Source organism: Alteromonas sp. W12, assembly GCF_001924945.1.
GTDB lineage: Bacteria > Pseudomonadota > Gammaproteobacteria > Enterobacterales > Alteromonadaceae > Alteromonas > Alteromonas macleodii.
Map to the genome: position 1 here is coordinate 345,026 of NZ_LQXH01000008.1, position 115,343 is coordinate 460,368.

The window sequence follows — 115,343 nt, forward strand, 5'->3', positions numbered from 1 at the left end:
GGGCGAGCGCAAGCGGCTTGCGTTAGCGCGCGCTATTTTATCTCACGCCAATGTGTTGCTTGTTGATGAACCCTTCGAGGGCTTGGATGTAACTACTCAACATAAAGTGTGTGAAGTATTAAATCGCTACGCTGCCAACCACCTCATCCTTGTTGCTTCTCACGTTACGCCAAGCGCGTTGAATGTGTCATCAACACTATCACTAGATGAAGGGAGTGTTGGTAACCTGAGTAAAGGTCAGCGCCTTAACATGGTCACTTGAACATCAGTGCTGTTTTAAATTATGCACATTGCTCAAATTCTTCCGTGATTTCTTCCAACGTTCTTCCTTTTGTTTCTGGGAAGAACTTAGCAACTAATATCAGGCTGACTAAGGCAAACACGCCGTAGATTGCAAACGTGGCCGCGGCTCCCAAATTAGCCAGCTCCCAAGGAAAGATAACTTGAACAAGAAAGCTGGTGAGTGAATTCACCATGCCCACTAATGAAATAGCCAAAGCGCGGGTTTGATTCGGAAAAATTTCAGCAAGCATTGCCCACATCACAGGGCCAAGGGACATCGCAAACGAAGCAACGAACGCAATAATGCCAAACAAAACTAAAGGCGCATTCATGTTAATACTGCTTGTAAGCAATGGTTGCTGGTAAGTATCGTATTCTTCGCTGGTAAGTGCGGTTTTAAGCGTGCGCTTAAACTCAACGTCTGAATAGTAAATATCGTTGGTTAGTGGAGTTAGCTTTATTGCCACACTCGGCGCATCTTGCTGTATTTCGTTTATGGCCGTTTGCTGTACTTGATATATCGCCTGTTTAAAGCCATAGGTACAAATAGACATGCTGATCACTACGCCAGTTAAGCCAATCAGCAGCAGCGGTTTTCTTCCCCATTTATCAATAGTTAGCATAGCAACCACGGTAAATGCTACGTTAACCAAGCCAATCCATACAGCCTGCATAAATGCCGCATTGGTACCTACACCGCTTTGTTCAAAAATCGTGGGCGCGTAAAAAAAGATAACGTTAATGCCGGTAATTTGCTGAGCAATGGCAATGATAATGCCGACCATTAACGGAAATCGCATGGCCTTTGCCTTTAGAAAGCCTAGGCGTTCACGAAAAGGCCACGACTTTTCTTTAAGTGAAGACGCTATATCTTCAACAAGAGCGCTGGCTTGGGCTTTGTCGAATAAGCGGTTTATAACCTGTTCGGCTTCCTCGTGTTGGCCTTTTAGTACCAGCCACCTGGGGCTACGCGGAATAGTAAACAGTAAACCAAACCATAGTGCTGCTGGGATAACCTCCAAGCCCAGCATGTAGCGCCATAAATGTGTATCTAAACCCCATTCAGCAACCCAACCTGCACCGCTATTGCTGAGCTGCAGCAGGTAATAGTTGGTGAAATAGGATAGGGCGAAGCCAAATACAATGTTTAGCTGGTTCACCGACACCATTTTGCCTCGGTTCTCAGGGGCGCTTATTTCCGAGATATAAAGCGGGGCAATGATCAGCGAACAAAAGGCAATGCCGCCAATAAAGCGAGAAAGCACTAATAGTTCGAAATTAGGGGCTAAGGCTGAGCCGACAGAAGAAAGCAGGTAAAGGAAAGCGACAAGAATGAGGGCTTTGCGCCTGCCAATAGCGTCGCTAACGCCACCGGCAAATAGCATGGCTATTAGCGCACCTAGTGTCGGTGAGCTTACGACGAAGCCTTGCTGCCAATCGCTTAGGTTAAATTCGGCATCGATAAAGCCATTGGCTCCTGCTATTACACTGGCATCGAAGCCAAAAATAAACCCTCCAAGAGAGACAATGAGTGTGTAATACAGCGACGGAGACAGGGCTTTATTCATTTTATAATTTGCCTAATGTGTCCCTATTTACTACTTCGGGTTCAAATAAGTGCTCAATAGGAATAGGGCTTTTTATGTCATAAACATGTTGCAGCACCCAATAAGCAGCCATTTCTCCCATAGCGTGAATAGGGTTATTAATGGTAGTGAGTTTTGGATAAAGGTAGCGCGAAAACAGTACGTTATCGAAGCCAATGATAGAAAGCTGTGACGGTATATCAAATCCCGCTTCTCTTGCGGCGGTCATTGCACCAGAGGCCATTTCGTCGTTCGCGCATACCAATGCGGTAAAGTCAGAGAATGTTCTCTGAAGATGCTGCATGCCTTCTTGACCTGATGACTCGTGGAAGTCACCTTCAAAGACACTGTTTTCACTAAAGGTAACCCCTGCTTCTTGAAGGGCTCTTTTGTGACCTGCCAGACGATCGCTTGCATCCTTTTTAAATAGCGGGCCGCTGATGTACGCAATCTTTTTGTGGCCTGCATCAATAGCAGCTTTCGTTGCCATGTAGCCGCCTCTTTCGTTGTCCACAACAAAGCAGTTTTCGTCGAGAGCGTCCACTTTTCGGTTTATCACAACAACGGGGATCTTACTGTCTACTAGTGTTTTTAAGTAGTCATCGGAGACGGCTTCAGCATGAAGAATCAAGGCATCGCAACGGCGGCTTTTTAAAAACTCAATAGCTTCGTGCTCGCGCTTTTCATCCACATGACCGGCGGTAATAATAACGTGCTTACCGTTTTGTTTAAGCACATGTTCTACTGTACTCATCAAGTCGCCAAAGTAAGAGCCGTGCAGTTCAGATACGAGCAAACCGACGCTGTTAGTGCGATTTGACGCAAGAGATTGCGCAATAGCATTGGGCTGGTATCCCAACGATGCCATAGCATCCTCTACTTTTTTGCGGGTGCGCTCGCTTACCTTCGCGTTGCCATTCATAACGCGAGAAACGGTAGCTAACGAAACACCTGCGGCCTCTGATACTTGGTAAATTGTTGCCATACGGTTTGGTACTTGTCCTTATTTGATACCGCTAATGTACCCATTTATCCGGCTCTTAACCAGTTTTGAATAAGCCAAAGCGCTTTGTTTGGGCGTACGTTTTTGGGTTGCGTAGTCGACATAAACTATGCCGAAACGCTTTGAATAGCCCAGTGCCCACTCAAAGTTGTCCATTAGGCTCCATGCAAAATATCCGCGTATGTCTACGCCTTTTTCTATTGCTTCATTTACCGCATTTAAATGGGTGTGGAAGTAGGCGGTACGCCCGTCGTCTAACACTTCACCGTCTATGAGCTCATCATCCATTGCTGCTCCGTTTTCAGTGATATAGATAGGCGGTAAGTCGTAGCGTTGGTGCAAATCAACAAGCAGCTCGGTAAAGGCATCAGGAGTGATTTCCCAGCCCATTGCGGTTAATTCGGTTGTGGCTGGAGGCACAATTTCAAACCAACCATTGCCATCACTTTGATACACAGTGCGGGTGTAATAATTAATGCCTAAGTAATCGATTGGTTGGCAGATAATAGCCATATCACCTTCCGCAATGTCGGGCTTAACGTCGGGAGCGAGCTTATCGATAATGTCTGGATATTTGCCTTCAATAATAGGTTTTAAATACCATTGGTTTTGGTAATCATCGGCGAGTTTGGCGGCGTGTATGTCTTCGGGTGAATCACTTTTTGTATGGCAATTGCTAAAGTTAAGTACGATACCGTTTTGGCTTTTTGGGCAAACTCGGTTAAGCACCTTCAACGCTAAACCGTGAGCAAGCAATAAGTGATGCGCTGCCTTTCGACCATTTGCCATGCCTGTCTTTCCAGGTGCATGAATGCCTGCCTCATAACCCAAATAGGCTGAACAAAATGGCTCATTTAATGTCGCGTAGGAGTGGACTTTTTCGCCCAACGCGTTTGCTACGGCTTCAGCATATTTTTCGAATGCATAGGCTGTATTGCGATTAAGCCAGCCACCGTTGTCTTCAAGGTGTTGCGGTAAATCCCAGTGATAAAGCGTTACGAACACTTTCATGCCGCGCTTGATAACTTCATTGACTAAGTTTACGTAAAAGCGCATGCCCACTTCGTTTACGCTACCGTCCTGTTTCATCACTCGCGGCCACGAGATAGACAGCCTATAAGCATCAACACCAAGAGAATCAATTAGCTCTACATCTTGTTTCCACAAATCTATGTGGTTACAGGCAATGTCACCATTAGTGGCATCAGTAATGGCATTTTTCTTTTCGCAGAACGTGTCCCAAATACAATCTAATCTTCCTTTTCTGTCTCCCTCTATTTGGAAACTTGATGTAGCCACACCAAACAAAAAGTCTTTCGACAACATCATTGAATTGGATGGAAGGTTAATTTCTTGCATCGTGGGTATGTCCTGACTATAACAATTTTTTCATATTAACCCTGCGCTAGACAGGGCAAATAACATCATATTTACATTGAATTCGATTACGCTTCGTGTAATTATCTCTTCAATGTAAGCGCTTACAAAATCATTTGTAGTTAGATGTAAGCGCTTTCAAATGTAAATTTATCATTAAATAGAAAAATAGCAACAGAGGTTATTCGTGGACACACCAGTGCAGCCTAATATTTCAAGCGCCCAAGAGGCAGAGGCAAACGGTGGATACCGTTTTGCGCTTATCTCACTCACCACGCTGTTCTTCATGTGGGGTTTTATTACCTGTTTGAATGACATCCTTATTCCTTACTTAAAAGGTGCATTCAACCTTAGCTTCACACAAGCAATGCTGATTCAGTTTTGCTTTTTTAGTGCCTATTTCATTGTGTCACTGCCTGCAGGCATGGTGGTGTCGCGCATTGGTTACCAGAAAGGTATTGTACTTGGGCTCGCTATAGCCTGCGTGGGGTGCTTGCTGTTCTTCCCCGCTGCATCAAGTCAAATATACGGTATTTTTCTGTTAGCTCTTTTTGTATTAGCGTCTGGTATAACCGTACTCCAGGTGTCTGCCAACCCTTATGTAACGGCACTCGGCGACCCTAAAACTGCCTCGTCACGACTCACCATGACCCAAGCATTTAACGCTTTTGGTACAACCGTGGCTCCCTTCTTCGGTTCTTATCTTATCTACGGCGCTACAGGAGAGCACGGAGGCGGTACGCCAAGCGCTTCAGACGTGCAAGTGCCTTACCTAATTCTTGCTGCATCACTGCTTCTTCTGGCTCTTATTTTCATGTATTTAAAGCTGCCGAAGCTAAATCACACCAGCGCAAGCACTGGAGTATTTAAAGGAGGTGCATGGCATCACAAGCACCTTGTTTTAGGCGCTGTCGGCATTTTTATGTATGTTGGCGCGGAAGTGGCTATTGGCAGCATGCTAGTGAATTATCTAGCGAGTCCGGCGGTTGGCGGATTAAGTGAGGCAGGGGCGGCCAAGCTGCTTGCTTACTACTGGGGAGGCGCGATGGTAGGGCGCTTTATCGGTGCTGTGGTCATGCAAAAAATCTCGGGTGGCTACGTGCTGGCGTTCAACGCTTGTGTGGCTATTGCGCTTATTTTGCTATCACTTTCAAGCACAGGAGACATAGCGCTGTGGAGCATTTTGGGAGTAGGTTTGTTTAACTCAATCATGTTCCCTACCATTTTTAGTCTTGCACTTCACCAGCTAGGAAAAGACACCCCACAAGGTTCAGGCATTCTTTGTTTAGCCATAGTTGGCGGTGCCATTATTCCACTGCTTCAAGGCATGCTTGCAGACACCGTCGGCGTTACGCTGTCATTTTTACTACCCGCTTCTTGCTACCTTTACATTGCCTACTATGGCCTTGTAGGAAGTCGCGTATCTCACATTAATACCACTGAAAAGTAACGAGGATAAATAATGCGAAAAAGTATAATCGCGAAAGTTGTTACCGGTGCATTGGTTGGCGTTTTAGTTAGTGCATGTTCAGCTGAAAAAAATACGTCTTCAGTCGATGACGTTGAGCCACAGCCAAACAAAGCGGGCGAGGTATGGCCTAAACTAGATATTGAAGTTAAAACAAACGCTACTGTCGAAACTAAGGTAGAAGAAATTCTGTCTACCATGACTATCGAGCAAAAAATTGCGCAGATGATCCAGCCTGAAATTCGCAATATCACGGTAGAAGATATGCGCAAATATGGATTTGGTTCTTATCTTAACGGCGGTGGTGCATTCCCTAATAACGACAAGCACGCCACACCAGAAGACTGGGTAGCACTTGCAGAAAAGCTTTATCAGGCTTCCATCGATGACAGTTTGGACGGCTCGACAATTCCTACAATGTGGGGGACAGACGCTGTTCACGGTCATAACAATGTTATAGGCGCAACCTTGTTTCCTCACAACATTGGATTAGGTGCGGCAAATAACCCTGAACTGGTAGAGAAGATTGCGCACATTACAGCTAAAGAGGTCATGGCGACGGGTATCGATTGGGTATTTGCGCCTACCGTTGCTGTGGTACGTGACGATCGCTGGGGCAGAACCTACGAGAGCTATTCTGAAGACCCAGCCATTGTTAGAGAGTATGCCGCTTCAGTGGTTAAAGGTCTTCAAGGCGCGGCTGACAAAGACTTCTTAAGCGACCAGCGTGTAATTAGTACAGTAAAGCACTTTGTAGGTGACGGCGGTACGGTTGGCGGTGATGACCAAGGTGACAATGTTGCCAGCGAACAAGAGTTATTTGATATTCACGCCCAAGGCTATGTGGGCGGATTAACGGCGGGCGCGCAGTCTGTCATGGCGTCGTTCAATAGCTGGAATGGCGAGAAGCTTCATGGTCATAAATACTTACTAACAGACGTACTTAAAGAGCAAATGGGCTTTGACGGGTTTGTTGTTGGTGACTGGAACGGTCATGGGCAAGTTAAAGGTTGCAACAACGAAGATTGTGCACAGGCCATTAACGCAGGCTTAGATATCTTCATGGTGCCAAACGATTGGAAGGTGCTGTATGACAATACCCTAGCTCAAGTAAACGACGGCACCATCCCTATGTCGCGTATTGATGATGCGGTACGCCGAATTCTTCGAGTGAAAGTACGCGCTGGACTTTTCGAAAAGCCAAGCCCGGCAAACCGCCCGTTATCTGGCGACCGTTCGCTTATTGGCAAGGCAGAGCATAGAGAAGTGGCGGCGCAAGCGGTGCGCGAGTCTCTGGTACTGCTGAAAAATAAAAATAAAACCCTCCCGATTTCTGCAAGCAAACGCATATTGGTAGCGGGCGATGGTGCGGATAACATCGGCAAGCAATCAGGTGGTTGGAGTATTACGTGGCAAGGCACAAATAATACCAACGATGACTTCCCCGGCGGCAGCTCTATTTATGACGGCATTAAAGCGCATGTAGACAATGCTGGTGGTAACGTACAGCTATCGGTTGACGGTAGCTTTGAAACTAAACCTGATGTCGCCATAGTGGTGTTCGGTGAAGAGCCTTATGCCGAGGGTCATGGCGATAGAGAAACCTTAATTTATCAACACGGGAGCAAGACAGATCTAGCGTTGCTAGAAAACTTGAAATCTCAGGGCATTCCGGTGGTGTCGGTGTTTATCAGCGGCCGACCGATGTGGGTTAACGCAGAGCTTAATGCATCTGATGCATTTGTTGCAGCTTGGCTTCCTGGCTCTGAAGGTGCAGCGGTGGCAGACGTTTTGTTTGGTGAGCAGGACTTTAAAGGCAAGCTGTCTTTCTCGTGGCCGTCAGAGCCTCAGCAGATCGTTAACAAGGGCGATGAAACCTATGAACCTTTGCTGCCTTATGGCTTCGGCTTAACGTACAGCGATGACAATGTTCTAAGCGATACGCTAAATACTGAAATTAAGGTGAGTACTGACAGCAACAAGCCGATGGAAATTCTAAAGGGCTCGGTTGAGGCACCTTGGGTATTATGGCTCTACTCTGGTGATGATTCTCTGGCAGTGAACGCAAGCACGCATACTGTTGGAGCCATTACTTATCGTACGGTTGATAAGGAAGTGCAGGAAGATGCGCGTAAAATCACTTTCGATGGCACCGAGTTCGCCGCTATGCGTTTTGCAAGCAAGAGCTTCTTCCGTGAAGATTTAAGTGCGCAACTACTTACGCATGGTGCCTTAAGCTTTAACGTTAGTCGTCACTCAGACATAAATGCACCTGTAACCGTAGGCATGAACTGTGAAGGCGAGGGAGACGCAGCGGGCAGCTGTTCAACTCAAATTGATATTAGCGAGCAGCTAAAGGCAATGCCAGCTGACACATGGACAAACATAAGTATTGACCTACAGTGCTTTGTTAATGAAGGTATCGATTTTACCGGCCTTGTTGTGCCGTTTGAGCTGGGAAGTTCAGGGAAGGCTAGCTTGAGTGTGGCAGATATTCAGTTTACCCCTGAGGCTGACAAATCGGCGAGTATAAGTTGCCAAAACTAAACAGTAAGTAGCTCTCAACGCTACTAGAAAAAACAACGCCGCCAACCTCAAAAACTGGCGGCTTTTTTTTGTTTGCACCGACCTTGAGCCTTCCGTTTATCGATCTATTATGCAGTTCATCCCGTAGCCAACCTGTAATATAAACAACAATCGTTGGTGAGATGAAAGTAGATAAGACGTGTTTCCGTCCTGCATTCATTCTTGTCATTCGGGAAAATTACAGGGTAGTAAAATGACAGATGAACAGCGTGCAACACCAAGTCTCTTACTTGCCTTAACACCTGTTGTATTGACGCTTTTAATCCTCGGCACCCAGATATTTTACTTCGGCGTGTTTGAGCCTCATATACCGCTTGCCATTGGCATAGCATTAACAAGTTTTGTTGGTACTTATCTTGGTCTAACGTGGGAAGAAGTGCGGGCAGGAATCTTTAAAGTTATTCATGTTGCCTTGCCGTCGGTAAGTGTACTTATTGTTGTAGGGATGATCATAGGTATTTGGATAGCCAGCGGTACGGTACCCACCATTATTTACTATGGGTTAAAGACCCTGTCTCCCCAAATTTTTCTGGCCGCGGGTATGGTTATCTGTGCAGTCGTTTCAGTTTCTTTAGGCACAAGTTGGGGCAGCGTAGGCACCGTTGGTTTAGCATTAATGGGTATCGGTGAAGGATTCGATATCCCCATGTACTGGACGGCGGGAGCAGTAGTTTCAGGCGCCTTTTTCGGAGACAAGGTATCGCCGCTGTCGGATACCACAAACCTTGCTCCAGCGGTTACAGGTACCGACGTGTTTTCACATATCAAGAATATGATGGCAACGACAATCCCTGCCATGGTGCTCGCATTTCTGATTTACCTTGGCGTCGGCTTCTTCGTTATCGATGCTCAGAGCGTCTCATTTGCAAAAATTGCAGGTATCACCAGTGCATTAGAAGATAACTTTACCGTTACGGGGTGGGCGTTATTGCCAGCGCTTGTTGTTATGGGGTTAGCCTTAAAGAAAATTCCACCCCTTCCTGCGTTATTTGCAGGAGCGGTTGTGGGAGGAGCTTTCGCCATGTTTATGCAAGGTCAGAGTCTGCAAGCCGTTTTCGATTATGCAAATAACGGATATGCCATTCAAACCAATATTGTTGAAATAGATAGTTTGCTTAATCGCGGCGGCGTTCAGTCAATGATGTGGACTATTTCATTGGTATTGATTGCGCTTGGTTTCGGTGGAGCGTTAGAAACGACAGGCTGTCTAAGAAGCATTATCAATGCAATAAAGAGTAAAGCGAAAACCTTTGCTGGTACACAGATAGCAGCGGTTGGTACGGCGTTTTCTACTAATCTGGTGGCTGGCGACCCGTACTTGTCGGTAGCCTTGCCGGGAAGAATGTATTCACCCGTTTATAGAGGCATGGGTTATTCCACGCTTAACCTGTCCCGTGGCATTGAAGAAGGGGGCACGTTAATGTCACCGCTCATCCCTTGGAATGCCGGTGGTGCTTTTGTGATATCTGCTCTTGGCTTGGGTATTTCTGGCGCAAACTTAGAAAACTTGCTGTACATCCCTCTTGCCTTTGCTTGTTGGACGGCGCCCCTAATAGGGATATTTTACGCCTACGTTGGCTGGTTCTCACCCAAAGCCACTAAAGCTGAAAAGGAAGAATGGGAGTCTTCTGGCGCCGAAATAGCGAAATTTAATAAGGATGGAACGCCCGTTACCGAGTAATATTGAATAAGCGAAAACAGTCGCTTGAAACGCGCGAGTGACCGTAGCTAAAACTAGTTACTACAGTGTTAAAGTCTGATGACTCTAATACTGTAGTACACTCGACTTATTGGCGTTCAATTCTTTGGTTTTCTTAGTCATCCTGACTGAAAATACAAACTCTATTCCTACCAAACCTTTTAGCGACATAAAGCGCTTCGTCACACTGCTTAATGAGATTCGATGTTTCAATCCCTGTTTGATACTGCGCAATGCCAGCAGAAAAGGTTTGTGCGCTGATATTTGGCGTAATACGCACTTTTCGATAACTATCAAGGATAGAGCTAACAACTTCCTTAGCCTCGGCAGCCGACGTGTTAGGAAGGCACAGAATGAACTCCTCTCCACCATAACGTCCAAATGTATCTGTTTTTCTAATGGACTTGGAAACGTGTTCACAAAAGGCTTTGAGTAAATCGTCCCCACACTCATGGCCATAGTTGTCATTGATTTCTTTGAAGTTATCTAAATCGATTAACACCAAAGATAAGTCGTTTTTATACGCCTTTGCTTCATTTAGCTCTAACTGCACTGCGCCGAGTAAACTTCTTCTATTACGAACGCCTGTGAGCGTATCTACGGTCGCTAATGTTTCCTGTTCTCTTTTCAACCTTCGCTGGACAGCATATAGATAGCTAATGAGGGCTAAAAGTCCTAATAAAGTCAGCGCCCCAGCAGTAAGAATTAGATTCATTCTGTTGCTGTTTGCAAGTTCCAGTTGAGATAATTCGTGCTGTTGTTTTAAGAGTTGTAGTTTTCGCTCAGCTAACGCACTTTCATAATAGTCGCTAAACAGTTCTTTTCTGTCGTCAGTTTGATAGTAAAGAGATTGATAAAAGTTCTTACTATCTCGCAATGCTGAAATGGCAGCCTCTTTGTTCCCCAGCTGCTCGAAAAGAGAAGACTGAATAGATTTGAATTGTGCCCAATGTAAATCGGGTGAGCTGTACTCGTCACTCAAGTTGTCGATAATTAAAGCTGACAACGCGTTAGCCCTTTCAAACTCACTCTGTTCTACTAGTGCTTTGAACCGAGAAATTTGAAAAGTGTTAGTATCGTATGAGGTCGGTAGTAAGGATATGAAACTCTTAGTTTTTTCAATTAATTCATGTGCCTCTTTTACTTTGCCCAGAGCATAGAAATATTCAATTTTTAAAACTAGTCCATAGGTGTAGGTATTCCAGTCCTCAATGGATGTAGCGTATTCGGTGTATTTTTCGAGCATGTCGAAAGCCTCATCTATTCGACCTAAGTTATCGAGGCTTCTTCGTTGGCAGTCTAGGGCAATTTGGTAATACCGATGGGGGCTAGACAAAGGCCTAGTATAAAAAAAGGTCTCTGCACGAGAACACAATTCTAAAGCACGCTTATTCTCCCCTAAGTAAGACATATTGAGCCCTATCTCAAGCTCCATGTTTTCTATTGCACCGTCTCCAAAGAAGCGTTTTTCGGTTAATGAAGGCAGTTCGCCTAACACTTTCGCGCCTGAGTTTAGGGATGCTCTAATTAGTCCCATTCTCGCTAGAAAGATGGATTTAGTCGCAATAGCGTCAAAGTAAAGCTCAGGGTCATTGTCGTTGGCAAACGCTATTACTTCGTCAATAGTGCTATGAGCTAAACGCCACTTTTCCTGAATGGCGAGGTTATAAGCTGACAGAATGTTGTGTCTGAAATACAACGCTGGGTGTGAACGCTTTATATCTTTTAAGTGGTCTTTCGGGGCAAGTTTGTACTCTTCGAATCCCGTGGGATGATCAACCATAGATTGCAGTAAAGCAATGTAAACAGATGCAAGAGATGACTGTTCAGATAAGGTATCAGAGTCAGAGACTAATGCCGTTAACTCTTCTTCACTGTCGGGTTTACTGCCTATAATTTGGGAATACGCTTGGAAATATCTATCATCGTCAGATGCGAAGGTATTGTTTATTCCCAACAAAAATAGCACTAGTACGCTAATACACTTCTTATACTTCACTCTTCTTCTTCTTTTATTACTCGTACCTGAGCTTGTTTAGCGAGGTTATCAAATATTGGAAGAAAAGTTTGATAATTCTAGCGTGCTAAAACAAAAAAGGGCCTGAAAAGGCCCTTAGTATTATTGCTCTATCAACTTAGAAAGTATATCTAGCGCCTAGCGTGTAGCGGGGTCCGTATTGACGAGCAAATAAGAATTGCTCTTCGAATCGGCCGTAGCCACGCTCTGTTTCGTCGTTAATGTTTACGCCTTCTAGGAAGACAGTTAGGTGCTCATTCACATCATAGTTGATGCTGGCATCAACTTGACCAAAGGTGTCGAACTGAGTTGCTGGGTTATCTGAAGAACCTTGTGCTTGGCCAATACCCACAACATAGTCTGAGCGCCATGCATAGGTCACTTTCACAGAAAGGCCTTCTTTCTCATAAAACACTTGGAAGTTGGCCGAGTCACTGATACCTACTAGCGGGTCTTGCTCGTTCAGGTTGTAAGGATCGTATTCAACGTCACCGTCAACTAACGTTGCGTTGGCGCCGAAACCAAAACCAGTGTCGCCAAACGTGTGCTGTATAGCTAGCTCAATACCTTCAACCGTTTTTGAATCGCTGGAATTACCGGGCTGTGTGGTACGCCAGGTAATTAACGGGTCGTCCGCATTAGGGGTTACAACACCGTTTTCGTCAGCATAGCCGTTATCAATAAAGTAATTATAGATAGCGCTATCGGTGGCTTGCTCACCAGCTGCCGTTAATGCGGTCACGGCTTCGTTCCAGCGAGGGCCTTGATATATGTCACGTAAACCTTCGAACTGCTGATCTTGACCTGTGGTTGTAATGTAGTTTTCAACCGACTTTCTGAATAAACCCACGGCAAGCATGCTCGACTCGTCGTAGTACCACTCAAATGAAAGGTCTAAGTTAGTTGACTCGAACGGTAGCAAGCTGGTGTTACCCGCCGATGCGGTTCTCGCGCCAATTTTAGGGCTTCCACTGAATGCCAAGCCACCTTGTAGCAAGCCAATCGGCGCTCTGGTAATTGATTTACCCCAAGAGAAACGCGCAACAATGTCATCCGTCACATCTACTTTTACGTCGAACATGGGTAATAAAATGTCATATTCGCCAGTAAAGTCTTGCACCTGTAGCTCGTCTTCAAACTGCGTGATCCACTCAGAAGCTGCGACCCAATTTACCTGCACAGGTACACGAACCTCCGCAGAGCTTGGCACTTCTGTTTCTTCGTAGCGTACACCAGCATTTATTTGCACGTAATAATCACCGACCTCGAAGTCCCACTCTGACTGAACATAAATAGAGTCGGTAATTTCTTCTACGTTACTGACAGAAGGCGCACCGCTGAAGTAAGGGTCGATAGAGTAAGCGTTACTCTCGCCAACGACATCACCAGTAATGAAAGCAAGTTGACGGGCAATGGCTTCGTCAAAATCATAGGTGTAATAGTAACCCGGATTCATGCCTGCGCCGCCACCGTCAAAGGCGTCTAGGAAGCCTGATGTGTCATTGCGAATAAACATGCTGTCTGGGAAAATTTCTGTGAAAGATGGACTAAAACCCGGGCCGCCGCGTAGTCCGCTCCACGCTTCAAAACCCGTCAATGCTTGTTCTGTTCGGGCGTAACCAAAGTCAATTTTAACCAGTGGTATGTCGAAAGCTGAGTTATACCACGTGCCGTCAAGCTGCAGTTGCTCAATATCAGAGCGACCTGGTGAGTAAATGAATTGGCTGAAGTTAGAGTCAATTTCACTAGGTAAGATTTCATTCGTACCGTTGTTCCAGTTCACATAAACTTGTGGAATCTCGCCTGCTCTGTAGTCGTAAACTTTTGACTCAAGCTGGTTTGAGCCCAGTATAATTTGGCCAGAGCTACCCAAACCTTTGTCATAACCGTTATCAATCTCGTTGTAAGAATCGTGGTAATCCAGACGGAAATGCCAATCGTCAGACACTACCCAGTCTAAGTTTACACCAATTGAACGCGCGTCAACTCGCGTGGTTTCGCGACTGGCAGTAAACGAGCCGTCGTCACCACTAATATCGGCGTAGACTGCTGTACCATTTTCGTCTAATTCGTACGCATTGATATTAGCGCCAAAGTTATTCCAAATACCCCATCCCACTGTGTTGGTGCCAGTAGTGGCGCGTGTTGCAGTGTAATCTATCGTTGCCGTAAAATCGTCAACTGGGCGAAATTGGAAGGTAACTTGGGCGTTTGAACGCTCACGCTGAACGTCAGTAATGCTGTAGTTCATGTCTTTAGGGAAGAACGCAGCGTCGGTAATATTGGTGCGGTTATCAACCACATTTTCAGGGTCTAAGTCAGGTAGTGCAGCGTTTTCTTGAAGCTGCCAGCCTTGAATATTTGCCGCTTGCTGCTGAAAGTCACGTTCTTGGTGAGAGAATGACAGACCAAATCCAAACATGTCATCGGCAAACGTGTTGCTGTAGACACCAGCAATTTCAGGGGTTACGTCATCACCCGCTTCGTTAGACGAGTCGTAAATACCTTTCACTGAAAACGTGGCATTTTGTCCTGATTGCGCCAACGGCTTCATGGTAATAATGTTTACCGTTGCACCTAGTCCCCCGCTGGGATTTTCTGCACGGGCGGTCTTCTGAAGCTCAAGCGTGTTTACACCTTCAGAAGAAAGGTTGGCTAAATTGAAGGAACGGGTAAAGCCCGTCCCCGGCATTTGTCTACCGTTCAGGGTAATTAGGTTGAACTCAGGACCAAAACCACGAACGGTAATTTCACTACCTTCACCGTTTGAACGACTAATACTTACACCTGTAATGCGTTGAAGTGCCTCAGCCAGGTTGGTATCAGGAAATTTACCTAGTTCTTCAGCGGATATGGCATCTACTACGCCGCTTGAGCTGCGTTTCAAATCCATAGAGCGGATCATACTGCCGCGAATACCGCTTACTTGAATAACTTCAACTTCGCCCTCTGCCGGTGTTACCGCTTCTGATTCTTGTGCGTAAGAGGGAAGAGCTAGGGTAGAGCCCATCAACAAAGCCATTGATGTGGCAAGCTGGGTCTTTTTAAATGGTGTGTTTTTCATAATTGCCCTACTAATTCTTATCAATTGGTCACTGCCGCTTTAAAGGCTAAAGCGGCATTTGCTTTGTTACTGTGCTGCTATTTCTACATTGTCGATGCGATAAACTGCACCTTCGCCTTGCCCCCATGCTGGGAACATCATGATGACGTTGATAGCGCTGATATCTAAGCCTGCGTCATATAGGGTTTGTAGTGGGAAAGTGTAGGTTTGCCATTCACCTTCAACCGGATCAGCACCTTCCAAGCTGGCCGACATTGGAAGTTCAACAGCAGAAGAGACATTAATGGACTCTACTTTGAACAACCAAGGTGCAGAGGCGTCGTTAGGCATTGAGCTTACTTTCATTTCAAACTTAATCGCGCCATTTGAAAGTAGTGATGAAGCATCGAATGATACGGTTTCATCAGCTAAGAAACCCATCACCGTTGGTGTAGCGCCAATGCGAAATTCTGCTACTGTGCCGTGTTCCGCGTCGTCTACTTCTTCAGTTGGCGTTGAGCCACCACAACAATCCCAGATTGACCATTGTTCAGCTGCTGTATCAGCAAAGAGCGTGATGCCCGCACCTGACGCATCTTCGCCGCTATCAGGGTGGTAAAATTTCACATTGTCTAAGCGATAAACCGCGCCTTCACCTGTGCCCCAAGCTGGGAAAACCATAATGACGTCGATAGCACTCACGTCCAAACCACGTGCCTGTAATTCTGAAATAGTAAATGTGTAGGTTTGCCATTCACCTTCCACAGGCTCCTGACCCTCAACGCTATCAGAAAGTGGCAATTCAACAGCAGTAGATGCGCCATTAGACTCGATTTTGAATATCCAAGATGCTTCGGCGTTACTAGGCGCACTCACTACGCGCATATCAAACTGCAATAAGCCACCGTCGGTAAGTGCTGTAGCATCGAACGGGGTGTCACCGCCGCCAGATTCAGGACGCGTGATAAAGCCCATTACAGTCGGTTCTGCGCCAATTCGAAATTCTGCAGTTAGACCGTGTTCTTCGTTGTCCATTTCTTCCGTAGGGGTAGAGCCGCCACAGCAGTCCCACATAGGCCAGTTAGGGTTTTGCCCATCTTCGAAGATGACTAATTCTGGGTAGCTAGCTCCGCCTTCTTGCGAAATTTCTACGTTAGCCATGCGATACACTGCTCCATTGCCGGTATCCCACGCAGGGAAAACCATGATGACATCGATAGCAGTTGTATCTAAGCCTGCTGCTGCAAGCGCGCTAAGTGGAAATTCGTAAGACTCCCACACACCCTGTTCAGGCGCAGCACCAGCGGTGTCTGCGGGTCCTACATAGCCGTCCATCAGTGGAAGTTCTGCGGCAGTTGAACCTTCAGAACTTTCAATCTTAAATAGCCAATTAGTTGTCGCATTTGCAGGCAGCGATGTAACTTTCAGATCGAATTTAACACTGCCAGTTTCTTCCATTGGAGACGCATCAAACGGAGACGCTTCACCTTCTGGGTCGGTAATGAATTGAGCTCGACTGATAAAGCCCATTACCGTAGGTGTTTCATTAATAGCAAATTCGAAAACCTGTCCTTGCTCGGCATCTTCTACGAGTGCTGGTGTTGACCCACCACAGCAGTCCCACGCAGGCCAGTTTGGATTAGGTGTTCCGTCGAAAATAGTAAGGTTTTGTGCAACACCGGTTGACGGTGGTGAAGGGATAGGCGCCTCGCCTTCCACTAATGCATCGTCTAGTGAGTTGTAACCTGGGCGAACAGTTTCACAGCCCTTGCCGGTGTCTGGGTTCGATGCACATTCGTACACTCGAACATAATCGACCTCGTAAGTCTGACCTTCGACAAACGCTTCAGCATCAATACCTGTTTCGTTTACGTTAGCTGGCCAGTCGCCACCTACTGCAAAGTTAAGGATAATGTAGAATTCTTGATCGAATGGCGCATTGTCCCAGTGAGTGGTTAGCTCACCTGTGCCTTGCTCAAAGTATTCCGCATACCAGCCGCGGTGAGAAAGTCCAGTTGCGTCACCGTTTGCGTTATAACGAACTTCTGAACGACGCTGCGTAGCGTAAAGGTAATCGTCCATGTACCAGCGAATTTCGCCTTCTTGCCATTCAACGGCGTAGGTGTGAAAGTCGTCTGCTGGATTCGCTCCATCAGGAAGCGAGTAGGCTTTGCCTGAGCTATCGTTATTTGGCCATTCTTGACCATAGTGAAGGGTGCCGTGGATATGGCTTTCAGGATTGCCGTCGGCATCTAGTGCCTTTAGATTTACGGCTTCCATGATGTCAATTTCGCCAGAACGAGGCCAGCCACCGTAAACTTCATCAGTAGGCATCATCCAAAACGCCGGCCAACTGCCTTGACCAGAGGGTAATTTAGCACGCATTTCAATACGGCCGTATTTAAAGTCTGCTTTGTAGCGCGTGTTTAGACGGGCTGACGTGTAAGGCTTTTGCGCTCCTTCTTCCGCGGGTAGAGCAACAATTTTTAGGCTACCGTCAGACACAAATGAATTGTCTTCGCTGTCGGTATAACACTGAGATTCATTATTGCCGCCACCGTCGCAGTTTACTTCATGAGTCCAGTTGTCATCGTCAATACTGTTCCCATCGAACTCGTCGCTCCATACCAGCTCCCAGTCAGAAACGGGTGCCGCAGGATCAACAACGTCGATGTCTGTAGATGTGGTTGCTCCGCCTCCACAGCCAAATAGGGTTGCGACTGAGATCGCGGCAGCTATCCGCGAAAGTTGAGATGCTTTTTTCGTCATTGTTTTCAGCCCTGATCTAAAGAAATTGGGTTTTTATGTAGTGGCAAATGCCACGTAAAAAGCTTTTTTGTAAGCGCTTACAATTTAGGTCAAATAAAAATGGCTGTTTGAAAGCGCTTACATTACATTAAGCGACTGACACATAAAGATCAATACTGTTCTCAAAAAATTAACATTTGGCTGTCGGTCTTATTTTTGTTGTTTTTCGTTTATTTTCAAATAAAACAATAATATAAGGTTGTATTGCAGGGTGGGTTAAAATTTAAAGGTGCTTGTTTCACTGACTATTTACAAATTATCTAAGAGACTTGTTAATGATCTGTGCTCGATATTTTGTTCGCACCTGGGTACACATCACGTTAAGCTCAATATACGATCTCATGTGAGTTGTTATTATGCATCACCACAATCACAGCACTTCCGCCTCTAATCATCATAAAGGTCAGCATCACGGCCATCACCACGGTGCACATGCTGAAGCGCTAGGCACAGATTCCACACGCATTGGATGGGCGTTCTGGCTAAATTTCATCTTTACTATTATTGAATTCATCGGGGGTTGGCTTACTAACAGTGTCGCCATAATGGCAGATGCTGTTCACGATTTAGGAGACTCTCTATCCATAGGTCTGGCGTGGTATTTAAGTAAGCTCGGGAATAAAGCATCTACCGAAAAGTATACGTATGGCTTCAAACGGCTAAGCCTTATGGGAGCTATGATCAACGGCGTTATCTTGGTGATTGGCTCAATTTGGGTGTTGTCTGAGGCCATCCCTCGTTTATCTAACCCCGAAATGCCCGTTACAGAGGGTATGATTGGATTAGCGATCCTCGGTATTGTCGTGAACGGATTTGCAGCTTATAAACTCCACGGCGGTCATTCGATGAATGAAAAGGTGCTTAACTGGCACTTAATTGAAGACACGATGGGGTGGGTAGCGGTACTGGTAGTAGCCATTGTGCTCCATTTTGTTGAATGGCCTATACTCGACCCAATTTTATCTATTGGTTTTACGCTATTTATTTTGGTCAATGTTGTTCGGTATGTTGTGCAGACTATGTCTTTGTTTCTACAGGGCGTACCTGACTTGGCTACAAGGAATGCTATTAGCAACACGCTTTTGAAAATCGAGCACGTTGAAGAAATTCACCATGTACATTTTTGGTCGCTTGACGGAGAGCAGCACGTGCTTACTGCACACGTGGTAATAAACTGTGCAATAGACAATGACAAACTGAGAGCACTCAAAAAGGAAGTTCACGAGCGTTTAGCCCCCTTTGAACTTGCTCATACCACGATAGAGTTTGAGTTGCCGGGTGAGCCATGTCGTGATGATAATGACCATTTACACGCCCACTCTCATGAACACCAGCACGAAGAGATAAATTAATACTATTATTTGGGCAAAGGTGTTTGTTTTGATTTTCAGGGACTAACAGCCTGTAGTTGTGCAAAAAAGAGGGGCGTTCACACGCCCCTTTCAACACACACGTTTTTTAATTTATAACGAGATTAAAACCTTGCTTTAAATGCTACGCCGTAATAGCGATCTGCATCGCGCGGTATTTGATAGCGGAAGTTGTCGCCGCTATATGTGGTCGCGTAGCTTTCATCAAGCAAGTTCTTCGCAATCAAAGATACGCGGAAGGCATCGTCTTTGAATGAGAAGCTCACGCTTGCGTTAAGCATGCTGTAGTCAGGTAACAATGAGTGAGGATTGAATTCACCCGTGTTGCCTGGCAAGTCAGAGTACTGTTCATCGGTATAGATGTAAGACGCGTTGTAGTAAACGTCAAAACCATGCTCTGTTTCCATGAAGTACTCCGCTGACAGTGAGTATTTCATGTCAGGTGAGAATGGAACATCCAAGCCCGAACGGTCGGTACACTCTGCCTCTTCAGGACAATTAAATCTATCGATCTCAGCCTTGGTGTACGCAGCGCCACCGATTAGCGTTAGGTTGTCGGTTGCGTTCCACATAAAGTCTACTTCAACGCCTTGGGTTGTCACATCACCAGCATTGGTAAGGCGCGTAATACATGCGCCGTCAGAACAATCAAAGTTGTTTGCTTGGAAGCCTTCAATGTCAGTACTAAATAGCGCGATATTTAAAAGTAGATCGCGACTTGCGTACTTATAGCCAATTTCGTAAGCGTCAGATTCTTCCGCGCCAATAGGGCGTCCGTCATTCTCTGGGTTGAAGTTATAGTAAACATTGAAACCAGGGCCTTTGTAGCCTTGAGAATAGGTTGCATAAACCATTTGATTTTGGTCGAGATCGTATTGAACACCAAGGCGGCCAGACAAATTGGTTTCATCTACCACACCTTCTGCATCGGTGTTCTCGGTCGCAGGGCGAACGCCCACACCGCGGCGTCCATATTCGTCGTTACTTATACGACGGTGAGTGTAAGACACTTCATCATCGGTATAGCGAAGACCGAAGATAAGGCGTAAGTCATCGCTTAAGTCGTAGGTGCCATCTCCGTAAACGGCCCAGTTATTAAATTCAGTGCTCATGAATGCCGTGGCAGACACAATGTCGTTGGCATTACATGTCACACCTAGCGAATTAGCGTAAGCGTCTAGGTCAGAAAGTGCGTCTGTCAGCGCGTCTCCAGACAGGTTATTCTGCGCATAGAATGTCAGTGCTTGGTCAAGTTGAAGGTTATTGTTTTGGCAACTTGCATCACGAGTGAAGTTACGCTCTGAATCCATGTTCCAGTAGAACATACCGGCTAAGAAGTTGAATGGGCCAGCTAGGTTTGATGCAACACGGAATTCTTGAGAAAACTGACTCCATTCTTGCTCACCTACGTCATGCAGCTGAAACGGCACTCCAAATACTGGCTGGTCGCTGTCGCCAGCAATAGACGTAAAATCACCTTCGCGGAATTCTGTATTTTCCCATGAGCGCTGGGCAGTGATCGACGTGAAGGTGTAATCACCAATGGTTTTGTCCACTTGTACGGAGAAGGCCGAATGGTCGTCAATAGTGCGAGATTCGAAGTCATGATCAATTTGACGCTGTTCTAAATCGATACCGTCGGCAATGGTCTCACTATTGGGCGCTGCCTTTGAGTCGGGATTTCGACCGCTAGATACGCCTTCTAAATCAGCACAACAGTCGTCATCCGCGCTGTAAATTTCGCTAATGAACTTTACTTTTAAATCATTGGTTGGCTCGTAAACCACAACTGCACGGGCACCTTCACGGTCATAACCGTTTACTTTTTCATTGTTGTAAACGTTGTCGATATAGCCGTCGAATTTACCCTGGAAGACGGTTAAGCTGGCTGAAAGGTCGTCGGTTAAGCCACCACTTACTGTGCCTTTTAAACGGTACTCGTTATCTTGATAAAACTCAGTAGAAAGACTGCCTGTGAGCTCCTGAGAAGGATCTTTTGTGGTGATGTTTACCACACCAGCAGAGGCGTTCTTGCCAAATAAAGTACCCTGTGGACCACGTAATACCTCAATTCGATCTACATCGTACAAATCGGCAAACGCTTGACCAGAACGCCCTAATACAACGCCATCTACCACCGTGGCTACGCTTGGCTCTGCGGCGATACTAAATGAAATTGTTCCAATACCACGAACGGTTAAGGCTGAATTTCGAGTTGTTGTCCCTTTGCGGAAGCTCACAGAAGGCACAAGCGCTTGTAGATTTTCAACATTGTTAGCAAAGGCAGATTCTATCTGGTCACCGCGTAACACTGATACAGCAACGGGCACATCGCTGATGCTTTGAACACGCTTTTGCGATGTAACGACAATTTGTTCAAATGATTTATCATCTTTTGAGGCGTCGACTTGCTCTGTATCTGCCTCTTGCGCAAATGCATTGGTGTGAAGTAGCAATCCAGATGTCATAGCAAGGGTTACCGCCTTGCTGATGAGTGATCTCTTTGTATTCATGTTGTTCTCCAGGGTGTTTCGCTTATCACGCCCTCACTTACACCTTGCTACCTTTAGTCGGATACAAAAGCATTTGAGCAAGTAATCGGCGTTTCGTTTTTTATTCTGGCTGCGTAGGGTACAGCGCTACGCGTATTATTCTTTCAATAGCAAAATTCAATAGCGTAAAAATACGGTCTTCTATATAAAAGACATCTTGCATCTGATGTCTTATATAAGAGTGGTTAAGTTAAACAATTGTTAAGCCGTTTGCAAACGTTATGTTAATTTTTTTGTGTTTTTTCTATACAAAAATGATGAAGGAGAGTTAGGCGTGCTGAGAAGCAAGGCGCTTCAAGCCTTGCTCATACTTTACTCGCCACCATTTCAGACTTATACCAATTGCCACGAAACATGTTGCCCACAAGCCGACTAGTGCAGGGACAAACGCGTTGCTTAGTCCATTCACAAAGCCTACAGGAGAGAACATCAGGTAAAGCGTTGCGATAAGGCCAACAAGCACGATGGCGCAGGGAATGGCATAGCGCCATGGCGTCATATTGACTTCAGCCTTTGCAGTGAAATGCCATGGAGTAGTCATTGGGTAGAGCCTGCCTATAGTCAACATAATAGCCAATTCAATAGCGAACAAAATGGCGTAGATATGGATAAAGTTAATATCGACTTCCCATACGAACTTAAGCAGTCCATAGGCGATTACGTGGAAGATAATCGCGACTTTTGCCGCCAGCGCAGGAACGCGTTTTGTAAATAGGCCAACAAGCACAATAGTGATAACGGGAATATTGTAAAAGCCAGTGAATATGCGAATGATTTGCCACAATCCTTCAGGGGCAAACATAAGCAGCGGCGCCGTGATAAAAGAGAGCACAGCAATAACAATACTGGTGATCTTGGCAACGCGAATAAGCTTTTCGTCGCTCACTTTGTCTTTTTTGAAGGGTTTGTATACGTCTAAGCAAAATAGGGTGGCAGCACTGTTAAGCAGTGAATTAAAAGAGCTAAACACCGCACCAAGCAATACTGCTAAAAAGAAACCCGACAAATACTGTGGGAGTACATCTTTTACTAAATGAGGGTAGGCAAGGTCGATAGTTTGAAGGTTTTCGTCTTGATATAAGTGATAAGCAATCACGCCTGGTAACATCATCATAAAGGGCACAAGCACTTTAAAATAGCCAGAGAACAACACCCCTTTTTGGCCTTCAACCAGATTTTTAGCGCCTAAGGTTCGCTGAATTACGTATTGGTTAGTACCCCAGTAAAACAAATTGGCTAAAATCATACCCGTGAAAATAGTACCAAAAGGAACAGGGTCGTCGGGACCACCTATAGCATTGAGCTTTTCAGTTTCCGTTGTAGCAATAGTAGATAGACCTTGGCTAAAGCTGCCGTCGCCTAAGGCCACCAAGCCAAGAACGGGAACCAATAAACCCACAATTAAAAGGCCAACTCCATTAATCGTGTCTGATACGGCTACCGCTTTTAAACCACCGAAAATGGCATAGAGAGCGCCAATCGTACCGACTATGACGATGGTAAGTACCAGTCCCACCTCATAGCTTACGTTGAAAAGCCCGGGTACATCAAAAAGCCTAAGCACGGCAATAGAGCCAGAGTAAAGCACCGATGGAATGGTAACTAACGAATACCCCACCATAAACAAAACTACCGTCATTCTGCGAACGCTATCGTCGAAACGGTCGCGTAAAAACTCAGGTAGGGTGGAGAAAGCGCCCGCTAAGTAACGAGGCAAGAAAATAAGCGCCATAATAATGGTAGAGATACCAGCGGTAACTTCCCACGCCATAGCGCTTAAGTTATACCCAAAGGCAGAGCCATTTAATCCAATAAGCTGCTCTGCGGAAAGGTTGGTAAGGATCATGGACCCAGCAATAAAAGTGCCGGTCAACCCTCTTCCTGCAAGGAAGTAACCGTCTTGCGTGTTTACTTCCCCTTTTGTTTTCATGTAAGAAATAACGGCAACCAGTGCCATAAATGCCATGCATGACAATAGGGTAAGGGTGATATCCATGAACTGCTCCTATGCGCTACGCTGGCCAATGTGTGGTGTTCGACATATCCATATCGGTATGTTGAACATCTGGGCCCATTACAATGCGACTGCCTTTTTGGATGAACACCGCCACATCGTTAAGCGCAAGTATTTCTTCTCTGTATTGCTCACCCTGCACGACTTCTTCGGTACCAAAACGTATCCATTCACCTTTTGGTAAGTAGTATTTAATTTTTCCGCCGGGCACCACGCAAGGCACAACAAGTAGGTCATCACCGCACATAAATTGTTGTTCAAAACCGTGCGAAAGCGGCTGTTCAGGGAAGGCTAACGCCATGGCGCGCTGAACCGGAAGTCCTGTTTGTGATGCTTTTTCTGCGGTTTGCTTTAGGTATGGAATAAGCTTATATCTTAGCTTAAGGGCCTCAAATACTGCATTAGAAGCGGCATCGCCGTAGGACCAGGGTTCACGAGGGCCAATACCGTGCAATCGCATGTGGGCACTAAACACTGACGCTTGTGCCCATCTTACGTAAAGTTCTGCATCTCGGGTGTCTTTGTAAAACCCGCCTATATCGGTAGCGAAAAACGGCCCGCCTGACATCCCCCAGGACAAACTGCCACGAATACTTGCGGCTAGGCCATGCCAGTCGGCTTGCGGGTCGCCGCCCCATTGTGATGGGTAGCGCTGACTTCCTGTCCAAGCTGAACGGCTAAATAGGAAAGGACCTGTTTTACAGTAAGCTTCTGCGGCTTCGTAAACACAACGGTTGTAGAGCATACTGTAAACGTTATGTAGACGATTACCTGAATCACCGCTATACGACAGCATGTTGTCGTCTTCAAGTTGTTCGCCAAAGTCGGCCTTTATCATATCTACACCAAGGTCAAATAAAGGTTTGTGCGACGTTTTCCAAAACTCGTAAGCTTCAGGGTTGGTAAAGTCTAAAATACCTGAGTCTGGCAAAGGCGTAAGTACTTCGCCAAATGGGCTTAAGTCCCACGCATAGCGGTACGCTTCGCCTGTGCGTTTGTCCTTTATCAGCCAACCCTTTTCGGCCGCCTTTTTGTAAAGGGGGTTTTTCACTGAAATCATGGGGTATTCCCATACGCAAATCTTAAAGCCTAACGCTTTAAGTTCATCAATAACCGGTTGAGGATCGGCGTAGCGTTTAGGGTCCCACTCAAAAGCAAAGCGGGTATCTGTGTCTTGCCATGCGCGGCCATCAAGGGTAATAACATCGCAAGGCATATTCTTTTCGCGCACTTCGCGGGCAACGGCGAGTAGCTCGTCGGCGTCTTTATAATACGCTTTAGACAGGATTACACCTAAGCTCCATGTTGGAGGCGTTGGTGCGAAGCCTGTTAACTCACTGAAGGTTTGAAGGCATTTAGCTGGCGAGTCTTGATGGAACAAGAACATGTCGAGTAGGTTATCTTCTACTAAGCACACGTAAGCTCGCTGTGACCAAAGTGCGTAGCCGACTCCATGGGTGACGGGTGCTGGAGTGTGCACAAATAAATTCCAGCCTTCAGGACTCCATGCGTAAGGTGTGTTTTTATAAGACTTTTCGGCGTTTACGCCTAAAGCGTCGTGGTTGTATGAGCGAATTAGCTGGCCGCGTTTATCAAGCTTGCCCCATTTCTCTCCAAGACCATAAACGGCTTCGTCGTAGCTAAGCTCTAAACTTACTAACCAACCTTTGTCGGTTTTAGCGAATGGCGGCAAGCGATGCTGACGTACAAAGTGGCCGTCGGTGGCGCTTTGCTGAACTAAAACGTCATTTTTATACAGCTTGAAATGAAGAGGAGCGGCAAAAACTTCTAATCGATAGTCGCCTGCTACCAGGGTGCTGTGAGACTGATCACCGGAAAGTACTAGCGATAGCCTTTCCGGCGCTTGAGTAAGCATACCAAAATCATCTGCTGCATTTACGTCACTTTGAATGCGTAAACCAAACTGACTAATACTTAGACTCAACTCACCATATTGGGTGGGGACAACAAGTGTCTTATCATCCGACAAAAAGGGCTGCTCAGTAATGTCAGCGGCTTTAATATCGTTCCATTCTGGCTCATTTACACAAAACGCGTTACTCATTTCTACATTACCCTTCATGTCTTATATAAGACATAAGTTAATGAAATGTAACTTGAGTGTCAATCTGCAATTAGAAAATTATGAAGATTTAGATCCGCGTTCACTATCAAGCCGTCTTATATACTGATATTTTGGACAATAAGGGTTACGCCACTTAATGCAAGCATGGTTAAGGCTAACAGTCGAACAGCGGCAGCGGATACGCGAGCAGCGAGAATTCGTCCTAATCGCGTGAAAATTAAAATGACGGGAATGGCAAAAACAGCAGACAGAAACACTTCTGTTGAAGGCAAAGTACCAAACGGTATTATGGCAAGGCGTATAAGTGAGGTAACACTAAATACGGCCAGCAGCGTTATCCTGATTTCATTAATTGGCCAGGTTTGTCGATAACACTGAAATACCACAGGTGGGCCAAAGGTAGAAAAAAGACCACCTAGCAATCCACCTAGAGCGCCAGCGATAGAAAAACCGTATGCGCGACCAGATGGCTGTGTCCGCTTTCTTTTTATTAATAAAAGGCCACAGCAGCTGAGAATAGCCAAGCCAAGCAGTAAATTGAGCCAAGTTGCCATCCCAACAGACATGTATTCCAACAATGCGTAGCCTACCGCCATAAATGGTATACCGCTAACCAGTATAATAGTGAAAGCACGTCTATTTATTTGCTCCGTGTTTTTCACTACTAAGCTGATGGAATTGAAAAGACTTAGAAAACTCACCATAAAGGTGGTCGCCGTAAGCGGCAAGATGCCGAATAACGTAAAGCTTGATACCACCATAAGGCCAAAACCAAACCCGCTTAAGGTCTGTAGCAGTGTCGCAAGCCCTAATAGCGCAAACATGGGAAGCAGTGTTTCCAAAAGCATCACGTGTAATTCCTGCAATGTATGTGATTTATATCAAAAGTGCGCTATAACTCTTGTGTATGATATAACAACAAAAATTAAGCGTTTAGGTTAGGGTTCATGTCTTCATCTCAATTCGATCACAAACTCAGCGGTCCAAGTCTTGCCTTTCAGCCGCTGTATCAACAAGTCGCTGAATACATTAAGCAGCTTATTGTCGAGCGCCGTTGGCAACCAGGCGAGATGCTACCTAGTGAGTTTAAGCTTGCTGACGAATTCAATGTTAGCCAAGGAACCGTTCGCAAAGCGCTAACATTGCTGACAGATACCAAAATTGTAACCCGTCGTCAGGGGGTCGGTACATTTGTTTCTGAGCATACGGCACAAGATGCGCTGTTTCGTTTCTTTCCGTTACAAGCTGACGGAAAAGGTGCTGACCTACCCAAAGCTGAACTGTTAAGTAAAGAGCTGGTCGAGCCAATTGAAAGTGTCCAAACTGCACTATCAATTACCGCTAAAGACAAAGTAGTGAAGCTTAAGCGTAGGCGAATTCTCGATAACGAATTTTGTATGCTTGAAACTATTTATTTACCGTCTAAGCGATTTCCTGAAATCGAGAAGCGAGAAGATATTCCGCATACTCTGTATCATTTTTATCAAACGGACTATAACCAAACTGTATTTAAGACCCGTGACAGCATTAAAGCGGTTTTGGCCTCAAAAAGTGATGCAAAAAGCTTAGGTATCGAAAAAGGAATGCCGTTACTTATGGTTACGCGCGTCACTGAGTCTATTGACGGTAAACTCATTGAATATCGTGAAAGCAAATGTAGAACTGACCACTACCATTACCAAGTTGAACTTGATTAATCCTTTGCTATCAACGCCAAACTGTTCAACCACAACGTTTTAAACGTCCGTTCCTATCAAATTGTTTCTTACCGACTCTCGAACACCTAGCATAACAAGGTAACGCTTTACCTTGTTATGCCACCGCTAGACATTTCTTTTTATTGCACTCCAAACTTTTCATTAAGTTTGTTAACACTTTGTTGACATCGGTATATCTGTGTAATAACTTATGTCTTATACAAGACTAAAGTTTGAAGCTAAAGTTATACAAGAGCATACTGCAAAAGTAAACCGCGGCTTTTTATCTTTGCAGTACGTTTAAGAGAAAGTCCGTACTAGCTTAAAGCAACGAATTCTAAGGTGAATGAAACAATGAATAAGATACCAGAGGTAGGTTTTGGTTTTTGGAAGGTCGATACTGCCATATGTGCGGAAACCACGTACCAAGCGATTAAGGCTGGATATCGACACTTAGATTGTGCCGCTGATTACGGCAATGAAAAGGAAGTGGGTGAAGGCATTAAGCGAGCGATTGATGAAGGCTTGTGCACCAGAGAAGAGCTTTGGGTTACTTCTAAACTATGGAATACCTTTCACGCCCCTGAGCACGTGGGTCTTGCTTTAGAAAAAACCTTGTCAGACTTACAGTTAGATTATGTAGACTTATACCTGATCCATTTCCCGATAGCGCAGAAATTTGTGCCTATCGAGACCCGTTATCCACCAGAATGGTTTTACGAACCTGATGCTGCCGAGCCTAAAATGGAACTCGCGCCTGTACCTTTGCATAAGACATGGGAGGCAATGGAGTCGCTTGCCGATAGCGGAAAAGCAAAACAAATTGGTGTGTGTAATTACAACACCGGTTTGCTTAACGACCTGATGAGCTATGCGCGTATTAAGCCAGCCATGCTGCAAATTGAATCTCACCCGTACCTTACGCAAGAGCGACTAATTCGTTTGGCAAAAGACTATGGACTGGAGGTGACGGCCTTCTCTCCGCTAGGTGCCTTATCTTATCTAGAGCTTGAAATGGCTGATCAGACGGAATCAGTGCTTGAGCAAAGCGTAGTAAAAGCCGCGGCAGAAGCCCATGGTAAAACGCCCGCGCAGGTTGTCTTGCGTTGGGGAATTCAGCGCGGTAACGCCATCATTCCAAAAACGTCAAAAGTTGAGCGTATGAAAGAAAACCTCGCACTTTTTGACTTCTCACTCAGCGACAGTGAAATGCAGGCAATATCTGCATTGAACGTAAATCGCAGATTTAACGATCCAGGGCACTTCTGCGAAGCTGCCTTTAACCGTTTCCACCCTATTTACGACTAGGAGTTAGCTATGAAAAACGTCAATGACAGCTCTGCGGTAGCCTACGCAAGTGTACCTACTCAGCACAATTATAACGGCGGTGTGTTCCCTGAAATAGTCGTGAACAACGAGGGTTGTACAACGGTAGAAGAGACCGTTGCATTTGTAAAAGCAAATCAATCAGAGCTTGAAGCAAAACTTGCAAAGTCGGGAGCACTACTTTTCCGAGGGTTTCCAATTGATTCCGCAGAGACCTTTGACGTTTTCTCAGCAGGCTTCGGCTATCCTAACTTTACCTATCAGGAGTCGTTGTCTAATGCCGTGCGTATTAACTTTACTGAGCGCGTATTCACAGCAAATGAAGCGCCGAAAGACGTAGAAATTTTTCTACATCATGAAATGGCGCAGACGCCTATTTCACCTAGCAAGCTGTTTTTCTTTTGTAAGACTGCAGCGGATGAGGGGGGAGCAACGCCTTTGTGTCGCTCCGACAAAATGTTTGAAGCATTGAAGGAAGAAAATCCTGCGCTTGCTAAAGACTTTAAAGAGAAAGGCCTTAAATATACGACTACTATGCCAGCAGCCAATGATGCCAACTCTGGCCAAGGAAGAAGCTGGAAAAGCACGCTAAGCGTTGAGTCATTAGAAGAGGCAGAAGCTAAATTAAAAGAGTTAGGATACACCTGGCAATGGTTGGAGGATGGTAGTCTAAGAGCCATTACGCCTGTCTTACCTGCGGTTATCGAACTTAGTGATGGCTCAGAAGTGTTCTATAACCAGCTAATAGCTGCGTATATGGGATGGAAAGGCGTAAGGGAAAACCCGTCGTCGGCAATTACTTTTGGCGATGGAAGTGCAATTCCTAAAGCCGGTTTAGAGCGCGTTGCAGAACTGTCTGAAACTTACACCTTTGACTTAGAATGGCAAGATGGTGACGTGGCTATTGTTGACAATTACCGTGCAATGCATGGCCGCCGCCCTTATTCTGGCGAGCGAAAGCGCGTAGTGCTTGTTGCGCTTGTGGCCTCAGAGCGATAAAAGAAAATGAACGATATAGCAGTAAAATGTAAAAATATTTGGCCCGGGCTAGGAATTGCAACCATTACCGGTATGGCGGCGCTCTTTTTGAGTGAGCATTACAATGCCCCTGCTATGTTGTTCGCATTACTTTTGGGTATGGCCGTATCGTTTTTGTATCAGAACGATACGCCCTGTGCGTGTGGTATCGATTTCACGGCAAGTACTCTTCTTCGCGCTGGAGTTGTTCTGCTTGGTCTACGCATTGCGCTAGGTGACTTAGCGGTACTTGGGTGGCAGACCGCTCTTATGCTGGCCGCTGCCATACTCACAACAATTATTGTCGGAGTGGGTCTCGCCAAATTACTCGGGTTACAAAAGCGTTTTGGTGCATTAACGGGAGGCTCAGTAGCCATTTGTGGTGCGTCTGCGGCTCTCGCCATTTCCACCATTCTTCCCAAGGGAGAAAACCACGAAAGAGACACGTTGCTGACGGTTATTGGCGTAACCGCTATGTCGACCATCGCCATGGTGCTCTACCCAATTGTGGCGGCGCAGTTGGGCATGAATGATACGGAAGCTGGCATTTTCTTAGGCGGCACTATTCACGATGTGGCGCAAGTTGTGGGGGCAGGTTACTCGGTGTCTGACAGTGCAGGCGACATGGCGACACTGACCAAGCTGGTACGAGTAGCCATGCTAATGCCAGTGGTACTCATTATGATGATTGCCATTAAACACTTTTACAAAGCCAAAAGTCAGGCTGACGGGGCGCAAGTGCCTAAAATGCCGATGTTTCTAGTTGGCTTTATTGTACTTATGTTACTCAACAGCTTTGTAAGCCTACCCGAAGTAGTTATTGAAACGGGGACCCAGATATCACGCTTCTTCTTAGTCGTTTCAATTACGGCAATCGGTATGAAGTCTAACCTTGGTAAGTTAGCCGAAGTGGGTATGCTGCCAATTGTGATGATTGTGGCAGAAACGCTGTGGATTGCACTGCTTATATTGGGCTATTTGTTCGCAATATAGTGGATTTTTTGCGCGATTTATCACAATTATTCTTAATGCACTCTTAATACACAAAGCACTCAATGACGAGGTGGTAGCAGTGAAAAAACATGGCCTTCACGAACTGTACGCTAAGGACCCTGTAAAGGCCGACGAACAGGTTTTTCAGCGAACTAGCAACGCGCTGACTCGGCGTGGTTTTATCAAAGGTCTGAAGTCTCTGTCTTTGCTACTTGGTGCTGAAGTCGTTTACGGTCAGTTCATGCCAGCAGGACTTATTCCCGCTGCATTTGCTCAGTCGAACACGCCTTTTTCTATCGAGGGAAAAGACGGGCTAACAATACTTAACGACCGGCCAATTAACGCTGAAACGCCAGCGCACTTACTTGATGATGCGGTTACGCCTGCCTCTCGATTTTTCGTAAGGAATAATGGTATTCCCCCGCAAAAGCCAGACGCGAGTACGTGGACGCTTACTATTGAAGGGGAGTCGGCCGAGCAGTCAAAAACCTTCACGTTGGAAGAGCTCAAAACCCAATTCAAACATTACACCTACCAACTAACGCTGGAATGCGGCGGTAATGGACGTGCCGAGTTCTCGCCAGCAGCGACGGGGAACCAATGGACTACCGGAGCTGTGGGATGCCCTAAATGGACAGGTGTAAGGCTTAAAGATGTACTCACGTCAGTGGGCGTAAAAGATAGCGCTGTTTACATTGGCTATTATGGTGATGACCAGCATTTAAGCCGTACACCGGGCAAAGCGGCTATTTCTCGCGGGGTGCCGATTAACAAAGCGATGGAAGATGAGTCGTTGATTGCATGGGCAATGAATGATGAACCTCTGCCTTTAATGAATGGCTATCCGCTCCGATTGGTTTTTGGTGGTTGGCCGGCGTCTACGTCTGGTAAGTGGCTTAAGAAGATAGTGGTCAGAGACCGCGTGCATGACGGTGCAAAAATGCTGGGCAAAGCGTACCGACTCCCTTGTAAACCCGTTGCTCCGGGGGCGAAAGTAGCCGATGAAGATATGTGTATCATTGAAGCTATGCCTATTAAGTCACTCATTACTTTTCCACAATCGGGCACTGATCATCCTTTGGCCAAGAAACTAAGCGTGCGCGGTCATGCATGGAGTGGTGAGGGTAAAGTGGCTGAAGTGTACACATCTATTGATTTCGGACAAACCTGGCAAATAGCAGAGCTCACGCTACCCGTAAATAGACATGCATGGCAGCAATTCACTACAAAAATAGCCTTTCCTCAACAAGGTTATTTCGAAATATGGGCCAAAGCCGTAGATGAAAATGGAAAAGCACAACCTATGGTATTGCCGGGCTGGAATCCAAAAGGCTACTTAAACAATGCCTGCCATCGCATTGCTGTGCGGGTTGTGTAAAACACATGGTACCGAGTAACGTGTTTGAGATATGGAGCGCTCGCATGCGCCGTCTATTCGTTTTTGTTTCTATTATGGCAGGGTTAGTTAGCGCACCACTGGTTGCGGCCATCAATGAAAGTAGCGATAAAAATAGCGGCTCAAGTATGCATTCCGCTGACGCCACGACTGTGTCTGTTGACCCCCAGTCAGGTCTTACTGTAGCGCCCGGCTATAATCTAGTGGTTGCACACTGTAGCGCATGCCATTCGCCTTCCCTAATTACACAGAACGCAATGAGCAGAGAGAGATGGCTTGAAACTATTCGATGGATGCAAGACACGCAAAAGCTATGGCCATTAGGTGATGCGGAGCCCGCTATCCTAGACTATCTGACGTTGTGGTATGGTCCTAAAAAAGGCGCCCGTCGCCCGCCCCTAGAGCCGCATCTATTGCCACAAAAATAAAGCTCGTCTCAACCGAGCATTTTATTTCATCAGTTTTTCAAGATTCCGCCGATACTCATAGCATAACGCTACTTCAGACTAATAGTTAAATGGTCTGGATATCTGTTAATCTGAACAAAATAACTCTATAAAAAACATATCGGTAACCACACATGTTTGTATCTCGCAGTAAATACGAAGAAAAAGAAGCGCAAGTACGTAAACTAGAAGCAAGAGTGCAAGAAGCCTTAGACAAAATTGACGTTTTAGAGGCAGAAAATAGTGAACTCATTAATGCCATTGAGGCTGCAAACGGTCAGCATGCATCGTCGAACGATTCCGTTGTAATGAAGTGCATTGTTGATGCAATGCGTCAATTAGAAGGTATTCGTGAAACGGTGTTGGCTACTTATCAACGTATCGATGCTGAGAACCAGTCTGTTGCTAATATTAATGAGTTGTTTAGTGATTCTGCGACTACATTAAGCAAAATTGTTACCGACATGAGCGGGCTTAATGTCCAAATGGGCAGCATGAGCGAACGTATATCGGGGCTATCAACAACAGCAGATAACATTAATAAATTTGTTACTACTATTACGAGTATTTCTGACCAAACTAACTTACTTGCGCTAAACGCTGCTATCGAAGCTGCGCGAGCAGGCGATGCAGGCCGCGGGTTTAGTGTTGTTGCTGATGAAGTACGTGCATTGGCGACAGAAACCAACAAATCAGCAACAGAAGTATCTGAGCTGGTGAACGGTATAATTCAGTCTACTTCCAAAGCGGTTTCAGGTGTCAATGAGCTGCGCGGAAACAACGAGCAGCTAGAAACCGGCATTAATCAGCTAAATGGCAGCTACGAAGTTATGGTGCAACACTGTGACAGTATGAAGTCCACCATTAGTGAAGGCGCAATTGCTACGTTCATTCAAACAGTAAAATTGGATCATGTAGTGTGGAAGGCCGAGGTTTACGCAGTGCTGTGCGGCTACAGCAATAAATCTGTGGCGGACTTTGGCGATCATAAGAACTGCCGCCTTGGGCAGTGGTATAGTGACAATGCTAACAAAGCAATTGGCCAAACAACGGCATTTAGAGAGATTGAAGCGCCGCATGCAAAAGTGCATAGTAGCGGTATCGCTGCCGTTCTAGCTAAACAAAATGGCAACAATGCTGAGGCAGATGCTAAGCTTATGGAAATGGAACAAGCCAGTGAGAGAGTACTAACACTACTTGATAGGCTAGTTAATTAGCGCCCGTAGAGCCTTGCGGTTCAACTGGCCCTATTGAAAAGCGTGGCGCCCGAATTCATAGCGGCGCCCTAAACGGAGGGCTTTTTGGTGAGTGAAACATCGTATTCCACCGAACAAGAGCGCATTCTAGCGCTGGAAGCCCGCGTTAACTCTTTAGAACGACAGCTTAAACGTCAAAAAATAGCGCGTAAAAACGCAGAGTCTTTTCTTGAAACCTACTCACAAGATGCTTACTTAGCGAATCAAGCGCTAAGAAAAGCCTTAAAAGATTCAAAACAGCGGGAAAGGGAGTTGTTGTACCTTAACCGTGCCGCATCACAGCTTTCAAATGCTCAGCCGGGTAAGAGTTTTATATTTTCTGCGCTGGAATCGGCGGTTGAATTTAGCGGTGCCCATTGTGGAAAAGCATTTATTGTAGAAGGTGAAGCGCTAACGGTGGGGGATGATAGCCAGGTGCTATCTCACGAAAATGGATGGTATAGCTCTCCCGAGCTCGCCAAACTTCTCAAAGACGAAACCCCTCTGACACTGCGCGAGAGCTATTCCCACTGGTGCGTTAATGCAGTGCAGCGACCAGATACAAAAGAAGAAGCAAGGCTACTTCACTTTATGCATGAAATGGCAGACGGCGAATTCGCTTGGCTCGTGTTGCTTACCAAAGACGATCACTTAGAAGAAGAAACGCTACACGTTCTTGATACCACCAAACATTATCTAAACATTACGTCTCGTTACCAGAACAAAAAAACTGAGCTCACCAGTCGGCAAATAGAATTGAGTTCGGTTAAAAAAGACAGAGACTTTCTAGAAGAAAGGCTGGTTAGTGCAGACAAGATGGCGATGTTGGGACAACTTGCTGCGGGTATAGCACACGAAATCAATAACCCTATCGGTTATGTTCGAAGCAATACGGTGGTTGCAAAAGAAATTTTTAGCGATTATCAACACGCGTTAGAAGAAATAGGCAAGCTTTGTCGCACTGCTGGTGGAGAGGTAGAGTCGCAGTTCGAGGCGCTGGAAAAACGCTTTTCACTACAAGAAAGTGCGAGCGAAATTACAGAGATGTTCAATGAATCTCACGAGGGCATTGAGCGTATTATTGAAATTGTAAAAGCGCTGCGAAGTTTTTCGTATCCTGGTTCAGGAAAGCATACACAAATTAGTGCCATTGACGCCATGAACACGGTGATCAAGCTCACGAATAACCTGCACAGGTACAAAAACAAACTTAATGTAGAAGTACCCGATAAGGATGTCTATTTCCTTGGTAATGCAGGACAGATTCAGCAGGTGTTGGTTAACTTTGTGACCAATGCTATTTATGCAACCCCAGAAGGGAAGTCCATAACACTAAAAGTGCAGCAAGATGACAAAAGCGCCATGCTTATCGTAGAAGACGAGGGTATTGGTATGTCGAAAGAAACACTGGATAGAATATTCACGCCCTTTTTTACAACTAAACCACCCGGCGAGGGAACAGGGTTGGGAATGTCTATTTCCATGACTATTGTTGAAGAGCACAACGGAAAGATAAATATCACTAGCGAAGAAGGAAAGGGTACGCGCGTTACCGTTTTGTTACCTCTAGCCTAAAGTATAAATTGCTTTCCTAAATAGCTGATAGAATATAGAATTTCTCTAATTTTTTCTTCCTGCTAGACAGAATTTGTTTATGTTCTAGTCTTAGGAGGTAAGCAACATTTCCTACGATTAACGGATGATTGCTTTGCTACATGGAGAAAGCACCCAATGAGAAATAATCAGCCAGTTACCCAAAAAGAGTACAAGTTTCCCGCACATCATCGTCTTATTTCATCTACCGATAAACGCGGTGTAATCCAGCATTGTAACAGCGCATTTGTAGAAGCAAGTGGCTTCAGTCGCGAAGAGCTCATTGGCAAAAATCACAACATTATCCGTCATCCAGATATGCCTGCTCCTGTGTTCAAAGAAATGTGGCGTACTTTGGAATCAGGGCAAAGCTGGATTGGGTTAGTTAAAAACAGAAGAAAAAATGGCGATCACTATTGGGTTTCGGCGTTTGTGACTCCCGTTTATGAAGGTAAATCAGTAGTAGGCTACGAATCTGTTCGAGTGCCGGCGTTAAATGACGAAATAGCACGCGCATCTAGTGTTTACGCCAGAATGCAGGAAGGAAAATCTGCGGTATCACCGATGTCGCGACTGGGGCAAGGGCTAATGCACATGGCGCCAGCAATATTGTTAAGCGCCCTACTTGTTTTAGTACTCGTGTTTACCCATGGTTGGGCAGCGGCAGGCATTGCGCTGCTTGGAGCTGTAGTTTTAATGATTGCTCAAGAAACCAAGACAAGAAAAGACTGGGGCGCGCTGCTTTCTCTTAGCCCAGAAAGCTACGCTAATGAAACGGTGGCACAAACCTACTTCCCAGACCCCCCTCACATAAGCCAAGCCAAACTTGCACTGGGGTGTGAACTTGCCAGAAATCGCACGGCATTAACCCGAATTAAAGATGCGTCAGCGGGGCTCGAATCAATTGCTAGCACCACGCATCAACAAGCAGAAAGCACCAGTGCCGCGGTTGTTCAGCAAAATCAAGCTACACAGCAAATTGCGTCTGCGGTAACGCAAATGAGTCAAGCGATTCAAGAAGTTGCCGAACGAGTAGAAAGTAACGCAAAGAGCGCAAGGACAGCGGCATCTAATGTAGAGACAGGCAACCAAAAAGCAGAGCAAGCCATGCAGGCGATTGTCGCCTTACGCGAGGCGGTTGAGTCTATCTCTACCACAGTGACAGAGTTGGCTCAGTCAACCAGCGATATTGGCGAAGCGGCCAATATCATCTCGACCATCGCTGAGCAAACTAACCTGTTAGCGCTTAATGCTGCGATTGAAGCTGCAAGGGCTGGCGAACAAGGAAGAGGTTTTGCGGTTGTTGCCGATGAGGTTCGTACTTTAGCTTCGAAAACTCGCGAATCGACCGATAAAATCCACAACATCATTAATGAATTGGCTGAGCGATCTGATCGAGCTGTAAGGGTATCGACGGAAGGGCTAGCTTCAGCTGAGCACGGCAGCGCTATAGTAGAAGAAACCCGAGGTGCATTGTTTGAAATTAACAATGCAGTAAAAGGTATCGCTGATGCCACGGTAGAGATGTCTTCAGCGGTAGAAGAACAAAGCACGGTGGCAGAGCATATTAACCAGCAGTTAGTAGAAGTCGCTGACGGCGCGTCTGAAACCCAGCGTTCATCTGAAGCATCGCTTGTAGCAAGTCACGATTTGCGCGCAACGGTTAATCAGGTTCACGAGCTAATATTGCGTTTTAGTACCGATAAGCGAGTGGGAGAGTAATACTCCCTCCAGCTCGCTTAAGCTCACTCCATTAAAAGATCTATTGCCTATTGGCGCACAGATGTGGGGCTAAATAGAAGCCTATAAAACCCGAAACAACGCTGTAGGCATGGGTATTTATGAGTTCGCGTTTAGTCCCGCGTGTAGGCCGCGTCTGTAGGCCGCCACAGCGGGGAATAGTGAAACCAAGTATGTGCACCCCAGTATCAGTAAAATGATAATGACACTGCTTTGTCCAAACAGCGGGCTGCTCAAAAACAATCCATAGGTACTGCTTAACCAAGGTTTTAGTGCGCTCATAAGCCCAGCTACCAAGCCTAAACTCAGTGCGGCACTCACAATCGTAAGCAGCATCGCTTCAATCTGTATGAGTAGCAGTAAGGTAAACGGTCCTGCGCCTATAGTTCGTAAAACGGCGATTTCTTGATAACGCTCTCTCATCGTTGCCAGCAGCATAGTCGCAAGCCCAATTAGCGCGCAGATGACGATAAGACCGGAAAGGCCAAGCAATAGCGATTCAACATTTCCCATAATTTGCCAAAGTTCTGCGAGTGCCATGCCCGGTAGAATAGCCATTAGCGGCTCTTTTTTACTTTGATTAATTTGATACTGAAGCTGCAGTGCAGTTACCCGATGTTTAAGCCCCAGCATCACCACGGATACTGACTCAGGCGTAAACGCTTCGCTATTGTAAACTGCATGTTCTTTTGTATGCTCGTCATGCTCATGCTCATGCTCATGCTCATGCTCATGCTCATGCTCATGCTCATGCTCGTTCGCCTTGTCAGCAGATTTACGGCCTAACATTGAGGTGGGGGAATGTTTAGGTCCTGTGTGGGCTTCTTCAAGTCCCTGTAGGGTAACGTATACGGCTTTATCTACGGGCGTACCGGTTTTCTTAACTATGCCTGAGATAGTGAAAGGGTGATCATCATGGTTGTTGAACGATACGCTACCCAGACCATGGGAAATAATAATCTTATCCCCTACCTTGTACCCCAATGATTTGGCGATATCTGCGCCAACAACGGTAGACAGTGGCTGCGTAAATGCCGAGCCTGCTGCCATTTCAAGTGATTGCATATCACCGTATTTAAAGTGGTCGAAAAAGCTGTTGGTCGTACCTACTACTCTAAAACCTCTGTGGGTATCACCCAAAGATAGTGGGATAAGCCACGATACCTGCTTGTTAGATTGAAGCGCCGCAATACTTTTATATTCAATACCTTTGGTGGGAGTGCCTATATTAAACACTGATGACAGGAGTAAATTAAGCTGTCCACTTGGTGCGCCAACAATAAGATCAACACCAGAAACGGTGCGCGTAAAACTGGTTTTAACTTGGGTGCGAATAATGTCCACGCACAAAAGTAAACTAATGCTGATGGTAATGCTTAAAAGTGTGAGGATTGCCGTTGTTTTCCTGCGCTTTAAGCTTTCAATAGCAATGGTACTTAGCATTACGCACGCTCCTGTGCTTTTGGGGCCTCATCGCCTCGCGTTTTTATGTGGTTTGTACTTGGGCTTAATTCACTCATGCTGCAGTGGCGGTCGAAATAACTCTCCATGGCTTTATCGTGACTAACAAAAATCATGGTGCTTTCACCTGCAACGTCTTTTAGCAGCGACATAAAACTATCTCTGGCATCGGTATCTAGGGCAGAGGTAGGTTCATCGACAATTAATAATTGTGGGTCGTTAATCAGTGCTCTGGCAATGGCAACGCGCTGCTGCTGACCAATACTCAATGCGTCAGCTTTCGCATGCAGCACGTGAGAAGGCAGCTGTAGCTTGTCCAGTAAATGACGAAGCTTTGCGTCTGATGCTGTCTTGCTGACGTTTGTACTTGCAAAATACACCGCCGCATTAATGTTCTGTGCCACAGAAAGGTAGGGAATAAGATTAAATTGTTGAAAAACAACGCCGATATTGCGTGCTCTAAACTTGTCCCGCTGTCGGTTCGATAATGCGGAGAAAGGCTGCGCTAATAAGGCAATGTCGCCCTGAGTTGGAGTTAATGTTCCGCACAGCAAATTGAGCAATGTGCTCTTTCCGCTACCCGAAGGCCCTGAGAGAAAAACGTGCTCACCTTGCGAAACTTGCCACGCTTTAATGTCAATGATGGGGGGGCTTTCTTTGGTGTACGAAAACTGTAAATTGCTAACTTCAATCGCTGTGTTACGCTCTTTATTCACTGCGTTGTGCTCTTCAGACACTGCGTTGCGCTGGGAGTGAGTGCTATTGTTTTTATTGATGGTATTCACGCTAAGCCCGACCTGTATTTACGTCTTATGTTCACATTAGCAAAAGCGACACGTCTGTTCACCCAGTTAAAAACCAGAGAAAACACATTGCCGCGTTGAGGTAATGTTATCAAATAACATTTTTGCGTATAGCTATGCTATCAGATCTCATCAGCCTAAAGCGGCAATTGCTCTTATTAATTGCTCATCATAACGACGCAAAAGAGAGGCGCGCCTAAATTATCAGCCGTTAGCTTGTAGCTTTACTACTTCTGCGCTTTCATCTTCTAATACGCTTTCTGCGGTAGCGCCTTTGAAAATCTTACTGATTTTATCTTTGTTTTTAGACAGCATGATGGTGAGCTCTTCCACTACGCTATCGTCTAGCTTGATGCCCTTCGCATGAATGTAGTCAGCAAGGTTATCTGCTGCATCGAGCATTTTGTCATACTGATCGGCTTCTTTTTTGTCGGTAGTTACCAATTTTTCTACCCCTTTGTGCGTAACAACATACTGTGTGGTAATGGCCATGGTAGGTCCCCTGTTTATTAAAGACACAAAAACTGTACAGCATTTTACTGTATAAATAAACAGTATTTTGATTAAATGTCTGAGCGTAGTGTTTGGGAAAAGGGCAGATGATTGTTCTAAAGGTGATTAATGCTTGTGCAATTAGTAACTGCTGCGTATAATGCGCGCCCTTACAGCCATCCCAATTCGTTCCTTGTCTCCATACAGTCGGCTGTACTGTCGAGGCTACAACCGTAAGGAGCTATAATGCGTCATTACGAAATCGTATTTATGGTTCACCCTGATCAGAGTGAACAAGTACCTGGTATGATCGAGCGTTATACCACAATCCTAAAGCAAGACGGTGGTCAGATTCATCGTTTAGAAGATTGGGGCCGTCGTCAACTGGCTTACCCAATTGAAAAGCTGCACAAAGCCCACTACGTACTAATCAATGCTGAAGCGTCTGCAGAAGCTGTTGATGAATTGGAAAATGCTTTCCGTTTCAACGACGTGATCCTACGTAACATGGTTATGCGCACTAAGACTGCTGTGACTGAGCCTTCTCCAATGATGAAAGAAGAGCCTCGTCGTGAGCGTCGTGACGATTCTGCTCCTCGCCAAGATCGCGCGGAAAAGAAAACTGAAACCACTGAAGACAACGCTTAAGGAGATCACCCATGGCTCGTTTTTTCAGACGTCGTAAGTTCTGCCGTTTCACTGCAGAAGGTGTGACTGAGATTGATTACAAAGATATCGCTACTCTTAAGAACTACATCACTGAGAGCGGTAAAATTGTCCCTAGCCGTATTACTGGTACAAGCGCAAAATATCAGCGTCAGCTGTCTTCTGCGATCAAGCGCGCACGTTTCCTTGCGTTGCTTCCGTACACTGATTCACACAAGTAATTTGGCGAATATAAGGGTTAGCTAAGATGAATATCATCCTACTAGATAAAATCGCCAACCTTGGCGGCCTGGGCGACCAAGTGACTGTTAAGTCTGGTTACGCTCGTAACTTCCTTTTCCCACAGGGTAAAGCGGTTCCTGCAACTAAAGACAACGTTGAAAAGTTCGAAGCACGTCGTGCTGAACTTGAAGCGAAAATTGCTGAGCAACTAGCTGCTGCTAACGCACGCGCTGAAAAAGTTGCTGAGCTTGCTGAAGTTACAATCGCAGCTCCTGCTGGTGACGAAGGTAAACTATTTGGCTCTGTTGGTACTCGTGACATCGCTGATGCAATCACTGCAGCTGGCGTTGAAGTACAAAAAGCAGAAGTTAAACTACCTACTGGTACTCTTCGTGAAACTGGTGAGTATGACATCGACTTACAACTTCACTCTGACGTTATCACTTCAATCAAAGTGATCATCATTGCTGAAGCGTAATCGCTGACGTATTTGAAAAAAGCCGCTCCTAGAGCGGCTTTTTTTTGCTCTAAATTTTTGTTCGATACTTAAAGATCAATACCAATCCGCATAGATGATTGCCCACCCAGAAGGTGCTGGCAAGTTTCCTAGCAAAGCGTGGGAATGCAGGAATGGCCGTTGCTTTTTAAATTCCAAGAGTGAAGCTTGCCAGACCTTCCCGAAGGGCGGGTTTAAAATATCCCTACCCTCACTCCACGTCGCGACGCCTAATTAACGATGGGTGTAAGCAAATATGTCCAGTGCCGACAAATGGCGTATTTTTGAGGTCCACTCATCTGCGATAAATAACGTTTTTTAAACGGTATTTAAACAAAATGTTAATAATCGCTGAAATTCTTAGTGTCATGGCTTTAAACTTTTTCTGTCATTCCTGCGACCTATAGTAAACCAAACAATAAAAAGCATAAGTGCCATATTATGGACATCACTAAGCAAGCAATAAAAAACGCGACTGGGGTAGGTATAGGAATAACACTGCTGGTATTTTTAGGGCTATATAGCCTGTTTAATTTACCGGTACAGCTGTTTCCTGACATTGAAAGACCGAATATTAACATCCAGACCTCGTGGCGCGCTGCGTCGCCCCAAGAAATTGAGTCGGAGATCATTGAACCTCAAGAGGAAGTGCTGCAAGGGATCCCTGGTCTTGAGTCGATGAATGCATGGGCAAACCAAGGTAATGCGTGGATTAATCTAGAGTTTGGTTTAGATACGGACATGCAGAAAACGCTAATTGAAGTGATTAGCCGCATGAATCGCGTACCGCCACTACCTCGCGATGCCTTGTCCCCTAATATTATGCTTGCTGGAAGTGGGGGAGACGCCCCCGCTTTGACCTACTTTTTTCTTCAGCGCCTTCCGGGCAATCCAAACGAAATTAATACCTATGTAACCTTTTTTACCGATGTCATTAAACCTCAGCTTGAATCTATCCCGGGCGTTGCAAGGGCGCGTATGGAAAGCGGGGTTGGCGGCGTTGAGGAGTTTCAAATTGTTTTCGACCCGTTTAAAGCGGCGCAGTTAGGCATTGACCTAACGGCAGTTGCCAACGAGTTGGGGCGTGCGAATGATATTTCAGGTGGCTTTGTCGATGTGGGCAGAAGACGCTACACCCTGCGTTTTGAAGGTCGCTACGAGCCTACTCAAATGGGGGAAATGATCCTTGAATGGCGAGACGGCAGCCCTATCACGCTAAATGACATTGCCGAAATTAAAATCACCCGCGCTGACGGTGCAAACTACAGTGTGCAAAACGGCAATCCGGCTATATCTATTCGCGTAGACAGACAAAACAACGCCAATGTTTTAGCTACCTTAGAAGCCGTAAAAGCAAAAGTTGCACAAATAAACGAACAGGACTTGGCCCCTGAACAGTTAGTAATGGCGCAAAGCTTCGATGCCTCAGTGTTTATCTATAGAGCGGTGCAGCTAGTTACCAGCAATTTATTTATAGGCGTGCTGCTTGCCATTGCCGTGCTTTGGCTCTTTATGCGCCAGCTGCGGGCAACGCTCATTGTGGCATTGGCCATTCCTATCTCACTACTTAGCACTTTTGTGGTGCTTCAACTTACCGGTCGCTCGCTCAATATCATTTCACTGGCAGGACTCGCCTTCGCGGTAGGTATGGTGCTAGATGCCGCTATTGTCGTGCTGGAAAACATTGTAAGAACGCGCAAGAGCGCCGAAGCCGAAATCGAAAACAAAGACCCAAATTCACAAACGCACATGGAGGATTGTGCCCATCGGGGAACGAAAGAAGTGTTTGGTGCTCTCATGGCGTCAACAGCCACCACCGTTGCTATTTTTATTCCCGTCATGTTTTTGGAAGATGTTGAAGGGCAATTGTTTGCTGACCTCGCTCTTACCATTGCCATTGCAGTGTGTATGTCGCTAGTGGTTGCGGTAACGGTATTGCCCGTCGTTGCCGCTAAATACCTTAATGGCAACATGCCAGCTGATAGCTTACAGCGGGTATGGGCTAAGATAACCCGCGCTATTATGTCGCTATCAAGTACGCCGCTTCGCCGCCTTGTATTAGTCATAACACTCATGGGCGTGCCTATTACAGGTAGTGTTTTGCTTATGCCTTCCATGGATTATTTGCCGCCCGTAAAACGCGATGCCGTTGACGCCTTCTTAAGTTTGCCTGCGGGTGCCAGTGAAAACTTTATTAGTGAAGAAGTGATGCCAATTATCGTTGAGCGACTGCAGCCCTATATGGACGGAGAAAAGCAGCCAGCGCTGAAAAACTACTACATTATTACGTGGCCAAATGGCGGAAATTTGGGTGTGCGCGCTAAAGATCAGTCTAAGGTCAAAGAGTTAGAAGCCATTGTTCGCGATGAAATTTTAAAGGATTTGCCGGATACACAAACCTTTTCACAACAAGGCAATTTGTTTGGTGGCTTTGGAAACGGTCGCTCAATCGACATACATCTTCAAGGTACCGACCAAGCCATGCTCGGCATCGCTGCGCAAGCAGGTTTAGACAAATTGAGAGAAGTTTTCCCTAACGCGAATGCGCGTTCTAATCCTCCATTAGAGCAAGCTGAACCAGAGCTTCGCTTTTACCCTAATGACAGCCGAATGATGGAAGTCGGGTTAAATCGCGGCAGTATGGGGAACCTGGTACGTGCCATGGGTGATGGTATGTATGTGGGGGAGTACTTCGATGGCACCAAACGCATGAATATTATCTTCCGCTCAGCCCCCTGGTTTACACCCGAAGACTTAAATAGCACGCCAGTCATGACGCCATCAGGCGAGGTGGTGCAATTAGGCGAACTGGTAGGTATTGAAAGAGCCGTAGGGCCAAGTCGTATTCAGCGCATTGATGGTCGAAGAACCCTTACGCTAAACGTAAATCCGCCAGAGGGTATGAGTTTAGAAGAAGCCATGAAAGTGATTACCTCTGAGGTTGAACCTGCCATTATGGCCATGATGCCTACCGATGGCGCTATTAATTATGGTGGTAGCGCGGATAGCTTAAAAGGCGCTATTGCCTCGATGGCTGATAACTTTCTTTTTGCCATGGTGTTGCTACTGCTGTTAATGGCGGGGTTGTTTAAATCGTTAAAAGACAGCGTGCTGGTAGTACTTTCTATTCCGCTAGCCACAGTGGGCGGGGTGATTGCTATTCGTATCATGAACATCTTTACCTTCCAGCCCATGGACCTGTTAACCATGATTGGCTTCATTATTTTGCTAGGGCTTGTGGTGAACAATGCCATTTTACTCGTGCATCAGACTCGTATAGGAGAGCAAGAAGGGCTGACCCGTGATGACGCGGTAGAACAAGCCATCAAACTACGTTTACGGCCTATCTTTATGAGTACGCTGACTTCAATCTTTGGCATGCTGCCCCTGCTGTTGCTACCAGGTGCAGGCAGCGTTATTTACCGAGGCCTTGCGGCTGTTATTGTGGGAGGAATGACGGTGAGTACCATATTCACCTTGCTATTACTGCCTACCTTGCTGCGTATGACGGCTTCAAAGTCACCTGTAAATATACTCAAACCCCTGGCCGAGCGCATAGAGAGCACTGGCGCTTCGCCGACTACCTCATCCACCGTAAAACAAAATAAATACAACGATCATGTGTAAGGAAAAGACAACCATGAAAGCAATGACTTCTACTCTCGCCCTTAGTGTGTTTGCCTTATTTGCAAGCAGTGTATCGTTGAGCGCACACGCACAGGATAGCAATCAACCACCGCCGGTGCTGGTTCAAATAGATGAAGCCAGAGAGCAAGCGATTTCACAACTAACCTGGGTTCCTGGAACGGTACTAAGCGTTATCGATGCAAACCTTGCTTCTGAGGTAGACGGTCGCATCACTTGGATGGCAGATGTAGGTGATGTGGTGAAAGCTGGGGAGCCTTTAGTTAAAGTCGACGATACTCGCTTAAGCATTACCCGCAATCAAAATGCCTCAAATATTGCCAGATGGCAGTCGCAGGTTGAACTGTTTACCAAACGACTCGGGAGGTACAAAAACCTTCAGGCCAGTCAAAACACGTCCAGAGGCGAGTTAGAGGAAGTGGAAGCAGACTTAGAGAATGCTAAGCAGGAGTTAGCGCAAGCCAAATTGGATTTAGAATTCACCGAATATCAGATAGCACAAAGCAGTATTCGTGCTCCCTTTACGGCTTTGGTGGTTGAAAGGCAGCAGTCGCCGGGCGAATACACTGGGGTAGGGCAAACCCTGCTTCGCGTGGTAAACCCTGATAGCGTTGAAGTTCAAGTGCGCGCACCGCTCAACGTATTACCCTATATTGCTAACGGCATGAGCGTTAGCGTTCACAATAACGTGAACCAAGTAGAAGAATCTATTCGTGCCATTGTACCGGTAGGCAACAGTACATCGCGCATGATGGAGCTACGAATTGCCATCAACCCCGGTGACTTTCCTATAGGCAGTGCAGTGCGCGTGGCGCTGCCTAGCAGCGATACTCATGATGGTGTCACCATACCCCGCGATGCACTGGTACTAAGAAAGTCGGGCACCTATATCTATCAGCTCAATGAAAATAATGAAGCGGAGCAAGTTAAGGTGACAACCGGGGTGGGGATGGGCGATAGAATTGAAGTGTTTGGCGATGTGAACCCGAAGCGCTCGGTTGTGGTGAGAGGAGCTGAACGTCTGCGTGCAGGCCAGAAAGTACGTTACAACAATGAGCGTGAGTCTTTGACAGCGAAGAACTGAGAGAATTGTAACAAATGTAAAAGTGCTATCCATTTAGACTAAAGTTAATGAGAATGTTTCTTATTTGTAATTGTTGATTATCAAATGGAGACATCCTTGAAAAAGTTAGTTTTAGCCAGTGCAGTATGCACGCTATCCAGTCCGGTAGTATTTGCGCAATCCCTAGAAAACCAGAATGAAGAAACCAAGTCTATAGAGCGAGTTGCTGTGGTAGGCGCAGCAACCAACTTGAGCATTACTGCCGAGGATATTGAGCAGTTTCAGGCAAACGATTTAGCTGACGTTTTTAGAGAGTCTCCGTCGGTCAGCGTTGGCGGTTCAGTAGGTGTAGCACAGAAAATCTTTATCCGTGGACTAGAAGATGCCTACCTGAATGTAACCGTAGATGGCGCGCAACAAACCTCAACCCTATTTCACCACATTGGCCGCGTAACGCTAGATCCCGATCTTTTGAAGCAAATCGATGTGCAGGCTGGTGCAGGTGAAGCAACCAGTGGCCCAGGTGCCATTGGTGGTTCAATCCGCTTTAAAACCAAAGATGCGCAAGATTTATTGAGAGGCGACGAACAATTTGGTGGTCGAGTAAAAGCGAGTTATTTCTCAAACGAAGGCACCCGATATAGCGGCAGCCTTTATGGAAAGCTAAGTGATTCATGGGGCTTGCTAGGTTATTACAGTACGGTTGACAGAGATAACTTTGAAGACGGCGACGGCAACGAAGTGCTGGGTACTGCCGCAGATCAAGATCTCATGTTCCTTAAAGCCAGTGGTTACATTGCGGATAATCAATACCTTTCAATAAGTGCAGAGCAGCGCGATGAAGAGGGTGAGTTTTCGGCAAGACCTAACTGGGTAGTACTAGAAGGTGCTCCACTTTATCCTAGTGAAGCAGAGCGTGATACCTACGTAGCGAACTACCGCTTTGACCACAGCGCATTGGTTTTCTTAGAGGCCACTGCATACCAAACTTCATCATCGTTCCGCGGCGGCCGTTTCGATTTCTTGTCTGATATCGATACCTATGGTTTTGATATTAGAAACACCACCGACATTTCAAACCACGTATTCACCTACGGTATCGACTATCGTAAAGATGAGGTAGAAAGTGGCCCTGGCGTAGGTCCTGTGCAGAACGCAGAAGAAGGCAGCGTAATGGGTATTTACGCGCAAGCTCATAGCAATATCACACCAGAGTTGCTGTTGAGCTACGGTGTTCGTTATGACGACTTTGATTTTCAGCAACAAATCTTGATCGATGACTATTACGGCACACCCGTTACCGATGAGCCATCTGGACTAGAAGACAATGAACTTAGCTTTAACGTCGGTCTTGAGTATCAGCTTACCGAAGCTTGGACCCTTGGTCTTGGTTACGCAGAAGCGGCGCGCGGTAAGCAAATTGGTGATGGTTTCACGCTTGACGAATACTTATATGATGGTGAGGACGTTCCCGTTGTTGCCAGTGACGTGGTGCCTGAAACTGTCACTAATATTGAAGCGTCAATCGAATACAGCGCGAATAACCTTAATGCGCGCCTTAGCGCCTATGAATCTACTATTGATGATGTGCTATTTAGCGGTTATCAAGGCAACTCGGTATTTAATAATATCGGCGACCTAGAATCATCTGGCGTAGAGTTTAACCTTGCGTATCGCTGGGACTCTGTTGACGTGTACTTTGGGTTTTCAAGCGTAGATGTTGAATTGATGCCTCGTGAAGATCTGTACAGCGTACCCTATAACAGCATCGATATTAACGGATACGAGTTTGTTGGCTTAGGTAATAGTCGCGGTGATACGTGGGTACTTGGTGCAGATTACACCGTTACTGCAGACATTAGCGTTGGCTTTAACATCACTATGGTTGACGACATCAACATAGATACACTACATCAGGCCTTGGAAAACGGTTGGACCGACTCGCTTTATTCACTTAACAAAGCAGACTATACCCTAGTGGATATTTATGGCGAGTGGGAAGTCACAAACGACCTTCGCTTAAATCTGGCGGTAACGAACTTGTTTGATGAAGCGTATATCGACCATTCAAGTGTGGGTGACTACAGCGAAGTATTCCCAAGCGTTATTGGTCCGCAAGAAGCTGGACGAGATATTCGTTTGTCTGTGACTTACGATTTCTAAGCAACGCCTTTAGATGAACTTTTCCACGTTTAAAAGGTGGGTCTTTTGGGCCCACCTCTTTGCTGGCTTATTGGCCAGCATTGTCGTTTTCATTATGGCTTTTACCGGTGTATTACTCACTTACGAGCGCCAGTTCAAAGAGCTAAGTGAAATGGCTTATGCACAAACGATTGATATCGAAAAGTCGGTAATCTCGACTGAGCGGGTTGTATCAATACTTCGTGAAAAGCATCCTAACGAAGCGCATATTTTTGTTCGATGGGTCAATAGCGAGGGAGCGGCAATTCCCGCATGGGCCGGCGAACACAGCTATCTTATTCACCCCTATACCGGAGATATATTAAGAGAAGGAGAAGGGGGCGTTGAAGAAGCATTTCATGTCATAACTGACCTGCATCGATATCTTTTAATGGAAGGGGATTACCAATTAATTGGCAAAACCATAACGGCTTATAGCAATCTTATTTTTATTTTTTTGCTGTTATCGGGAGTCATCATATGGTTGCCCAAACACATATCGAAAAAATCCTTAAAGCAGCAAATGTGGTTACGGCAAAAGTACACTAATAAACAGCACCGTCGCCGACATTGGCATTTTGTTTTTGGTATGTGGTCACTGCCTTTTTTAGTTGTGATTGGACTAACGGCTACCCTGTTTTATTTTGAGTGGGCAAACAAAGCATTGTATGGAATGTACGGTGAACAAGTCCCTACTCGCGAAAAGAAAGCTATGCCTGAGACGCTAGACGCCGACGTTGTCAGTTACGACACGCTATTTACCAAAGCTCAGCAACACGCCAATGAAAATGGCTATCAGGATTGGTATTCCATGTGGATGGAAATTGGCAAAAGTGAGGGTGTTGCACGGTTTTATATCGATAAAAGTATAGGGCACAGGCAAGAGTTAGCGTATTCACTGTATTTCGACACGGGAACCGGTGACATCACTAGGACACTTTACAAAACCGATTGGCCCAAAGGGAGTCAGGCTTGGGGTACTTCCCGCTTTTTGCACACGGGAGAATACTTTGGCTTTATAGGGCAGACCATCGCAGGGCTGGTAAGCTTGCTTTGCTGTATCTTAGTTTATACTGGCACACTACTTGGTGTGCAGAGACTTCTCAATTTGCGAAAGCAGCATTAAAAGACTTAGGCAGGGTAATGGTAACGACTAGCCCTGTTTGCTTTGTAGCACTAGCGTCTCTATGTAATGCGTTGTCTTTGATTAGTGCAGCGCGATTTATCGCTGATATGTCGCCGCCCACAGCGGCAATTTGACGTTTCGCCAGTGCAAGCCCAAGACCAAAGCCAGAGCGCTTTGCGGCATGTACGTAGTTTTTGGCTGCCCGTGCCTTGTCTACCCTGAAAAAAGGTTCGAATATGGCGTCTAGCATTGATTCAGGGACGCCGGTGCCTTCGTCTGTAACCGTGATAACATAGTTATTATTATCGCTGGTTAGCGTTAAACTCACTTTGCTTTGCTCAGGGGTATGACGCAAAGCATTACGAATAATATTTTCTAACGCCTGCCCCAAAGCAAGCTGGCTGCTCTTTTCAATATTCGCGCATTCAGGTGTGTCGACATGCAAGGTTCTATCAGGGTATTCAAACCGCGCATCTTCACAAATAACATTGATAAGTTCTACCAAGTCAAAGTCATCGCTGTTCAATTGTGGCGATTCTGTATTTAGCCATGCAAAGGTTAGGGTATCTTCAACAAGCTCTCTCATCGTGCTCGCTTCATAACGCAGACGTGAAAGTGCTTGTTCACGATTAATGTCTTGCTCTACAAAGTCTATTGCCATATCAATGCGGGCAAGAGGCGTGCGAAGCTCGTGAGAGAGATCAGCAAGCAAACTTCTTTGATTATAAATGAGACTGCTGGTTCTTTGGGCCATCTTGTCGAACGTTTGGGCAAGCCCAGTAAGTTCGTCATTTCGCTTGGGCATTGCAGCCATTGCACGGGCTTCTAAATTGCCATTTGCGAAATCTTTTGTGGCATTTTCTAATTGCTTTAGTGGCGTCATTAAGTGTCGATACAGCATAAAACTCAACAGACTTAATATCACTAGAGGTAATGCAATTTGAAGCGTTAAGCGTGTGGCGAGCAATAACGAACCTGGGCGCATACGCTGTGGAAGTTGAATTAAAAAGTGCGTATTGTCATCGACGAAGGGGACTTCCATCACAGGGTTCTCTGAAAAGTACAAATGTATTTTCCATTCGGGGCTGCGGCCTATTTGAAATCGGTCAACAAACTCATCTAACATTTGGGTGTCAGCGAATGTGGTCATTTGAGAGTTAACTACGGCAAGCCACGTGTCCTCCTTTGTCTTCACTTCTTGCAAAAAAGTAGCTAACGCTTGTTCTCCATCCTCCAGGTAGATTTTCTCCGCTTCTTGACCATAGGAATAAAGGGTTTCTTGATGAGCTTTATCGATAAAACTCATGCTGGTCTCGGTATGATTGGTAAGCCACGCGATGGCCCAAAATAACAGAACAGTACCAACGGCAATAAATGCGCACAGTCGCCATAGCAGTTTATTTTTCACGAAAAGCGATATCCTTGGCCGTGGACAGTGGCAAGGCGTTCAGGGGGCATGCCAGTCTCAACGAGCTTTTTGCGTACTCTAGACAAATGCATATCTAAGCTTCGGTCGTACCTCGAAAAGGGTTTGTTAAGCACACTGTGATAAAGAAATGCTTTGCTCAACGTTTCCCCTTTGTTATCTACTAACATCCAAAGAAGCTTAAATTGTATTGGCGTGAATTCGAGTAGTCTTGAGTGGTATTTGGTAACTTGATGAATGCGATTTAAATAAAGCACATCAACAATGATTTCCGACTTTTGCGTGCCTGAGTCGTTTAGTGTTTTGCTGCGTCGCAACAGTGCGTCGATGCGAAGCATCATTTCAGTAAAATTGAAGGGCTTGGGTAAGTAGTCATCTGCGCCCTTACGGTAGCCTTCAATCCTTTCTTGCTCGGCACCTGACGCGGTGATCATCATCACCGGGGTTTGCTTTATTTGCCTTAATTGGTTTAACAGCGACAAGCCGTTTAAAGAGGGAAGGCGTATGTCGAGTAACACAAGATCAAAGTTCTCCTCAAGCACAGCTTGTAATCCAGCATTACCGTCACTTTCGTGGCGAGTGTCAAATCCTCGAGACTGCAACAGCTGTGTGATTTGTTCACTTAACGTCGCGTCATCTTCAACAATGAGTATTCGGGTTTTACGCATAATGGCTTCAGGAAAGAATTTTAAACATACTATTAATAATAGTTATCATTTGCAACTAATCGGTTTGTGACGATAAATGCGGCCGCTAACGCGCGCTTTTATATTGTTACAAATTTACTGTGGTGCTGATGGTTTCTCGCTTTACAATAACGGTTAACAGCTATCTTAGTGCTTGCGCTAAACTGCGGTTCTCTTGATGTCTGCACAATTGAGTAAATAAAGCATAGACGCAGCAGTCAACTAAGCGCTTTGCTTCCTAGGTTGGAGCTACAAGGACACGATCTTAAAAATGGTAATGAGTTTAAAGAAGTTAACGACGTTGTCGGCGTCGCTAGTAGTAGCAGGAAGTGTCGTGACTGGTTGCGCCAGCTCTAATCATGTTACTCAGATAGAAGGTGAAAATGCTGTAATCAAGCACACCAATGAGCCTGGGTATGAGGACAGATTCAGCAATATTTACGACGGTTTTAAAGCATACCCCGTCACGTGCACTAATGATTGCTACCCAGCGTCTGCCGATATTGAATGTGAAAGTGACATGCAAAATTGTCAGTTCGTTGGCAACAACCCGACAGTGAACTCGAACACCGGCTTTAATGTCACCTGGTTAGGGCACGCAAGTTTTTTACTTAACACCGCAAGTGGTGAGCAAATACTTATTGACCCTGTGTTTGGGCAGTTTGATTGGCCCGTTAATTGGGCTTTTCGATTGGCGGAGGGGTTCAGCCGCAACGAACCCGCTGAGGTAGGTGAAGACAAACTCGCACAAACCGATGCTGTAGTTTATTCCCATATTCACTATGATCATTTTAATAAAGCCGATATTGCTGAATTAGGCACAAAGCCCGAATATCTTGTTCCGTTAGGTTTCGCAGAGCACTTTCCTAATAGAGGCTACACCATAAGCGAGATGGCTTGGTATACCAGCAAAAATGTAGGCAACACCTCTATTCACTTCGTGCCTGCCCATCATTTCAGTAACCGAATTTGGGTGCCTTATTTGTACGAGGACGACAATGCGACACTGTGGGGTGGTTGGGTATTTAAGAGTGAAGGCAAAACATTGTTCTTTGCGGGGGATACGGGATATTCACCGCACTTCAAGGATATTAAAGCGCGCTTTGGTGAAATAGATGTTTGCCTGTTACCTATAGCGTCTTATTTCAGCGAAACTTCACCTAAATGGTATCGCAAGGTACATACTACGCCAGAAGATGCCATTGTTGCGGCCCAAGACCTAGGCTGTAAAGCCGTAGTGCCTTGGGGCTATGGAAATGCCAGCTGGATGATGGGTGACAAGACGTCACATTCTGCGCTATTTCGTCTTATGAAAATGAAGAAGCAGCTAAACCCTGCAATGCCTTGGGTTATTTTGAATGAAGGTGAACAGGCGTCTTTTTAATTTAAGCTACGGATAAATGGCTTATTTATCCGCAATTTTTTGGCATTTTCCGCGCCATTCGTCATCAAGCGCCTCAAGTTTCGCTAGCTTTTGTGCCAGGGATTTGTCTGCTTTGGTATGGGCGCATTGCATTAGGGTGTGAACGTTAACGGTATCGTCCTCACGGTGCAGTAGTGTTACTTCGTCGCCAACACTGATGGTTCCGGTTTTAATAACCCGGTAATACCAGCCAGTGATACCTCGTTCTCCGACAAATCTATCTAAATTGGGCACTTCGAAGCGTTGCGAGATTTTATTGCAAGGGGCACGGGGTGCACTTACTTGCAGTTCTACCTCGCCGAACTTCCATATATCGCCGATATAAACGGTAGCATCGTCCATGCCCTCTACACTGATGTTTTCGCCAATGCTGCCCAGCGAAAATTCGCCTTCAGGAAAATGCTTTCTTAATGTCAGATAGTTGGTCGGGTTGAACTGATGCAGCACTTTCTCCGGTCCACCGTGAAGCCGTTTGTTGGCCTGTTCGTCTTCATCGGTTCTGTCCATATGTACCGTTAACGCGTCGACGGGGGCTTTAACAATACTGCTTGGTGCCCCACGAGGGCCTAGCGGCTGAGGTTTTCCAGCAAACAGAGCGTTAACAGAAAATGAGGTAGACATGGCATCTCCAAAAAATATTTTTGTGCATTTAAACCTTTCTACTATAGGGTACGACTAACCTTATAACACTAACAAGTGCTAATGCTAATCAGCACCACAAATAACAAAGAGAAAAGAATGGAACACACACAACAACGTGTTGTACACGCCAATGTGGTGTTTGGTAATAAAAGCGAAAATGAGCTGATATCTAAAGCGAAAAAGGGCGATAAGCAGGCATTTCGGTCCCTTTACGATGAACATATTGGGCGAGTCTACGCGCTTTGTTACCGGCTTACAGGTGAAAAGGGAATGGCAGAAGATGCTTCGCAAGAAGTCTTTATTCAGCTATGGAAAAAATTGGGTAATTTTGATGGGCAAAGCCAATTTTCCACGTGGTTACACAGCGTTACGGCAAAAATTACCATCTCTTATATGCGTAAGCAGAAGGGGTGGGTGCAGCGGATGTTTAACTTGGAAAACAGCGGCATTAACGAGATGCCGGCTGAAGAAAACAGCACCGATGTGGATTTAGAAGCATTAGTTATTCGCTTACCCGAGCGAGCCAGAATGGTTTTTGTCCTCCATGCAATTGAAGGTTACAGACACGAAGACATTGCCAGCATGTTGAACATGGCAGTGGGCTCAAGCAAAGCACAATTTTTCCGTGCTAAGCAATTATTGAAAGATTTTATGGGAGTCGATGATGAGTAATTTTGACGACAAGCTTGCTCAGCATATTTCTGGGATATCGAAAGAGAAGCAGCCAGAACGAGATTTGTGGCGAGGTATTGAACTCGGCATAACATCGCAGCAAGGCGACGCTTCACAAGACGACGCTTCATCATCTACGGTTACATCAAAACAGTGGATGGCAATAGCCGCAAGCGTTTGTTTAGTTACTGTATTGTGGTTCGCGGCTCCTTTTGCGTTTAAAGCTGATGAAAGTCGAAGCGATGGCTATGCCCTGATTGACGCAATGAGTATGCAGCAGCAACAACAAGTGAATAGTCTTCTTGCTAGTTATGAAAGTACCACGGCGCTAACTGAAGATTGGCAAGAGCAATTAAAAGAATTGGACGATGCTGCAGATGTTATTAAAGCGGCATTAAAGGACGATCCAGACAACTCAGCATTAATCAAAATGCTGCATCACGTATATCAACAGCAGATTGCCTTAATTGAGCGAGTGCACGCGCCAAAGTGGCAGCAAATTTAATAAGGGTTTAAAGATGATTATAAATACGAAAAGTACATTTTTGCACACGTTCATGGCACCTTTGGGGGCCAAGGTATTACTTACTACTGCGCTGCTAAGTATCGCTACTGCGGCGTTTGCAGGAGAAAAAGTAGATAAGACCATCGACACATCGTCTTCGCCGAAAGTGGACATTGAACACATCAACGGAAAAGCAGATATCCGAGTTTGGAATAAGTCTCAGGTTCGTGTCACCGGTGAACTGGGCGATCAAACTGAAGAGTTTATCTTTGAAAGACGTGGAGATGTCGTGGTTATACACGTTGAAGTCGAGCGCCACTCAAAGAGCTGGTTTAATAAAGGTAAAGATGGCGACGACCTTGTTATCTATATACCTTCAGCAAGCGACCTTCACTATACCGCGGTCAATGCTGATCTTATTGCAGAAGGTATAACAAAAGCAGTAGATGTTGAGGTGGTAAACGGCGACGTAACCCTTAAAAACATAGGTGAGCGGGTTGAAGTTGAGTCGGTTAATGGCGATATCGTGCTTGAGAATGTGAGAGGCCGTTTAGAGGCGGAAACAGTGAATGGCGAAATTGAAGCGTCACACTCAGGAAACACGCCAGTGAGCTTTGCGTCAGTTAATGGCAAGCTCGACATCACTTCCGATAGCCCAGACGTATCAGTAGAAACCGTCAACGGTCGAATCGATGTCTCTCTTCAAGCGGTGGACGTACTGCAAATCAATACGGTTAATGGAAGGACTTACGCAAGTTTAGGTCTCAATAAGAACGGTAGCGTAAAAGCGAATTCTGTAGGCGGTGCGATGGAATTTGTCTTTCAAGATGGCGTATCGGCACAATTTGATATTGAGACGCACGCTGGCGGCAACATTGTAAACAATATCAGTGATGAAAAGTCGCAAAAGCCTAAGTATGGCCCAGGTAGCTGGCTACGCTTTATCCATAACGGTGGGGCTGCAAATGTAGACATCTCTACGGTACACGGGCGAATTGAAATAGACCAAAAGTGAATAAGCTATAGGCAACACAATTGAAACTTTAGGTTGAAAAAATGAATTTAGTCCACATTTATTAATCAGACATGTGGTGATTAATGAAAAGCTGCGAGTGATCGCAGCTTTTTTTGTTTGGTCGCTAAAAATGTGTAGCTGAGCGTTTGTAAGTAACAAAAGTGCGTTTTAATGGCTCTTAGTTACAAGTTAGCGGACCTGCACGCTTCACCCACATCATCACATGGTTTGTTATTTTTTGATTGGAGGTTACATTGAGTATTGTTGGACACGTCAAAAGGTTTTGGCGATTTCATAGTCTAATTATTGGTGCGTTTGGAATATGCGCATTTACGCTAGGCTGTGCTGTTCAGGAACCCGCTTATTACGAAGGTACTTGGGTTGTGACTAAGGCCTATAATGTAGGTGTTTCAGCTCACTCATCAATAGAGTCAGAAAAGTTCTTGGGTCGCTCGGTAACCTATGCTTCAGACTCGGCTAAACTCGATCAGGCATTCTGCGAGTCACCGGTGTATTCAACGAAAAATATCAGTAATCAAGATTTTTATGCTGCTTTTAAAGCCTCTCCATCATCGCTCGGCTTTAGCGACGACAAGATTACTGAAGTAAGTTTGTCGTGCCTTGATAATTCAGCAATCATGGGTTCTACACTCATTTTTCAGGAAGGTGGCAGCGCTTACACCTTGGTTGATGGTACGTTTTTAAAGCTGGAGAAAACGCTTTAAACGATGTTGTCTTTTTGCGCTTTCGCAACAAAATGACGACTTCCTTTGTTGAGTGATGGACGTTAAAAGCGCATAATATCCAACTGACTTTTGTGCATTGGAATAGGTTTCACTCGTGGCGTCTGCGTCTAAAAACGATAAGAATGTTGAAAAATTGAAGGTTCCACCTCATAGCATTGAGGCTGAGCAATCTGTTTTGGGCAGCATGCTTATTGACCCTGAAAGCTGGGACAAAGTCGCGGAGCTTGTTACCGATAACGATTTCTACAATCGCTCACACCAAATTATCTTTCGTGCTATCACTCGACTACTAAACAGTAGCCAGCCAATAGATCTTATAACAGTATCAGAAGAGCTGGAAAAGCATGATGAACTGGAAGATGCCGGTGGTTTTGCCTACTTAGGTGAACTTGCCAAAAACACGCCAAGTTCTGCGAACGTTGTGTCTTATGCGCAAATTATCAGTGAGCGCGCGATAACCCGAGAGCTTATTGGCGTGGCGCATGAAATAGCGGAAGTTGGGTACAACCCCGAAGGCCGTGACAGTGCAGACATTCTTGACCTGGCCGAAAGTAAAGTATTTGAAATTGCCGAGCGAAGAACTGGTGAAAACGAAGGTCCTCGCGATGTCGAGTCTATCTTAGGGAAGACCATTGACCGTCTAGAAGAGTTGGTGAAAACCAATAAAGACGTTACCGGTGTTACTACCGGCTTTACCGACCTAGACAAAATGACCAGTGGTATGCAGCCCTCTGACCTTATTATCGTGGCGGCTCGTCCATCGATGGGTAAGACTACTTTCGCCATGAACTTGATTGAAAACGCCATGATGGCAGAAGACAAACCTGTACTTGTTTTCAGTCTTGAGATGCCCTCAGAACAAATCATGATGCGTATGTTGGCGTCATTAAGCCGCGTTGACCAAACCAAAATTCGTACTGCGCAGCTGGATGATGAAGATTGGGCACGTATCTCCAACACCATGGCTATGCTCAAAGACAAAGATTGTTTGTTTGTTGATGATTCATCAGGCCTTACACCAATGGACGTGCGAAGTCGCGCAAGAAAACTCGCTCGCGAACGCGGTGGAATCAGTCTCATCATGGTGGATTATCTTCAGTTGATGCGCGTACCTTCTCTTAGCGATAACCGAACATTGGAAATTGCAGAGATCTCTCGCTCATTGAAAGCATTGGCTAAAGAGCTTGAAGTGCCGGTAGTTGCCCTTTCACAGCTTAACCGAACGCTAGAACAACGCGCCGATAAACGTCCTGTAAACTCTGACCTTCGTGAGTCTGGCTCAATCGAGCAGGATGCCGACCTTATTATGTTTATTTATCGTGATGAGGTTTATCACGAAAACAGTGAGTATAAGGGAATTGCAGAGATTATCATTGGTAAACAGCGTAACGGCCCAATTGGTACCTGTCGACTTACGTTCCAAGGTCAGTTCTCACGTTTTGACAACTATGCAGGCCCTGCCATAGCCGACGAATACTAGCCCCTCTTATAGCGACTAAAGGCTTCGACCGCGGCCACGGTCTACATTTTAAGGGTAAATAAGTTAACGTATTTCAGACACAAAAAAGGCGCCGTAAGGCGCCTTTTTCAATTCATCTACAATGAATTACTTTTCTTCAGCTACTTTCACTGTGTCTTTAACTGTCACTGAAATGCGACGGTTAACACGGTGTGCTTCAGCATTCTTACCATTGTCTAGAAGCTGAGTTTCGCCGTAACCGATAGTCTCTAAACGAGAACCTTCGATACCGTACATGTCTACCATTACTTCTTTGAAGTTCGCAGCACGACGCTTAGAAAGGTCCATGTTGTAAGCTTCACTACCTGGTGCAGAAGTGTGACCTTCAATTACCGCAGTTGTTGAAGGATACTGCTTCATGAACTCAGCAAATTCAGAGATTTCTGGATCTTTTGGCATTTTAACTACAGCACTTTCGTTGTCGAATAGAACGCGTAGTGTGATTTCTACTGTCTCTTCGTCAAATACTGTACAACCTTTAGCATCAACTTTTACGCCAGCTGGTGTATCAGGGCACATATCTTTGCTGTCTACAACGCCGTCGTTGTCCGAATCTTTAATTGCACAGCCAGTTGCATCTACTTTAGTGCCAGCTGGAGTGTTAGGACACTGGTCAACGTTGTTTAGAACGCCATCGTTATCATCATCGATGCTACAACCATTTGCGTCAACACGAACACCTGCTGGTGTCATTGGGCACTGGTCTTTGCTATCTACAACGCCATCGTTGTCGCTGTCTTTAGGCGCAGAAGGTGTGCTCTTACCAAATGGAATTGCAAGACCTACTTTAACGCTATAATCGTTATAGCTTTCGCCGAAATCGTGGTATGTCGCGATTTCTGTGATTAGGCGAGCAGTTTCACCTACTTTCCAGTGTTTACCGATACCGATGTTACCAAGTGTCGTTGAATCACCAACTGATTGGCGTTTAACACCACCAAAAACGAACCATGCATCGTTTGGCATAAAGTACATAGCATCTACGCCAGTCATTTCGCCGCTCTCATCACCGCCGTCACGGAAGTCCACAGACAATTTTGTGAACTCTACACGTGCAGCCCAGCTTTGAGTGAAACGGAATCCGTATTCGAATGTCGCACCTAAACCGTCGTCATATACTTCGCCTTCAGTAAGAGAAAGAGGACGCGATTCGTCAGTGTTGTAATGCATACCTGAAATACCGAACCAGTTTTTGTACTCTGGCTCAGAAGAGTCTTGTGCAAATGCATTAGTTGCAGAAATTACAGCAAGAGATAGCGCTGCCATTTTAAAGTGTTGTTTCATAGTCACATCCTGTTTAACGTTGAGTGATTATCAATTTTAGATAATTTTGTGTTGTGCTTAACGTATAACGCTAGCACAAATTGTGCCATTTATAATATGGGTTAGGCTGCGATCCCTTGTAATGTGGCAATAATTGTTCGTCTTCCACCATGATCTCGGTGTTCGCCGAGCATGATACCCTGCCACGTGCCAAGTGCAAGCTTGCCTTGTTGGACAGGTATAGTAAGTTGACACCCTAGTATACTCGATTTTAAGTGAGCAGGCATATCATCTTTACCTTCATAAGTATGCCTGAAAAAAGAAAGCTCTTCTTTTACACTATGGTTGAAGAACGCTTCCATATCATGCCTCACTGTAGGGTCGGCATTTTCATTGATTGTCAAACTAGCGCTTGTATGCTGAAGCCATAGGTGCAAAAGGCCGACTTCAACATGACGAATACTGGGTATTGCAGATTCCACCTGCTGTGTTATCAGGTGAAATCCTCTCGGGTAGCTGTCGAGTGTAATTTTTTCAGACTGCCAGAAATTATTTGTCAAAACAGATTTCCAAATGCGCTAATCCTTCGTCGCACATGAAAGGAAGAATAATTTTAGCACCATCAACCTGGTGACTAATCGTATGTTGCTTTCCTGATACAACGATGGGTGTTGCCATTCCAAACTCGTAACCCCGCTCAGCAAGGTCTCGTTTTGCGTTACCGCAAATCATGTTGGTAACTTCGCCAACCATGTCGCCTACTTCTGCATCAAGCTTCTCAGGGCGCTCGCCAACCATTCTCTCCATTATGGTCAGGGCCAAAGACTCGTCAAAAGTAATAGACATAGAGCCGCGAACGTCAGGGCCCACCATGCCAATTAGCCCCGATACATCGCCTTTGGCGATATCACTTTGTTTGCGCTTGGGCTTGCCCGGGGTCAATTTAGTTTGAGCCATGGTTTCAAGCACGTTCAAAAGACCAGCAATAAACGGGTTCACAAAATCAGCATTCATGTACACTCTCCTGGGCAGCGTGATCTTCCGTTTGTTGACAATCGGCACATAATCCATGGGCCTCTATAGTTTGTTTCGATACTTTGAATCCGTGTTGCTCTGCTTGGCTATCAAGGGTCTCTTGAAGACCTTCAGATTGAATTTCAGCAACATCACCACAGCTGTCACAAATTAGAAACTGAACAGGGTGGTTACAGCCAAAATGATAGCAGGCCACAAACGCATTGGTAGACTCTAAACGGTGAATGAACCCAAAATCGAGAAGAAAATCAAGGGCGCGATAGACTGTTGCAGGTTTAGCACTAGACTCTGTTTCTTTCAGAGAGTCGAGTAGTTCATAAGCACCCATAGGGCCGTGCTTTGAAACAAGAATTTCGTACACCTTTTCTCTAAGCGGTGTGAATCTGGCGCCGCGTTGCTCGCAATAAGCCCGTGCCTTATGAATAAGTGTGGTTTTGTTCATTGATGATAACCGTAAACTCGACTTTCATTGTTATATTAAAGCGTCACTTCTGGATCACGTTTTTTAGTGTGTACATGAGCTATTAACTCATCTTCCAAGGCAAAACGCTCTTCTAATGTCTCACCAAGCTTGGCTAGCGCTGAGTCAAATTCAGCTGCCTGCTCGGGCGTTACTGCTTGTGCAAACGTATCATTAAATGCGAGTGCTGCGTCAGTGGTTTTTGTCAATCTGGGGTAAAGTTTATCTCGTAGTGAAAGGCCTTCATTGTCGTTTTCAACCAACATATCGAAAACCTCAAAGTGTCCTACCGACAAATAATCGAGTAATGCGCTGCAAAAGTTGTCTATTTCATCTGGGTCAGGTAAACACTCGCTTCGCTTGTTAATACCTGCTAGTTCACAGAAAGAAACTAATAGTGCCTGTCTGTCCATTAACCAGCGGTCAATAACCTGGCTTTTCCCGCCCCATTTTGATTTAACGCTTTCTAACTGTTGCAACATTTTGATGTGTTACCCGTTTAGCGACAATAAGTTTCAGTATAACACTGTGCACTAGCGACACAAATTTTGCGCGAAAAAGTTCGTTTCAAAATGTATGGTGGCGATCTATACGCTCAGTATTTAGTGTAGTATGAAGCATTAAAGAACAGGAGTGATGTGCAATGATGATAAAGTTGGATGAGGCGAAACTAGCTGCTCAGCAAGCCCTGTGGGTAGTTTTTAGTCGCGGCAAAATTGTAGTACAAGAATCGTCTGAGTCTATCCCCGTTGCTTACCTGAGTGATATTCCATTTTTAGCATCTTATGTCGATGAAATTCATCAACTTCCACCGCTCAATGAGACGGCGCATAGAGATCTGCCCGTATATGTTGTTGATTTGGGCGCTGAGCATGTTGACGAACCCGGTTGGGAACGGGTATCGCTTAGACAGCTTCTTTTTGCCGAATACGATATAGCCTTTTCAGTTATTGGGCGAGCCTGGCAATACATCCACTTCTTGCGTACTCATCAATTTTGCGGGCAATGTGGGGCCAAGACTGAACGCGTAGATTGGGAAATGGCAATGCATTGTCACCGCTGTCAACATCGCAGTTATCCGAGAGTGTCTCCCTGTATCATTGTTTCTATACACGACAACGAAAAAATATTGTTGGCCAAAGGCGTTCGCCATCGAGAATCCAATATGTATTCAACCCTTGCAGGCTTCGTAGAAAGTGGTGAAAGTCTGGAGCAAGCGGTCCACAGAGAAGTTTTCGAAGAAGTTGGCGTTAAGGTTAAAAACTTGCGCTATTACAATAGTCAGCCATGGCCATTTCCACATTCCTTAATGGTCGGGTTTGTTGCCGAGTATGACGAAGGGGAAATTCGTTGTCAGGAGAACGAGATAGATGATGCGCAATGGTTTGATATAGATGCGCTGCCGACTATTCCACCGAAAGTGTCTATTGCGGGACAATTAATTGCTGAAACGGTGTCTCTGATCGGCGACAAATAAAAAACCCTGCCGAAGCAGGGTTTCAATAAGTTTAGCACGGTCCCATGTAGGGCTTCTTTTCTTTAACGGTTATAGTAATAGCAAACACTCACTTTAAGTGCAAGCGTCTTTTTAAAGTAATGTTCAAGTATTGTTTGTCTTTAATAATCGACACTACACCGATTTGTCGTTAAAACATTGATTTTTTAATACAGGTTTTAGCACACCTTAGTTAAGAATACTGGTATACTTTCGCGCTCAAATATCTTCAGTAATTTAGGTGAGTTATATGTCGCAAAATTTCCCCAGTGTTGATAAGCCCGCGTTAAAGAACGATCGTTACTTACGTGCGTTACTTAAGCAGCCGGTTGATGTCACACCTGTATGGATGATGCGACAAGCCGGGCGCTACCTCCCAGAGTACAAAGCGACTCGTGCAGTAGCAGGCGATTTTATGTCGTTGTGCAAGAATGCAGAACTTGCATGTGAGGTGACGCTACAACCTTTACGTCGTTTTCCTCTCGACGCTGCAATTCTCTTTTCGGATATTTTGACCATTCCAGATGCGATGGGCCTCGGTCTTTACTTTGAAACAGGTGAAGGCCCTCGCTTTAAAAATCCAATCACGTGTAAAGCGGATGTGGATAAAATAGGCCTTCCTGATCCAGAAGGTGAATTACAGTACGTAATGAATGCCGTTCGTACTATTCGCCGTGAGCTTAAAGGTGAAGTGCCATTAATTGGTTTTTCTGGAAGCCCTTGGACACTCGCGACTTACATGATTGAAGGTGGTTCAAGTAAAGCCTTTACCAAAATCAAGAAAATGGCATTTGCTGAGCCAGCAACGCTTCATGCGTTACTAGCAAAACTGGCTGATTCTGTTACTGAGTATTTAAATGCTCAAATCGCTGCGGGCGCGCAGTCAGTCATGGTATTTGATACTTGGGGGGGCGTGTTATCTCCTCGTGACTACAAAGAATTCTCGCTTCAGTACATGGAGCGCATTGTAAGTGGGCTGACCCGTGAAAATGAAGGCCGTAAAGTACCTGTTACCTTGTTCACCAAAAACGGTGGCATGTGGCTAGAATCGATTGCGGCGACAGGCTGCGACGCAGTAGGTTTAGACTGGACTATCGACATTAAAGAAGCGCGTGCGCGCATTGGCGATAAAGTTGCACTTCAAGGTAATATGGATCCATCAATGCTGTATGCTCAACCGCAAAGAATTGAGCAAGAAGTGGCGTCCATTCTAGAAGGTTACGGTGAAGGTAGCGGTCACGTATTTAATTTAGGTCACGGTATCCATCTAGACGTACCACCTGAAAATGCAGGTGTGTTCGTTAATGCGGTACATGAACTTAGTAAGCAATATCACAAGTAAGCGACTTCGATAAAGGAAGTAAAATGAAAACGTGGCTTGTGTTGTTGCTGATAGCGTTTGCATTGATAGCAGGGTATAAATTTTCTGGCTATCAACACCAACTCAGTGAATCCAATGCAGAAAAAGAGCGACTAACCAATGTGTTAGCGCGCTCTCGTGCCACGGAAACGAGTGAGCTGAAAGTTATTAAGCCCGCCGCCAAGTTGGTTTCAAATGAAGCAGGTGCGGTGCTCTTGGATACAAGCGTTACGAAAAACGGCGAGATGAATGTTGCCCCCGTTGCTGAGAATGTCCAAATCATGGCGCCAGAGGTTTTCTACACTAAAACCGAAGGCTCACTCAATACGTTTTTTGCGCTGCCGCCTAACAACGAGCGCTTTGTTTTAGACTCGGTAAAATGTGAGAACGGACATTGCGAAATAACGGGTGAGTATGACGGTTCTGAAACTGAGCTGTCGCGAGTTATTGAAGCATTGGAACAGGAACCGTGGTGGGAATTCGGCTCGCCTATCATAACCACGCAAGTGGCACAGCGAGGCCTCAAACTTAACGTTTCTTTCGCCGCATCCCATTCGCCAAATGCTCGTGTGCGTTATCGGAATAGCACTCAGGCCGATTTAAACAGTCAGCTTGCCTCAGCGGGTTAACCCCAAAACGTGTATATCGCCAATTGAATTCGCGGTATGCCTTATTCAAACGTGTACTGGCGTTAGGCGTCTCTTGGTAAACCTTTTTCAATTACGCGAATAAGCCGCGCTTGCTGCCTGTTTTTTGCATCAGACGCTTGTTGCTTCTCTTGCTGCCGCTTAAGAGCCCAATCAATATGTCTGTCCACCAAGTCACTCACGCTCCCTCGTCTTTCTTTCAAAAGCAGAATGCTTTGTTCATCATACGGAGCGTTTCCTAACGCAACGGCAATATTACGCTGCCACTTCTCAAAGCCAATCCGCCTGATGGGGGAGCCTTCCGTATTTCGCAAGAAGGTTTCTTCAGACCAGCCGAAAAGCGCATTGAGACTTTGGCCGTGTAGCACTTGTCGCGGGTGGAAATCTTCTTCACTGGTAACGTCGGCAAAGCGATTCCAAGGGCAAACAAGTTGGCAATCGTCACAGCCATAAATGCGATTGCCCATCATGGGGCGCAAATCTTCGGGAATATCTTTGTCTGATTCAATGGTGAGGTAGGAAATACAGCGACGGGCATCTACTTTATAAGGCGCAACAATTGCATTGGTCGGGCAGATGGTTAGACACGCCGTGCAGGTGCCGCAACCCTCTTCAATTGGTGAGTCAGTGGGTAATGGCAAATTGATGAACAGCTCACCTAAGAAGAACCAAGAGCCGGCTTCTTTGTTGAGTGTCAGGCTGTGTTTCCCCGTCCAGCCAATACCCGCTTTTTCAGCAATAGCGTGTTCCAATACGGGGGCTGAGTCTACAAACGGGCGATATTGGGTATGCGCCAGGGATGCGGTGATTTTCTCACCCAATTGCTTCAGACGTTTGCGCAGCACTTTGTGGTAGTCACGGCCCAATGCATAGCGGCTGATGTATCCTATTTCTGGCCTTTTTAAATGCTTAGCAAACGAGGCGTCAGGAGGTAAGTAGTTCATGCGAACGCTGATAACCCGTAATGTCCCTGGGACCAACTCATCAGGCCGGGCACGCTTCATCCCATGACTCTCCATAAAGGCCATGTCACCGTGATACCCATTGTCTAACCATTCCTGAAGGTGTGCCTCGTGCTGATGTAGATCAATATCGCTGATGCCAACCTGCTGAAAGCCTAGCGCTGTACCCCAAGCCTTGATATTGTTGGTTAATTCAACAAGGTCGATAGAACTAAATTCGGACATGTGCTCATGCTAGATACTCAATTAACGTCAAGTTTATCATACAAATTATTTCGGGCCGATCAGGTTAGGGAAAATGAGGGACAAGCCGCCGCGAATTCGGGCTGCGATATGTTCACCTTGATGCAACGAGCTGGTGATGTGGTGTTTAAGCAGTGTCTTGAGCTTATGCCAAACTCAGACGTTTACTTAGTGCTGGTGGGCCAAGGTAACAATGCGGGTGACGGCTACATTGCAGCAATAAACGCAAAACTTGCGGGTAAACAAGTGCATTTATGTGCGGTTGAGCCTGAACGTACGCTGGATGGTGATGCTGGCAAAGCACAGCAGCGCTGGCTCGATTCAGGAGGCAGTATCAATGGGTTTGACGCTGCGCTCCTTGAGAAGTCTGACGTAGTGATAGATGCGCTTCTTGGTACAGGTATTAATAGCTATATTCGCAATGAGTTTGCAGACATCATTGATGCGGTGAATGCGTCATCAACTCCGGTTGTAAGCGTTGATGTGCCGTCAGGGCTTGATGCAAATACAGGACAGAGCCTGGGGCGATGTGTTCAGGCTGATATCACCGTTACTTTTGTGGGCATTAAGCCGGGGCTTGTTACTGGTGCGGGTAAACAATCGTGCGGTAAGTTAGTGTATGCGGACTTGGGTATCGGCAAAGCGTTCCAAGCATTAGCTAAAGCGAGCGCGACCATGCTAAATATCGACCACTTTAAAGGTATGGGGCCACGGGAGATTAACAGTCATAAAGGGACTTATGGTCGACTGTTGTGCATTGGCGGTAACCGCGGAACAGCAGGTGCAATTCGACTCGCCAGTGAAGCCGCGCTGAGAAGTGGTGCGGGCATGGTACGCGTGTATACTCATGAGTCGTCAGTCGTTCAGGTCAGTGCAGGCAGACCTGAACTCATGGTCACCGACTTTAATTTGGAAGATGCATTAGCTTGGGCAACCTGTGTGGTTATTGGACCGGGTCTTGGGCAAGATGAATGGGCAGAAAGCGCATTTGAAACCACCATGAAGCACTGTCAAAGCCAAAATAAGCCTGTGGTCATTGATGCTGACGCGCTAAATCTGTTGTGTCAGCAGTCAACCGCGTACACCTTGTCTGACAGTATTTTAACCCCTCACGCAGGCGAAGCAGCGCGTTTACTCGGTGTTTCTATTGATGATGTAGAAAGCGACCGTTTTAATTACGCAAGGCAGTGCTCACAGCGATACCATGCGGTCTGTGTACTAAAAGGGGCGGGCACGCTTATCGACAATGAAAAGAAAACCTGGGTTTGCCGTCACGGTAATCCAGGTATGGCTACCGCAGGAAGCGGTGATGTATTAAGCGGAATATTGGGCGCGTTGCTCGCGCAAGGCGTAGAAACAGATATTGCAGCGAAATATGGTGTAGTGCTTCATGCTAAGGCTGGCGATGATATTGCCCAACTGTATGGTCAACGTGGTATGATAGCGAGCGATTTGTTTGACGCAGTACGTGCGCTTATAAACCACTAGTTAGCGTGGTTTTGTCTTGAACGGGCAGGCATCTACTGTGTTATTCGGCTTTCTATTACTGTGGAATATTGTTGATGTCTTACCCGCATACCTCTTTTTTTGCTAATGAAGTAGATGATACTGCGCAGCTTGCCAGAGATTTAGCGCAGGCTGTTTCGAGTCAACTCCCTACCGATGCTGTTATTTATTTAAACGGCGACTTAGGTGCAGGGAAAACGACATTTAGCCGATATTTCATTCAATCTTTAGGTCATTCAGGTAGCGTTAAAAGTCCAACCTATACATTGGTTGAACCTTATGAGTTGGACGGCGTCAATATCTATCACTTCGACCTGTATCGCTTAGCCGACCCAGAAGAGTTAGAGTTCATGGGAATTCGCGATTACTTTGGTTCGGGCGCTATCGCGCTTATTGAATGGTCGGAAAAAGGGGGCGAATACTTGGCATCCCCAGACTTAGTGATTAGTATAAATATTACGCCATCGGGTAGGCAGTTTAATTTGGAAGCAAAAAGTGCCCACGGTGCGAAATTGCTTCAGCAATGCAAGCGCGTTTAGCGCAAATGCGAAATGAAAGAAAAACTGAATAAATAGCCGCTCCGGAGTTGACGAGAGCAGCATAACAATAACAGAAAGGCTAATTATGGTGCGCAGTATAGTTTCGGTATTATTATTGTGTTTCGTCGTGCAATTCGCACACGGTGCGCAAAATAACATCGACGGGGTTAGGATATGGCCGTCGCCGGACAATACGCGCGTTGTTTTCGATATGAAATCAGCGCCAGAGTTCACCTATTTTACACTTAAAAATCCGCTTCGGCTTGTCATCGATCTTAACAACACCAGCGACACCGCTAAGCTTTCTGGCATTGAAAACAGCGGTGATTTGATTAAAAAGCTGCGCTACTCCACACCGAAAAACAAATCATCTGCCAGAGTGGTTGTTGAGCTCAATAGAAATACCAAGCCTTCGTTATTTGCAGTAACCCCCGATGGTGCTTACGGACACAGGCTGGTTGTCGATTTACCAGATAGCGCGCCGAAGCCGTCGCCAACGTTATCAGCGTCGGCATCAACTGGCTCTGTCGTTATTGATGATTCTACCAGTGCCCGAGACCGAGACATTATCGTCGCCATCGACGCCGGGCATGGTGGACATGACCCAGGTTCAATCGGTCCGGCTGGTACCTATGAAAAGCACATCACCCTGAGTATCGCCAAAAAACTGGAAGACATGATAAACCGGGAGCGAGGTATGCGCGCCATCATGACTCGTGGCGATGATTATTATGTTTCTCCTAATCGACGTCCTGAAATTGCGCGCGAGAAAAAAGCCGATTTGCTTATTTCCATCCACGCCGATGCGTTTAGTCAGCCTCAACCGCGAGGTGGTTCGGTGTGGGTACTATCCATGCGAAGAGCAGACACTGAATTAGGCCGCTGGCTAGAGAAATCTGAACGTCACTCTGAATTACTCGGTGGTGCAGCTGAAGTGATCAATGATAAATCAAGCGAGCGATATCTTACTGAAACCATACTGGGTTTATCGATGGATCACAGCATGGCGACCAGCCACGATTTAGGTAATAAAGTGGTTGAAGAGCTAAAGCAGGTGACCAGTCTGCATAAAAGAAAACCACAAGCCGCCAGTTTTGCAGTTTTGACCGCGCCTGACATCCCCTCTATTTTGGTCGAAGTTGGTTTCATTTCTAATCCGCAAGAAGAGAAGAATCTGAACTGGTCTAAACATCGCGAACGCTTAGCGAATGCCATGTTTAATGCGACTAAGCGTTACTTCAAGCAAGTTCCCCCTGATGGTACACTGTGGGCACAAGAAAGGGCGAACAACCGAACGCACAAAGTAAGAAGCGGCGAGTCGCTCTCGTTATTAGCACAGCGTTACAATGTAAAAGTAAGCAGCATCAAAGCAGCGAATGATCTTTCAAGTGATGTTGTACGCGTAGGGCAGGTACTAAATATTCCGAGAACATAAACCAAGGTTTTGTTTCATCGGCTTTTTCAGCACTCATAGCACTTACATATCGTATCGCCACGAATCCATATAGTTAATATCATAGGGTAGTCCTTTGCCTATACAGCTTTTATCTCCCCAACTTGCAAACCAGATTGCCGCTGGTGAAGTGGTTGAGCGCCCCGCGTCTGTGGTTAAAGAATTACTAGAAAACAGCCTTGATGCTGGTGCCACCAAAATAGAAGTCGATATTGAAAAAGGTGGCCACAAACGCATTCGAATAAAAGACAATGGGTCAGGCATTGTCAAAAGTGAACTGCAGCTGGCATTAAGTCGCCATGCAACCAGCAAAATCACCACTCTGGATGACTTAGAACAAATTCTCTCTCTTGGCTTTCGTGGCGAAGCGCTGGCCAGTATTAGCTCGGTAAGCCGGTTAACACTGACATCGCGCACTGAGTCTCAAGGAGAGGCGTGGCAGGCCTACTGTGAGGGTAGGGAAATGGCGGTAAATATTCAGCCAGCGGCCCACCCTGTTGGCACCACAATTGACGTGGCAGATCTGTTCTACAACACGCCAGCAAGACGTAAGTTTTTACGCACCGAAAAAACCGAATTTCAGCATATTGAAGAAGTCATAAAACGCATAGCACTGAGCTATCCCAAGGTTTCATTTGTTTTAAAACACAACGATAAAGTAGCAAAGCGCTTTATCGCCGACAAAGCAGGCAGTTTAGCCACCCGAATTGGCGCTGTGGTTGGACAAAAGTTTGTTCAAAACGCCGTACATATTAGTACTGAGTATGAAGGTCTTCAGATTGATGCTTGGCTAGGTAATGAGGCCATGCTTCGCAGCAGCAATGATTGCCAGTTCAGTTTTGTTAACGGCAGAGGCATGCGAGATAAGCTTATTATGCACGCTATTCGCCAAGCGTACGAAAGCGTTTGGGGTGTGGTGGAGCAACCAAGCTTTGTGGTGTACTTAACGGTTAACCCTAAAGATGTGGATGTAAATGTTCATCCCGCCAAGCATGAGGTGAGGTTTCAACAAGGCAGATTGGTGCACGACTTTATCTGTAAAACCGTGAGTGATGCGCTGCACGCCATGACCGACGAACAGCCTTTATCAGGAATGGACGCAAACCGTCCTTCGGGCTCAGATTTCATGTCTTCTCAGGTAGAACACGATTACATTAGGCCTTTACAGAATCAAACGTCGGATAATGCACAGGCGTTCAACGAGTCTTCTCGTTACTCGACGGGGGGAATCTCGCAAGGCGCGCCACAGTCTTATGGGCAATTTACAGGCAGTCCAAGAAATACATCCTCGGGAAGTGCCAGTGGTGGACGAAGTGGTGGCGCTGCACATAAGCAAAGTCGAGGGCCAAGTGCGGCATATCAGTCAAATTACAATGCGTTAATGACGCCAAATAGCGACATTATTAACAACAATGCAGACCCGATGCCCGTTGCAGAGCACGTCAATCTAACTTCCCAGTGTAGAATTTACCCAAAATCAGAAAAAATTTACCTTCTTTGTGCAACTAAAGTTGCAAGTATCTGGTTAAGCGAACTATTTTTAAAAGCGCAGCATGGACAACCGTTGTTAATGCCCGTTGCTGTTTCGCTCAATAATGTCAATGAGCAACTGGTTACACTGCTAAACGACGCGCATTTTGAAGTGAATAAAGTGGCTGGCAAATATCGGCTGCAACAGGTGCCGGCCGGTACCAGGCACTTGCCGTGGCTCAAGTGGTTTGAATACTTCTTATTAGTTGAACTAAATGATGAAGTAAATTCACTTGCTGATGCCGTAAGATCATTGGTTTTGCCTGAACATGTTTTAGATGAAGAGACATCAAATGCGCTGTGGTACTGGTTGGATCAGCAGAGCGAAGTGAAACAATGGGAAATTATTGAGCAATTTGCTAAAGTGCGCCCCTTAAATTCAGTGCTAGATGTATGGGGAGAATAAGGTGTCCAATGGCATAAATTCTGCATTGCCAGTAATAGCAATTATGGGCCCCACGGCATCAGGCAAGACAGGCTTGGCGCTTGATATAGCGGCCAAGGTTGAAAGCGAAGTAATTAGTGTTGATTCAGCCCTTGTTTATAAAGGTATGGACATCGGCACTGCGAAGCCAACACAGGAAGAGCAAGCAGGTGTAGTACATCATCTAATTGATATTATCGACCCTGCACAAAGCTATTCGGTGTCGCAATTTGTAAACGACACTAATGCGCTAATTGGCGATATTTTAGCGCGTGGCAAGGTGCCAATTTTGGCTGGAGGTACAATGATGTACTTTAATGCCTTGATAAATGGAATTTCGCCACTACCTAAGTCAGATGAAAAGATACGGGACGAAATAACACAGCAGGCACAACGCTTGGGTTGGTCTAAATTACACGATGAATTACGTGGTGTAGACCCAATTAGTGGTGAGAGAATTCACCCCAACGACCCACAGCGAATTACCCGTGCGCTGGAAGTGTATAGAAGTACCGGCAAGACGTTGACACATTGGCAACAACAAGAGGGTGAAAAGTGCCCTTATAACATTGCACAATTTGCCATAGCGCCCGCAGACAGGGCAGTGTTGCACGAACGTATAGCGACCCGCTTTGATTTGATGTTGGAGCAAGGGTTTGAGAATGAAGTAGTAAAACTCTACGAACGCAGTGATCTTCATGAAGATTTGCCTTCTATTCGTTCGGTAGGGTACAGACAGATGTGGCAGTACCTAGACGGCCAATTGAGTTACGCAGAAATGCGTGAAAGAGGCATTATCGCTACAAGACAGCTCGCCAAGCGTCAGCTCACGTGGTTACGGGGCTGGGAGCAGGTTACATGGCTAGACACATTTGCTAACGATAATTTGACTAAAATTACAGCGAAAGTCACACTTTAAATGTTTGAGTGTGGTATATATTAGACGTGCAGTGATAGTGAAATTCCTATCACGAATAATAAAAACTAAGGATATCAAATGGCTAAAGGGCAATCTTTACAAGACCCATTCTTGAACGCTTTGCGTAAGGAACGTATTCCAGTATCAATTTATCTGGTAAACGGTATTAAACTTCAGGGACAGGTTGAATCTTTCGACCAGTTCGTAATTTTACTGAAGAACACAGTAAGCCAAATGGTGTATAAGCACGCGATTTCTACTGTTGTTCCAGCACGCGCTATCACAATGCCTAGCGCAGGAGATTCTGAAAATACTAAAGGTGAATAATTTAAAAGGTAACGCGCTTGTTTGACCGTTATGAAGCCGGTGAACAGGCTGTACTTGTTCATGTTAATTTTTCCGACGAGAACAGTAAAGAAGACTTAAGTGAGCTTGAATTGCTTGTGTCTTCAGCAGGGGTTAATGCGGTAGAAGTTATTACGACTTCGCGCAGTGCGCCTCATGCTAAGTTTTTTGTTGGTTCAGGTAAGGCAGAGGAAATAGCAGCGGCAGTGAAAGCACACGATGCCAACGTTGTTATTTTCAACCACGCGCTTTCTCCTTCTCAGGAGCGTAATTTAGAAGCGGTGTGTAAATGCCGGGTGTTAGATAGAACGGGGCTAATTCTCGATATTTTTGCGCAGCGCGCAAGAACACATGAGGGTAAGCTTCAGGTCGAACTAGCCCAGTTGAGGCATATCTCAACTCGTCTCATCAGAGGATGGACCCACCTTGAGCGTCAAAAAGGTGGTATTGGTCTTCGCGGTCCAGGTGAGACACAGCTAGAAACTGACCGTCGACTACTTCGTGGTCGTATTAAAGCCATTCTTCGTCGTTTGGAAAAAGTGCAAAAGCAACGCGAGCAGGGTCGCCGCTCGCGCAAACGCGCTGAAATTCCAACGGTATCCTTAGTTGGCTATACGAATGCGGGAAAATCGACGCTGTTTAACACCATTACCGACTCACACGTTTACGCTGCCGATCAGCTATTTGCAACGCTAGATCCCACGTTACGCAAAATCGATTTAAAAGACGTAGGGCCGGCTATTTTAGCCGACACGGTAGGTTTTATTCGTCATCTTCCCCACGACCTCGTTGCTGCGTTTAAAGCGACACTTCAAGAGACTCAAGAAGCAGATTTACTGCTCCATGTGGTTGATATTGCTGATGCAAAATATCGCGAAACCATGGATGAAGTTAATGATGTACTTGAAGAAATTGAAGCTGGAGAGATTCAACAATTACTAATCTGTAATAAGATTGATAAACTAGACGACGTTCAACCGCGTATAGAAAGAAACGACGAAGGCGTGCCTGTCAGAGTGTGGCTATCTGCACAAACAGGCGAAGGAACGGAATTATTGAGCCAAGCTTTAACCGAATGTTTAGGTAAAAGTATGGTGAATTACACATTAAAGATTCCGCCTGCACAAAGTCGATTGCGCGGCGTGTTGTACGAACTAAACTGTATTGCTAGTGAAGAATACGACAGTCAGGGAGACTGGGTAGTTGATGTAAGAATGCCCGCCGCTGACTGGAACAGACTTGAAAAACGTCTGGAAAACGGAATATCAGAGTATGTTGTGCGACATTAGTCAGTGCTAGTCACTGCATTGAGCATGCGAAATTCAAAAATATAACAGTAATCTATGGAGTATCAGCATGGCTTGGAATGAGCCGGGTGGCAATAATAACGACCCGTGGAAGAATCGCGGTGGGAAAGAGCAAGGTCCCCCAGATTTGGACGATGTTTTTAAGAACTTATTTGGTAAGTTTGGAAAGTCAGGTGGCAACGGTGGCGGCTCAGGCAAAAGCCTAGGTGGTATCGGCGCTGGTATTCTTGTAGGTTTACTTGTCGTAATTTGGTTCATTAGTGGTTTTTACACTATTCGTGAAGCAGAGCGTGGCGTAGTGCTTCGCTTCGGTGAGTATCACGAGCAGGTTGAGCCGGGTCTTCGTTGGGCGCCAACGTTCATTGACTCAGTAATCCCAGTTGATGTTCAGTCAATTCGCGACCAGTCATCTTCAGGCTCTATGCTTACAGAAGACGAAAACGTGGTAAGCGTTCAAATGGAAATGCAATTTCGCGTTGTAGACCCATATCGTTGGACGTTTGCCGTTGAAAGCCCTGAGCAGAGTTTAAGTCAGTCTCTTGATAGCGCTATTCGCTACGTAGTTGGCCACTCTAAAATGGACGACGTACTTACCGACGGCCGTGAAGTAACGCGTCAGCGTGTATGGGAAGAGCTTCAAGCGATCATTGAACCCTACAACATGGGTGTTTCCATTATCGATATGAACTTCCGTGATGCCCGCCCACCAGAGCAAGTTAAAGATGCTTTTGATGATGCGATTGCTGCACAGGAAGATGAACAACGTTTTATTCGTGAAGCTGAAGCTTATGCGAGAGAGATTGAGCCACGTGCACGTGGTCAAGTAAATCGTATGAATGAAGAAGCGCAAGCCTATAAAGAGCGTGTAACGTTGGAAGCGCAGGGTGAAGTGGCACGTTTTGAAGAGCTGCTTCCACAATATGAGCGCGCACCTCAGGTTACTCGCGAACGTATCTATCTTGAAACCATGGAAGAAGTGTTGGGTAACACCAGCAAAATCATGGTTGATAGCAAAGGCGGAAACAACATGATGTACCTGCCTCTGGATAAAATTATGGAGCGTCAGCAGTCGTCGTCTAACGATCGCTCACGCAATACGCTAGAAAGCTTACAAACACCTGTAACTGATACTTCAGGCAGAAGCCGTAATTCGTCGCCAACCTCTGGTTTACGCGGTGACAGCTACAGAGAAGGGAGATAAGCATAATGAAGAATTTATTAATAGCAGCATTCGTTCTTCTTGTTTTGCTTGCATCAGGTTCTCTGTTTGCAGTTAAAGAGGGTGAGCGTGCCATTGTTATTCAATTTGGTAAGGTTCAGCGCGATGACGCGACCGGTGAAACTCGGGTTTTTGAGCCAGGTTTACACTTTAAACTTCCGTTTATTGACTCGGTACGCCATTTAGATGCGCGTATTCAAACGTTGGATGGAACGCCTGATCGCTTTGTAACAAGCGAGAAGAAAGACCTGATTGTTGACTCTTATGTTAAGTGGCGCATAGAAGACTTTGCACGTTACTACCTATCAACGGGTGGCAACAAGCTGCAAGCAGAAGCGCTACTGAAGCAAAAAGTAAACAACGGCCTACGTTCTGAGTTTGGTACTCGTACTATTGCACAAATCGTTTCTGGTGAGCGTTCAGCGCTTATGAACCAGGCAATGGAACAAGCTTCTACATCGTCTGATGAGCTTGGTATTGAAATTGTAGACGTACGCGTTAAGCAGATTAACTTACCCACTGAAGTGAGCAACTCGATCTTCCAGCGTATGCGCGCAGAGCGTGCCGCCGTAGCTCGTGAGCATCGTTCAGAAGGTCAAGAGCAAGCCGAAGTCATTAAGGCAAACATTGATGCGAAGGTAACGGTAATGCTTGCTGATGCTGAGCGTAATGCACGTCAACTTCGCGGTGAAGGTGATGCGATTGCGGCACAAATTTACGCTGATGCTTACTCAAAGAACGCTGATTTTTACAGCTTCCTGCGCAGTATGGACGCGTATAAGCAAAGCTTTAACAGCAAACAAGATGTCATGGTTATTGCACCAGACAGCGACTTCTTCAAGTATATGAACAAGTCAAACGGTAACTAAATAGCCGTAATTTGAAGCTTTAAAAACCAGTCTTTTTAGACTGGTTTTTTTACGCCTTTTGAAAGGCTAACGGTATGATATAGCGAGTTATATTTAATCTGTGTAGCCGGGCAATTTAGGAAAATGTACACTGACTTAACCCTTCATTTACCCTATCTACTGCCAAAATTTTACTAAATCGGGTAAAATACCGTCTGAATACTATTAAAACACGTCACTATTTATGTACAAGGTTGATGCCTTCCCAGCATTAACCTTGGTGTGGTAGACGTCAATAAACGACAGAGGGAAGATTTTGACAACGGAAAATACAAATACAGTGTCTGCCGATGATAGGGGCGGACAAGGTGGGTTATTCTCGCGATTTCTCACCACGGTGGAATGGTTAGGAAACCTGCTCCCACATCCAGTAACGCTGTTCGCTCTGCTTTCACTTTTCATTGTGTTACTTAGTGGGATACTTGGTTACTTTGACATTGCTGTAGCTGACCCTCGCCCAATAGGTGCAAAGGGGCGTGAAGAAGACGGTATGATTGAAGTCATATCGCTGATGAGCGCAGAAGGCTTGCAGCGAATAGTGACAGGCTTGGTTACCAATTTCACAGGCTTTGCGCCACTGGGTACTGTACTTGTTGCGCTTCTTGGTGTATCGGTAGCAGAACATTCTGGCCTGTTATCAGCAGCAATGCGCGCGTTGGTGATGAATGCCTCTAAACGTGCCGTGACCTTTGCTATCGTCTTCGCAGGTATCATTTCAAACACTGCATCAGAGCTTGGCTACGTGGTACTTATTCCACTGGCAGCGATGATTTTCCACTCGTTAGGTCGTCACCCGTTAGCGGGGCTGGCCGCCGCGTTTGCAGGTGTATCGGCTGGCTATAGCGCCAACCTACTGCTTGGAACTGTCGACCCACTGTTGTCGGGTATCACGGAAGCCGCTGCTCACATGATTGACCCCGACTATATGGTAGGCCCAGAAGTAAACTGGTACTTCATGTTCATCAGTACCTTCGTTGTAGCCACAATGGGCGCGTTGGTCACCGAAAAGGTTGTTGAGCCGAGACTCGGCAAATTTGACCCTGCTGATGCTTCCATAGATTTAGGCAAGCAATCTATGGACGCGCCTACGGATTTAGAAAAGAAAGGCCTGCGTTGGGCAGGTATATCGTTTGTTATTGTTTGCGCGATACTAGCGCTAACGGTAGTGCCAGAAAACGGTATATTGCGTCATCCAGAAACAGGTGAAGTAGCGGGCTCTCCGTTCCTTAAAGGCATTGTTGCATTCATATTTATCACCTTTGCTATTCCTGGCTTTGTTTACGGTAAAGTTACCAAGTCGATGAAGAACGACAAAGATGTTATTGATGCCATGTCTAAAAGCATGGGGGCAATGGGTCTTTACATTACGCTAGTATTCTTTGCTGCGCAGTTTGTTGCGTTTTTCAAATGGACAAACCTAGGCACAGTATTAGCCGTTAAAGGTGCTGCGTTGTTACAAGCGGCAGGGTTAGATGGCCCAGCGGTGTTTATTCTGTTCATTTTGATGTGTGGTGTAGTGAACCTGTCGCTAGGGAGTGCATCAGCGCAATGGGCGGTAACAGCACCTATTTTTGTGCCAATGCTCATGCTCATAGGTTACGCGCCTGAAGTGATTCAAGCTGCATACCGTATTGGTGATTCAGTCACAAACGTTATCGCACCTATGATGAGCTATTTCGGACTCATCTTGGCCATGGCTGCAAGGTACAAGAAAGACTTGGGAATGGGCACGCTCATTGCCATGATGCTGCCTTACTCAATGGTGTTTATCGTAGGTTGGACAATTTTGTTCTACATTTGGGTGTTCCTACTCGGTATGCCGGTAGGCCCGGGCGCAGCGACTTACTATCAGCCTTAAATAGATAGCTTTACGGGCTGCCTCACGCATAATGCGGCAGCAAACTAAGAAAGCGGCATGTGTTTTTGAAAAGTATTTTCGAACACCTGTCGCTTTTTTAATGTCCAAAATCTATTAACGCAATCGCACTTTTTTGGCGTTATAGCAGATCATAATCTAAGGTAATTCAGTATAATACGGATATAGCGCAGTACTTCTCGGACTATGAATACATGAAATACAAATCGAACAAAGGTTTTACTCACGGGCAACCAGATAAAATTGGCGTACTGGTAACGAATTTGGGGACACCGGAAGCGCCAACTAAGCAGGCGTTACGCCCTTATTTGAAAGAGTTTCTTTCTGACCCGCGGGTTGTGGAAGTGCCTAAAGCGATTTGGTGGTTTGTATTAAATAGTATCATTTTAAACTTTCGCCCTAAGCGTTCTGCTGAGGCTTATTCCACCGTATGGACGGAAGAAGGCTCTCCACTTATGGCCATTACTAAAGCGCAAGCATCAGCTATTGCTGAACGCTGTAAAGCCCAATATGGCGATGACGTAATTGTTGATTTTGCCATGCGCTACGGCAAGCCCGCCATTGGTGATACCATCGAGTCCATGTTGGAAAAAGGCGTACGCAAACTCGTCGTTTTACCGCTTTACCCTCAATACAGCGCGTCGACAACTGGCTCCACATTTGATGCTATCGCTAAGGATTTCACCTCTCGCCGTTGGCTCCCAGAACTTCGCTTCGTGAATCACTATCACGACCGCGATAATTTCATTACCGCGCTGGCGAACAAAGTAAAAGCGCATTGGGAAACCCATGGAAGGGCGGACAAGCTTATTTTGTCTTACCACGGTATTCCTAAGCGCTATTTAATGAATGGTGACCCCTATCACTGCGAGTGCCACAAAACGTCGCGCTTGCTTGCCGAGAAACTTGGCCTTTCACACGACGAATATATGACAACCTTCCAATCTCGTTTTGGTCGAGAAGAGTGGTTGAAACCGTATACAGATGAAACGTTAAAGTCTTTACCTGAAAAAGGGGTGAAATCCATTCAGGTTATGTGCCCTGGCTTCTCAGCCGATTGCTTGGAAACTATTGAAGAAATTGGTGAAGAGAATCGCGAGTACTTTATGGAAGCTGGTGGTGAGCGCTATGAATACATCGCGGCACTTAACAGTGACAAAGAACATATAGACGTGCTTTTTGACATAGTGCAAGAAAACCTGCATGGGTGGACAGTACAGTCGGACAACGGTTTGCGCGCAGGCTTAGCAAGAGCGCTAGGCGCTGAAAAGTAGCGTTTGAAAAGCTGACAGTAAACGTTTCGAGGAAAACCAATAGGGAAATCACCCTTGGTGGCGCATTTATTATATTAAAAGGGAGATAAGGTCGTGGAAGGCAAAGCACCAAAGGCACTACTTAAAGCGCAAAAACTGGCGAACTTGCTGGATACTGCTGTAAAGCTTCCTTTTATCCCAATAAGAATAGGCTTGGATTCAATCGTGGGCCTTATCCCAGGAGCCGGTGACGCGCTGATGCTCTTCGTTTCACTTCGAATAGTTTGGCTGGGAAAATCATTGGGTATGCCCAAAGCGCTAATAGCTCAAATGGTAAAAAACTCAGCAATCGACTTTGGCTTAGGTTTTATTCCATTTGTTGGCGACATTGTGGATATATTCTATAAAGCCAATCAGAAAAATGTCCGTATTATGGAGCGCTGGTGGATAAGCGAAAATAAACATGAGGTAGATAAAGTAGCACAGAAGGCGCTATCCGAATGGAGTGCTGAATAACCTAGGTTTAATAACCCAAATACCTGCGCTTTTTTCACTTTGCTTATTTACTGTGTAAAGCTACGTAAAGCTTGAGTAAATAAGAGAACCTTGCCCTTTAGCTAAATGTCTTTTTTGCAAAGACAACCAAGGGCAACGTACGATGACATCAAAAAAATTAACGGAAAAGCCGCTCAAGCGACGCCGCTTTATGAAAACAGCGGTGGGGCTTACATTGGCTCCTATTGCTATCGGGTTGTGGGGTTGTGGAGGTTCTAATTCCACCTCTACAAGTTCCACAGCATCTAACTCCTCATCTTCCAATAACGACACCGATTCAAATGCCGAACCTGAAGAAGATTTTGACGGTTGGGCAAGCGGTGGCACGTCAGCTATGACGTCAGACTTTCCAGACGATAGTTTATTTGACACTGCTTCTGTATGCAGTGTGGCTCTCACAGGTTCTCAAACGGAAGGCCCGTGCTATTTTCAAAGTGACTATCTTGACGACATCTCATATGAGCAAACAGGTTTGCCGATGATGTTGTGTCTTCAGTTAATCGATGAAGCGTGTAATCCCCTATCGGGTTATGAAATTGAAGTATGGCATTGCGATGTAGATGGCGTTTATTCAGGAGATACCAGTGATAGTGCCGATGCCAGCGGATTTAATTCGGCATTTTGCACGGGAAATGAAGTGGATGTATTAAGTGCGAAGTGGTTCAGAGGTATTGCGGTGACAGATGCTAGCGGAAGAATAAACCTAAAAAGCTGTTTTCCCGGCTGGTACAGCAGCCGAGCTATCCACATCCATTTTCGTATACGTCGCAACAATACTGATCAATTGGTTTCTCAATTTGGCTTTTCCGATAGCTTTTGCCAAGACATTTGCACCAATCATCCCGACTACAGTCACCGGGGTGAGCCAGACACGTTGCTGGGGCAAGATACAGTGTTTGGCAGTGACTACAATGAATATACATTTAGTGTGTCACAAAACGAAGATGGTTCTTTGCTCGCATACAAGCGCATAATAATCAGTGATTAGACTTCCTTTTTCTCTCCTATACACTATTTTTTAACATGCCCGTTAGCAACGGGCATTTTATTACGCACAGTAAACCCATTCGCAGCATTGTTTCGTAGCACAACTAATAAGCACTTTATTTTCTGCTCAAATTACAAGGAGCGTGCAGCACATGAAAGCGTCCGATTTATTTGTTAAAGCGTTAGAAGCAGAAGGCGTGGAATACGTCTTTGGAATCCCAGGTGAAGAAAACCTCGACTTACTTGAGTCGTTGCGCGAGTCCTCTATTAAACTGGTGCTGACTCGTCACGAGCAAGGCGCTGGCTTTATGGCTGCTACTTACGGCAGGCTTACCGGAAAAGTGGGAGTGTGCCTTTCGACCTTAGGACCCGGGGCCACTAATCTAGTTACTCCCGCGGCTTACGCTCAACTCGGCGCTATGCCAATGTTGATGATTACTGGGCAAAAGCCGATCAAAACCAGCAAACAAGGTCGCTTTCAAGTTATCGACATCGTTGACATGATGCGGCCGATCACTAAATTCACCAACCAGATTGTGAGTGGCGATAGAATACCTTCTACTGTGCGAGAGGCATTTCGTCTAGCCCATGAAGAGCGCCCGGGCGCTGTACACATTGAACTACCAGAAGACATTGCCGCAGAACAAACCAGTGCCCAAATACTAACACCTAGCATGGCCCGTCGACCTATCGCCGAATACAAAGCAATTGCTGCTGCGGTTACTATGATTGAAGAAGCCCAGTCACCTTTGTTATTGATTGGCGCCGGAGCAAACAGAAAGCTAACAGCGAAAATGCTCAGGGAGTTTGTTGATAAAACCTGCATTCCATTTGTTACCACCCAAATGGGTAAAGGGGTACTAAACGAAAGCGACCCGCGCTTTGCAGGGAACACTGCTCTGTCTGACGGTGATTTTGTACACAGGGCAATAGAGCGTGCCGATCTTATTATCAACGTAGGCCACGATGTGGTAGAAAAGCCACCGTTCTTCATGCACCACAACGATAAAAAAGTGATTCATGTCAACTTTGATTCGGCTGCCGTAGACCCTGTTTACTTCCCGCAACTCGAAGTCGTTGGAGATATTGCTAACAGCATCTGGCAAATAAAAGAAGGCATTACTCCCCAAGACAGTTGGAAACTCGACTTCTACAAAGATGTGCATCAAGCCTATGTAGACCACCGTGCTGAAGCAGAAGACGATAATCGATTCCCTATCTTACCAGAACGTCTTGTACGCGATATTCGTAAAGTTATGCCTGATAACGGCATTGTTACGTTAGACAACGGCGTATATAAAATATGGTTTGCCCGAAATTACCCCGCATATCATCCGAATACCCTGCTTTTAGATAACGCACTGGCTTCAATGGGAGCCGGTTTGCCATCAGCTATAGCAGCCAAATTAGTGAAGCCTGATGTCCCTGTGGTAAGCGTATGCGGCGATGGCGGCTTTATGATGAATAGCCAAGAAATTGAGACTGCCGTTAGGCTTAAGCTTGACCTTGTGGTGATCATCTTGCGCGACGATGCGTACGGAATGATCAAGTGGAAACAAGCAAACATGCAGTTCGATGAGTTTGGTTTAGATTATGGCAACCCCAACTTTGTTAAATACGCACAAAGTTACGGCGCACAGGGCTGGAGAGTTGACGATGCGGATGTACTTATTCACTTGGTTGATAAGTGTTTGAACACAAAAGGCGTACATATTATCGATTGTCCAGTTGATTACAGTATGAATGACAAAACACTAAATCATACGATTAAAGAGCTTAGCGCCAAGCTTTAAGCCAAACGTAACAGAAAGGTAAGGAGTAAAAAATGTTGAAGGAAAGCTATCCCTATTATTTAGCGAGTGAGCCACATTATGCCAATACCGACTTGGACGTGACTAATAAATACACCGGAGAGGTAGCAACCAAGGTGGCGATGGCCGATGCGGATACCATCGATAAGGCCATTGCTGCAGCAGAAGAAGCGCAGCCTGCGATGGCCGCCATGGCTCCTTTCGAAAGACAAGCGGTGCTAGAGCACTGTGTGAAGCGCTTTACCGAAAGAGCCGATGAGTTGGCACAAGCGCTTTGTATAGAGGCTGGTAAGCCAATTAAAGACGCTAAGGGCGAAGTCAGCCGCCTTATCGATACCTTCAAAATAGCGGCAGAAGAATCAGTGCGTATTAACGGCGAGGTGGTGAATTTAGAAATCTCGGCGCGCGCCAAAGGTTATCAGGGCATGACCAAGAAGGTCCCTATAGGTCCATGTTCATTTATATCGCCGTTTAATTTTCCTCTGAATTTGGCTGCGCACAAGGTGGCTCCTGCAATCGCAGCAGGCTGTACCTTTGTACTTAAGCCTGCCTCGCGAACCCCTATTGGTGCGCTTATTATTGGTGAGGTATTAGCTGAAACCGACTTACCCAAAGGCGCATTTTCTATTCTACCTTGTAGCCGCGACGGCGCTGACTTATTCACTACTGATGAAAGACTAAAGCTGCTTAGCTTCACAGGTTCACCTGATGTGGGCTGGGCGCTTAAAGCAAAAGCAGGAAAGAAGCCGGTGGTATTGGAGCTTGGCGGTAACGCCGCATGCGTAGTTGATGAAGATGCCGATATTGAAGACGCCATCGACCGAGTAATTGTCGGTGCTTATTATCAATCAGGGCAAAGTTGTATAAGTGTTCAGCGCCTTTTAGTGCACAGCAAAATATACGATGAGTTTAAGTCACGCTATGTGGAAAAAGTGAAAGCGTTAGTGTCTGGCGACCCGTCTAATGAAGACACCTTTATTGGCCCTATGATCTCAGAAGGCGAAGCAGAGCGCCTTCACGGCTGGATTGAAGAAGCAAAAGAGAAAGGTGCCACCATTCTATGCGGCGGAACGCGAGACGGCGCCATGCTTGAGGCTACGGTAATGGAAAATGTACCAAAGGATTGTGATGCCAGTGCCGAAGAAGCGTTTGGCCCTCTATCTATTCTGGTGCCATTCGATGACTATGACGAAGCGCTTGAAGAAGTAAATAACAGCCGCTACGGACTTCAAGCAGGTGTGTTTACCCGCGATATATATAAAGCGCACAAAGCATGGGACGTGCTTGACGTTGGTGGTGTGGTCATTGGAGATGTACCTAGCTGGCGGGTGGACAACATGCCCTATGGTGGCGTGAAGGACTCAGGTCTAGGGCGCGAAGGTATTCGCTATGCGATTGAAGATATGTCTGAGACTCGACTTATGGTTATTCGTACTCCTCAGCAGTAAATTGAACTTCACTGCTCAATCAAGCAATGTTCGCGCAATAGTGCGAATATAAGCATTCGAGGGCGAGGCGGCAGGTTTAGATTAATCTGCCGCGTACTCTTCTAGCAGTGAAAGTGGAATAATATCTAACGCTTTTTCATGTGTGGCTTCCAAGCGTACTTTCGGCGCTACACCTGCCTCATAGGCTTGTAGCCAGCGAGCTGCACACAAACACCACCTGTCACCTGCTAACAATCCAGGAAATGTCATACTAGGCCACGGCGTGATGAGGTCGTTGCCTTGTCGTAGCGAAAACTGAAGGAATTCGTCAGTGACAACCGCGCATACGCTGTGATTACCCACATCAGCGTCTGGTACATAGCAAAACCCTTCTCGCGTAAATCCAGTATTTCCACAGCATAGCTGGAGTGGGCGTCCATAAACATTTTTTGCGTTCGCCAAAATCAGAACCCTCTTTTACAACGTATGGTTTAATAGGTATGTCTTATTCAAATCGCCAAGTCGCGAATTTAGGATGAATAGAACCTTATCTATCCACCTTATGACCCTGCTCGACAAGGGTCAACAATAAGCGCTACGGTAACTACGTTTTAAGGTAAAAAATCGTGCTCGATAAAAGCAAAAAAACAGGCGACAGTAACTTTTCTGAACAAGAGATTGCGCGCTTCGATGCGCTCGCTGACTCTTGGTGGGATCCAGAAGGCAAATACAAAACCGCGCTGGATTTTAATCGGGCAAGACTAAACGTTATAAAAGCACAAATAGAAAATCATTTCGGTCAGGGCAACTTGCCTCCCGATTATTCCGCCTTATCAGTGATAGATATTGGCAGTGGCGGTGGGCTAATAAGCGAACCGCTAGCAAAATTAGGCGCCCAAGTTACAGGAATAGATGCCAGTGCGGTGAGCGTAGAAGTGGCAAAGCGCCATGCTCAAAATACAGGAGTAAAGGTAGACTATCAGCATAAACTCTCAAGCGAGGTAGTAGAAGAAGGTCGGCAATATGATGTGGTAATTAACGCCGAAGTAGTTGAGCACGTGCCTGACCAGCAGCAGCTTATGCGCGAGTGCGCAAGTTTGGTTAAGCCGGGTGGCCTCCTGATTTTGGCGACGCTGAACCGCACGCTGAAAAGTTATGTTGTTGCCATAGTGGGAGCGGAATACGTAATGCGCTACTTACCAATAGGAACCCATGACTGGAAGAAATTTGTTAAGCCCAGCGAATTAAAACGCTGGATTGGAAATGAGTTTACCCTTAAGTATCAGGTCGGTATGAGGCTAAACCCACTTAAAGGAGAGTGGCTAACCACTTCGAGCCTAGCCGTAAACTACATTCAAGCATATTCCAAACATAAATAAGCGACTATAAGTGTTATTTATGTCCTGTATGTTTAGTGCAAATGGTATGGGTTAACATACTTCATACCTGACGCTATCTTTCTGAATTAACTGACTAATAGTAACTAACTCCGTCGAAAATTTACCTATACACAGTAAAAACCTTTATTAAAGATTTCACACAAAGGTTGATCTTTACATAGTGTTTACATAATTATAACAAAGGTCTGACCACAGACCACATATAACCATAATTATGGGACACACTCGATGACACTATATAACCACTTACGCTCTATAAGAATACGCTCTACAAAACCCTGGCTCGGTAAATTCGCCGTGATATTAGCTTTGTTCAGTATGACATTAGGCTTGTCTGGCCAAGCCTACGCTGGCACCTACGCAAAAACCAAGCATCCTATTGTGTTAGTTCACGGTCTGTTTGGGTTCGAAGATATCTTATTTGTTGATTATTTCTATAAGGTACCGCACAAACTTAGCCGAAACGGCGCTGTTGTCTATATCGCAGAGGTCTCACCAGCAAACTCGACCGAAGTCCGCGGTGAACAGTTACTCGATTACATTGATGAAGTTCTGGCGCTATCAGGAGCTGACAAAGTGAATTTAATTGGACACAGTCACGGTGGTCCAACGGCACGTTACGCCGCAAGCGTTGCCCCAGATAAGGTTGCTTCGGTAAGTTCAGTTGCCGGCGTAAACTGGGGAAGCAAAGTGGCAGATGAACTACGAGACGCTTTTTCTGAAGGTTCAGTGGGCGAGGGTGCTGCGGGCGTTGTAGTTAATGCGTTCGCCAATATCATCGAGATTGCCTCTGGGTCAGATCCGCGAGACAAACCTACAGATTCAATCGCTGCGCTTAATTCATTGTCTACGTCTGGCTCTGTTGCTTTCAATCAAAAATATCCAGAAGGGATGCCTACTGCCTACTGCCGCAACGATGGAAAAATGTTGGCTGAAAATGGCGTGTACTATTTCTCGTGGAGCGGAGGCAGAACTTACACCAATGCACTTGATGTAGTTGACCCATTCTTGGCTATTACTGGCACCGCATTCAAAGAGCCAAACGATGGGCTAGTATCGACCTGTAGTTCTCATTTAGGCAAAGTACTTAAAGACAACTATAAAATGAACCACCTTGATGAAGTCAACCAGAGCTTTGGCATAACGCACTGGTTTGAAACCGACCCAGTTGACGTGTTTGTTCGTCAGGCTAACCGACTGAAAGGCTTAGGGCTGTAGTGGCGAAGCGTCAATTACGCCGTGTTTCTCCAATACTAGGAGGGCTGCTCGCCCTCTTAGTATTCGGTGCTATTCTTTACAACCAGTTAGCGTCTGAATCCCAAACCTCTAGTTCAGAGGTTTTCAGTCAACGCTCATCCTTAGGTGAACAAGCGAAAGCCGAAGAATACGAGTTAGAAGGACGCGGTCCAGTACATCAAGCAACTGATGTAGGTAGCCATCGGGATAGTGACACTGATATTGCAGCTGATCGTACAAAAGCTGATCTCATTCCCTTTGAACTCAATTACTCAACCAAAGACGCTTTCGATCGCTTCGTATTTACACGCTCCTCAGAAGTGCCGCAAGCAGTGAAACTTGCCTACACAACCCATGCTCACGAAGTATTCACACTCAGCACGCAAGGTGACGCAATCGACTTATTTGTCCGGTATGTCGATTACAAAGTGGCGCTGTCTTTGGTTGAATTGGACGTCGACCTTGCCAGTCACAGCTTGCAGGATGTGTCGTTTAAGCTAGATGAGCGAGAGGAAATTAGGCGAACTTACTTTAATAATACTGAATACCACTATCTGTTTAGTCAAGAAGCGCAGGTAGATGAGGCGGCGCTAGCACGTTTAAGTGTTGCCCAAGAAAACACCTTGTCCAGAGACGAAAGAAAGGCCCTTATCGTCGAGTCAATTAAAGCGGGAAACTCCGCCGAACGTGAAGCCTTCCAGCCCACGCTTAATATGCATCGAATAAACGAAATAAAAAACAACCACAGCACTATTAACGATCGCTATAACGCAGTGGCGGCTGAATTTGGTAGCGAAGTTGCAGAACGCTTTTCCAAAACATGGGCACAACAAGCTCAGTGGCAAAACAGAATTGCCGAATACAAAACATTCCGCGATAACTTGGTTCAGCAATCTCTTGATTCAAACGCAATAGAAAAAGCACTGCAAGAGTATCAATCTGCCCATTTTACTGACAATGAAATAAAGCGTCTTAAAGTACTCACAGCGCTGTAGCAGCATCTAGATAGAGCTGGTTCAAGACCTGCAACTGGTTAATTATCTGCGAAAAACACAGAGGTATAACCATAAAGGCGCTGAATAGTATGAGTCATATACAGAGTGATTTGAAAGCGTACTGCACAGTTACTAATCTTGGGTTATTACAATTCCTGACTAATCACCATAAGGCCCGTAATCATCATTATGAAAATCTACGAAACAAAGACTGCGCCCAACCCACGTCGAGTACGAATGTTTTTGGCTGAGAAGGGCATTGACGTTGACTACGTTCAGGTCGACATTCAAAAGGGTGAAAATCTAACTGCGGAAATGCGCGCGAAGAACCCGCTGGGAAAGATACCTATTTTAGAGCTTGATGACGGCACCTGTATTGCCGAAACCGATGCCATTTGTACGTATTTTGAAGCACTGCAGCCAGAGCCACCGCTAATGGGAACAACGCCCGTTGAAAAAGCGACTATTTCTATGTGGCAACGACAAGTAGAGTTCGCGTTTATGATGCAAATTGGTATGTGTTTTCAACATACTACAGGCTATTTTAAAGATCGTATGACGCCGGTTCCTGAATTCGGTAAGGAAGCGGGTATTAATGCGTCGAAATATTTGAACATTTTAGAGCGTCGACTTGGTGTTAAAGAGTTTATTGCTGGTGACACCTTTTCTATTGCTGATATAACCGCGTTATGCGCTATGGATTTCGCCCGTGTGGTAAAAATTCGTATGACTGACGAGCATGTCAATCTGGCGCGCTGGTATGAGGCGGTAAGTAACAGAGAGAGTGCAAAAGCCTAATGATAGATTTATACACCGCAGCCACACCGAACGGTTGGAAAGCGTCGGTAGCGCTTGAAGAAATGGGGCTTGAATACACCGCCCATGCCGTAAACCTGATGAAGGGAGAGCAGAAAACTCCTGAATTTTTGGCAATGAACCCCAATGGCCGCATTCCTGTAATTGTGGATAGAGAAGCCGACGGTCACATCGTGTTTGAGTCTGGCGCTATCATGATTTATCTCGCAGAAAAAAGCGGTATGTTTTTACCCTCCGACGCAAAGCGAAAAAGCCAGGTTTTACAGTGGGTCATGTTTCAGATGGGAGGCATAGGCCCAATGATGGGCCAAGCTAATGTGTTCCACCGCTACCTAGAAGAAAAAATTCCAGTGGCGATAGCACGTTATCAGAACGAAGTACGCCGCCTATTTACTGTGCTTGATGGGAGGCTAGAAAATCGAGAGTATTTGGTCGACGACTACAGTATTGCTGACATGGCGAACTGGTGTTGGGTGCGTACCTATGAATGGTCTGGTGTAAGCATAGAAGGGTTAGACAACTTAACCCGTTGGAAAAACAGTATTGAAGCGAGGCCAGCCGCACGGCGTGGAGTGGAAGTCCCTAATAAAATTGACAGAGAAGCACTGATCAAAGGGGCTAAAAATGTTGTTACGAAATAATGGATAGTGTTTTTCAATTTCTTGATTGAAACAAAAGTTTGTTGGCGTAATATTGATCAACAAACTTTAAAAAATCAGAAAAATAAAGGACAAGTATGAAAGGATTTCTTCTCTCAGTATTAATGCTGCTAACAAGCTTTAGCGCATTCTCCTCACAAGAGTTGCCTCTTGAATATTTTATCAAGCACGGTGACTACCTAGACCTAGCATTGTCTCCATCCGGTGAACATATTGCTGCGCGAGTCCAGGTAGACGGCAGGGTTTTTCTCGTTCTATTAAAAACAGAGGATATGACTATTGTTGGAGGAATTAGACCGCAGAACAACGACATTATACATACGGTCAATTGGGTAAATGACGAACGCGTAGTGTTTGAGTATGCAGAAAAGCAAACTTATCTCGACAGCCCAATCCCTACTGGCGAGCTTTACGCTATGAATATTGATGGGTCGCAACGAGAATTGATATACGGGTATCGCGCCGGCGACCAGAAAACGGGGAGCCGTATTTCATCCAAAGATGATTCAAAGGCAAGCCAAGAAATCATTAGTTTCCTGGACAATGACGACGATCATATTTTAATCGTGGAGTACCCTTGGACAAAAGATGGCAAATTTTATTACGACCGTCGGGAAAAGCCGGCGTTAATTAGTCGTCTCAATGTTTACTCGGGCAAGAAACGTAAACTAGAAGTACTTCCCTATGGTTCAAGCAGTGCACTTGCCAATAAATTTGGCGATGTGAAGTTTATGACATGGCGAGATGATAACAATGTTCAACACTCTGCCTATAGAAGCAATAACGACGGTGAGTGGATCCCACTTGAGGAAGCATTTGAGAACGTAAGTGGACTGTTGCCCTTAGGGCAAAGCGAAGACGGTGAATTTGTTTACCTATCCGGTCGCTTTGGTGATGAAGGTATTTCAACATTGTTTTCACTTCATCTACAGTCGGGGGAATATAAACGGGTGTTTTCTGACCATGCCACCGACATTGAATACGTAGTTCTAGACCGCAATGGCATGCCCGCTGTAGGTATCACTTACCCAAGTAGATCTAGCTATGTGTATGCGCAGACCGAAACAAAAGTGAGTAAAGTTCACAAGATGCTAGCCGAAGCGTTCAAAGGTCAAACTGCAACCATTGCAAGTCATACAAAAGACTGGAAAACACTGTTGGTACGCGTATCCAGTGATGTAAACCCCGGAGAGTACTACTTATTTGATAGCGATACATTGAGTGCTCGGTTTATTTGGGCAAACAGCTCTTGGATAGATCCTCGATTGCTTTTAAGCATGCAGCCTGTGGCAATACCTACAGATGACGGCGAAACAGTGAATGGTTACATCACGCTTCCAGCATCTAAAAAGAGCGACAAGAAACCTCCTTTAGTTGTTGTTATTCACGGTGGGCCACATCAATCAGGCACGCGTGATTTTTGGCGTTACGATTCTGAGACTCAGCTTTTGGCAAACCGAGGCTTTGCTGTTCTGCGCGTCAACTTCAGAGGAAGTGACGGCTATGGTAAGCGCTTTGAACGACTGGGTTATCAAGAGTGGGGCGGCACAATGATCAAAGACATCAACGATTCGGTAAAATGGGCCATTGAGCAGGGCTATGTTGATGGAGAGCGAGTATGTGCCTATGGTGCAAGTTACGGCGGGTATGCTGCGCTTATGGCTGCAGTCAGAGACCCAGATTTGTATCGATGCACTATTGGCTATGTAGGGATCTACGATCTGCAGTATGTTTATTCTGAAAGTGACATTCCTACAAGCTGGGGAGGCAAAGCCTATTTGCAAGAAGTAATTGGCACAGATAAAGCGCAACTAGCGGCGTTTTCTCCTATTACTCACGCTGACAAGATCAAGGCAAAAGTAATGCTTATCCATGGTTCAAAAGACCGTCGTGTACCTGAAATAAATGCAGAAGCGCTAGCCGATAAGCTAGCAAAAGTGAATAACCCGCCAGTTTACCTACAATATTCGCAAGCAGGCCACGGTGTTTATGATGAGGGCGATAGACAGGAACTGTATCAAGGAATGCTAGATTTCCTGAGCACTAACTTGTTGTAGCTGTTGTTAGTGAGTCTACAAATCGATTAAGCCAGCCAAACGCAAAACTCGGTTTGTAGACAAGCTCGAATGACTCTTCATAGTGGTGAGGATAATCCATGACATCAACAACACTCAGCTTGTGTTTAGTTGCTATAAAATCTGGCACGTAAGCCAAAGCAAGGCCGTGTTCGACAATAGCCATCATCGTGCCGAAGTCATTGCATCGGTATTTAATTTGGCGCGGTACAGAGTCATCTCTCCAACCATCTGAGCCTATTCCCCGTTTTACACCACAAAATGGCGACACGTGAGGACACGCAAACGCGAAATTATGTAGTGTTTTACAGTCTATTTGGCTTGTTGTATTTGAATTTGAATTAAACAGTGGGTGGTTTCCTGACGCTGCCACTACATAATTCGAGCTACCCAATGGAATACTTCGCAAAGAAGCACTATCCTCGCTATCACGGGCCGCTAACGGCGTAACAATACCTAAATCACAGTTTCCCTTAATAGTGTCTTCTAGGGCTTGTCCCTCCCAGCAAGCGTTTACTTTAAATTGAAAATGAGGCGCACTGAGTTGGTCAGCCAAGGCGGGCAAATAGTGCTGGAGCAACAAAGAAGGGCCCGCTATTGTGATAGTAGAGCGCTGCGAATCACCTTTAAATTCACTTATTGCTTGGTCAGTTTCATGCACAAGTTGGGAAGCATATCCAAGAAACTTTCTACCCTGCACATTTAGCAATATGCCTCTTCCCACCCGGTCAAACAGCTGAGTTTGAAGTTGACTTTCTAATCGCTTAATTATTTTTGACAATGCACCGCTCGTAACCGCGAGCTGCTTTGAAGCTATGTGTAAATTTTCGTGGCGAGCGACAATGATAAATTTTCGTAAGTCTTCAATGTCCATCTGTTTTTTAGTTCCGCTTTGGAAGTGTTTATGTATTTATTGTAGCTTAAAAGTAAATAGTAAAGGTGGGAATATAGAAGTCACCGAAGTGCTTATTGAATGCCTAAAATGAAATCTCCCCAACTGCTATCCATATTATTTATCCTGATGTCGACGCAACTTTCTGCTACCAGTGATGTGAGTAATAACAAGTCGAAGGTGTATGGAAGCGAAAACGAAAGTACTCACCCTCACCACGAACGGTCAAATGGACGCATGGGGGTTCACGGTATGGCGCTTTTTACGGATGGCGTAAAACTCTATGCGAGCCATATGCCTCTTTACCACTTTCCTCATGATTACCAGCTTATCTATGAAGTAGAAAGTACGCACCAGCCAGCATTAATAGCTTACTTAACAACTAACTCTTTGAACACACACAAAGAGGCGCCGCTGCTCAGTATTGTACCGGAAGTATTCGACCTCAATTTGCTAATTAACGGTGAGTCGCTGGGTGTATCGGCAACGTTATTTAAGGGGCATTTTGAACGAGAAGGAACAGAATGGTTAATTGACCAAAATCTGTTTTTTAAGAAGCAATTGTTCAAGCAAAGACTAGAGAAAAAAGACGAATCTGGCAGCAAACATTGGTCTCAGGTCGTGCTCAATGGTCAGTCGCTTTACATCCATAGCATTAACAATGCGCCGTCTTTTGATGCGTTGGTATGGGGAAAGGCATGCCCACACTTAGACCACAATAAGAGTAGTATCGATGTACCCAGTAAAATGCAAATAAGAGCCATGTTCTCTACATGCAGTAGCCATCAAATAGCGTATTATGAAACACAAGACTTCGTAAGATAAAGCCGAAAGCGACCCGTCGATCAAGGTTCACCTTAAGTACTAAAATAGTTTATCACTTACTTGGTGTGGATATGCTTGGCTAATAGCTTGTATATGTTCAGGGCCGATACCACAGCAGCCCCCGATGATAGTTGCGCCAGCAGCCACCCAAGTCTTAACGTATTCAACATAGCGGGCGGGGGTTATATCGTCACGTATTTCGGAAAGTAGCGCGTTGGCCGCGTGTGTACGTTTTCTCTCAGAAAAGCTATTTGCATAAGCGCCAATATTAATCGAAGTATTTAAACTTCGCGTTATTGAAATAGCGTCTTCCATCTCTTCCGGCTGCGAGCAATTGAAAAGTACGCTTTGTACTTCGCTCAATATTGGCGCTATCTCACTTAGCGGCTCACCAGAGCGCAATGTCACAGGCTCGTTAGATGTTTCTCGATTACTAACGGAGAATGACAGCCATAAAGGCAGTGAAGAGTGCTGTTTTATAAGTGATACCACGGCTTCAGCTTCTTCTACTGAACTTGCAGTTTCAATCAACCAAACATCAACATAGGGCTCCTGGGCTTTAATAAGCGGGGTGAGAATGTCGGCTACACGGGTTGCATCAAATAAATCTGGGCGGTAAGAACCAAAAGCCGGAGGAACGCTACCCGCGACAAATCGCTTATTGCCACCATCGCTCTTTAATGTGTCTACTGCACCTCGAGCGAGTTCGGCCGCACTCTGAGCGAGAGTAAAAGCCTGCTCCCTAAATGTATTTTCCCCAATATGAAAAGGTACAAGCGCATAGGCGTTAGTGGTAATAACGCAGGCACCGGCTTCAAGAAAACGTTTGTGCACATCACTTACTAATTCAGGTGTTTGCATTAGTGCCAGTGCTGACCACTCTGGCTGCTTAAAGGGTGCACCTGTCTTTTTCAGCTCTCGCCCCATGCCGCCATCTAAAATTAAAATGTCATACATTCCTTCTTTCATGCTGCCCGAAGCCAAACCTTTTGAGATGTTAGATGATTAGTAATAATTTGCCTGAAGGGCTAGGTTTGCACTTCCAATGGATTGCGCTTTTCTGCCTACAAGACCTTCGCTTATGTGTACCTGAGCAAGGCCACGCATATCAAGCGTCTCCATCGCGCTTTGCGTATGCGCGACCAATGCGTTTTTGACATCATCAGGAATTGCGCCATCTATGATTACGCCGTCTAGGTCTAACAAGCTCATTGCACATTGAGTCGCAAAGGCCAATCCTCTGGCGGTTTCGCTTAACCAGTCTTCTATTGAGCGCGTGTCACAAGACCAGTGGGATGGCGATTCATAAATATGCTGACCGTTGTGCCCAGCGTCGTTTAGCTTTCGTTCCAGCAAATAAAGTGAAGACTGGGTTATTAGCTGACTTTGTGAACTGCCATTGTAAAAGGGCAAAGAGCCAATGGCACCTGCGTTACCGGTTTTTCCATTAACTAACTGGTTATTGAGTACCAGGCCACCGCCTAAGAATGTGCCAACAAAGATGTAAAGAAAACTATTGTAGTTTTGGGAATTACCGAAAGACATCTCTGCGCTGCACGCTGCTCCAGCATCATTTTTTATAAAAACAGGCAGTGATAATAAATCTTCCAATGCCGCTTGTGGATTAAACTCTCTCCACTCTTCCAATTCATTTTTTGGGGCTCCGGCTTCTTCTGCCCAACTCCAAATTTCAAAGGGCATAGCAACGCCTAAACCTCGGATTAGGCGCTGTTGGTCTGTATCCAAATTTTTAATGAGTACATTGAAAGCACGTTTTGCAAAGGTAAGCAGGTTGCTTACGGTCGGGTAGGCGAACTTCTCGTGAAGTGTTGCTCTTACATTGCCTTTCAAGTCGAGTAACGTCATATCGAAACTTCGTCGACCTACTTTCAGCCCTATACCAAACGCGCCGTTTTCATTGAGACCAAACGGCACCTTGGGCTGGCCTACTCCGCCTTTGATTGGCTTTAGTCGCCTTACTAGGCCGTCAGCCTCTAGTTTTTTAATGATCACTGTCGCTGATTGTGCAGACAGCCCCGTTAACTGTGCTATTTCAGCTTTAGGCAATGAAGAACGTTGGCGAATTAGGGTAAGGATATCCCGTTCATTCGCTGAGCGGCTATCAAGCAATGTAGGTGCTTTCTGTGATGGTAGGTGAAAGGCCGGTTCAGTATTCAATGTATTTACAATCTATCGTTTTAAGAAGCTAGAGTGTAATAACAACCTAGCCGTGTATCAAATTTAAGAAATGGTGTAGGTACTTGTTCAGACATAACTTTATTCGACAGTACTGCGTCAACCCTATCACACCCATTGATTTTTGCGCAAAAGGTTAAATCAATTAGGTTGATTTAATTGATTCTTTCGACAATACTATGCCCCAATTAATTAACGATTCGTTAACCTTGCGCGAACTGTGCAAAGGTAAGCTGCAATTTTTAAATTCTGTTAAGTGAGGCTGGTATGAAGATTTTATGTTTAGGTGAAGTGCTAATTGATATGTTAAGCCAAGGTGCTGCGCCCAAAGATGGCAACATACCAGCAATGAAACCTTTCCAGCCCTACGCGGGTGGTGCACCTGCTAATGTGGCAGTCGCTGTAGCTCAGCTAGGTGGTGAGAGTGCGATGGTCTCGAAAGTAGGTGACGATACCTTTGGCGCGTTTCTTAAAGAAATGCTAGAGCACTACAAAGTAAACACTGACTTCGTGTGGACTACACAAGAAGGTAATACGGCTCTGGCATTTGTAAACTTGGATGCAGACGGCGAACGCTCTTTTGATTTTTATGTCGATAATGCAGCGCATAAACACATTTCAGAGCAAGATTTGTCGACGATAGATTGTGATAAAAATACAGTGCTTCATTTTTGCTCAGGCTCTATTTCAGGCCCTGAACTTATTCCTGGTACCGAGTTTATTCTGAACAAGGCGAAGGAAAACGGCATGATGGTGTGTTTGGATATTAACTATCGCCCAGCGTTTTGGGATGACACAGCGAATGCGCCGTCACGTATAGATGAAGCTGCAAAGAAAGTGTCTGTTTTAAAGGCTAGCCGAGAAGAACTCGCAGAGCTATATGGCGAAGAAAATGCTGATACAAAGGTTCAGCAGTGGTTAGATAGTGGCGTTAAAGTGGTGCTAGTCACCGATGGTGGTGAGCCCATTCACTATATTACCAAGTCCTTCAGCGGCACGTTAGCGTCACCTAAAATGGATGTAAAAGACACGACAGCAGCGGGTGACTCTTTTATTGGTGGCTTCTTATATTTCCTATCTACAAAAGTGAAAAGCGCTGATGACTTCGACGCATGGGCGGAGAACTTCGAGAATGTAAGCGAAGCTACGGAATTTGCTATCCGCTGTGGTGCTTACACGGTAACGCAGTATGGTGCATTTAGCGCATTGCCAACGCAGGCTAACATCGCTAAATAAGTATCGATTATCTTAAGATAAACAAAAGGGTTCAAAATGAACCCTTTTTTCTTCAATCGCTGCGCACCGGCAAAGGTGGCGTCAGCTGATGTATTGGAGGCTTAGTGCTTATCCGCTCTACTTTGGAACTTGCGTTCCTCGGTGTTTACCTTAATCCATTCGCCAGTGCTGATGTATTCAGGCACCTGTACAACCAGTCCGGTTGAAAGCGTGGCAGGCTTGGTTCGAGACGTAGCAGAGGCGCCTTTAATAGATGGGTCTGTCTCAACAACTTCAAGCTCTACGCTCATTGGCAAATCTAACGCTACTGGCACTTCACTTACAATAACCACCTGAATACCGTCGGTGTCTTCATTAATGAATAGCGCCTCATTTTCAATACTTTCTTTGTTCAAGTGATAAGGCGTGTAGTCTTCCTTATCCATAAAAATGTATTCGTCACCATCCACATAAGAAAACATTGCCGGACGACGAATTAAATCAGCCATATCCAATGTATCTGAGTCTTTAAATGTTTCGTCGTACTTAGCACCTGTGACGACGTCATACATGCGCATGCGATAAATGCTGCCACCGGCACGACCTTGGGGTACAGAGCGCTCTATATCTCTAACTATGCAGGTCTTACCGTCAAATACCACGGTGTTATTCTTTTTGATTTCACTAGCCTTCGGCATGGCGATTTCCTATTTTTGTTCTCTTCAGGCAATCCGCCCGAGGTCATCTGTAAAACTTCATTTTCAGCGATTTTTTCTTACTTAGGAAGTATTTTTACGTGGTTAGTTTTCGATTAACGCTTTAACGTTGGTTAGCGTGTCAGCTTCGGCGGCGGGTTTATCCCAACGAATACGATGAATGCGAGGGAAGCGTAGCGCTACACCCGATTTATGTCTTGAAGAAGGATGGACCGCGTCGAAAGCCACTTCTAACACCAGATCTTTCTTTACCTCCCGCACAGGGCCAAAGCGTCCCACTGCATTGCGCCGTACCCAGTTGTCTAGCTTCTTAAGTTCTTCGTCGGTAAATCCAGAATATGCTTTTCCTATTGGCAGAAGCTGGTCGTCTTCCCATGCACCGAACGTGTAATCGGAATAGAAGCTCGATCGTTTCCCGTGCCCTCGCTGCGCGTACATCATTACCGCATCAACCACCAGCGGGTCGCGCTTCCACTTGAACCATTGCCCTTTGGGACGGCCGGGGATGTACTTGCTATCTAAGCGCTTTATCATCAACCCTTCCACCGCGCGATTTTGACAAACGTGGGCATGAAGTTCACGAAGGCTTTTAGGAGAGCTCGCAGAAAGGGTTTCCGATAAAAACAAGCGCTCGCTTTTGTTATGTTTAAACCATTCGTGGAGCGCCTGGCGACGTTCCTTCAACGTTTTCTCAGTTAAATCTTTGCCATCTAGCACCAAGGCATCGTAGACAATAAGTCCAACAGGTGAAGACGCTTGCAGTGCTTTACTTGGCTTTTTCTTGTTGAGGCGTTGCTGAAGTGCATTGAATGTGTCGACATTCGGCTGTGAAGCCATAGTGTCATAAGCGTCGCCTTTTACGTTATGAATAACCAGTAGTTCGCCGTCTAACACCATATTTCCTTTTACCGTTTCAAGTAGGTCGGGAAAAGAATGGCTAATGTCATCTCCTGTGCGTGAAAAAAGCGCCTTATCCGGCGTCCCATCATCTGTTGTTTGCCCTTTTTTGTTATCGTTCTGGTCTTTTCTTGTGGCGCATTTACTGGCAATAGGCTCCGATTTAACAGCAAGCTGAACGCGAATACCGTCGTACTTGTTTTCAATTTGCCACGTGTTTTCCGTAAAAGCATCAATATCGCTGTCCTCAATAGGGTGGGAGAGCATCACGGGGTGGAAAGTAACTGCATTTTCAATGTCAGGTTTGTCAGCTTTGCCTTCTAACCAAGCAAGCATGTCGGTGTAGGGTGGTGTAACCGCGTGCCACAGCGTCTCAATTTCTTTGATATCTTTATTGCCATAATCGGCTAATATTTGTTTAATGGAGCGAGCCGACACGCCTATGCGCAATCCGCGGGTGCCAAGTTTCAATAAAGCCCAGCGCTGTGCAGGGGTCATTATCGTCAGGTAGTTGGCTAGCGTTTCCGACACCCTCTGTTTACTCACAGACGCAAAGGTTTCTACGACTTCGGTAAGGCTTGGAAGATTATCTGTGGGTTCACTGTAAGGCCATAAATGCGCCACGGTTTCGCTAACCTCTCCCACATAATCGTGGCTCATTGCAAAAAGCGCAGAGTCAGTGTGTTCGGTAATGAGCTTTTTCACAGTGTTACGCTTAAAAAAATCAAATCGCAACGTACCGGCCATAGCGGCTATAGCCCAGCCACGATCAGGGTCAGGTGTGTTGGCAATGTAATCAGCAATGAGTTGCGCTTTGGCTTTGTTTCCCGACGTGTAATAAAGTTGCTCAAGCAAATTACTAAATGCTTTCATTAGTCGCCTCCTTGCTCTTCTTCATCGTAGCCGACAAGCGATAATGCCCTAGCTTTGAACCCCATTTTTTCAGCTTGATACATTAACGCGTCCTCTCTACCGTGGGTCACCCATACTTCTTTGGGATTCACTTCTTCAATGGTTTGTAATAATTCTGGCCAATCGCAGTGATCGGAAATAATAAGCGGTAGTTCGGCATTTCTTTGCTTCGCACGGGCGCGAATTTGCATCCAGCCAGACGCCATAACAGGGCGCACATTGGGTAAGCTTCTCGACCACCTGTCGGCCAATGCCGAGGGGGGCGCTAATACAATCTCACCTGCCAGTGCTTTTTTATCTGCGACGTCGGATACAGGAATTAAAGCGCCTAGACTTATTCCAAGCTGTTCATATAAATCGCATAGCTTTAGCTGCGCACCATGTAAGTAGATGGGCTTTTCGTACCCCGCTTCACGTAGCGCTAAAATAACCCTCTGGCATTTCCCTAGGGCATACGCACCAACAAGGTGGCATCGTTCGGGAAAAACACGTAACGAGTGAAGGAGCTTATCTATTTCGTGCTCTATAGGTGGATGTTTAAATACAGGAAGGCCAAAAGTGGCCTCGGTAATCAATACATCGCAAGGGACAACTTCAAACGGCGGGCAGGTAGGATCGTGGCGGCGTTTATAGTCGCCAGAAACCACAACGCGGTAGCCTGCATATTCAATAAGAATTTGGGTGGAGCCTAAAATATGCCCGGCGGGGAAAAAAGTGACCGCAACGTCATTAAATGTCACTGACTTACCTAGCGTTATGGCGTGTTGGTGTGTTGCCATATCATCGCCATAGCGGGTTTTCATAATAGCTAGCGTCTCTGCGCTGGCATAGACACTGTGGTGGCCGGCGCGCGCATGATCAGCGTGTCCGTGAGTGACAAGCGCTGTGGCCACTTGATTCATCGGGTCAATATAGAATTCACCCGGCTCGCAATACAGGCCAGTGTCGTCAGCTTTAAGCCATGTTGATGGATGCACTACACATAATTTCCACGAAATAAATCATGCTCTTACTACGTAGTGAATGCCTAAAATCGACCATTCGATGTTGAAAACACTATATGTTTCAAATGACTGCTGAACAATAAACGGTTTCGATTGTCACAAAATGTGTCGGTACGGCTTCTTTAATTGCACTTTATAAGTTTCTTAATTACATTCACTACCCGACTAAAAAGACAGCTTTTTGGACATTTCTCTAATAAGGACGTTGCTTTATGATGCGTTATTGCGCTTGCTTACTTGCTATTTCTACCCTCCCTGTTTTTGCTCAATCTACCGATATACAACACGAAGCTGCTATAGGCTTTTCAGACGTTCGCGATGGTGATGACGTTTTTATCGGTGCAGCATATCGCTATTACTTTGAGTCTGTAAGTATTGATGAGCAGCCTTGGTCAATAAGTCCCTACCTCCAGCGAACCAGTAATGTATCAGTTGACTATTTTGGCGTTGATAACGTTGACAATTTCAATGTGAAAGGCGAATGGTTTTATTCTGATGCGTTAGTCATAAGAGGGCGTTATGGTCGCTTGACCAACGATGGGCTTTATTTTGAAGATACGTTTAATCGATTCGGTATAGAACTGTCAACGTTTGCCAATGATAATTGGGAATACGGTGCTGGCATTGAATACTTTGACTTAACTGAAAAATATCTTGCATCAGCAGAACCATATGCAAGAGGCGAACGCTCTGAATCAGAATTCAGCTACAGCGTATTTGCACGCTATAATAGTTTTGGAAGCCGCGCCGGAAAATTTACGCCGGGCTGGGATACAAAGTTGAAAGGCACCCAGTTTGATGGTGAATTTTCCATTGAACTAGATTCAGATTATTACTTTCGCCCCGACTGGAGTGTAGGCGTGTCGTACATTCACGAGAGTAACGACGTTATTGGCTCGGATAATGTTATTGAGTTAGGGACTCATTACTGGTTTAACCCGCATGCATCTGTTGAGTTCGGTTTAGGATATGATACCGACGAAAGCCAGCTGGGCTCGGCCACCTTGTTAGGTACGTTCAGATTCTAATACGCTATTTACGTGGACGAGGGCCTCATTTTTACAGGCCCTTTTTTGTACGTCATCCATGTAGGGGCGACGGTTTAAAGTGATAACTCGCGGATTTGAGCAGTGATGTTTTTCTATTGGAGGAGTATCGATATTGAATCTTCCGGCGTTGCCTCTAGCGTCGCTTCGGAGAGATGCGGATTATCAAGTTTGAGTATGGTCCTCTCTGAAAGCTTCAGCGCTTTTTCAATATCTTTAAAACTAATGTATTTTTCAAATAACGCGGCGAAGCTTCCGTCTTGTCGAGCAATATTTAATCCCCGTTCTATGCGCTGCGCTAATTCAGGTTTCGATTGTGAAACGAAGAAGAACATGTAAGACGGGTAATACAATAAAACTGAAGGCTCTATGATAATGTCTGGGTCGTTTAGTGATTTCGCCTCTACCACCGCCTCATGAGCCGCACGTGGAAAGTAATCAATTCTACCAGCCTTTAAAAGCTCAATGATAATGTCGTAATTACTGGTTCCTAACGTAGTAAATCCGTTGTGCTCTAGAATCTGAAAATCGGGCCAGTCGTGACCTTGACCTGCAATAAACCGCTTTAGGTCAGGCGCGCTACGAACATTGTTAAACTCACGTAGAGTACTTTGGCGGATCAAAGAGACGCGATAGCCCATGATTCCGTTCAATAGAGGAACCCGCACCGGAATGGCTTGCTGTTCACGCAATTTTGACGTCACTGTCCAAAACACGTCAATTCCCCCTTCTTGGTTTAGCTCGCGTAGTACACGTTCTTGAACCAAATTGCCGCTACTCTCTACGAGATATGTTGGTTTAATAGGGTCTTCTGTTTTGCTGAGCGCTAATTTAAGCAATGCAGAGTAATAGTCATGAGAGGCATAGTCGAACTCACTACTTTCGACTATCTTAACTTCGTAACTGCTAGGGGCGAGCTGTGATGTTTGCGCACTGTCCAACACACTTCCAAAAGCTTGTTGACAGAAAAGGTGCCAAATTATCATCACCGCTACTATTGAAAATAGTCCTACTCGACGTCGACTTTGTATCATGCCTATTTACCTCAATGGCTAAGGAAAAGCCATTGGGCCTGCTAACCTTTAACATTGAGTAAAGCTTAGCAGGCCTACTTATTTAGGTTACGTTTACCGTTCAGTATAGACACAATTTTCAAGATGCAAGCGATATGGCGTTAGGTGAGCTGCTCTATTTCGTCCTGTTTCAATTTTTGCTTTTTGTGAAAACTGCGCAAATACATTTTTCGCCATAGGGCTTCAAAGGGACCTTGGTTGAAGTGCTTAGTAATGCCGTTCGCCAAAATAACTTGTACTGCGGTGAAGGCGATGGTGACAAGAAGCAAATCAAGCAAAGTTACGCTGTAAATAAAGTTTGGAAAATAAGCGGGCATGACGATGCGAAATAGCACAGCGAGTGCTATTGATTGGGTTAAGTAGAGGGTGAACGCAACTTTGCCGCAGTTTATAAGCGACTGATACCACCACGCCGCAGTATGTCTTATGTTTATCAATACGTGAGCGTATACCAAAGCACAGAAAATGGCTGGAATGCTAGTGAACATGGGAATCACATCTAATGTTACCTGTTCGAATAAAAATTGCGGAAGTGCAGTAATGATGGATGTGACGATGGCAACTAATACTAACTTCTTAAATAGTAGTAACGAGAAGCCGTGATTGAAAAAGCCTGCCCTATACAAATAAGCGCCAAACATCATAAGCCCCATAGACTGCCACAGCATAGTGAATGGCGCGACAATAACCGTAGACAGCATAAATGACGCTTGAATACCAAGCTGCGTTAAATAGCCGCTTTGCCACAAGGCGACTTCTTCGTTAAATGTTTCACTGGGTCGCGTTGGCAGTTCAGCCCCCATGTCGAACACAAACGCCATGACGAGCCCACCAACTAACATAATTGCGCTTCCCACAATAAGGTAATGAATACTTTTCTTTTTGAGTTCATCTTGAGGGAGCGTGAAGTGTTTTAAAATAAAAAATGCGCACAGGCTGTAATAAAGCAAAATGTCGCCGCTGAAAATAAATACGCCATGCAGTAGCCCGAATACAAACAGCCACTTAAGTCTGGCTTGTGAGAAATCTAAAAAATGGTGTCCGCGCTTCTCGCAGGACTCAAATTGAATTGCCAGACCTGCACCGAACAGCAAGCAGAACAGAGAGCGAAATCGTCCATCCAAAAACAGCGTGTTAAAAAGTGAAATAACCGTGTCTGATAATAGCGGCTCTTCAAAAAATGCATAGTTAGCGTAACCGTTTTGGTGAAACGTAATGTTCATGAATAAGATGCCAAGAATGGCTAAACCTCTAACGGCGTCTATTGAATGAATTCGCATGTACGGTCCTTGTAAGAAAATCGCTAATTCGTGAAGCATAAGAAGGTCAAAAACTCTGCGCTGAAGTTTACGCTAAGAAAATGCATAAGGTCGAAGTGAAAAATGTATCTAAACATTAAACGCGCTGAGGATGATTACATTGTGCATCTATCGTAAGGCGTGACAAGTAAACCTAACCAAGGTTTTGCCGTATAAGTGCTAAAAGTATTAACAAGAACCATCAATGACTTCACTTCCTTCAGTCTTTGCCCATTGGTTTGAACAAAAAGGCTGGCAACTACGCGATTATCAACACACCATGCTGGTGGAGAAAGACCAGCATGACTGTACATTATTGATTGCGCCAACCGGCGCTGGCAAAACCCTGTCGGGCTTTTTACCTAGCCTAGTCGAACTTGCAGAGATGTCGGAAAACGGGGAGCTTGTTAAGAAGACCGGAACCAGTGAACAAGCCGAAACAAAAGCAATAAACAAACAGGCAACAAAAGGAAAAGAAAAGGATGGGTTCAACGGCCTACATACCCTTTACATATCGCCGCTGAAAGCACTCACGCAAGATATTCATCGTAATTTGTTACAGCCCATTGAAGAGATGGCGCTGCCGATAACGGCAGAAACACGCACTGGCGACACGCCTTCTCATAAGCGCCAGCGTCAACGTAAAAAGCCGCCAAACATACTGCTTACCACACCAGAATCGCTCATGCTGATGTTGAGCTACGCCGATGCCGATAAGCTTTTTGGCAAGCTTAAACGCGTGATCATCGACGAAACGCACAGTTTAATGGCCAACAAGCGCGGAGACTTTCTTTCACTCGCCCTCGCGCGGTTAAGCGTTCTATCACCGCATTGTAAGCGTATTGGCTTATCAGCCACCGTGGCATTTCCCGAAACGCTAGGTGCGTGGCTGGCTGGCAGTGACGGTATAGCTAATATTGTAAAAGTGAAAGCGGGTGAAAAACCTAAGGTGGAAATGCTGCACTCTAAAGCGCGCATGCCTTTTGGCGGCTTTATGGCTCGCTACGCCATCGATGATATTTACCAGGCCATTGAAAACGCCAAAACCACACTGGTTTTTGTGAATACGCGAGCTCAGTCAGAGCTGTTGTTTCAAATGCTGTGGGAGGCAAACAAGGCTGCGCTACCCATTGCCCTTTATCACGGCAGCTTGAGCAAAGAGCAGCGTCGTAAGACCGAAGCCTTGATGGCAAGCGGCATGCTGAGGGCAATTGTATGTACGTCGGCCTTGGAGTTAGGTATCGACTGGGGTGATGTAGACAAGGTCATACAAGTTGGCGCACCTAAAGGCGTAAGCAGGCTGCTGCAAAGGATAGGGCGAGCAAACCACAGGCTCGACGAGCCAAGTGAAGCGTTGCTCGTACCGGCAAACCGTTTTGAAGCGCTGGAGTGTCAGGCGGCGATCACCGCTATTGAAAAAGGGGAGCTAGACGGGGAAAGCCCACAACCAGGGGCACTGGACATTGTCCCGCAATTTATACTGAACTGCTTGTGTAGTAGGGCTGATAGCCCAGATACCTTGTATCAAGAGATACTTACCGCCACGCCATATCAAGGGTTGGATAGAGATGATTTCGATAAGCTGTGGCAGTTTACTCAAGACGGCGGCAGTGCGCTTAATGCGTATGAGAGATATCAACGCCTGACGAAAAACGGCGATGGCACTTACTCGCCAGCGAATCGGCGGGTTATTCAACGGCACAGACAAAATATCGGCACAATCGTTGAAGCGGGTCGGCTTAAAGTAAAGCGTATACGAAGAGGAAATCAGGGCAAGATAATTGGTGAAGTAGAAGAGTATTTCGCTCAGCAGTTAACGCCCGGAGACACCTTCTATTTTGCAGGAGAAATATTGCGTTTTGAGGCTATTCGCGACATGCAGCTACACGCTAAGCCTGCAAAAGCAAAAGAGCCGAAAATACCAAGCTACGCGGGTGGTCAAATGCCGCTATCTACTTACTTGGCGGAAGGGGTACGGGCAATTTTGGCTACTCAGAAATCATGGAGAGCACTGCCTGCACAGGTACAAGAGTGGCTTAAACTTCAACAGGCGTTTTCTCAATTGCCTAGTCCTGACAACGTGCTTGTAGAACAATTTCCGTTTAGACATGCGCACTATACCTTGTACTACACCTTCGACGGACGCAAAGCGAACCAAACCTTAGGTATGTTGCTAACGCGACGAATGGAAAAAATGGGCATTAAGCCTTTAAGCTTCAGCGTGACCGATTACGGATTATCGGTAGCATCAGTAAACGCCATCACACAAGGGCAGCTGCAGCACCTATTTCAGCCGGATATTTTAGGGGACGAGTTAGAAGACTGGATGTTACAGGCACCTATGCTTAAGCGCTCGTTCAGGCAAGTGGCGGTGGTGAGTGGGCTCACTGAACAGCGCTATCACGCCAGCCAAAAAACCATGAAGCAGGTCACGTTCTCCACGGACCTTATTTACGATACGTTGCGTGAACACGACCGCGACCATATCTTACTTAAAGTAGCTCGGGCCGATGCAGAACGTGAGCTACTTGATTTACGGCGACTCGCTAATTTACTTATCCGCTATGTAGATTCAGCGACATTAGTGAATCTTGAAAAGCCGTCGCCCATGGCCATTCCTATAGTACTGGATGTGCGTAGTGAACAAGTGAAAGGCGCTGGTGCGCAGGCTATCATTGAGCAAGCTAATTTATATGCCGAAGCTGAAACCATGTTAGATGAAGTTCGTGCATTGTTATCGGGCTCATCTGTTGAATAATATTAAATAAAAGCAAAGACGAAAAGAATAAGAGGGCAATTTGGCAATAACTGACGCGTGGCTAACCGAAAAAGTAAGCCAGCGCCACATCACGATTACAAAATATGCAGACTACTTGTGGCTGTTAGACGCGCGCGGTGTGGCGTATTTACCCGCATGCGATTGGCTTATAGTGTCTGATCTCCACTTAGAAAAAGGCAGTTATTTACGCAGTTATGCGAACCCGTTGCCGAGTTTAGATTCCACTGCCACGTTAACGCGGTTAGAAAGTATCATCGAAGATTACAAGCCACTGCGAGTAATCAGCTTAGGTGACAGCTTTCACGACAAACACAGCATGTCGCGCATGACCACTGAGGACCGTCAGCACTTATGCAGATTAGTTGATAGTGTGAACGAGTGGATGTGGGTAGAAGGTAATCATGACCCAGATTTACCCGACGGCATACCGGGTACGCCGTGTTTTGAAATAGTGTTAGATAATATGGTATTTAGACACGAAGTAGAAACGAGTGAAACTCGTGCTCAGGTTATTGGCCATTATCATCCCAAAAAGCGCACAACCATTACTCGCCGCCGTTATTCAGGCAAATGCTTTACTAACAACGAAAATGTATTTGTGATGCCAGCCTTTGGTCAGTTCACTGGTGGGCTAGATATAGATGAAGAGGTAATGCTAACGCTTCTGCCCAAACGCTCACGACAGGTATTCATGCTCTACGACAACATTATATTTAAAGTGTAGCCACAAAATTGGGGTCAGAGTACATTTCCACCGCGGCAGAATTAAAAAAGGGGTCAGAGTACATTTTGTGACATAGATTTGTCTTGGAAAATGTACTCTGACCCCATTATTTAGGTTAATCGCGCCAGCGCTTGGTTAGTTCGTCGTAGGCGTCTATGCGGCGGTCGCGGAAGTAAGGCCAAATGCGCTTGACCTGCTCGGTACGTTCCATATCAAGCTCTACGGTTAGCGTGGTTTCACCTTCAGCTTCGGCTTTGGCCAAAATCTCACCTTGGGGGCCTGCTACAAAGCTTTGTCCCCAGAACTGAATACCTGGATCACCTTCAACAGGTGACGCTTCAAATCCAGTGCGGTTTGCCACGATAACCGGTACTGAGTTTGCCACAGCGTGAGAGCGTTGAATGGTTTCCCATGCACCGTGCTGACGGGTACGCTCTTCTACTGTGTCAGTTAAATCCCAGCCGATTGCGGTAGGGTAGAACAACAAGTCCGCACCTGCCATCGCCATTAGGCGCGCCGCTTCTGGATACCACTGGTCCCAACACACCAATACGCCAAGTTTACCCACGCTGGTTTCAATAGGCGTGAAGCCCATATCGCCCGGTGTGAAGTAAAACTTCTCGTAAAAGCCTGGGTCATCAGGAATATGCATTTTACGATATTTGCCCGCAATTTCTTTACTGCGGTCGAACACGACTGCGGTGTTGTGATACAAACCTGAACCGCGCTTTTCAAATAAAGATGTCACCAACACGATATTGTGTTTTTCGGCTAGTTCACCAAAAAATTCTGTCGCAGGTCCTGGAATTGGTTCAGCCAAATCAAAGGCGTCAGTATCTTCTTGCTGGCAAAAATACAGGGTGCTGTGTAGTTCTTGAAGCAAAATACACTCGCATCCTTCAGCGGCTAATTTGGCAATTTGCTCGGCACTTTTATTCCAGTTCGTTGCTTTATCGTTATCGGCAACGGCCTGTTGTACCAGACCCACTTTTAGCTTAGCTGGGCGCATGTAATGACACTCCTTTCTTTAAGGTGGTGATAATCGAATCTTTTAATGTATTTGTGGGAACCTGCATGGAAATGCAATGCAAGCTGCCGTATTGTCTTACGAGTACACTGCAATCGATTGGTTCAACAATATGATTGGGATGTGCTCTTTGTACAGTCTCAATGGCTTCTGCGTCTTCCTCTTCACCGTAAACAGGCAATAATATTGCGTTGTTACAAATTAAGTAATTTGCGTACGATGCCGGCAGGCGATCCCCTTCGTCATTTACAATATTAGGCAGCGGCAGATGAAACTTTTCATGCTCAGGCAGCTCAAGGGCGCACTCGTCGCACAACGCTTTCAACCCTTCAAAGTGACTGTCATTAGGACGGTTGTTACACGCCTGGATCACTAGGCCTTTGTTCGGCGTGAAACGCACTAATGTGTCGATGTGACCGTCAGTATCATCGCCTTCTAAATGACCATGCTGCAAAATAGTAACTTTGCTGCAGCCTAGCATATCTTTAAATGCATCTTCGTAAGCGCTTAGCGACATATCACCATTACGCTCAGGGTTAAGTAAACACTGGGCAGTACTTAATAGGTGTCCGTCTTCATCAATTTCCAGCGCGCCACCTTCTGCCACAATTGGGCTGCTGCGAAGTACAGATTTACACATGCTGGCAAGATAACGCTGATTCGCCAGATTATCTTCAGCGGCGTTAAATTTATTGCCCCAACCATTAAAGCGAAATTCTACCGGCGAGCCATTGCCTTCACTGTCTTTACAAGTGATGAAACCGTAGTCGCGCATCCATGTGTCGTTAAATGAGGCAGGAACAATAAGCACTCGAGCGTTCTCTGGTAAACGAGAATTAAGATCGTCTACGTCACTCGGCGCACATAATAAAATCACACCCGCATCGTTGCGGTTTACTGCAGCAATCACGTTCAGATACGTCGCTCTCGCGTCTTCTAACCATGGAGCCCAGTCGGTTTGCGCATGAGGCCACGCTAACATAACAGCATCAATGTTATGCCATTCAGGCGCCATAGTACGGTTGCCGTGCATAGTAAAATTCCAAATAGCTACGAAATAGGGTTCGGATTATAGCCATGCCTCAGCATGAGACCAAGGCAAATGGCGATGAAATTAATTGGCGGTGACGATTACTTTAAGCCATAAGGAAAACTGAAATGACAGAAAAAAGGGGCAGTCTTTATCTTAAATGCCGCCCACCGTTAAGATGAAGGGTTTGCCCTGTCACGTAGTCACTATCAAATAAATAGTTCACGGCTTTCACGGCCTCTTGCGCCCCCGGTACTATCTCTAACAGTGATTTTTCTAACGCTTTTTGCTTATAAGCTTCGTCATCACCCTCATTGAACATAAGCAAAGCTGGGGCAATGCTATTTACTTTTACCTTTGGTGCTAGCTTCTTAGCAAATGATAGGGTCAGGTTGTGCAGAGCTGCCTTACTTGCCGCATAAGCCATGTGTTTCTCGCTGCCTGTTTCTTGAACGTAGTCAGTCATATGAATAATGTCAGATTGAACGTCGCAATCACAAAGAGCCTTTTCAAGTGCCAAGTTTATGCGGTAAGGGGCAACAGCATGGACCAACATCATTCGTTCAATCAAGCTATGCTTGTCATGGTTATCTTTTTCTTGCGCCCAATCTGACGCGTTGTGGATCACCGCTCGATAGGTTTTACTGATTGCCTTAATCTCATCAATTGCTCGATCAATAGCCGCCTCAGTGCTAAAATCCGCCTGTAAGACTGTAGCACCTTTATCCTCAAGCATTGAAATACTTGGACGAAGTGTTCGATAAGTCACGACAACGTGGTGGCCCTGGTCAAGTAAACTATTGGCCATAGCTAAGCCTAAACGTTGACTTGCGCCTGTAATTAACACAGGTGAATTCAAGATGATGTCCTTCTTTCGTAAAAGGTAACGGTTTTATTATTCTGTGCCAAATGCACAGTCGGTAGCAATGACATTAAATAAAAGTCATGTTGCCAAGTAATCGATCTGTAACGAACTCATGCTCGTACAAGATCAAAAAAGAAGTAACTACGGATAAAGTAATGTTAGCAAAAGAAGCGGTAATTGTGCGCGACGCACTAGACCCCTCTATTTCAGAGCCAGCACAACGTGTACGAGAAGCATTAGAAGCCAAAGGTTTAGAAACACCTATGGTGGCTAATGGTCTTACTGACGAGCAAAAGCGCAAACGAATTGAAAGTGCTATGCGTGACGTAATGGACACGCTTGGCCTTGATCTAACTGACGACAGTTTGTGTGATACGCCCACGCGAATCGCTAAAATGTATGTTAATGAAATCTTCGGTGGATTGGACTACCGCAAATTTCCTAAGATTACTGCCATTGAAAACAAGATGCAGATTGACCAGCCTGTACAGGTATCTGATATAAGCCTGACCAGCACCTGCGAACACCACTTTGTTACTATTGATGGCACGGCAACCGTTTCTTATATTCCAAAAGATACAGTAATCGGCCTTTCAAAGATTAACCGTCTTGTGGGTTTCTTTGCTCAACGTCCACAGGTACAAGAGCGTTTAACTCAACAAGTGTTAGTTGCGTTGCAGACGTTGACCAATACTGAAGACGTAGCGGTGAGCATTAACGCCACGCACTATTGCGTTAAGGCGAGAGGGATCCGTGATACTAATTCATATACGAAAACGTCTGCGCTCGGCGGCCGTTTCCTTACTGATAATGAATTGAAACGAGAGTTCTTTCGGTAGTTAATGGTTGTTTGTTTCGGAACTTTATTTAAGAACTTTAAAAGCCGCTCATGAAGCGGCTTTTTGTTTGCTAACATTTTGCTACGCTTTCCAATGCGCTTTATTTGATAACAAGCTCTGCATCCAGTGAATCGACAATCAAATTGATACGGCCACCAATACCATCGGCCGCCGTTAAACTGAGTACTTTATTGCAGCACCCACAAGATTCATGCTGTTCGTGATACATGTCGCGAACTGTTTCTAGCTGGAAGTCATTTATTGCGCCGCAATACGGGCACATGTATTCCAAAGCACTATCACTTTGCATCGTTTTATCCGTTACCATGTTAAACATATCCATATGACATAAGTCGAATCCCGCTGTGTAATACTTCTGCGTGAAGCAAGAAACAAACCACACACAACAAGAAGAGTGCTACTTCCGCGTCAATCAGTTTGAGAGCCAGTCAAACACAGGCCAAGCTACCAAAGTTATGCGGAAGCTACGTGAACTATCTATTCACTATAAAAAGTATAGTGGGTATTTATTGGTGTGCCTGTGAAAAAATGACTTATTCGATAAGTCACTGGCAGTAAAGATAATTAATTTGGCGACTAAGCCGCGGATAACTTGCTAACCACTTTTCAAACAGCAATTAGCAAGATATGGTGAAAGCTCGAACTTTAATCAGCAAGAAGCCACATTTGTTGAAAAGGCTCAAGCAATAGTGGTGAAGCATTCATTTCGACAGTTTCATCAGTTAGCAAATCTCGGCTTGATGCGCCCTTTAGTGTTGCCAAAAGGCTACGCTGAATGGTCTGAGGGTGCTCACTGAAGTTACATATCACAAGCAGCTTGTGACCCTGTGTATTTTCCCGAAGAAAAGCAAAGCAATGATGGTTATCGGCATCTAAAATTTGGGTGCTAGACTGCCCGAAAATCGCATTCTGCTTTCTAATTGCTATCATTTTGCGCAATCCGTTAAACACGCGAAGGCTCGCAGTCTCTGTAGGGTTGGCAGGCGAAGTGTTTCCTAGCGCCAATTCCGTATCTGCGCGGGTAACAGCAATTCGGTTTACCCATCTGTCGTCGTGCTTTTTGGTGTCATCAAATCGATAGCTGTAGTCATTAAGCTTGCCTACTTCGTCACTAGAGTAAAGTAGCGGAATACCTCCAATGCTAAAGGTGATACCGTAAAGTAGCATCATTCGTTTAACAGCGTCATCAATGCCTTTTGAATCGTTGGATTTAAGCGCGCCTTCTAGTCCACATAAAGAGGCCAGTGAACCACACACACGACAATCGCCGTTAGAAGGGTTTTCAGCAAACGGCACGCCGTTGGCAAAACTTCCTTCAAAACGACCGGTATAAAATTGGTTAAGAAAATGGCGGTGATCGAATGCGTTAATACCCAGTTCGCTGGCTACCGCGTCGTCGAAGGTCCATCCGATATCGTCGTGGCATCGCACGTAGTTCACCCATGTGCAGTTCTCAGAAATAGAGAAGCTCTTTTTCATTGAGCGCGTAAGCAAACGGGTTTTACGCGTGGCTAACGAGTTCCATAGCAGTGCCATTAGCAAAGGGTTGTAGGATAGCTGACACTCATCTTTGTCGATGTACTTAAGTACTTCGTCAGGGTGCACGATGGCTTCTGACTTAAAGACCACGGCAGGCGCTACAATCTGTAAGCAACAGTTGAACGCTTGTATAAGAACGTGAGCCTTTTCCTGATTTTCGCAGTTAGTACCGAGCTCTTTCCAAATAAAGGCCAACGCATCTAAACGCAGTGCAGCGCTACCTATATTGGCCAGAAACAACATTTCAGACGTGATAGCGTTAAACACCTCAGGATTACTGTAGTTTAAATCCCATTGAAAGCTGTTAAATGTTGTCCATACCCATTTTTCTACCTGTTCATTAAAGGTAAAGCTACCTCTTCTTACCTGAGGAAATATTTCTCTTAAAGTATGTTCGTACTGATCGGGAATGGTTCTGTCATCGAAAAGGTAGTAGTAGTCTTGAAACTGCTTATCACCAGCCAGTGCAGCTTTCGCCCAAGCGTGCTCGTCAGAGGTATGATTGAACACAAAATCGAGAACAAGATTTATTCCCTCTTTTTGCAGTGCTGAAGCAAGCTTTTCCAGGTCTTTCACTGTGCCTAGCGTTGGATTAACCTTGCGATAATCCGACACAGCATATCCGCCATCGCTATCCCCTTTGGGCGCATCGTATAAAGGCATTAAGTGTACATAGGTAACGCCTAAAGACTTAAAGTAGGGAATTTTGTCATGCAAGTCATTCAGAGTGGGGCCCATCAGGTCAACATAGCAGGCCATGCCGACTTGCTGTTCATCGCGATACCAAAGCGGGTTTTTTAACCTTTCATTATCAAGCTTTTTGAGTGCTGGTTTACGGTTTTTTAACCCGTCTCTTAATATTTCAACCAGTTTTTGTAAATGAAAGTAGCAGTCATACTGGTGCCCATAAACGTAGGTATATTTGTCAAAAAGACGAGGAAAATGTTCCTTCAAGCGACGCGTAAAAGTTGTTGCATCTTTCTTACTTAGGCCAGATAAATCGGTTGATGCCAAGATTCGGTCTAAACATACACCACTGTCAGCAGCATAGCTCATAGAAAACTCCAAAGTGCGACGCTTAGGTGCGTCATACAACCTATCCTAATTAACAGGTTTACAGGCTTTTTAAATTCTGTTAACTTTTATCTTAAACGATTAAGCTCATTTATCAAGTTTATTACATCGTTATTTTTGACCTACTGAATGCGTGCAATGATCAACGTGTTTTTGTGAAGTTTAGAAGGGTTGAACAAGGCCTTTCATACCGTGCTTGTGAGACAGACTATGCCCAATCATGATCCTAGTAGTAGAATTATCAGATGGCTAACCTACCTAATGTTTATGATGTTTGCGATGACGTCAGACTCGGTAGGCGAGATAATCAAAGAAGTGAAAGTGGCGTTCTCTGTCACCAATGCTCAAGCAAGCTTAATGCATTCACTCCCCATGTTAGGTATTGCCTTATCGGGTTTATTCCTAGGTTTTTTGGCTGATAAGTTAGGCCGCAAGCCTACCATTATCATTGGTTTAGCGTTGTTTGGCCTTGCCTGCTACAGCTTCTTAATTGCTAACGACTTTGTGTTGATTGTTAGTTTAATGAGCTTATCTGGCGTTGCCGTGGGCATCTTTAAAACAGGTGCGCTGGCGCTCATCGGTGATATTTCAACATCGACCAAGCAGCACACAGCAACTATGAATGGGGCAGAAGCCTTCTTTGGCGTTGGCGCAATTATCGGGCCTCTAATTGTCGCTTATCTTATCCATCAAGGCGTTGCATGGCAGTGGCTTTATGTAATCGCCGGTGGTGTTTGTACGCTACTTATAATCGGTGCTTTGCTGGTGAAATACCCCGCTTACACTCGCGATACAGCCTCAGGTGAAAAGAAAGTATCGATAGCGCAGAGCTTAAGTTTAGTGAAAAACCCCTATGCTTTAGGATTTTCAGTAGGCGCGTTTTTATATGTCGCCGCAGAAAGCGCCATTTATGTGTGGATGCCGAGTTATTTAGTGTGCGACGCGACTACGCTTAAAGCGACCTACGATTGTTATACTGAAGGCTTCTCTCAGACCCTTGCAATATACTCGGTAACGGCATTCTTTATCCTTCGTGCTGCAGGGCGTTTCGTAGGCATCTGGATGATGTCTCACTTCAACTGGGCATTGGTTCTTATGGTGTTCACTGGTGCTATTGTACTGTGTTTCGGTCTTGGTCTGTGGGGCGGAAAACAGCTTGCGTTGTTTCTATTCCCGCTAACGGGCATTTTTATGTCAGTAATTTATCCTACCTTTAACTCAAAAGGCATAAGCTGTTTCCCAAAACATCAACACGGAAGCGTAGCCGGAGTAATCTTGTTCTTCACCGCAGCAGGTGCGGCTGCAGGGCCTTTCATCATGGGCCTGGTGAGCGACGCCAACGGTGGCGACGCCAAGTATGGCTTTATGGTAGCCACGGGTTTTGCTGCCGTGCTCTTTGTTGGCTTGGTGTATAACTACATTAAGAACCCTACCAAAGAACGTTTAGCGGAAATTGAGGCAAGCGAATACGCCAACTAAACGCAATGCTCGCTCTTTATTCCTTAAAACCGTAACGTGCCGGGCTTGCTCTCGGCACTGGTTTTTCCTCACGTTGTTGTTTAAGCTTCGGTTATTCCTATCAGTTTCTAGTCTAATCACGTTCCATGGATGAGTTAAAACAAGCGCAAGCCCTTTACGACACTCTTGTAGAATTTGCAGTGACCTACAGTTTCCAAATTGTAGGCGCCATCATTATTTTTCTGCTTGGCTGGTGGGTGGCCAATAAAATAGGCCACATGGTTGAAAACCTGATGGTCAGCAGAAATATCGATATTACGCTGAGCCGCTTTACCGGCGGTGCCAGCAAGCTAGTGGTATTGGGTATCGTAATAATTATAGCATTAGGTAATGTGGGCATTAGCGTAACCCCACTTATAGCCGCCGTAGGTGCTGTAGGTTTAGGTGCAGGTTTAGCTATTCAAGGTATGTTGGCCAACTATGCCGCTGGCTTTACCATAATTATTACCCGTCCTTTCGTTGTTGGCGACACTATCCGCGTGCGTGGTGTTGCAGGGGTGGTCGATCAAGTCATGTTGCCCTATACCATTCTTATTGACGAAGACAATGTTCACATCCAAATACCCAACAAACTGATAGTCGGTGAAATCTTGCATAATTCTGCAGAGAACATGTTGATTGAACTTGAAATTGGCGTTGCCTATTCCAGTAAGGTCGATGAGGTAATCGATGTGATTCGCAAGGCTGTTGAAACGGTAGATGGAGTCAGCGAAGAAAAGTCACCCGCCATTGGTGTAGATAATTTTGGCGACAGCAGTATTAACTTTGGTATTCGGGTTTGGGCGCCAGCTGTAAGGCATTTCGAAGTGCGCTATGCACTAAACCAAGCCATTTTTAATGCCCTTCAGCAGCATGATATTGAAATACCATTCCCGCAGCGGGAAGTCAGGATGCTCGACCAATAAAAGTTTGTATCGCTATTGATAAAAATGCCGAATAAGAGACCCCTTATTCGGCATTTTTCTATTACGGCTTCGCGATTTTTAGATCTCGTATAGCTCTAGGGGTAAACCGTCAGGATCTTG

General features: G+C 45.6%; 96 protein-coding genes (2 of these 96 running past the window's edge). 59 read left to right on the top strand and 37 right to left on the bottom strand.

Annotated features, from left to right (window positions below; all coding sequences use genetic code 11):
* Positions 1-262 carry the end of an ATP-binding cassette domain-containing protein gene (locus AWH61_RS12885; RefSeq protein ID WP_075177260.1) on the top strand. The gene continues 1,328 nt to the left of window position 1, outside the view, so 262 of the gene's 1,590 nt are visible here — the last part of the coding sequence; the start codon falls outside the window, past its left edge; it ends in the stop codon at positions 260-262.
* A 19-nt stretch (positions 263-281) separates the two neighbouring features.
* Here AWH61_RS12885 and AWH61_RS12890 read toward each other — a convergent pair whose 3' ends face one another.
* Genes AWH61_RS12890 through AWH61_RS12900 form a run of 3 tightly spaced genes read right to left on the bottom strand, consistent with a single transcriptional unit; the run spans position 282 to position 4,230 of the window.
* The gene (locus AWH61_RS12890) at positions 282-1,850 is read right to left on the bottom strand and encodes a sugar porter family MFS transporter (RefSeq protein ID WP_075177261.1); all 1,569 of its coding nucleotides are present in this window, start codon (positions 1,848-1,850) and stop codon (positions 282-284) included.
* A gap of 1 nt (position 1,851) precedes the next feature.
* Positions 1,852-2,853 (bottom strand): LacI family DNA-binding transcriptional regulator, encoded by a 1,002-nt coding sequence (locus AWH61_RS12895; RefSeq protein WP_075177262.1) that lies wholly within the window; start codon positions 2,851-2,853, stop codon positions 1,852-1,854.
* 18 nt (positions 2,854-2,871) lie between these two features.
* Positions 2,872-4,230, bottom strand: coding sequence for a GH1 family beta-glucosidase (locus tag AWH61_RS12900; protein ID WP_075177263.1), 1,359 nt, complete (start codon positions 4,228-4,230; stop codon positions 2,872-2,874).
* A 205-nt stretch (positions 4,231-4,435) separates the two neighbouring features.
* Here AWH61_RS12900 and AWH61_RS12905 point away from each other — a divergent pair, with 205 nt between their 5' ends.
* The 3 genes from AWH61_RS12905 (at position 4,436) to nhaC (ending at position 9,983) form a co-directional block, all read left to right on the top strand.
* Positions 4,436-5,698, top strand: a complete 1,263-nt coding sequence (locus AWH61_RS12905) for a sugar MFS transporter (RefSeq protein WP_075177264.1) — start codon at positions 4,436-4,438, stop codon at positions 5,696-5,698.
* 12 nt (positions 5,699-5,710) lie between these two features.
* Positions 5,711-8,263: a glycoside hydrolase family 3 protein gene (locus AWH61_RS12910; protein WP_075177265.1), complete on the top strand. Its 2,553-nt coding sequence runs from the start codon at positions 5,711-5,713 to the stop codon at positions 8,261-8,263.
* 232 nt (positions 8,264-8,495) lie between these two features.
* A complete protein-coding gene (gene nhaC, locus AWH61_RS12915) occupies positions 8,496-9,983 on the top strand; it encodes a Na+/H+ antiporter NhaC (protein ID WP_014951141.1) in 1,488 nt (495 codons plus the stop codon).
* Between the two features lie 133 nt (positions 9,984-10,116).
* Here nhaC and AWH61_RS12920 read toward each other — a convergent pair whose 3' ends face one another.
* The 3 genes from AWH61_RS12920 to AWH61_RS12930 all read right to left on the bottom strand — a co-directional run bounded on the left by AWH61_RS12920 (position 10,117) and on the right by AWH61_RS12930 (position 17,830).
* Positions 10,117-12,000 (bottom strand): GGDEF domain-containing protein, encoded by a 1,884-nt coding sequence (locus tag AWH61_RS12920; protein WP_075177266.1) that lies wholly within the window; start codon positions 11,998-12,000, stop codon positions 10,117-10,119.
* 136 nt (positions 12,001-12,136) lie between these two features.
* Positions 12,137-15,082 (bottom strand): TonB-dependent receptor, encoded by a 2,946-nt coding sequence (locus AWH61_RS12925; protein ID WP_014951139.1) that lies wholly within the window; start codon positions 15,080-15,082, stop codon positions 12,137-12,139.
* Positions 15,083-15,148: 66 nt separating this feature from the next.
* Complete coding sequence (locus AWH61_RS12930) at positions 15,149-17,830, bottom strand: glycoside hydrolase family 16 protein (RefSeq protein ID WP_075177267.1); 2,682 nt, start codon at positions 17,828-17,830, stop codon at positions 15,149-15,151.
* Between the two features lie 395 nt (positions 17,831-18,225).
* On the opposite strand from AWH61_RS12930, the gene AWH61_RS12935 reads away from it, so the two are divergent.
* Positions 18,226-19,221, top strand: coding sequence for a cation diffusion facilitator family transporter (locus tag AWH61_RS12935; RefSeq protein ID WP_014977680.1), 996 nt, complete (start codon positions 18,226-18,228; stop codon positions 19,219-19,221).
* A gap of 122 nt (positions 19,222-19,343) precedes the next feature.
* Here AWH61_RS12935 and AWH61_RS12940 read toward each other — a convergent pair whose 3' ends face one another.
* The 4 genes from AWH61_RS12940 to AWH61_RS12955 form a co-directional block, all read right to left on the bottom strand.
* Positions 19,344-21,752 carry a TonB-dependent receptor gene (locus tag AWH61_RS12940; RefSeq protein WP_014951136.1) on the bottom strand — a complete coding sequence of 803 codons (2,409 nt, stop codon included), beginning with the start codon at positions 21,750-21,752 and terminating at the stop codon, positions 19,344-19,346.
* Between the two features lie 307 nt (positions 21,753-22,059).
* Positions 22,060-23,787 carry a solute:sodium symporter family transporter gene (locus AWH61_RS12945; RefSeq protein ID WP_014951135.1) on the bottom strand — a complete coding sequence of 576 codons (1,728 nt, stop codon included), beginning with the start codon at positions 23,785-23,787 and terminating at the stop codon, positions 22,060-22,062.
* 16 nt (positions 23,788-23,803) lie between these two features.
* Positions 23,804-25,870, bottom strand: a complete 2,067-nt coding sequence (locus AWH61_RS12950) for a glycoside hydrolase family 31 protein (RefSeq protein ID WP_083605946.1) — start codon at positions 25,868-25,870, stop codon at positions 23,804-23,806.
* A 116-nt stretch (positions 25,871-25,986) separates the two neighbouring features.
* Positions 25,987-26,739 (bottom strand): TSUP family transporter, encoded by a 753-nt coding sequence (locus AWH61_RS12955; protein ID WP_075177269.1) that lies wholly within the window; start codon positions 26,737-26,739, stop codon positions 25,987-25,989.
* Between the two features lie 99 nt (positions 26,740-26,838).
* Here AWH61_RS12955 and AWH61_RS12960 point away from each other — a divergent pair, with 99 nt between their 5' ends.
* From AWH61_RS12960 to AWH61_RS13000, 9 genes are all read left to right on the top strand, one after another.
* Positions 26,839-27,588: a GntR family transcriptional regulator gene (locus AWH61_RS12960; RefSeq protein ID WP_075177270.1), complete on the top strand. Its 750-nt coding sequence runs from the start codon at positions 26,839-26,841 to the stop codon at positions 27,586-27,588.
* 354 nt (positions 27,589-27,942) lie between these two features.
* Positions 27,943-28,896 (top strand): aldo/keto reductase, encoded by a 954-nt coding sequence (locus AWH61_RS12965; protein WP_014977675.1) that lies wholly within the window; start codon positions 27,943-27,945, stop codon positions 28,894-28,896.
* A 9-nt stretch (positions 28,897-28,905) separates the two neighbouring features.
* On the top strand, positions 28,906-29,913 hold the full coding sequence (locus tag AWH61_RS12970; RefSeq protein ID WP_083605937.1) for a TauD/TfdA family dioxygenase: 1,008 nt from the start codon (positions 28,906-28,908) through the stop codon (positions 29,911-29,913).
* A gap of 6 nt (positions 29,914-29,919) precedes the next feature.
* Positions 29,920-30,924, top strand: a complete 1,005-nt coding sequence (locus tag AWH61_RS12975) for a YeiH family protein (protein WP_075177271.1) — start codon at positions 29,920-29,922, stop codon at positions 30,922-30,924.
* A 19-nt stretch (positions 30,925-30,943) separates the two neighbouring features.
* Entirely contained in the window at positions 30,944-32,302 is a 1,359-nt protein-coding gene (locus AWH61_RS12980) for a sulfite oxidase (protein ID WP_502686372.1), read from the top strand.
* A 44-nt stretch (positions 32,303-32,346) separates the two neighbouring features.
* Positions 32,347-32,748, top strand: a complete 402-nt coding sequence (locus AWH61_RS12985; protein WP_075177272.1) for a hypothetical protein — start codon at positions 32,347-32,349, stop codon at positions 32,746-32,748.
* 152 nt (positions 32,749-32,900) lie between these two features.
* On the top strand, positions 32,901-33,983 hold the full coding sequence (locus AWH61_RS12990; protein ID WP_014951126.1) for a methyl-accepting chemotaxis protein: 1,083 nt from the start codon (positions 32,901-32,903) through the stop codon (positions 33,981-33,983).
* An 87-nt stretch (positions 33,984-34,070) separates the two neighbouring features.
* Entirely contained in the window at positions 34,071-35,576 is a 1,506-nt protein-coding gene (locus AWH61_RS12995; protein ID WP_061486743.1) for a sensor histidine kinase, read from the top strand.
* A 156-nt stretch (positions 35,577-35,732) separates the two neighbouring features.
* Positions 35,733-37,316 (top strand): methyl-accepting chemotaxis protein, encoded by a 1,584-nt coding sequence (locus tag AWH61_RS13000; RefSeq protein WP_075177273.1) that lies wholly within the window; start codon positions 35,733-35,735, stop codon positions 37,314-37,316.
* A gap of 117 nt (positions 37,317-37,433) precedes the next feature.
* On the opposite strand, the gene AWH61_RS13005 is transcribed toward AWH61_RS13000, so the two are convergent.
* The 3 genes from AWH61_RS13005 to AWH61_RS13015 form a co-directional block, all read right to left on the bottom strand.
* Positions 37,434-38,777: an ABC transporter permease gene (locus AWH61_RS13005; RefSeq protein WP_075177274.1), complete on the bottom strand. Its 1,344-nt coding sequence runs from the start codon at positions 38,775-38,777 to the stop codon at positions 37,434-37,436.
* On the bottom strand, positions 38,777-39,580 hold the full coding sequence (locus AWH61_RS13010) for an ABC transporter ATP-binding protein (protein ID WP_075177275.1): 804 nt from the start codon (positions 39,578-39,580) through the stop codon (positions 38,777-38,779). The genes AWH61_RS13005 and AWH61_RS13010 overlap by 1 nt, the downstream gene beginning before the upstream one ends.
* Before the next feature lie 222 nt (positions 39,581-39,802).
* Positions 39,803-40,090, bottom strand: a complete 288-nt coding sequence (locus AWH61_RS13015) for a YebG family protein (RefSeq protein ID WP_014951121.1) — start codon at positions 40,088-40,090, stop codon at positions 39,803-39,805.
* Positions 40,091-40,336: 246 nt separating this feature from the next.
* Between AWH61_RS13015 and rpsF the strand changes: the two genes are divergently transcribed.
* The 7 genes from rpsF to AWH61_RS13050 all read left to right on the top strand — a co-directional run bounded on the left by rpsF (position 40,337) and on the right by AWH61_RS13050 (position 49,489).
* Positions 40,337-40,738 carry a 30S ribosomal protein S6 gene (gene rpsF / locus AWH61_RS13020; protein ID WP_014951120.1) on the top strand — a complete coding sequence of 134 codons (402 nt, stop codon included), beginning with the start codon at positions 40,337-40,339 and terminating at the stop codon, positions 40,736-40,738.
* 11 nt (positions 40,739-40,749) lie between these two features.
* On the top strand, positions 40,750-40,977 hold the full coding sequence (gene rpsR / locus AWH61_RS13025) for a 30S ribosomal protein S18 (protein WP_012519954.1): 228 nt from the start codon (positions 40,750-40,752) through the stop codon (positions 40,975-40,977).
* A 26-nt stretch (positions 40,978-41,003) separates the two neighbouring features.
* Complete coding sequence (gene rplI / locus AWH61_RS13030) at positions 41,004-41,456, top strand: 50S ribosomal protein L9 (RefSeq protein ID WP_012519953.1); 453 nt, start codon at positions 41,004-41,006, stop codon at positions 41,454-41,456.
* A gap of 459 nt (positions 41,457-41,915) precedes the next feature.
* Positions 41,916-45,101 (top strand): efflux RND transporter permease subunit, encoded by a 3,186-nt coding sequence (locus AWH61_RS13035; RefSeq protein WP_039233631.1) that lies wholly within the window; start codon positions 41,916-41,918, stop codon positions 45,099-45,101.
* A 13-nt stretch (positions 45,102-45,114) separates the two neighbouring features.
* Positions 45,115-46,203, top strand: coding sequence for an efflux RND transporter periplasmic adaptor subunit (locus tag AWH61_RS13040; protein WP_075177276.1), 1,089 nt, complete (start codon positions 45,115-45,117; stop codon positions 46,201-46,203).
* 96 nt (positions 46,204-46,299) lie between these two features.
* On the top strand, positions 46,300-48,345 hold the full coding sequence (locus tag AWH61_RS13045; protein WP_075177277.1) for a TonB-dependent receptor: 2,046 nt from the start codon (positions 46,300-46,302) through the stop codon (positions 48,343-48,345).
* Between the two features lie 13 nt (positions 48,346-48,358).
* A complete protein-coding gene (locus AWH61_RS13050; protein ID WP_075177278.1) occupies positions 48,359-49,489 on the top strand; it encodes a PepSY-associated TM helix domain-containing protein in 1,131 nt (376 codons plus the stop codon).
* On the opposite strand, the gene AWH61_RS13055 is transcribed toward AWH61_RS13050, so the two are convergent.
* Both AWH61_RS13055 and AWH61_RS13060 read right to left on the bottom strand, forming a co-directional pair.
* Positions 49,467-50,897, bottom strand: coding sequence for a sensor histidine kinase (locus AWH61_RS13055; RefSeq protein WP_075177279.1), 1,431 nt, complete (start codon positions 50,895-50,897; stop codon positions 49,467-49,469). The two genes, AWH61_RS13050 and AWH61_RS13055, sit on opposite strands and share 23 nt — an antisense overlap.
* Positions 50,894-51,583, bottom strand: coding sequence for a response regulator transcription factor (locus tag AWH61_RS13060; protein WP_075177280.1), 690 nt, complete (start codon positions 51,581-51,583; stop codon positions 50,894-50,896). The genes AWH61_RS13055 and AWH61_RS13060 overlap by 4 nt, the downstream gene beginning before the upstream one ends.
* A gap of 289 nt (positions 51,584-51,872) precedes the next feature.
* Here AWH61_RS13060 and AWH61_RS13065 point away from each other — a divergent pair, with 289 nt between their 5' ends.
* Positions 51,873-52,985: an MBL fold metallo-hydrolase gene (locus AWH61_RS13065; RefSeq protein ID WP_075177281.1), complete on the top strand. Its 1,113-nt coding sequence runs from the start codon at positions 51,873-51,875 to the stop codon at positions 52,983-52,985.
* 21 nt (positions 52,986-53,006) lie between these two features.
* On the opposite strand, the gene AWH61_RS13070 is transcribed toward AWH61_RS13065, so the two are convergent.
* Positions 53,007-53,645 (bottom strand): MOSC domain-containing protein, encoded by a 639-nt coding sequence (locus AWH61_RS13070; protein WP_075177282.1) that lies wholly within the window; start codon positions 53,643-53,645, stop codon positions 53,007-53,009.
* A gap of 117 nt (positions 53,646-53,762) precedes the next feature.
* Here AWH61_RS13070 and AWH61_RS13075 point away from each other — a divergent pair, with 117 nt between their 5' ends.
* The 5 genes from AWH61_RS13075 to dnaB all read left to right on the top strand — a co-directional run bounded on the left by AWH61_RS13075 (position 53,763) and on the right by dnaB (position 58,084).
* Positions 53,763-54,338 (top strand): RNA polymerase sigma factor, encoded by a 576-nt coding sequence (locus tag AWH61_RS13075; protein ID WP_075177283.1) that lies wholly within the window; start codon positions 53,763-53,765, stop codon positions 54,336-54,338.
* Complete coding sequence (locus AWH61_RS13080; protein WP_014951110.1) at positions 54,331-54,843, top strand: hypothetical protein; 513 nt, start codon at positions 54,331-54,333, stop codon at positions 54,841-54,843. Before AWH61_RS13075 ends, AWH61_RS13080 begins: the two co-directional genes overlap by 8 nt.
* A 13-nt stretch (positions 54,844-54,856) precedes the next feature.
* On the top strand, positions 54,857-55,858 hold the full coding sequence (locus AWH61_RS13085) for a DUF4097 family beta strand repeat-containing protein (protein WP_075177284.1): 1,002 nt from the start codon (positions 54,857-54,859) through the stop codon (positions 55,856-55,858).
* Between the two features lie 383 nt (positions 55,859-56,241).
* Positions 56,242-56,583 carry a hypothetical protein gene (locus AWH61_RS13090; RefSeq protein ID WP_249922647.1) on the top strand — a complete coding sequence of 114 codons (342 nt, stop codon included), beginning with the start codon at positions 56,242-56,244 and terminating at the stop codon, positions 56,581-56,583.
* A 115-nt stretch (positions 56,584-56,698) separates the two neighbouring features.
* Positions 56,699-58,084, top strand: coding sequence for a replicative DNA helicase (gene dnaB, locus AWH61_RS13095; protein WP_014951107.1), 1,386 nt, complete (start codon positions 56,699-56,701; stop codon positions 58,082-58,084).
* Positions 58,085-58,210: 126 nt separating this feature from the next.
* On the opposite strand, the gene AWH61_RS13100 is transcribed toward dnaB, so the two are convergent.
* From AWH61_RS13100 to AWH61_RS13120, 5 genes are all read right to left on the bottom strand, one after another.
* Positions 58,211-59,407: an OmpA family protein gene (locus AWH61_RS13100; protein WP_075177285.1), complete on the bottom strand. Its 1,197-nt coding sequence runs from the start codon at positions 59,405-59,407 to the stop codon at positions 58,211-58,213.
* A gap of 101 nt (positions 59,408-59,508) precedes the next feature.
* The gene (locus AWH61_RS13105) at positions 59,509-59,946 is read right to left on the bottom strand and encodes a secondary thiamine-phosphate synthase enzyme YjbQ (protein WP_014951105.1); all 438 of its coding nucleotides are present in this window, start codon (positions 59,944-59,946) and stop codon (positions 59,509-59,511) included.
* Positions 59,936-60,400 carry a chemotaxis protein CheX gene (locus AWH61_RS13110; protein WP_014951104.1) on the bottom strand — a complete coding sequence of 155 codons (465 nt, stop codon included), beginning with the start codon at positions 60,398-60,400 and terminating at the stop codon, positions 59,936-59,938. The genes AWH61_RS13105 and AWH61_RS13110 overlap by 11 nt, the downstream gene beginning before the upstream one ends.
* A complete protein-coding gene (locus AWH61_RS13115) occupies positions 60,390-60,863 on the bottom strand; it encodes a transcriptional repressor (RefSeq protein ID WP_075177286.1) in 474 nt (157 codons plus the stop codon). The genes AWH61_RS13110 and AWH61_RS13115 overlap by 11 nt, the downstream gene beginning before the upstream one ends.
* Positions 60,864-60,898: 35 nt before the next feature.
* Entirely contained in the window at positions 60,899-61,363 is a 465-nt protein-coding gene (locus AWH61_RS13120) for an Rsd/AlgQ family anti-sigma factor (protein ID WP_075177287.1), read from the bottom strand.
* Positions 61,364-61,524: 161 nt separating this feature from the next.
* On the opposite strand from AWH61_RS13120, the gene nudC reads away from it, so the two are divergent.
* The 3 genes from nudC to AWH61_RS13135 all read left to right on the top strand — a co-directional run bounded on the left by nudC (position 61,525) and on the right by AWH61_RS13135 (position 64,365).
* Positions 61,525-62,358: an NAD(+) diphosphatase gene (gene nudC / locus AWH61_RS13125; protein WP_080760052.1), complete on the top strand. Its 834-nt coding sequence runs from the start codon at positions 61,525-61,527 to the stop codon at positions 62,356-62,358.
* A 268-nt stretch (positions 62,359-62,626) separates the two neighbouring features.
* Complete coding sequence (gene hemE, locus AWH61_RS13130) at positions 62,627-63,718, top strand: uroporphyrinogen decarboxylase (protein ID WP_014951100.1); 1,092 nt, start codon at positions 62,627-62,629, stop codon at positions 63,716-63,718.
* 23 nt (positions 63,719-63,741) lie between these two features.
* Complete coding sequence (locus tag AWH61_RS13135) at positions 63,742-64,365, top strand: hypothetical protein (RefSeq protein WP_014980563.1); 624 nt, start codon at positions 63,742-63,744, stop codon at positions 64,363-64,365.
* Positions 64,366-64,427: 62 nt separating this feature from the next.
* Here AWH61_RS13135 and queG read toward each other — a convergent pair whose 3' ends face one another.
* The gene (queG, locus tag AWH61_RS13140; RefSeq protein ID WP_075177288.1) at positions 64,428-65,570 is read right to left on the bottom strand and encodes a tRNA epoxyqueuosine(34) reductase QueG; all 1,143 of its coding nucleotides are present in this window, start codon (positions 65,568-65,570) and stop codon (positions 64,428-64,430) included.
* A 6-nt stretch (positions 65,571-65,576) separates the two neighbouring features.
* Here queG and AWH61_RS13145 point away from each other — a divergent pair, with 6 nt between their 5' ends.
* The 15 genes from AWH61_RS13145 to AWH61_RS13215 all read left to right on the top strand — a co-directional run bounded on the left by AWH61_RS13145 (position 65,577) and on the right by AWH61_RS13215 (position 83,668).
* Positions 65,577-67,076: a bifunctional ADP-dependent NAD(P)H-hydrate dehydratase/NAD(P)H-hydrate epimerase gene (locus tag AWH61_RS13145; protein WP_014977653.1), complete on the top strand. Its 1,500-nt coding sequence runs from the start codon at positions 65,577-65,579 to the stop codon at positions 67,074-67,076.
* A 74-nt stretch (positions 67,077-67,150) separates the two neighbouring features.
* Entirely contained in the window at positions 67,151-67,633 is a 483-nt protein-coding gene (gene tsaE / locus AWH61_RS13150) for a tRNA (adenosine(37)-N6)-threonylcarbamoyltransferase complex ATPase subunit type 1 TsaE (RefSeq protein ID WP_014951096.1), read from the top strand.
* Positions 67,634-67,718: 85 nt separating this feature from the next.
* Positions 67,719-69,068, top strand: a complete 1,350-nt coding sequence (locus AWH61_RS13155; RefSeq protein WP_014951095.1) for an N-acetylmuramoyl-L-alanine amidase — start codon at positions 67,719-67,721, stop codon at positions 69,066-69,068.
* Between the two features lie 94 nt (positions 69,069-69,162).
* Positions 69,163-71,022 carry a DNA mismatch repair endonuclease MutL gene (gene mutL, locus AWH61_RS13160; protein ID WP_075177289.1) on the top strand — a complete coding sequence of 620 codons (1,860 nt, stop codon included), beginning with the start codon at positions 69,163-69,165 and terminating at the stop codon, positions 71,020-71,022.
* Positions 71,006-71,959 carry a tRNA (adenosine(37)-N6)-dimethylallyltransferase MiaA gene (gene miaA / locus AWH61_RS13165; protein WP_052234870.1) on the top strand — a complete coding sequence of 318 codons (954 nt, stop codon included), beginning with the start codon at positions 71,006-71,008 and terminating at the stop codon, positions 71,957-71,959. The genes mutL and miaA overlap by 17 nt, the downstream gene beginning before the upstream one ends.
* A 78-nt stretch (positions 71,960-72,037) precedes the next feature.
* Entirely contained in the window at positions 72,038-72,286 is a 249-nt protein-coding gene (gene hfq, locus AWH61_RS13170; protein ID WP_014951092.1) for an RNA chaperone Hfq, read from the top strand.
* A 17-nt stretch (positions 72,287-72,303) separates the two neighbouring features.
* The gene (gene hflX, locus AWH61_RS13175; RefSeq protein WP_014951091.1) at positions 72,304-73,593 is read left to right on the top strand and encodes a ribosome rescue GTPase HflX; all 1,290 of its coding nucleotides are present in this window, start codon (positions 72,304-72,306) and stop codon (positions 73,591-73,593) included.
* A 67-nt stretch (positions 73,594-73,660) separates the two neighbouring features.
* Complete coding sequence (gene hflK / locus AWH61_RS13180) at positions 73,661-74,812, top strand: FtsH protease activity modulator HflK (protein WP_014951090.1); 1,152 nt, start codon at positions 73,661-73,663, stop codon at positions 74,810-74,812.
* A gap of 5 nt (positions 74,813-74,817) precedes the next feature.
* On the top strand, positions 74,818-75,699 hold the full coding sequence (hflC, locus tag AWH61_RS13185) for a protease modulator HflC (protein ID WP_014951089.1): 882 nt from the start codon (positions 74,818-74,820) through the stop codon (positions 75,697-75,699).
* 295 nt (positions 75,700-75,994) lie between these two features.
* Positions 75,995-77,596, top strand: a complete 1,602-nt coding sequence (locus AWH61_RS13190) for an AbgT family transporter (RefSeq protein WP_207198752.1) — start codon at positions 75,995-75,997, stop codon at positions 77,594-77,596.
* Positions 77,597-77,808: 212 nt separating this feature from the next.
* A complete protein-coding gene (hemH, locus tag AWH61_RS13195) occupies positions 77,809-78,888 on the top strand; it encodes a ferrochelatase (RefSeq protein ID WP_075177290.1) in 1,080 nt (359 codons plus the stop codon).
* A gap of 93 nt (positions 78,889-78,981) precedes the next feature.
* On the top strand, positions 78,982-79,383 hold the full coding sequence (locus tag AWH61_RS13200; RefSeq protein WP_075177291.1) for a DUF4112 domain-containing protein: 402 nt from the start codon (positions 78,982-78,984) through the stop codon (positions 79,381-79,383).
* A 142-nt stretch (positions 79,384-79,525) separates the two neighbouring features.
* A complete protein-coding gene (locus tag AWH61_RS13205; RefSeq protein WP_075177292.1) occupies positions 79,526-80,410 on the top strand; it encodes a dioxygenase family protein in 885 nt (294 codons plus the stop codon).
* Positions 80,411-80,561: 151 nt separating this feature from the next.
* On the top strand, positions 80,562-82,202 hold the full coding sequence (locus AWH61_RS13210; RefSeq protein ID WP_014951084.1) for an acetolactate synthase large subunit: 1,641 nt from the start codon (positions 80,562-80,564) through the stop codon (positions 82,200-82,202).
* A 32-nt stretch (positions 82,203-82,234) separates the two neighbouring features.
* A complete protein-coding gene (locus tag AWH61_RS13215) occupies positions 82,235-83,668 on the top strand; it encodes an aldehyde dehydrogenase family protein (RefSeq protein WP_014977646.1) in 1,434 nt (477 codons plus the stop codon).
* A gap of 81 nt (positions 83,669-83,749) precedes the next feature.
* On the opposite strand, the gene AWH61_RS13220 is transcribed toward AWH61_RS13215, so the two are convergent.
* Entirely contained in the window at positions 83,750-84,109 is a 360-nt protein-coding gene (locus AWH61_RS13220) for a DUF2237 family protein (protein ID WP_014951082.1), read from the bottom strand.
* Between the two features lie 164 nt (positions 84,110-84,273).
* Between AWH61_RS13220 and ubiG the strand changes: the two genes are divergently transcribed.
* From ubiG to AWH61_RS13250, 6 genes are all read left to right on the top strand, one after another.
* The gene (gene ubiG, locus AWH61_RS13225) at positions 84,274-85,026 is read left to right on the top strand and encodes a bifunctional 2-polyprenyl-6-hydroxyphenol methylase/3-demethylubiquinol 3-O-methyltransferase UbiG (protein ID WP_039233595.1); all 753 of its coding nucleotides are present in this window, start codon (positions 84,274-84,276) and stop codon (positions 85,024-85,026) included.
* Positions 85,027-85,275: 249 nt separating this feature from the next.
* Positions 85,276-86,265, top strand: a complete 990-nt coding sequence (locus AWH61_RS13230) for an esterase/lipase family protein (RefSeq protein WP_014980553.1) — start codon at positions 85,276-85,278, stop codon at positions 86,263-86,265.
* On the top strand, positions 86,265-87,278 hold the full coding sequence (locus AWH61_RS13235; RefSeq protein ID WP_075177293.1) for a lipase secretion chaperone: 1,014 nt from the start codon (positions 86,265-86,267) through the stop codon (positions 87,276-87,278). Before AWH61_RS13230 ends, AWH61_RS13235 begins: the two co-directional genes overlap by 1 nt.
* Positions 87,279-87,467: 189 nt before the next feature.
* Positions 87,468-88,076 carry a glutathione S-transferase family protein gene (locus tag AWH61_RS13240; RefSeq protein ID WP_014951078.1) on the top strand — a complete coding sequence of 203 codons (609 nt, stop codon included), beginning with the start codon at positions 87,468-87,470 and terminating at the stop codon, positions 88,074-88,076.
* Positions 88,076-88,735 (top strand): glutathione S-transferase family protein, encoded by a 660-nt coding sequence (locus tag AWH61_RS13245; RefSeq protein WP_014951077.1) that lies wholly within the window; start codon positions 88,076-88,078, stop codon positions 88,733-88,735. Before AWH61_RS13240 ends, AWH61_RS13245 begins: the two co-directional genes overlap by 1 nt.
* 95 nt (positions 88,736-88,830) lie before the next feature.
* Positions 88,831-90,810 carry an alpha/beta hydrolase family protein gene (locus tag AWH61_RS13250; protein WP_170870511.1) on the top strand — a complete coding sequence of 660 codons (1,980 nt, stop codon included), beginning with the start codon at positions 88,831-88,833 and terminating at the stop codon, positions 90,808-90,810.
* On the opposite strand, the gene AWH61_RS13255 is transcribed toward AWH61_RS13250, so the two are convergent.
* Positions 90,797-91,702 carry a LysR family transcriptional regulator gene (locus AWH61_RS13255; RefSeq protein ID WP_075177294.1) on the bottom strand — a complete coding sequence of 302 codons (906 nt, stop codon included), beginning with the start codon at positions 91,700-91,702 and terminating at the stop codon, positions 90,797-90,799. The two genes, AWH61_RS13250 and AWH61_RS13255, sit on opposite strands and share 14 nt — an antisense overlap.
* A 99-nt stretch (positions 91,703-91,801) precedes the next feature.
* Between AWH61_RS13255 and AWH61_RS13260 the strand changes: the two genes are divergently transcribed.
* Positions 91,802-92,545, top strand: a complete 744-nt coding sequence (locus AWH61_RS13260; RefSeq protein ID WP_075177295.1) for a hypothetical protein — start codon at positions 91,802-91,804, stop codon at positions 92,543-92,545.
* Positions 92,546-92,584: 39 nt separating this feature from the next.
* Here the strand turns inward: AWH61_RS13260 and AWH61_RS13265 are convergent, their stop codons facing one another.
* Together AWH61_RS13265 and AWH61_RS13270 are read right to left on the bottom strand one after the other, a co-directional pair.
* Positions 92,585-93,514, bottom strand: a complete 930-nt coding sequence (locus AWH61_RS13265; RefSeq protein WP_075177296.1) for a homocysteine S-methyltransferase family protein — start codon at positions 93,512-93,514, stop codon at positions 92,585-92,587.
* A gap of 36 nt (positions 93,515-93,550) precedes the next feature.
* Positions 93,551-94,723: an ROK family transcriptional regulator gene (locus AWH61_RS13270; protein WP_075177297.1), complete on the bottom strand. Its 1,173-nt coding sequence runs from the start codon at positions 94,721-94,723 to the stop codon at positions 93,551-93,553.
* A gap of 285 nt (positions 94,724-95,008) precedes the next feature.
* Here AWH61_RS13270 and AWH61_RS13275 point away from each other — a divergent pair, with 285 nt between their 5' ends.
* Complete coding sequence (locus AWH61_RS13275) at positions 95,009-95,977, top strand: carbohydrate kinase family protein (RefSeq protein WP_014951072.1); 969 nt, start codon at positions 95,009-95,011, stop codon at positions 95,975-95,977.
* A 101-nt stretch (positions 95,978-96,078) separates the two neighbouring features.
* On the opposite strand, the gene efpL is transcribed toward AWH61_RS13275, so the two are convergent.
* The 3 genes from efpL to AWH61_RS13290 form a co-directional block, all read right to left on the bottom strand.
* A complete protein-coding gene (gene efpL, locus AWH61_RS13280) occupies positions 96,079-96,654 on the bottom strand; it encodes an elongation factor P-like protein EfpL (RefSeq protein WP_014951071.1) in 576 nt (191 codons plus the stop codon).
* 102 nt (positions 96,655-96,756) lie between these two features.
* Positions 96,757-98,442, bottom strand: coding sequence for a cisplatin damage response ATP-dependent DNA ligase (locus AWH61_RS13285; RefSeq protein WP_075177298.1), 1,686 nt, complete (start codon positions 98,440-98,442; stop codon positions 96,757-96,759).
* Entirely contained in the window at positions 98,442-99,458 is a 1,017-nt protein-coding gene (locus AWH61_RS13290; protein WP_075177299.1) for a ligase-associated DNA damage response exonuclease, read from the bottom strand. The genes AWH61_RS13285 and AWH61_RS13290 overlap by 1 nt, the downstream gene beginning before the upstream one ends.
* A gap of 239 nt (positions 99,459-99,697) precedes the next feature.
* On the opposite strand from AWH61_RS13290, the gene AWH61_RS13295 reads away from it, so the two are divergent.
* Positions 99,698-100,513 (top strand): putative porin, encoded by an 816-nt coding sequence (locus AWH61_RS13295; RefSeq protein WP_075177300.1) that lies wholly within the window; start codon positions 99,698-99,700, stop codon positions 100,511-100,513.
* Positions 100,514-100,626: 113 nt separating this feature from the next.
* On the opposite strand, the gene AWH61_RS13300 is transcribed toward AWH61_RS13295, so the two are convergent.
* Together AWH61_RS13300 and AWH61_RS13305 are read right to left on the bottom strand one after the other, a co-directional pair.
* Positions 100,627-101,565 (bottom strand): transporter substrate-binding domain-containing protein, encoded by a 939-nt coding sequence (locus AWH61_RS13300; RefSeq protein WP_249922648.1) that lies wholly within the window; start codon positions 101,563-101,565, stop codon positions 100,627-100,629.
* 140 nt (positions 101,566-101,705) lie between these two features.
* Positions 101,706-102,884 carry a DUF418 domain-containing protein gene (locus tag AWH61_RS13305; protein WP_075177302.1) on the bottom strand — a complete coding sequence of 393 codons (1,179 nt, stop codon included), beginning with the start codon at positions 102,882-102,884 and terminating at the stop codon, positions 101,706-101,708.
* A 223-nt stretch (positions 102,885-103,107) separates the two neighbouring features.
* Between AWH61_RS13305 and AWH61_RS13310 the strand changes: the two genes are divergently transcribed.
* Positions 103,108-105,660, top strand: coding sequence for a ligase-associated DNA damage response DEXH box helicase (locus tag AWH61_RS13310; protein WP_075177303.1), 2,553 nt, complete (start codon positions 103,108-103,110; stop codon positions 105,658-105,660).
* Positions 105,661-105,700: 40 nt separating this feature from the next.
* Positions 105,701-106,405: a ligase-associated DNA damage response endonuclease PdeM gene (gene pdeM, locus AWH61_RS13315; protein WP_075177304.1), complete on the top strand. Its 705-nt coding sequence runs from the start codon at positions 105,701-105,703 to the stop codon at positions 106,403-106,405.
* Between the two features lie 115 nt (positions 106,406-106,520).
* Here pdeM and AWH61_RS13320 read toward each other — a convergent pair whose 3' ends face one another.
* The 3 genes from AWH61_RS13320 to folM all read right to left on the bottom strand — a co-directional run bounded on the left by AWH61_RS13320 (position 106,521) and on the right by folM (position 109,321).
* A complete protein-coding gene (locus AWH61_RS13320) occupies positions 106,521-107,414 on the bottom strand; it encodes a carbon-nitrogen hydrolase (protein WP_075177305.1) in 894 nt (297 codons plus the stop codon).
* Entirely contained in the window at positions 107,401-108,465 is a 1,065-nt protein-coding gene (locus AWH61_RS13325) for an agmatine deiminase family protein (RefSeq protein WP_075177306.1), read from the bottom strand. The genes AWH61_RS13320 and AWH61_RS13325 overlap by 14 nt, the downstream gene beginning before the upstream one ends.
* 148 nt (positions 108,466-108,613) lie before the next feature.
* Entirely contained in the window at positions 108,614-109,321 is a 708-nt protein-coding gene (gene folM / locus AWH61_RS13330) for a dihydromonapterin reductase (protein ID WP_049588769.1), read from the bottom strand.
* Between the two features lie 161 nt (positions 109,322-109,482).
* On the opposite strand from folM, the gene folE reads away from it, so the two are divergent.
* Positions 109,483-110,166: a GTP cyclohydrolase I FolE gene (folE, locus tag AWH61_RS13335; protein WP_014951061.1), complete on the top strand. Its 684-nt coding sequence runs from the start codon at positions 109,483-109,485 to the stop codon at positions 110,164-110,166.
* A 100-nt stretch (positions 110,167-110,266) separates the two neighbouring features.
* Here the strand turns inward: folE and AWH61_RS13340 are convergent, their stop codons facing one another.
* Together AWH61_RS13340 and AWH61_RS13345 are read right to left on the bottom strand one after the other, a co-directional pair.
* Positions 110,267-110,494, bottom strand: coding sequence for a hypothetical protein (locus AWH61_RS13340; RefSeq protein ID WP_230598813.1), 228 nt, complete (start codon positions 110,492-110,494; stop codon positions 110,267-110,269).
* A 338-nt stretch (positions 110,495-110,832) separates the two neighbouring features.
* A complete protein-coding gene (locus AWH61_RS13345; protein WP_075177307.1) occupies positions 110,833-112,782 on the bottom strand; it encodes an amylosucrase in 1,950 nt (649 codons plus the stop codon).
* A gap of 279 nt (positions 112,783-113,061) precedes the next feature.
* Here AWH61_RS13345 and AWH61_RS13350 point away from each other — a divergent pair, with 279 nt between their 5' ends.
* Both AWH61_RS13350 and AWH61_RS13355 read left to right on the top strand, forming a co-directional pair.
* Positions 113,062-114,279, top strand: coding sequence for an MFS transporter (locus AWH61_RS13350; RefSeq protein WP_014980533.1), 1,218 nt, complete (start codon positions 113,062-113,064; stop codon positions 114,277-114,279).
* A gap of 125 nt (positions 114,280-114,404) precedes the next feature.
* Entirely contained in the window at positions 114,405-115,223 is an 819-nt protein-coding gene (locus tag AWH61_RS13355; RefSeq protein WP_014977631.1) for a mechanosensitive ion channel family protein, read from the top strand.
* 78 nt (positions 115,224-115,301) lie between these two features.
* Here the strand turns inward: AWH61_RS13355 and gloA2 are convergent, their stop codons facing one another.
* A protein-coding gene (gloA2, locus tag AWH61_RS13360; RefSeq protein WP_014951056.1) for an SMU1112c/YaeR family gloxylase I-like metalloprotein crosses the window boundary here: on the bottom strand, positions 115,302-115,343 show its 3' portion. It continues 342 nt past the right edge of the window; only the last 42 of its 384 coding nucleotides appear in the window; its start codon lies off the right edge, out of view; its stop codon occupies positions 115,302-115,304.

Excerpts from the sequence above, each read along its gene's own strand:
- AWH61_RS12890 (WP_075177261.1), bottom strand. The coding sequence starts at position 1,850 with ATGAATAAAGCCCTGTCTCCGTCGCTGTATTACACACTCATTGTCTCT.
- AWH61_RS12895 (WP_075177262.1), bottom strand. The coding sequence starts at position 2,853 with ATGGCAACAATTTACCAAGTATCAGAGGCCGCAGGTGTTTCGTTAGCT.
- AWH61_RS12900 (WP_075177263.1), bottom strand. The coding sequence starts at position 4,230 with ATGCAAGAAATTAACCTTCCATCCAATTCAATGATGTTGTCGAAAGAC.
- AWH61_RS12910 (WP_075177265.1), top strand. The coding sequence starts at position 5,711 with ATGCGAAAAAGTATAATCGCGAAAGTTGTTACCGGTGCATTGGTTGGC.
- nhaC (WP_014951141.1), top strand. The coding sequence starts at position 8,496 with ATGACAGATGAACAGCGTGCAACACCAAGTCTCTTACTTGCCTTAACA.
- AWH61_RS12925 (WP_014951139.1), bottom strand. The coding sequence starts at position 15,082 with ATGAAAAACACACCATTTAAAAAGACCCAGCTTGCCACATCAATGGCT.
- AWH61_RS12930 (WP_075177267.1), bottom strand. The coding sequence starts at position 17,830 with ATGACGAAAAAAGCATCTCAACTTTCGCGGATAGCTGCCGCGATCTCA.
- AWH61_RS12935 (WP_014977680.1), top strand. The coding sequence starts at position 18,226 with ATGCATCACCACAATCACAGCACTTCCGCCTCTAATCATCATAAAGGT.
- AWH61_RS12940 (WP_014951136.1), bottom strand. The coding sequence starts at position 21,752 with ATGAATACAAAGAGATCACTCATCAGCAAGGCGGTAACCCTTGCTATG.
- AWH61_RS12945 (WP_014951135.1), bottom strand. The coding sequence starts at position 23,787 with ATGGATATCACCCTTACCCTATTGTCATGCATGGCATTTATGGCACTG.
- AWH61_RS12950 (WP_083605946.1), bottom strand. The coding sequence starts at position 25,870 with ATGAGTAACGCGTTTTGTGTAAATGAGCCAGAATGGAACGATATTAAA.
- AWH61_RS12955 (WP_075177269.1), bottom strand. The coding sequence starts at position 26,739 with ATGCTTTTGGAAACACTGCTTCCCATGTTTGCGCTATTAGGGCTTGCG.
- AWH61_RS12960 (WP_075177270.1), top strand. The coding sequence starts at position 26,839 with ATGTCTTCATCTCAATTCGATCACAAACTCAGCGGTCCAAGTCTTGCC.
- AWH61_RS12965 (WP_014977675.1), top strand. The coding sequence starts at position 27,943 with ATGAATAAGATACCAGAGGTAGGTTTTGGTTTTTGGAAGGTCGATACT.
- AWH61_RS12970 (WP_083605937.1), top strand. The coding sequence starts at position 28,906 with ATGAAAAACGTCAATGACAGCTCTGCGGTAGCCTACGCAAGTGTACCT.
- AWH61_RS12975 (WP_075177271.1), top strand. The coding sequence starts at position 29,920 with ATGAACGATATAGCAGTAAAATGTAAAAATATTTGGCCCGGGCTAGGA.
- AWH61_RS12985 (WP_075177272.1), top strand. The coding sequence starts at position 32,347 with ATGCGCCGTCTATTCGTTTTTGTTTCTATTATGGCAGGGTTAGTTAGC.
- AWH61_RS12990 (WP_014951126.1), top strand. The coding sequence starts at position 32,901 with ATGTTTGTATCTCGCAGTAAATACGAAGAAAAAGAAGCGCAAGTACGT.
- AWH61_RS13000 (WP_075177273.1), top strand. The coding sequence starts at position 35,733 with ATGAGAAATAATCAGCCAGTTACCCAAAAAGAGTACAAGTTTCCCGCA.
- AWH61_RS13005 (WP_075177274.1), bottom strand. The coding sequence starts at position 38,777 with ATGCTAAGTACCATTGCTATTGAAAGCTTAAAGCGCAGGAAAACAACG.
- AWH61_RS13015 (WP_014951121.1), bottom strand. The coding sequence starts at position 40,090 with ATGGCCATTACCACACAGTATGTTGTTACGCACAAAGGGGTAGAAAAA.
- rpsF (WP_014951120.1), top strand. The coding sequence starts at position 40,337 with ATGCGTCATTACGAAATCGTATTTATGGTTCACCCTGATCAGAGTGAA.
- rpsR (WP_012519954.1), top strand. The coding sequence starts at position 40,750 with ATGGCTCGTTTTTTCAGACGTCGTAAGTTCTGCCGTTTCACTGCAGAA.
- rplI (WP_012519953.1), top strand. The coding sequence starts at position 41,004 with ATGAATATCATCCTACTAGATAAAATCGCCAACCTTGGCGGCCTGGGC.
- AWH61_RS13035 (WP_039233631.1), top strand. The coding sequence starts at position 41,916 with ATGGACATCACTAAGCAAGCAATAAAAAACGCGACTGGGGTAGGTATA.
- AWH61_RS13040 (WP_075177276.1), top strand. The coding sequence starts at position 45,115 with ATGAAAGCAATGACTTCTACTCTCGCCCTTAGTGTGTTTGCCTTATTT.
- AWH61_RS13050 (WP_075177278.1), top strand. The coding sequence starts at position 48,359 with ATGAACTTTTCCACGTTTAAAAGGTGGGTCTTTTGGGCCCACCTCTTT.
- AWH61_RS13060 (WP_075177280.1), bottom strand. The coding sequence starts at position 51,583 with ATGCGTAAAACCCGAATACTCATTGTTGAAGATGACGCGACGTTAAGT.
- AWH61_RS13065 (WP_075177281.1), top strand. The coding sequence starts at position 51,873 with ATGGTAATGAGTTTAAAGAAGTTAACGACGTTGTCGGCGTCGCTAGTA.
- AWH61_RS13070 (WP_075177282.1), bottom strand. The coding sequence starts at position 53,645 with ATGTCTACCTCATTTTCTGTTAACGCTCTGTTTGCTGGAAAACCTCAG.
- AWH61_RS13075 (WP_075177283.1), top strand. The coding sequence starts at position 53,763 with ATGGAACACACACAACAACGTGTTGTACACGCCAATGTGGTGTTTGGT.
- AWH61_RS13080 (WP_014951110.1), top strand. The coding sequence starts at position 54,331 with ATGAGTAATTTTGACGACAAGCTTGCTCAGCATATTTCTGGGATATCG.
- AWH61_RS13085 (WP_075177284.1), top strand. The coding sequence starts at position 54,857 with ATGATTATAAATACGAAAAGTACATTTTTGCACACGTTCATGGCACCT.
- AWH61_RS13100 (WP_075177285.1), bottom strand. The coding sequence starts at position 59,407 with ATGAAACAACACTTTAAAATGGCAGCGCTATCTCTTGCTGTAATTTCT.
- AWH61_RS13110 (WP_014951104.1), bottom strand. The coding sequence starts at position 60,400 with ATGAATGCTGATTTTGTGAACCCGTTTATTGCTGGTCTTTTGAACGTG.
- AWH61_RS13115 (WP_075177286.1), bottom strand. The coding sequence starts at position 60,863 with ATGAACAAAACCACACTTATTCATAAGGCACGGGCTTATTGCGAGCAA.
- AWH61_RS13120 (WP_075177287.1), bottom strand. The coding sequence starts at position 61,363 with ATGTTGCAACAGTTAGAAAGCGTTAAATCAAAATGGGGCGGGAAAAGC.
- nudC (WP_080760052.1), top strand. The coding sequence starts at position 61,525 with ATGATGATAAAGTTGGATGAGGCGAAACTAGCTGCTCAGCAAGCCCTG.
- hemE (WP_014951100.1), top strand. The coding sequence starts at position 62,627 with ATGTCGCAAAATTTCCCCAGTGTTGATAAGCCCGCGTTAAAGAACGAT.
- AWH61_RS13135 (WP_014980563.1), top strand. The coding sequence starts at position 63,742 with ATGAAAACGTGGCTTGTGTTGTTGCTGATAGCGTTTGCATTGATAGCA.
- queG (WP_075177288.1), bottom strand. The coding sequence starts at position 65,570 with ATGTCCGAATTTAGTTCTATCGACCTTGTTGAATTAACCAACAATATC.
- AWH61_RS13145 (WP_014977653.1), top strand. The coding sequence starts at position 65,577 with ATGCTAGATACTCAATTAACGTCAAGTTTATCATACAAATTATTTCGG.
- tsaE (WP_014951096.1), top strand. The coding sequence starts at position 67,151 with ATGTCTTACCCGCATACCTCTTTTTTTGCTAATGAAGTAGATGATACT.
- AWH61_RS13155 (WP_014951095.1), top strand. The coding sequence starts at position 67,719 with ATGGTGCGCAGTATAGTTTCGGTATTATTATTGTGTTTCGTCGTGCAA.
- miaA (WP_052234870.1), top strand. The coding sequence starts at position 71,006 with ATGTATGGGGAGAATAAGGTGTCCAATGGCATAAATTCTGCATTGCCA.
- hfq (WP_014951092.1), top strand. The coding sequence starts at position 72,038 with ATGGCTAAAGGGCAATCTTTACAAGACCCATTCTTGAACGCTTTGCGT.
- hflK (WP_014951090.1), top strand. The coding sequence starts at position 73,661 with ATGGCTTGGAATGAGCCGGGTGGCAATAATAACGACCCGTGGAAGAAT.
- hflC (WP_014951089.1), top strand. The coding sequence starts at position 74,818 with ATGAAGAATTTATTAATAGCAGCATTCGTTCTTCTTGTTTTGCTTGCA.
- hemH (WP_075177290.1), top strand. The coding sequence starts at position 77,809 with ATGAAATACAAATCGAACAAAGGTTTTACTCACGGGCAACCAGATAAA.
- AWH61_RS13205 (WP_075177292.1), top strand. The coding sequence starts at position 79,526 with ATGACATCAAAAAAATTAACGGAAAAGCCGCTCAAGCGACGCCGCTTT.
- AWH61_RS13210 (WP_014951084.1), top strand. The coding sequence starts at position 80,562 with ATGAAAGCGTCCGATTTATTTGTTAAAGCGTTAGAAGCAGAAGGCGTG.
- AWH61_RS13215 (WP_014977646.1), top strand. The coding sequence starts at position 82,235 with ATGTTGAAGGAAAGCTATCCCTATTATTTAGCGAGTGAGCCACATTAT.
- AWH61_RS13230 (WP_014980553.1), top strand. The coding sequence starts at position 85,276 with ATGACACTATATAACCACTTACGCTCTATAAGAATACGCTCTACAAAA.
- AWH61_RS13240 (WP_014951078.1), top strand. The coding sequence starts at position 87,468 with ATGAAAATCTACGAAACAAAGACTGCGCCCAACCCACGTCGAGTACGA.
- AWH61_RS13245 (WP_014951077.1), top strand. The coding sequence starts at position 88,076 with ATGATAGATTTATACACCGCAGCCACACCGAACGGTTGGAAAGCGTCG.
- AWH61_RS13250 (WP_170870511.1), top strand. The coding sequence starts at position 88,831 with ATGAAAGGATTTCTTCTCTCAGTATTAATGCTGCTAACAAGCTTTAGC.
- AWH61_RS13255 (WP_075177294.1), bottom strand. The coding sequence starts at position 91,702 with ATGGACATTGAAGACTTACGAAAATTTATCATTGTCGCTCGCCACGAA.
- AWH61_RS13260 (WP_075177295.1), top strand. The coding sequence starts at position 91,802 with ATGCCTAAAATGAAATCTCCCCAACTGCTATCCATATTATTTATCCTG.
- AWH61_RS13265 (WP_075177296.1), bottom strand. The coding sequence starts at position 93,514 with ATGAAAGAAGGAATGTATGACATTTTAATTTTAGATGGCGGCATGGGG.
- AWH61_RS13275 (WP_014951072.1), top strand. The coding sequence starts at position 95,009 with ATGAAGATTTTATGTTTAGGTGAAGTGCTAATTGATATGTTAAGCCAA.
- efpL (WP_014951071.1), bottom strand. The coding sequence starts at position 96,654 with ATGCCGAAGGCTAGTGAAATCAAAAAGAATAACACCGTGGTATTTGAC.
- AWH61_RS13285 (WP_075177298.1), bottom strand. The coding sequence starts at position 98,442 with ATGAAAGCATTTAGTAATTTGCTTGAGCAACTTTATTACACGTCGGGA.
- AWH61_RS13295 (WP_075177300.1), top strand. The coding sequence starts at position 99,698 with ATGATGCGTTATTGCGCTTGCTTACTTGCTATTTCTACCCTCCCTGTT.
- AWH61_RS13300 (WP_249922648.1), bottom strand. The coding sequence starts at position 101,565 with ATGATACAAAGTCGACGTCGAGTAGGACTATTTTCAATAGTAGCGGTG.
- AWH61_RS13305 (WP_075177302.1), bottom strand. The coding sequence starts at position 102,884 with ATGCGAATTCATTCAATAGACGCCGTTAGAGGTTTAGCCATTCTTGGC.
- AWH61_RS13310 (WP_075177303.1), top strand. The coding sequence starts at position 103,108 with ATGACTTCACTTCCTTCAGTCTTTGCCCATTGGTTTGAACAAAAAGGC.
- AWH61_RS13320 (WP_075177305.1), bottom strand. The coding sequence starts at position 107,414 with ATGCGCCCAGCTAAGCTAAAAGTGGGTCTGGTACAACAGGCCGTTGCC.
- AWH61_RS13325 (WP_075177306.1), bottom strand. The coding sequence starts at position 108,465 with ATGCACGGCAACCGTACTATGGCGCCTGAATGGCATAACATTGATGCT.
- folE (WP_014951061.1), top strand. The coding sequence starts at position 109,483 with ATGTTAGCAAAAGAAGCGGTAATTGTGCGCGACGCACTAGACCCCTCT.
- AWH61_RS13340 (WP_230598813.1), bottom strand. The coding sequence starts at position 110,494 with ATGGTAACGGATAAAACGATGCAAAGTGATAGTGCTTTGGAATACATG.
- AWH61_RS13345 (WP_075177307.1), bottom strand. The coding sequence starts at position 112,782 with ATGAGCTATGCTGCTGACAGTGGTGTATGTTTAGACCGAATCTTGGCA.
- AWH61_RS13350 (WP_014980533.1), top strand. The coding sequence starts at position 113,062 with ATGTTTATGATGTTTGCGATGACGTCAGACTCGGTAGGCGAGATAATC.
- AWH61_RS13355 (WP_014977631.1), top strand. The coding sequence starts at position 114,405 with ATGGATGAGTTAAAACAAGCGCAAGCCCTTTACGACACTCTTGTAGAA.